The organism is Streptomyces sp. NPDC045287, from assembly GCF_056432325.1.
This window is the reverse complement of sequence record NZ_JBWKJG010000018.1, coordinates 75,059-181,903: the sequence shown is the minus strand read 5'-3', so window position 1 is coordinate 181,903 and position 106,845 is coordinate 75,059. Positions and strand designations below refer to the sequence as shown.

At 72.0% G+C, this 106,845-nt stretch carries 79 protein-coding genes and 10 pseudogenes (1 of these 89 running past the window's edge); 32 read left to right on the top strand and 57 right to left on the bottom strand.

All coding sequences use genetic code 11. From position 1 onward, the window contains the following. A pseudogene (locus AC07D6_RS27005) lies at positions 1-96 on the bottom strand (IS5/IS1182 family transposase); the annotation flags it as partial. Positions 97-141: 45 nt separating this feature from the next. Here AC07D6_RS27005 and AC07D6_RS27000 point away from each other — a divergent pair. Continuing rightward, complete coding sequence (locus tag AC07D6_RS27000; RefSeq protein ID WP_479048545.1) at positions 142-279, top strand: hypothetical protein; 138 nt, start codon at positions 142-144, stop codon at positions 277-279. Positions 280-348: 69 nt separating this feature from the next. Here AC07D6_RS27000 and AC07D6_RS26995 read toward each other — a convergent pair whose 3' ends face one another. Continuing rightward, on the bottom strand, positions 349-1,557 hold the full coding sequence (locus AC07D6_RS26995) for a hypothetical protein (RefSeq protein ID WP_479048543.1): 1,209 nt from the start codon (positions 1,555-1,557) through the stop codon (positions 349-351). 463 nt (positions 1,558-2,020) lie between these two features. Then, positions 2,021-2,422 carry a hypothetical protein gene (locus tag AC07D6_RS26990; RefSeq protein WP_479048541.1) on the bottom strand — a complete coding sequence of 134 codons (402 nt, stop codon included), beginning with the start codon at positions 2,420-2,422 and terminating at the stop codon, positions 2,021-2,023. A gap of 328 nt (positions 2,423-2,750) precedes the next feature. Here AC07D6_RS26990 and AC07D6_RS26985 point away from each other — a divergent pair, with 328 nt between their 5' ends. Both AC07D6_RS26985 and AC07D6_RS26980 read left to right on the top strand, forming a co-directional pair. After that, on the top strand, positions 2,751-3,215 hold the full coding sequence (locus AC07D6_RS26985) for a hypothetical protein (protein ID WP_479048539.1): 465 nt from the start codon (positions 2,751-2,753) through the stop codon (positions 3,213-3,215). 553 nt (positions 3,216-3,768) lie between these two features. Continuing rightward, positions 3,769-4,677 carry a helix-turn-helix domain-containing protein gene (locus AC07D6_RS26980; protein ID WP_315877427.1) on the top strand — a complete coding sequence of 303 codons (909 nt, stop codon included), beginning with the start codon at positions 3,769-3,771 and terminating at the stop codon, positions 4,675-4,677. Positions 4,678-5,135: 458 nt separating this feature from the next. On the opposite strand, the pseudogene AC07D6_RS26975 reads toward AC07D6_RS26980, so the two are convergent. The 6 genes and pseudogenes from AC07D6_RS26975 to AC07D6_RS26950 form a co-directional block, all read right to left on the bottom strand. Further along, positions 5,136-5,873 (bottom strand): annotated as a pseudogene (locus tag AC07D6_RS26975) (MobF family relaxase); the annotation flags it as partial. Continuing rightward, a complete protein-coding gene (locus AC07D6_RS26970; RefSeq protein ID WP_479048555.1) occupies positions 5,840-6,085 on the bottom strand; it encodes a hypothetical protein in 246 nt (81 codons plus the stop codon). The pseudogene AC07D6_RS26975 and the gene AC07D6_RS26970, both read right to left, overlap by 34 nt. Positions 6,086-6,732: 647 nt before the next feature. Continuing rightward, positions 6,733-8,481: a fatty acyl-AMP ligase gene (locus tag AC07D6_RS26965; RefSeq protein WP_479048536.1), complete on the bottom strand. Its 1,749-nt coding sequence runs from the start codon at positions 8,479-8,481 to the stop codon at positions 6,733-6,735. Further along, a complete protein-coding gene (locus AC07D6_RS26960; protein WP_479048534.1) occupies positions 8,474-8,752 on the bottom strand; it encodes an acyl carrier protein in 279 nt (92 codons plus the stop codon). Before AC07D6_RS26960 ends, AC07D6_RS26965 begins: the two co-directional genes overlap by 8 nt. Continuing rightward, positions 8,749-11,679, bottom strand: a complete 2,931-nt coding sequence (locus AC07D6_RS26955; protein ID WP_479048532.1) for an aldehyde dehydrogenase family protein — start codon at positions 11,677-11,679, stop codon at positions 8,749-8,751. The genes AC07D6_RS26960 and AC07D6_RS26955 overlap by 4 nt, the downstream gene beginning before the upstream one ends. Before the next feature lie 15 nt (positions 11,680-11,694). After that, entirely contained in the window at positions 11,695-19,167 is a 7,473-nt protein-coding gene (locus AC07D6_RS26950) for an SDR family NAD(P)-dependent oxidoreductase (protein ID WP_479048530.1), read from the bottom strand. A gap of 1,194 nt (positions 19,168-20,361) precedes the next feature. Here AC07D6_RS26950 and AC07D6_RS26945 point away from each other — a divergent pair. Beyond that, positions 20,362-20,630, top strand: a pseudogene (locus tag AC07D6_RS26945) (transposase family protein); the annotation flags it as partial. 99 nt (positions 20,631-20,729) lie between these two features. On the opposite strand, the gene AC07D6_RS26940 reads toward AC07D6_RS26945, so the two are convergent. Together AC07D6_RS26940 and AC07D6_RS26935 are read right to left on the bottom strand one after the other, a co-directional pair. Next, positions 20,730-21,536, bottom strand: coding sequence for a bestrophin-like domain (locus AC07D6_RS26940; RefSeq protein WP_479048527.1), 807 nt, complete (start codon positions 21,534-21,536; stop codon positions 20,730-20,732). A gap of 559 nt (positions 21,537-22,095) precedes the next feature. Next, positions 22,096-22,218 (bottom strand): hypothetical protein, encoded by a 123-nt coding sequence (locus AC07D6_RS26935; protein ID WP_315877432.1) that lies wholly within the window; start codon positions 22,216-22,218, stop codon positions 22,096-22,098. A gap of 606 nt (positions 22,219-22,824) precedes the next feature. On the opposite strand from AC07D6_RS26935, the pseudogene AC07D6_RS26930 reads away from it, so the two are divergent. The 3 genes and pseudogenes from AC07D6_RS26930 to AC07D6_RS26920 all read left to right on the top strand — a co-directional run bounded on the left by AC07D6_RS26930 (position 22,825) and on the right by AC07D6_RS26920 (position 25,239). Beyond that, positions 22,825-23,612 (top strand): annotated as a pseudogene (locus AC07D6_RS26930) (alpha/beta fold hydrolase). Further along, positions 23,612-24,883, top strand: a complete 1,272-nt coding sequence (locus AC07D6_RS26925; RefSeq protein ID WP_479048525.1) for a PP2C family protein-serine/threonine phosphatase — start codon at positions 23,612-23,614, stop codon at positions 24,881-24,883. The pseudogene AC07D6_RS26930 and the gene AC07D6_RS26925 overlap by 1 nt, the downstream one beginning before the upstream one ends. Further along, positions 24,880-25,239 carry an STAS domain-containing protein gene (locus AC07D6_RS26920; protein WP_479048523.1) on the top strand — a complete coding sequence of 120 codons (360 nt, stop codon included), beginning with the start codon at positions 24,880-24,882 and terminating at the stop codon, positions 25,237-25,239. Before AC07D6_RS26925 ends, AC07D6_RS26920 begins: the two co-directional genes overlap by 4 nt. Positions 25,240-26,031: 792 nt before the next feature. On the opposite strand, the gene AC07D6_RS26915 is transcribed toward AC07D6_RS26920, so the two are convergent. Beyond that, on the bottom strand, positions 26,032-27,225 hold the full coding sequence (locus tag AC07D6_RS26915; protein WP_479048521.1) for a cytochrome P450: 1,194 nt from the start codon (positions 27,223-27,225) through the stop codon (positions 26,032-26,034). 516 nt (positions 27,226-27,741) lie between these two features. Further along, positions 27,742-28,371 carry a hypothetical protein gene (locus AC07D6_RS26910; RefSeq protein WP_479048519.1) on the bottom strand — a complete coding sequence of 210 codons (630 nt, stop codon included), beginning with the start codon at positions 28,369-28,371 and terminating at the stop codon, positions 27,742-27,744. Positions 28,372-29,111: 740 nt separating this feature from the next. Between AC07D6_RS26910 and fabG the strand changes: the two genes are divergently transcribed. Next, positions 29,112-29,906 (top strand): 3-oxoacyl-ACP reductase FabG, encoded by a 795-nt coding sequence (fabG, locus tag AC07D6_RS26905; RefSeq protein WP_479048517.1) that lies wholly within the window; start codon positions 29,112-29,114, stop codon positions 29,904-29,906. Between the two features lie 755 nt (positions 29,907-30,661). Here the strand turns inward: fabG and AC07D6_RS26900 are convergent. Continuing rightward, positions 30,662-30,850, bottom strand: a complete 189-nt coding sequence (locus AC07D6_RS26900; protein ID WP_479048515.1) for a hypothetical protein — start codon at positions 30,848-30,850, stop codon at positions 30,662-30,664. 564 nt (positions 30,851-31,414) lie between these two features. Then, positions 31,415-31,957, bottom strand: coding sequence for a class I SAM-dependent DNA methyltransferase (locus tag AC07D6_RS26895; RefSeq protein ID WP_479048513.1), 543 nt, complete (start codon positions 31,955-31,957; stop codon positions 31,415-31,417). Positions 31,958-32,691: 734 nt separating this feature from the next. On the opposite strand from AC07D6_RS26895, the gene AC07D6_RS26890 reads away from it, so the two are divergent. Further along, entirely contained in the window at positions 32,692-32,841 is a 150-nt protein-coding gene (locus AC07D6_RS26890) for a hypothetical protein (RefSeq protein ID WP_315877441.1), read from the top strand. 30 nt (positions 32,842-32,871) lie between these two features. Here AC07D6_RS26890 and AC07D6_RS26885 read toward each other — a convergent pair. Then, positions 32,872-33,795: pseudogene (locus AC07D6_RS26885) on the bottom strand (helix-turn-helix domain-containing protein). 128 nt (positions 33,796-33,923) lie between these two features. Here AC07D6_RS26885 and AC07D6_RS26880 point away from each other — a divergent pair. Next, positions 33,924-34,319 carry an MmcQ/YjbR family DNA-binding protein gene (locus AC07D6_RS26880; protein ID WP_479048510.1) on the top strand — a complete coding sequence of 132 codons (396 nt, stop codon included), beginning with the start codon at positions 33,924-33,926 and terminating at the stop codon, positions 34,317-34,319. Then, positions 34,316-34,684, top strand: a complete 369-nt coding sequence (locus AC07D6_RS26875) for an MmcQ/YjbR family DNA-binding protein (protein ID WP_479048509.1) — start codon at positions 34,316-34,318, stop codon at positions 34,682-34,684. The genes AC07D6_RS26880 and AC07D6_RS26875 overlap by 4 nt, the downstream gene beginning before the upstream one ends. Before the next feature lie 758 nt (positions 34,685-35,442). Here AC07D6_RS26875 and AC07D6_RS26870 read toward each other — a convergent pair. Then, positions 35,443-36,540 (bottom strand): alpha/beta hydrolase family protein, encoded by a 1,098-nt coding sequence (locus AC07D6_RS26870; RefSeq protein WP_479048507.1) that lies wholly within the window; start codon positions 36,538-36,540, stop codon positions 35,443-35,445. Between the two features lie 84 nt (positions 36,541-36,624). On the opposite strand from AC07D6_RS26870, the gene AC07D6_RS26865 reads away from it, so the two are divergent. Then, on the top strand, positions 36,625-36,966 hold the full coding sequence (locus AC07D6_RS26865; protein WP_479048505.1) for a regulator: 342 nt from the start codon (positions 36,625-36,627) through the stop codon (positions 36,964-36,966). Then, the gene (locus AC07D6_RS26860; RefSeq protein WP_479048503.1) at positions 36,951-37,193 is read left to right on the top strand and encodes a hypothetical protein; all 243 of its coding nucleotides are present in this window, start codon (positions 36,951-36,953) and stop codon (positions 37,191-37,193) included. Before AC07D6_RS26865 ends, AC07D6_RS26860 begins: the two co-directional genes overlap by 16 nt. A gap of 9 nt (positions 37,194-37,202) precedes the next feature. Here the strand turns inward: AC07D6_RS26860 and AC07D6_RS26855 are convergent, their stop codons facing one another. From AC07D6_RS26855 to pepN, 5 genes and pseudogenes are all read right to left on the bottom strand, one after another. Further along, the gene (locus AC07D6_RS26855) at positions 37,203-37,529 is read right to left on the bottom strand and encodes a hypothetical protein (RefSeq protein WP_479048501.1); all 327 of its coding nucleotides are present in this window, start codon (positions 37,527-37,529) and stop codon (positions 37,203-37,205) included. Between the two features lie 274 nt (positions 37,530-37,803). Beyond that, positions 37,804-38,694 (bottom strand): hypothetical protein, encoded by an 891-nt coding sequence (locus AC07D6_RS26850; protein WP_479048498.1) that lies wholly within the window; start codon positions 38,692-38,694, stop codon positions 37,804-37,806. 98 nt (positions 38,695-38,792) lie between these two features. After that, positions 38,793-39,172: pseudogene (locus AC07D6_RS26845) on the bottom strand (DUF6415 family natural product biosynthesis protein); the annotation flags it as partial. 44 nt (positions 39,173-39,216) lie between these two features. Then, positions 39,217-39,495: pseudogene (locus tag AC07D6_RS26840) on the bottom strand (Scr1 family TA system antitoxin-like transcriptional regulator); the annotation flags it as partial. A 15-nt stretch (positions 39,496-39,510) separates the two neighbouring features. Beyond that, a complete protein-coding gene (pepN, locus tag AC07D6_RS26835; protein WP_479048497.1) occupies positions 39,511-41,979 on the bottom strand; it encodes an aminopeptidase N in 2,469 nt (822 codons plus the stop codon). 1,217 nt (positions 41,980-43,196) lie between these two features. Between pepN and AC07D6_RS26830 the strand changes: the two genes are divergently transcribed. The 6 genes from AC07D6_RS26830 (at position 43,197) to AC07D6_RS26805 (ending at position 49,441) form a co-directional block, all read left to right on the top strand. Beyond that, positions 43,197-43,775, top strand: a complete 579-nt coding sequence (locus tag AC07D6_RS26830) for a snapalysin family zinc-dependent metalloprotease (protein ID WP_479048494.1) — start codon at positions 43,197-43,199, stop codon at positions 43,773-43,775. Positions 43,776-45,162: 1,387 nt separating this feature from the next. Beyond that, complete coding sequence (locus tag AC07D6_RS26825; protein ID WP_315877448.1) at positions 45,163-45,348, top strand: hypothetical protein; 186 nt, start codon at positions 45,163-45,165, stop codon at positions 45,346-45,348. 143 nt (positions 45,349-45,491) lie between these two features. Next, positions 45,492-46,073, top strand: coding sequence for a MauE/DoxX family redox-associated membrane protein (locus AC07D6_RS26820; protein WP_479048493.1), 582 nt, complete (start codon positions 45,492-45,494; stop codon positions 46,071-46,073). A gap of 98 nt (positions 46,074-46,171) precedes the next feature. Beyond that, a complete protein-coding gene (locus AC07D6_RS26815; protein ID WP_479048490.1) occupies positions 46,172-46,726 on the top strand; it encodes a thioredoxin domain-containing protein in 555 nt (184 codons plus the stop codon). A gap of 58 nt (positions 46,727-46,784) precedes the next feature. Beyond that, entirely contained in the window at positions 46,785-48,743 is a 1,959-nt protein-coding gene (locus tag AC07D6_RS26810) for an ABC transporter ATP-binding protein (RefSeq protein WP_479048488.1), read from the top strand. Then, a complete protein-coding gene (locus AC07D6_RS26805; protein ID WP_479048486.1) occupies positions 48,740-49,441 on the top strand; it encodes a S26 family signal peptidase in 702 nt (233 codons plus the stop codon). Before AC07D6_RS26810 ends, AC07D6_RS26805 begins: the two co-directional genes overlap by 4 nt. On the opposite strand, the gene AC07D6_RS26800 is transcribed toward AC07D6_RS26805, so the two are convergent. From AC07D6_RS26800 to AC07D6_RS26730, 15 genes and pseudogenes are all read right to left on the bottom strand, one after another. Then, a complete protein-coding gene (locus AC07D6_RS26800; RefSeq protein WP_479048483.1) occupies positions 49,327-50,292 on the bottom strand; it encodes an RICIN domain-containing protein in 966 nt (321 codons plus the stop codon). The genes AC07D6_RS26805 and AC07D6_RS26800 overlap by 115 nt on opposite strands. After that, positions 50,217-50,759, bottom strand: coding sequence for a transposase (locus tag AC07D6_RS26795; protein ID WP_479048481.1), 543 nt, complete (start codon positions 50,757-50,759; stop codon positions 50,217-50,219). Before AC07D6_RS26795 ends, AC07D6_RS26800 begins: the two co-directional genes overlap by 76 nt. A gap of 503 nt (positions 50,760-51,262) precedes the next feature. Then, positions 51,263-51,459 (bottom strand): annotated as a pseudogene (locus tag AC07D6_RS26790) (4a-hydroxytetrahydrobiopterin dehydratase); the annotation flags it as partial. A 309-nt stretch (positions 51,460-51,768) separates the two neighbouring features. Further along, positions 51,769-52,206 (bottom strand): hypothetical protein, encoded by a 438-nt coding sequence (locus AC07D6_RS26785; protein WP_479048478.1) that lies wholly within the window; start codon positions 52,204-52,206, stop codon positions 51,769-51,771. A 53-nt stretch (positions 52,207-52,259) separates the two neighbouring features. Further along, positions 52,260-52,847 (bottom strand): zinc-binding dehydrogenase, encoded by a 588-nt coding sequence (locus AC07D6_RS26780; RefSeq protein WP_479048553.1) that lies wholly within the window; start codon positions 52,845-52,847, stop codon positions 52,260-52,262. A 279-nt stretch (positions 52,848-53,126) separates the two neighbouring features. Beyond that, positions 53,127-53,483: a hypothetical protein gene (locus AC07D6_RS26775; protein ID WP_479048476.1), complete on the bottom strand. Its 357-nt coding sequence runs from the start codon at positions 53,481-53,483 to the stop codon at positions 53,127-53,129. A 162-nt stretch (positions 53,484-53,645) separates the two neighbouring features. Continuing rightward, entirely contained in the window at positions 53,646-54,098 is a 453-nt protein-coding gene (locus AC07D6_RS26770) for a DUF4383 domain-containing protein (RefSeq protein WP_479048474.1), read from the bottom strand. 406 nt (positions 54,099-54,504) lie between these two features. Next, entirely contained in the window at positions 54,505-54,879 is a 375-nt protein-coding gene (locus AC07D6_RS26765) for a hypothetical protein (protein ID WP_479048472.1), read from the bottom strand. A gap of 690 nt (positions 54,880-55,569) precedes the next feature. Next, on the bottom strand, positions 55,570-57,213 hold the full coding sequence (locus tag AC07D6_RS26760) for a PfaD family polyunsaturated fatty acid/polyketide biosynthesis protein (protein ID WP_479048469.1): 1,644 nt from the start codon (positions 57,211-57,213) through the stop codon (positions 55,570-55,572). Further along, positions 57,210-59,312, bottom strand: coding sequence for a 3-hydroxyacyl-ACP dehydratase (locus AC07D6_RS26755; RefSeq protein WP_479048467.1), 2,103 nt, complete (start codon positions 59,310-59,312; stop codon positions 57,210-57,212). Before AC07D6_RS26755 ends, AC07D6_RS26760 begins: the two co-directional genes overlap by 4 nt. A 138-nt stretch (positions 59,313-59,450) precedes the next feature. Further along, positions 59,451-65,624, bottom strand: a complete 6,174-nt coding sequence (locus AC07D6_RS26750) for a beta-ketoacyl synthase N-terminal-like domain-containing protein (protein ID WP_479048464.1) — start codon at positions 65,622-65,624, stop codon at positions 59,451-59,453. A gap of 397 nt (positions 65,625-66,021) precedes the next feature. Next, a complete protein-coding gene (locus AC07D6_RS26745) occupies positions 66,022-66,789 on the bottom strand; it encodes an AMP-binding protein (protein WP_479048461.1) in 768 nt (255 codons plus the stop codon). Beyond that, entirely contained in the window at positions 66,786-67,721 is a 936-nt protein-coding gene (locus tag AC07D6_RS26740) for an alpha/beta fold hydrolase (RefSeq protein ID WP_479048458.1), read from the bottom strand. The genes AC07D6_RS26745 and AC07D6_RS26740 overlap by 4 nt, the downstream gene beginning before the upstream one ends. Further along, a complete protein-coding gene (locus AC07D6_RS26735) occupies positions 67,718-68,173 on the bottom strand; it encodes a hypothetical protein (RefSeq protein WP_479048455.1) in 456 nt (151 codons plus the stop codon). The genes AC07D6_RS26740 and AC07D6_RS26735 overlap by 4 nt, the downstream gene beginning before the upstream one ends. Beyond that, a complete protein-coding gene (locus tag AC07D6_RS26730; RefSeq protein ID WP_479048453.1) occupies positions 68,167-68,385 on the bottom strand; it encodes a hypothetical protein in 219 nt (72 codons plus the stop codon). The genes AC07D6_RS26735 and AC07D6_RS26730 overlap by 7 nt, the downstream gene beginning before the upstream one ends. Between AC07D6_RS26730 and AC07D6_RS26725 the strand changes: the two genes are divergently transcribed. Continuing rightward, positions 68,372-68,803: a hypothetical protein gene (locus AC07D6_RS26725; RefSeq protein ID WP_479048451.1), complete on the top strand. Its 432-nt coding sequence runs from the start codon at positions 68,372-68,374 to the stop codon at positions 68,801-68,803. The two genes, AC07D6_RS26730 and AC07D6_RS26725, sit on opposite strands and share 14 nt — an antisense overlap. Before the next feature lie 868 nt (positions 68,804-69,671). Here the strand turns inward: AC07D6_RS26725 and AC07D6_RS26720 are convergent. Then, positions 69,672-70,175 carry a hypothetical protein gene (locus AC07D6_RS26720; RefSeq protein ID WP_479048449.1) on the bottom strand — a complete coding sequence of 168 codons (504 nt, stop codon included), beginning with the start codon at positions 70,173-70,175 and terminating at the stop codon, positions 69,672-69,674. Positions 70,176-70,555: 380 nt separating this feature from the next. On the opposite strand from AC07D6_RS26720, the gene AC07D6_RS26715 reads away from it, so the two are divergent. Next, complete coding sequence (locus AC07D6_RS26715; protein ID WP_479048447.1) at positions 70,556-72,388, top strand: cholesterol oxidase substrate-binding domain-containing protein; 1,833 nt, start codon at positions 70,556-70,558, stop codon at positions 72,386-72,388. Between the two features lie 371 nt (positions 72,389-72,759). Here the strand turns inward: AC07D6_RS26715 and AC07D6_RS26710 are convergent, their stop codons facing one another. Next, positions 72,760-73,197, bottom strand: coding sequence for a cytidine/deoxycytidylate deaminase family protein (locus AC07D6_RS26710; protein WP_479048445.1), 438 nt, complete (start codon positions 73,195-73,197; stop codon positions 72,760-72,762). A 523-nt stretch (positions 73,198-73,720) separates the two neighbouring features. Here AC07D6_RS26710 and AC07D6_RS26705 point away from each other — a divergent pair. The 4 genes from AC07D6_RS26705 (at position 73,721) to AC07D6_RS26690 (ending at position 78,702) form a co-directional block, all read left to right on the top strand. After that, positions 73,721-75,997, top strand: coding sequence for a glycoside hydrolase family 44 protein (locus AC07D6_RS26705; RefSeq protein WP_479048443.1), 2,277 nt, complete (start codon positions 73,721-73,723; stop codon positions 75,995-75,997). A 641-nt stretch (positions 75,998-76,638) separates the two neighbouring features. Beyond that, positions 76,639-76,917 carry a GlsB/YeaQ/YmgE family stress response membrane protein gene (locus tag AC07D6_RS26700; protein ID WP_479048441.1) on the top strand — a complete coding sequence of 93 codons (279 nt, stop codon included), beginning with the start codon at positions 76,639-76,641 and terminating at the stop codon, positions 76,915-76,917. 272 nt (positions 76,918-77,189) lie between these two features. Further along, the gene (locus AC07D6_RS26695) at positions 77,190-77,417 is read left to right on the top strand and encodes a hypothetical protein (protein WP_479048438.1); all 228 of its coding nucleotides are present in this window, start codon (positions 77,190-77,192) and stop codon (positions 77,415-77,417) included. A 220-nt stretch (positions 77,418-77,637) separates the two neighbouring features. Further along, the gene (locus AC07D6_RS26690; protein WP_479048436.1) at positions 77,638-78,702 is read left to right on the top strand and encodes a hypothetical protein; all 1,065 of its coding nucleotides are present in this window, start codon (positions 77,638-77,640) and stop codon (positions 78,700-78,702) included. A 5-nt stretch (positions 78,703-78,707) separates the two neighbouring features. Here AC07D6_RS26690 and AC07D6_RS26685 read toward each other — a convergent pair whose 3' ends face one another. Then, positions 78,708-79,256: an acyl carrier protein gene (locus tag AC07D6_RS26685; protein ID WP_479048434.1), complete on the bottom strand. Its 549-nt coding sequence runs from the start codon at positions 79,254-79,256 to the stop codon at positions 78,708-78,710. 569 nt (positions 79,257-79,825) lie between these two features. Between AC07D6_RS26685 and AC07D6_RS26680 the strand changes: the two are divergent. Then, a pseudogene (locus tag AC07D6_RS26680) lies at positions 79,826-80,002 on the top strand (2-phosphosulfolactate phosphatase); the annotation flags it as partial. A gap of 56 nt (positions 80,003-80,058) precedes the next feature. Here the strand turns inward: AC07D6_RS26680 and AC07D6_RS26675 are convergent. Next, entirely contained in the window at positions 80,059-80,961 is a 903-nt protein-coding gene (locus AC07D6_RS26675) for a DMT family transporter (RefSeq protein ID WP_479048432.1), read from the bottom strand. Continuing rightward, entirely contained in the window at positions 80,958-81,776 is an 819-nt protein-coding gene (locus AC07D6_RS26670; RefSeq protein ID WP_479048430.1) for an SDR family NAD(P)-dependent oxidoreductase, read from the bottom strand. Before AC07D6_RS26670 ends, AC07D6_RS26675 begins: the two co-directional genes overlap by 4 nt. Positions 81,777-81,917: 141 nt before the next feature. Between AC07D6_RS26670 and AC07D6_RS26665 the strand changes: the two genes are divergently transcribed. Further along, the gene (locus AC07D6_RS26665) at positions 81,918-82,493 is read left to right on the top strand and encodes a TetR/AcrR family transcriptional regulator (RefSeq protein WP_391653186.1); all 576 of its coding nucleotides are present in this window, start codon (positions 81,918-81,920) and stop codon (positions 82,491-82,493) included. A gap of 532 nt (positions 82,494-83,025) precedes the next feature. Further along, positions 83,026-83,247, top strand: coding sequence for a hypothetical protein (locus tag AC07D6_RS26660; RefSeq protein ID WP_479048428.1), 222 nt, complete (start codon positions 83,026-83,028; stop codon positions 83,245-83,247). A gap of 329 nt (positions 83,248-83,576) precedes the next feature. Here the strand turns inward: AC07D6_RS26660 and AC07D6_RS26655 are convergent, their stop codons facing one another. From AC07D6_RS26655 to AC07D6_RS26645, 3 genes are all read right to left on the bottom strand, one after another. Then, positions 83,577-85,292 (bottom strand): BCCT family transporter, encoded by a 1,716-nt coding sequence (locus AC07D6_RS26655; protein WP_479048426.1) that lies wholly within the window; start codon positions 85,290-85,292, stop codon positions 83,577-83,579. A 1,030-nt stretch (positions 85,293-86,322) separates the two neighbouring features. Next, on the bottom strand, positions 86,323-89,559 hold the full coding sequence (locus AC07D6_RS26650; protein WP_479048424.1) for an RHS repeat-associated core domain-containing protein: 3,237 nt from the start codon (positions 89,557-89,559) through the stop codon (positions 86,323-86,325). Between the two features lie 128 nt (positions 89,560-89,687). Beyond that, the gene (locus AC07D6_RS26645) at positions 89,688-90,227 is read right to left on the bottom strand and encodes a hypothetical protein (RefSeq protein ID WP_479048421.1); all 540 of its coding nucleotides are present in this window, start codon (positions 90,225-90,227) and stop codon (positions 89,688-89,690) included. A gap of 1,015 nt (positions 90,228-91,242) precedes the next feature. On the opposite strand from AC07D6_RS26645, the gene AC07D6_RS26640 reads away from it, so the two are divergent. Both AC07D6_RS26640 and AC07D6_RS26635 read left to right on the top strand, forming a co-directional pair. Beyond that, entirely contained in the window at positions 91,243-91,560 is a 318-nt protein-coding gene (locus AC07D6_RS26640; protein WP_479048419.1) for a hypothetical protein, read from the top strand. Between the two features lie 124 nt (positions 91,561-91,684). Further along, on the top strand, positions 91,685-92,476 hold the full coding sequence (locus AC07D6_RS26635; protein WP_315877484.1) for an SDR family NAD(P)-dependent oxidoreductase: 792 nt from the start codon (positions 91,685-91,687) through the stop codon (positions 92,474-92,476). Positions 92,477-92,638: 162 nt separating this feature from the next. Here AC07D6_RS26635 and AC07D6_RS26630 read toward each other — a convergent pair whose 3' ends face one another. The 4 genes from AC07D6_RS26630 to map all read right to left on the bottom strand — a co-directional run bounded on the left by AC07D6_RS26630 (position 92,639) and on the right by map (position 96,195). Next, a complete protein-coding gene (locus AC07D6_RS26630) occupies positions 92,639-93,055 on the bottom strand; it encodes a CBM20 domain-containing protein (RefSeq protein WP_479048416.1) in 417 nt (138 codons plus the stop codon). A 953-nt stretch (positions 93,056-94,008) separates the two neighbouring features. Then, positions 94,009-94,641: a DUF305 domain-containing protein gene (locus tag AC07D6_RS26625; protein WP_479048415.1), complete on the bottom strand. Its 633-nt coding sequence runs from the start codon at positions 94,639-94,641 to the stop codon at positions 94,009-94,011. Between the two features lie 120 nt (positions 94,642-94,761). Beyond that, complete coding sequence (locus AC07D6_RS26620; RefSeq protein ID WP_479048413.1) at positions 94,762-95,154, bottom strand: DUF6153 family protein; 393 nt, start codon at positions 95,152-95,154, stop codon at positions 94,762-94,764. 258 nt (positions 95,155-95,412) lie between these two features. Continuing rightward, positions 95,413-96,195, bottom strand: a complete 783-nt coding sequence (gene map / locus AC07D6_RS26615) for a type I methionyl aminopeptidase (RefSeq protein WP_479048410.1) — start codon at positions 96,193-96,195, stop codon at positions 95,413-95,415. 65 nt (positions 96,196-96,260) lie between these two features. Here map and AC07D6_RS26610 point away from each other — a divergent pair, with 65 nt between their 5' ends. Both AC07D6_RS26610 and AC07D6_RS26605 read left to right on the top strand, forming a co-directional pair. Beyond that, complete coding sequence (locus AC07D6_RS26610; protein ID WP_315877489.1) at positions 96,261-96,563, top strand: helix-turn-helix domain-containing protein; 303 nt, start codon at positions 96,261-96,263, stop codon at positions 96,561-96,563. Positions 96,564-96,574: 11 nt separating this feature from the next. Further along, positions 96,575-96,817: pseudogene (locus AC07D6_RS26605) on the top strand (helix-turn-helix domain-containing protein); the annotation flags it as partial. A 36-nt stretch (positions 96,818-96,853) separates the two neighbouring features. On the opposite strand, the gene AC07D6_RS26600 reads toward AC07D6_RS26605, so the two are convergent. The 8 genes from AC07D6_RS26600 to AC07D6_RS26565 form a co-directional block, all read right to left on the bottom strand. Next, complete coding sequence (locus AC07D6_RS26600; RefSeq protein ID WP_315877490.1) at positions 96,854-97,681, bottom strand: Sden_1164 family protein; 828 nt, start codon at positions 97,679-97,681, stop codon at positions 96,854-96,856. Next, positions 97,678-99,927 carry an FAD/NAD(P)-binding protein gene (locus AC07D6_RS26595; RefSeq protein ID WP_479048408.1) on the bottom strand — a complete coding sequence of 750 codons (2,250 nt, stop codon included), beginning with the start codon at positions 99,925-99,927 and terminating at the stop codon, positions 97,678-97,680. Before AC07D6_RS26595 ends, AC07D6_RS26600 begins: the two co-directional genes overlap by 4 nt. Continuing rightward, a complete protein-coding gene (locus AC07D6_RS26590) occupies positions 99,914-101,605 on the bottom strand; it encodes an Sden_1168 family B12-binding radical SAM P-methyltransferase (protein WP_479048406.1) in 1,692 nt (563 codons plus the stop codon). Before AC07D6_RS26590 ends, AC07D6_RS26595 begins: the two co-directional genes overlap by 14 nt. Beyond that, the gene (locus tag AC07D6_RS26585) at positions 101,602-102,804 is read right to left on the bottom strand and encodes a pyridoxal-phosphate-dependent aminotransferase family protein (RefSeq protein ID WP_479048403.1); all 1,203 of its coding nucleotides are present in this window, start codon (positions 102,802-102,804) and stop codon (positions 101,602-101,604) included. Before AC07D6_RS26585 ends, AC07D6_RS26590 begins: the two co-directional genes overlap by 4 nt. After that, on the bottom strand, positions 102,801-103,946 hold the full coding sequence (gene aepY / locus AC07D6_RS26580) for a phosphonopyruvate decarboxylase (RefSeq protein WP_479048401.1): 1,146 nt from the start codon (positions 103,944-103,946) through the stop codon (positions 102,801-102,803). Before aepY ends, AC07D6_RS26585 begins: the two co-directional genes overlap by 4 nt. Continuing rightward, a complete protein-coding gene (locus tag AC07D6_RS26575; RefSeq protein WP_479048400.1) occupies positions 103,943-105,331 on the bottom strand; it encodes an isocitrate lyase/phosphoenolpyruvate mutase family protein in 1,389 nt (462 codons plus the stop codon). The genes aepY and AC07D6_RS26575 overlap by 4 nt, the downstream gene beginning before the upstream one ends. 391 nt (positions 105,332-105,722) lie before the next feature. Continuing rightward, a complete protein-coding gene (locus AC07D6_RS26570) occupies positions 105,723-106,535 on the bottom strand; it encodes an amino acid kinase family protein (RefSeq protein WP_479048398.1) in 813 nt (270 codons plus the stop codon). Continuing rightward, positions 106,522-106,845, bottom strand: the 3' portion of a protein-coding gene (locus AC07D6_RS26565; protein WP_479048396.1) for a sulfatase-like hydrolase/transferase. The gene runs 1,194 nt beyond the window's last position; only the last 324 of its 1,518 coding nucleotides appear in the window; its start codon lies beyond the right edge, outside the window; it ends in the stop codon at positions 106,522-106,524. The genes AC07D6_RS26570 and AC07D6_RS26565 overlap by 14 nt, the downstream gene beginning before the upstream one ends.

Here is a 106,845-nt window from a genome sequence, read left to right as displayed (position 1 = left end):
GGGGCGCCCCGCGCCGGTCCGGGGCACTCTCAGATCGTCCATAACCGTGTCGAAGACGGTGGAGTCGTTGACGTTGCCGGGCGTGACGACGACAGAGTGGGTCGAGGCCCAATTCGGCACGTCGCGGGCCGGACGGTCGACGTGCCGCTCTACACCACGGCCTCCGTCGACACGCTCGTCGACGCACACCCGGAGGTCGACTGGGAGCATCTGCGCGCGGTGGAGAAGGGCCGGCACTCCCCACTCGCCGCGCTGACGAGGCAGGCCGCCTCGGCCTGACCTGAGCCGCTGCTCGTCGACGCCGCCTCTCCCCCGTGTCCGGCGGGAGGGCGGCGTCGCCGTGTGGGGTCAGCCATGGCGACGGAACAGCCCGCGGAGCTTACCCGGCTCTTGGTCGTGGTCATGCTCCGGTGGCGTGGCGGCCTGGACGCGGGCGGCTTCGGCGGCGGCTTCCTCGCGGGCGACGTCGTCGGCGTGGCAGGTGCCGCACACCGACAGGTCCCTGGCTTTCCAGGCCGTCCTCGCGGTGGTCTCTTCCCAGCGCTGGTCGGTGAAGTTCCTTCCGCACCGCTTGCGCACCGGCCGCCGCGCCTCCCGCTCAGCGGCGCGGCGCCGCCCCTCCTCCGCTTCGGCGTGGGCGGCCTGTTCGCGGTAGAGGGCGTCGCCGTCGGGGTTGTCGAGCGCGTCGGTCAGGGTCTGTTCGCCGTCCCGTCCCAGGCGCCGCCACACCGCCGCGCCGGCGCCGTGTTCCTGGAGTTGCTCCAGGGGGGTGTAGACGACCGGCACGGCCCGGCTGTAGTCCTTCGCCGTGATCGCCTCGCGGTAGTAGGTGTCGTACCGGTGCGGCGCCCAGAAGCGGCGGCCTGCCTCCTCCAGCACGGCGACCGTGTTGGCGACCTTCGCCTCGGTGGTGTCGGCGAACACGAACGCGAGCGGGACCAGGCCCTCACGGCCGGTGGGCGGGTAGAACCTGCGCCACAGCCACTCCTCGTGGTCGACGTGCTCGATCGCGTCCGGCCGGGACCGAGCCAGGTCCACGGTGTACGTGTCCGCGTCCTTCGGGAGCAGTCGGCCCCACTCCCAGTACTGGCGCAGCTTGTGCACCAGGTCGTCGGCGTTCTCGGTGCGGCGGTCGATCTCCAGCAGCATCACCGGTACCCTGGCCGCCGGCGCCCGCACCACCAAGTCCGCCCGCTGAACGTACCCGTGGCCAAGCCGGTGCGGAACCTCGGTGGCGAAGCCGAGCCGATGACTGATCCCGGCACGGTGCAGTTCGGCGGCCGTCGAAGTGACCGCCGCAGCATGGTCGTCATAGCCGGCGCCGAGCAGCGCCCCGGTGACCGGGTCGTACCTCTCCTCGCGCAGTACCGAGACCCGTATGCCCTTCGGCTCCAGCAGCTGCTTCGCCTCGCCGTGCCCTCGCCGGGTCAGCACCCACACCTGCCGCTGGTCCTCCCGTACCAACTCGATCCTCACCAGGCGGTGGTCCTGAAGATCCAGAAGGGTGACCCGTACGAGCTTGTCGTGCTGGTTGGCCGGACGAGTCAGCTTCCACAACTGATCGGGCGTCGCCCTCTGGAAGATCCCCAGCGCTTGCAGCAGCTCCCTCCGCCGGGACCCTGTCGAGTTCTTCCTGTGCAAAGGACGCCTTGAGGCAAGAAGGTTGTCGGACCTGTGGCGCCCCCCTGTCCTCCGGGGCTGACCTGTAACAACGCTCGAATCTTGGCGACGGGGCGCGGAGGGGGTGATGGAGGGGTCCGCAGAGGGGGCTGCTCGCCCCGGTCAAGGGGCTGCTCGGGCTCGTCTGCGGTGCTCGCCACAAGGTGCTCCTGAAAGGTGGGGCGGGCCCATCCCGCCATTCACCTTCTACAAGTTCGGTTTTCCGCTCTCGTGTGACGCCGGTCGTGAAGAACCCCTCCGCCGTGACCGCATCGTGATCAGCCGGTGTCCTCTGAAAGTGATGTTGGATCGTTTGCCATCGAAGTTGGACCGCTGATGCCAGGCGACGAGAGGTCGGGGGCTATGCGCGGTGCCCGGTGGCGAAGCGGACGAAGCCGGCGATGCGTGGGCTGAACGTCAGCGCGCACTGCTCGCCGAGAGCCGAGCGTACGCCCGCTACCACGTCGGCGTCCGGCGCGCCGAACACCTCGAAGCGCTCCACCTGACAGTGCTTCATCACCTCTTGGATGTACGGATCCGCCAGCTTCCAGTGGAGGCGGACCGCGTCGGAGTCCCGGTAGAGCTGGAAGCTGTGGGCGAGCATCCGCTCCTCGTCCACGAAGGTCTCCACCATCAGCTGAGGACCGTGCTGCTGTGCGAACGCGACTGCCCTGGTGATGGCGTCACGGAAGCCCTCCAGGTGACCTTCGGTGATGCGCATGGTGTTCCGGAAGAGGAGACTCGTCGAATCGTGAGCGGCCATGACTCGACACTCGCTCCTCAACCATGGTTGAGGTCAAGCACGGATTTTCCCAGCACGCTCCTCGACCTCATGGGCATCGCTCAGGTCAGGCGAGGTGCCAGCGGTAACACCACGGCTGTGGCCTCTCGGCTCCCGGTCCAGCTTTGCTGTCACGCACCGAGTGGCGGTCCAACTTCGATGGCAATCGGTCCAAGTTCCTTGTCACGGGACACGGGAGGAGGGAGGGTTCTCCCCCTTCCGGCCGGACTCTGTCCACAGGGCCGCACCCCGAGCATCGGGGTCGAGGCCGCCACGATCAGCGGGGCGGCCCGTACGTTCAGGAGCCGACATGCCCACCACCAGCATGCCGCTCGCCCCGATGACGCCTCACGTGGCCATCAGCGCCTTCAACCACCTCCGGGCCGTCCAGGCCGACGACATCGAAGCCGCCCGCGAGTTCGCCGGCGCCGAACCGCAGATGCCCGAGCTGCTCGTCGACGCCGCGACGCGGATCGTCGTCCCGGTCACCGCGCTGCCCGACGCCGGCGCGGGCGAGCCGTCCAAAGACACCTTCGCCCTGGAGGCCCTCGGGCGCGTCTTCATAACCTCGCTGCGGATCTGGGCGCAGACCGGGCCGAACACGGCACAGGGCATCACCCGCGCGGTCATCGACTTCGCCGCCCAGTTCCTCACCGAGGATTACGAGAACGTCACCGACACCCTGCGCCAACTGGAAGCCGTCGGCGTGGGCCAGGCCCTCGACGCGCACCCCGCATCGGCCGGCTCGCCTCCGGTGCGCCTGACCATCGCGTAGGGCGCCGCTGGAAACGCGGTGGTGCGGTGCGGCGCGCCTCGGGCCCGCGCCACCGCCGCGCGCCGCACCGCACCGCCGTCGGGCGCTCGGCGGTGCGGTCCGCCGACATCGCCGCACCGCCCCGGGGCGCGCCACGGCCGGGCGGGCTCCTCTATCACACACCCCCTTGACCGCGACCTGATCGCCAGCCGAAACAGCCGATGTCAAGGGAAAACATCGCGGTAGCAGAGCTGGACCCTCCCCGTGCCGACCGGGGACGGGCACCACCGCTCGTGTGGGACGTCCCGTCGGTTCCCGTGGTTCTTGCCGGAATCCTGGCCCCTGGCCTGGGGCTTCTCTCTCGTTCTCGTGATCGGCCGGTCAGTGACGTGACTTCGGGATTCCTGAAGCTTTCTCGTCCGATCTGATCGGTCTGCAGTCTGGTCGAAGGCGGGGAGGCGCATGCTGTCGGCGTTGGCGGTGGTGAGAAAACTCGGCAGAGTTCTGGAGAATTCACGGGATGTCGCACTGAGCGCTTGTGTCTCCAGCCGCCGGAGGGTTCAGGATCTTACTCATGGACGACGAACGCCCCGAAGTGCTCACCATTGGTCGGCTCGCGCACCGCACTGGACTTCCGGTACGTACCCTGCGCTTCTGGTCGGACGAGGGGGCGGTGCCGCCTGTGGGTCGTTCCGCGGGCGGCTACCGGTTGTACGACGCTGAGTCCGTGGCCCGCGTCGAGTTGGTCCGCACCCTGCGGGAGCTGGGCCTTGGGCTCGACGACGTGTGTCGTGTCCTGAGTGGCCGCACCACGGTCGCCGGGGTCGCCGCCGTGCATGTGGCCGCGCTCGACGCGCAGATCCGCTCCCTCAAGGTGAGTCGGGCCGTCCTGTCCACCGTGGCGAAACGGGGTTCGACCGTTGAGGAGACAGCAATGATGAACCGGTTGGCGCGGCTTTCCGCCGCCGAGCGCAAGCAGGTCATCGACGAGTTCAAGGAGGAGGTGTTCGGCGGCCTCGACGACCCGCGCCTGCGCGACCGCATGCGCGCCTTCAGCATCGAATTGCCCGACGATCCCACACCTGAGCAGGTCGACGCCTGGATCGACTTGGCCGAATTGGTTGCGGACCCCGGGTTCCGCGCCCGGTTGCGCACATGGATGGAGCTCAACACGCCCGTACCAGGGCAGGGCCGTCCCCCCGGAGCGTCCATCTGGTGGGCCAGGCAGATCGTGCAGACCGTCGCGGAGATCAGAAGAGGCGGGGTCGCTCCCGAGGGACCGGCAGCGGCCGAGGTGCTGTCCGAGCTGTTCGGTGACGCCGATCGGGCCGCCGTGCTGCGCAGCCTGGAGGCCGGAATCGAGGCAGGAGCAGAGCACTACCGCAGGCTCGTCGCCCGTGTGCGCGGGCAGAATTCGTCGCCCGACGCGACCGAGGAGCTGGAATGGCTGGCGCGGGCCCTGCGCGCCGCGGATCAGACCTGAACTGGTGCTCGACCTCGGCGGCCTCGACCCGGCCGCGCGGGTCATGGTGCTCGACCTGCAGCGTCCGGACGCGCGGTGACGGCGCGGAGCTGCTCGGCGGTGACGTCCGCGCCGCTGTTCAACCTCTTCGCGATCAAGGGGGTGTAGCGGAGCCGGACAAGGGGTCGCGCGCCTCCAGCCGCACCTGATCCAGGAGTCGGTCGGCGGTGAGCGCACCGGTGCGGTGCGGAACATCGAGTGCGGCGCACCAGAGTGGAGTCCACTCGATGGAGTCCATCGGGTGGAGTCCACTGAGTGGAGCCCACCCGATGTCGTGCATCGCCACTGGATGCAGAACATCGTGGGCTCCACTCAGTGGACGATGCCCGGCATCGTCACCACAGCCAGGCGGTGGAGTGCCGCACCGTGACAGGGCGCGGGCATCGCGGCGCGCGGCCGCGGGCGTTCTTCCAGGGTTTTCAGGCGACTCCTCCTGTGGTCCGGCCCGGCGTGTGCTGAGTGCCGGGCTGCGGGGTGTGCGGCGGCCGGTCCGTCGCCGGGGCGGGTTGCGTTCGGGGGCCGTAGGCAGCGGCGCGTTCTCGCGCGCCGTCCCGGAGCTTGGCGGCCACCTTCGCGGCGGCTTCGAAGGTCCGGCGGGGCTGCTCCACCGTGTCGACGTCGGCCTCCGGCTCCAGGAGGCGGCCGTCCTTCCGGCCGGAGCCGACCCGGGTGGCCAGAGTGTCAGCGGCGAGGCGGGCCCGCTCGTACGAAGTCGCGGGCCGCTTGCGGGTCAGCGGGCGCAGCACAGCCTGGTCCTCGGTGTCGCGCGGGTACAGGGCGCGCAGGTCGGCGGCCATCATCCGGCCGCACCCGACGGGGCGGGTGTAGTCGTCGACGACGCTCTGCACGATCTGTTCGTCCAGGCCCGGCTGGTGGGGTCGGCCGCGCAGGACGTAGGAGAGGTCGCGGCGGGCTTCGGCGAGCAGGCGGTGGCGCGCGAAGGCGCCGCGCATCACGTACACCACGGCGACGACGTCGACGGCCGCCAGCGCGATGTCGACCACCGGCCGCACCCGCGCCCACACCGCCGCGGCCGCCGCCCGCGCCCGCTGCGCGAGCCGGTAGACGGTGCAAGCGCCGAACGCCCGGATCGCGGAGGCGCGCCACCACTTGCGCAGCTCGGTCAGCGACAGCAGCTCGGTGCGCTTGGGCGGGCGTGGCGGGCGAGGGCCTGGTCGGCAATGCAGGCGTCCAGGCCGGGAACGAAGGCGTGGCCGTCGTGCACCGACATGCTGACGCCGAGGCCGACCACCATCATGCTCTGGACGAGGAACTTGGGGCGGCCCAGCCGGACGAAGGCGCGCAGACGCTCGGCGCGCGGCAGGACGGGCGCGGCGGTGGCCGGGGCGGCGATTCCTGTGCTGTCCACGGAACAGCTCCCTGTGCTGCGGGGCAGCGGGACGGCGGCGTGGTGTGGCTCGTCGAGCGGGACGGGCGGGTTCGGCGGCGCCGGTGGACACGGCACGTCGCCTTCCCAGTGCCGCACAAGCAGCTCGGTGGGATCGGCCGGCCCGTACAGGGCCCGCCCGCCCGTCCCCGCTGTCGTCGGTCAGCCGAAGTCGAGCGTGTCCTGTGCGAAGCCGGGCGAGGCGACGCTGGTGGTGCGCCGTCCTGGCGGGCGTCCTTCCAGCACTCGATCAGCTCGTCCTTCCCTCCTTACCCGCCCCTTCACCGACATCGAAAACAACCTCGACCTCCAACGCACAAACCCGGCATCCTCCCCCGGCACGCCCCCTACCTCCACCAGCGCACCGCCGGCACGCGGTACCAGGATCCGCGCGCCCAGCCGTAACGGGACGGCCGCACGCGCCGCATGGCCGCCTCAGTGCGGTACCTCGGACAGAACGCGTGGATCGCCGCCCGCGCGCCACCGCCTGGCGCGCGCCGGTGCAGCCCCTGGCGGTCGGCCAAGGGCGGTGTCTGACGGGCGGGCGCCGAAAAACACGCCGGGATACCTCTCAGCCGTCCGCAGCTTCGCAGGTCAAGGCGATCCCCTACGGCAACACGGATGAGAACTCACACGAGGGTGGAAAGGTCCGAGTGCAAAGGAGTGAAGCGGGAAGAGCGGAGTTCCTCCCGGGCACGTGCACGCTGGACCTTGCCGCTGGTGGTCCGGGGCACGCTCATCGGGCCGACGATGACGACGTGAACAGCCAGCCGCAGCTCGTGGGCCAGACGCTTCTTGATCAGGTCGGCGAGAGTCGCAGGGGTGCGGCCGTTGAGGTGCAGGGGACGGATCTCCTGCACCAGGACGATGCGTTCGGCACCGGAGGGATCGGGCAGGGCGAAGGCGACGCACGGACCGGCGGCGGGGTCGGCGGTTTCGCTGAGGCGTTCGATGTCCTGGGGGTGGATGTTGCGGCCGTTGACGATGATCAGGTCTTTGGCACGGCCGGTGACGTACAGCTCACCGTGCTGGAAGAAGCCCAGGTCACCAGTGCGTAGGAAGGGTCCGTCACCGTCGGCTGTGGTGGCGGCGAAGGTGTCGGCGGTCGCCTGCGGGTCACCGAGGTAGCCGTCGGCGACGCTGTCGCCGCCCACCCAGATCTCACCGATGTGACCGTCGTCCAGAGGGCGTGAGGTGGCGGGGTCGACGATGCGGACCTCAGCGTCGACAGGACGGCCGCAGCCGACGAGGTCGGTGCCGCCCGGGGCGGGCACGGCGCGGCCGGCCTCCAACGCCTCGCGGTCGAAGCTCCGCACAGTGGGGCCGTTGCCGCAGGGCGTGCCGGTGACCAGGAGGGTGGCCTCGGCCAGGCCGTAGCTGGGTGCCCAGATGTCCGGGCGGAAGCCGATGGGGGCGAGGCGGCGGGCGACTGTGGTCAGGACGTCGGGGCGTACGGGCTCGGCGCCGCTCAGCGCGAATCGCAGGGGGTGCAGATCCAGGTCGGGGTCGAGGTCGCCGAGTTGGCTGGTCTTGAGGCTTTTGAGTAGCCAGTCGTAGCCGAAGTTCGGGGCGAAGGTGCAGAAGGCCCGGTATCGGCTGATCATCTGGAGCCACAGCAGAGGGTGGGAGATGAAGGACACCGGGGAGCAGAAGACGAGGTTGCTGTAGTTCGCGAGTGGACTGAGCAGCATGCCGACCAGGCCCATGTCGTGGTAGTGCGGAAGCCAGCCGGCGCTGGTTGGTGACGGGGTGTGGCGCATCTCGTCCAGGAACTCTTCGGGAAGGAGCATTTTCCTGATGGACAGCGAATTGTGCAGTAGGTTCCGGTGGCTGATGACGACACCGCGTGGTTCGCTGGTCGATCCGGAGGTGTACTGGATGTAGGCGGTCGCCGAGAGGTCTTGTGCGAGGGGGGACCAGGTGTCGGGGTCGGGCAGGGCGACGGCGTCGGTGGCGAAGCACTCGGCCCGTCGTGCGTCACCCAGGCCGGTGAGCCAGGAGGCGAGAGCGGGCTGGTGCGCGGTGTCGGTGAGGACCAGGCCGGCGTCGGCGTCGCGCATGATGCCCTCGGCGCGTTGGAGGGCTCGGCGGTCGGTGTCCGGCAGCGGAGCGGGGATGGCGATCCGCCCGGCGTACAGACAGCCGAGGAAGGTCGTCAGGAATTCCAGGCCCGCCGGGTACATCAGCATGACCCGTGCACCGGGTGGTGTCCGGGCGGTCAGCCAGGCTCCCACCGAGCGGGCGCGTGCATCGAGCTGGGCGTAACCGAGGCGTTCGACCTCGACGAGTTCACCGCGGACGCTGTCCACCCGCGCGTACCAGCGGGTGTCGCCGAGGAGCCACAGCTTTTCGCGCAGGAACCGGACGAACTCACTCACCGTGTGCTCCGTTCCGCCCGGCTTGCGCCTCTTCGAGGTGGTGCTCGATGTAGTTGACCACGGCACCGACCGTGTGCAGTTCCCAGGCGGCCTCGTCGGGGATACGCACCTCGAAGCGTTCCTCCGCGAGGACGGTCATGCGGATCAGGACGAGTGAGTCGAGTGCGAGGTCGGCGATGAACGCCGTCTGTTCATCGACCTGCGCGGGATCGACGTCACCGCACTCGGCGAGCAGCGCCTTCACTTCGGCGAGGATCTCGGAGCGGTTCATCGGGTGGCTCCCCCGTGGGGCGCGTGCGTGGTGCGGGGTTCGTCCCAGGCGACGGGCAGGATGCTCAGACCACGCTCGAACATGCTGGGCCGCCACTGTGGTGTGCCGTCCAGCCGCAGGCCGGGCAGGCGACGCAGAACGGTGACCACAGCCGTCTCGGCGGTGATCCGGCCGATGTGGGCGCCCAGGCAGTAGTGGCTGCCGTGGCCGAAGGCGAGATGGCTCCGGGTCGGACGGCGCAGGTCGAGGCGGTCGGGGTCGGGGTAGCGTGCGGGGTCGCGGTTGGCCGCCCCCAGGCACAGGAACAGGGACTCGTCCGCGGGGACGGTCACCTCGCCGAACTCGACGGGTTCGAGGGTGCCGCGCCAGCTGGTGAACGGCAGGGGGCTTTCGTAGCGCAGGAGCTCGTTGATGCCCGCCTCGATCAAGGAAGGGTCGTCGAGCAGTGCGGCGAGCTGGTCGGGGTGGGAGAGCAGGGCGTGCAGGCTGTTGCCGACGCTGTTGATGCTGGGGTCCTGGCCGGCCGCGAGCATCATCATGACCTGACCGTGCAGTTCGTCCTCGCTGAGCAGACCGTCCCGGTCGCGGGCCGTCACCAGCAGGGAGATCAGGTCGTCGCCGGGCGAGCGGCGCTTCTCGGCGACGGCTTTGCGGACGAACGCGTCGATCTCATAGGCGAGCGCCGCGACATAGGGGACCTCGTTGTTCCAGTCCGCGGTACGCCAGATCATCGCCCGCAGGTGGTCCATCTGGGGCGGGGCGGCGCCCAGGACGGAGAACAGGACGTTGCCGCCGAGCGGGTAGGCGACGGCCGCCATGAGGTCGGCGTGGCCCCGGTCGGCGATCCGGTCGATGCGGGTGTCGACGATGTGCTGCACCCGGGCACGCCACTGTTCCTGCCGGGCGGGCGTGAAGAAGGGGCGCATGATCGCGCGCAGGTCGGCGTGGCGGGGGTCGTCGCTGTCCAGCAGGTGGGTGAACAGCCGCTCCCGCAGGTCGTCGGGCCAATGGCGAAGCCACGTCCGGCCGGCGGTGGTGCGGGTGCTGTCGCAGGTCACCCGCGGGTCGGTGTGGGCCTGGCGGACATCGCCGTAGCGGGTCAGCAGCCAGCCCGGGCCGTCCGGGCTGACGATCCGGCTCACCGGCCGGTGCTCGCGCAGCCAGTGCAGTGTGGGGTACGGATCGTGCTGGAACGCCTCCGTGAACGGGGCCGGCAGGCCACCGGGCAGGTCCTCGGGCGGCCAGCCGGGCGGGTACGACCGCTTCGCCTCGACTCGGGGCCTCGACGCCGGGACGTTGGGGATGGTCTCCCGGGGAAGCGGTGGGGCCTGCGCGACGGACACGCCCTGGAGGCGGCTGGTGCGCAGCATCGGGTAGTTGAGCTCGCCGTGGCGGTCACCGCTCAGCCCCGGGCCGCCGTGGTTGGACAGGTACGCCACGCCCGCGAGGTGGGAGTCGTTGACGCGGAGCTGGCCGCAGGAGCGGACCTCGCGGACGAAGTGGTCGATGACCTTCGGGTCCTGTGCCAGCAGGGAGTTGCGCAGGCCGTACCGGCCGGAGGCGACGAACGACGTCATCTCGGTGAGGAGGTCGTCGTCGCGGGCGGGGTCGGGGACGACCAGGGTCAGCAGGGGGAAGAACGTCTCGTGCCGTACGGCGCGCAGTCGACGGGCGTGGGCGAGTCCGTCGGCCCGGACGAGCGCCGGTTCGACGAAGACGGCGATGTCGCTTTCCCGGCCGTTCACGTCCAGGTGGCGTCCGCCGGTCAGCACGCGGGCACCCGCTTTGCGGGCGTCGGCGAGCGTGGCGTCGTAGCCGGCCATGTGGGGTGAGGCGGCCAGCACCACCTCGGGGTCGTCGGGGAAGCCGGGCCGCAGCGTCCGGACCCGCTCGGTCAGCAGGTCGGCGAGTGCGTCGGCGATCTCCGGATGGACGAGTGCGATGTTGGGCGCGCAGCAGATCTGTCCGCCGCCGTGGAAGGACTCCATCAGCAGCTCGACGGCGTGTTCCAGGGGTGCGTCCCGCCATACCAGGACCATGTCGTTGCCGCCGAGTTCCAGGACGGGTTTCTTGCCCGCCGCCAGGCATGCCTTCTCCAGTTGCTCGCCGCGGACGGAGTCGCCGAAGTACAGCACGTCGTCCACCAGGGGGCTGGCCAGCCAGGTGTCCAGTGCCTGGGCGGGGTCGGTGCACAGTGCCGACAGCACGCCGGGCGGGGCGCCGGCGTCGGCGAGCGCCGGCACGGCGATCCGCTGCAGCAGGTACATCGCGGCGATCGGTGCCTGCCGGGGCAGGCGCACCACCAGCGCGTTGCCCGCCAGGACGCACTGGAAGGCGGCGCCGACGCTGAGCGCCGGGGTGTTCAGCGGTGGCTGCACGCACACCACGCCGTCCGGTACCCGCCGCAACTCCACCGTCCGACCGTCGAGGCTGTGGCGGGTCTCCATCTGTCGCAGACACCAGTCGGTGGTTTCCGGGCCGAAGAAGGTGAGGAGGTTTCCGACCTCCATCCGGGCCAGCCGCACCGGGTGGCCCTCCTCGACGAGGAGGCCGGTCAGTGTGGCGGCGTGTTCGTGCAGCCGGGCGCGGAACGCCTCGGCCACCCGCGCGCGTCGGGCCGGCGCGCTGCCGCCCCACTCGGCCGCCGCGCGACGGGCCACGTGGAGTGCCGTGTCCATCTGTTGGGGGCCGGCGAGGGCGCAGCGGCCCAGGATCGTGTCGGGGTGGGCGTCGGGGGTCATGCGCCCGGCGTTGAGTGCGTTGCGGTAGCAGGTGGCGCCGAGGGGGTCGTCGATCAGTGCGCTCGCGCGGAGCGTGTAGACCCACTCGGGGGAGTCGCAGGCGCTGGTGCCGTCGAGGAGTGAGGCGAAGCTGAGGAAGTGGTCGGCGCGGTGCGCTGCGAGGTCGTGGGTGTGCGGGCGGGTCATCGGTGGTTCTCGCTCTCAGCCGTTGGTGGTGTCGGTGGTGCGGGCGCCGAGGCGTAGCAGCACGTGGCGGGAGATGTCGGTGAGGGTGACGCCGCCCTGGAGCAGTTCCAGGGGCGGGATGTCGACGTCGAGGTGCTGTTTCAGTGCGGCCAGGAGTTCGGCGCCCATCAGGGAGTCGACTCCGTAGTCCTGCAGCGGTTGCCGCGCGTCGAGGCGGGCGGCGTCGGTCTGCAGGATGTGGGCCATCAGCTCGGCGAGCGTGCCGTTGACGGTTTCCAGCGCCTCTTGCGGGGAGAGACCGGCCAGGGTGGCCAGGAGGTCTTGGCGGGTGTGTCCGTGCGGCCCGCCGTCAGCGGAAAGCAGCGCTGCGAGGCGGGGTGCGGCGACTACGGGCAGTAGGGCGCGCAGCCGGGCCCAGTCGAAGCGGCCGATTCCGGCGACGGCGGTGCCGGACGCCGTCAGGGTGGGCAGCGCGTCCAGTGCCTCGCGGGAGCCGAGCGGGGCGATGCCGAGAGCCTGCATGGCCGTCCCCAGGTCCTCGCGTGCGACGTGGCCGCAGTCCTCGATCGCGCCCCAGGCGACGGCGAGCGCCGATCCCCTGTTGTGCCGCTGGCGGGCCAGCGCTTCGCTGAACAGGTTTCCGCCGGCATAGGCGGACTGTTTGATGTTGCCCACGGTCGTGGTGGCGGAGGAGTACAGCCAGAACAGGTCGAGTGCGCGTTCCCGGGTCAGGGCGTCGAGGACCGTGGGGCCGGCCACCTTGGGGGCCAGCACTGCCCGGACGCGCTCGTCGGACAGTTCGGTGAGGGGGCCGTCGTCGAGCGTCATGGCGGCGTGGACGATTCCTGCGAGCCGGTGTCCGCCGGTGTCGATGCGGCCGATCACTTCGGCCATGGCGGCCATGTCGGTAACGTCGGCGGCGTAGGGCGTGGCCGTCACTCCGCACGCCGCCAGGTCGGAGAGCACTTCGGCCGCCTCGGGGCCGTCGGCACCCCGCCGGGAGACCAGAGCCAGGTGACGGGCCCCGTGTTCGCCGAGCCAGCGGGCGGTGGCGGCGCCGAAGCCGCCCAGTCCGCCGGTGACCAGGTAACTGCCGTCGGGGTCCAGGCGGAGCGTCTCGGGCCGCAGGCGTACGGGGACCGGGCCGTCCTGCGGATCGAGGCTCACGATGACCTTGCCGACGTGCCGGGAGTGCTGCAGCAGCTCGAACGCCTCTTTGACCCGAGCGGCCGGGTAGACGACGTGCGGCAGCGGCCGGTAGCGTCCGTCCGCCATGCGTTCGGCGATCGCCGCCATCAGGCGGAGGCTTTTCTCCAGGCCGTCCTCGTCGATCAGCAGAGTGCTGATGTCGACGCCGAAGAAGGCGATGTTACGGGTGAAGGGCCGCATGAGAAGCGGCTTGTTTTCGTAGATGTCGCGTTTGCCGAGTTCGATGAACCGGCCGCCCGACCGCAGTGCTTCCAGACCTCGGTCGATGGCCTGCCCCGCCAGCGAGTTGACCACCACGTCGACGCCGCGTCCGCCGGTGAGCGCCAGGGCCTGCTCGGCGAAGTCCAGGGTGCGGGAGTCCAGGACGTGTTCGACGCCCAGCGCACGCAGAAGATCGCGTTTGCCCGGGCTGCCCGCGGTGGCGATCACCTTGGCGCCCACGAGGCGTGCGTACTGGAGGGCCGCCAGCCCCACTCCGCCCGCGGCCCCGTGCACCAGGACGGTCTCCCCGGTTGCCAGGCGCGCCAGGTCGTGCAGCGCGTGGTGGACCGTCAGATAGGCCACCGGCACGGTCGCGGCTTCCGCGAACCCGATACCGTCGGCGAGCTTCATCACGGCTGACGCGGGGGCCACGATGTGCGAGGCGAGACAGGCCGAGGCGGCCGCGAACACGCGGTCCCCCACGGCCAGGTCCTGTACCCCGTCTCCGACGGCCGTGACGATCCCGGCACATTCGTAACCGGGTACGTCCTCGCCGAAGACTCCGACCTTCGCCTCGGGGGGCAACAGTCCGGTCGCCAGCATGATGTCCCGGTAGTTGAGCGCCGCCGCGCGCACCGCGACGACCACCTCCCCGGCGCCCGGCGTCCGGGAAGGTGCCTGCGTCCAGACGGGCTCGTAGGACAGGCCGGGCGCACGGATCTCCAGGACGAAGGGTTCCTCGCTGCCGCACTCGATGCGCTCGCCCACGGGCAGGGCGTGTTCCCGGGGCACGAAGCGCCCGCCGGAAGTGAGCACGATCTCGTCCTCGCGCCCTCGCACGTCTTCGCCGTCCTCGGCCGTCGGGGAGGGTTCCAGCAGTTCACGGGCGAGCCGGTGCGCATCGGCCACGGGGTCACCGAGGCGTTCCAGCGACAGTCGGGTCACCCGCAGATCGGGGTGTTCGTTGGCCAGGGTGCGGGCCGCGCCCCAGGCGACGGCGTCCTGCGGGTGGTCGGCCCGCTCGGGTGCGGGCAGCGCCCCGCTGGGCCGCGTCACCAGCCACAGAGCGGGCTGGACTCCGTCGGGCAGACGCCGGCAGGCAGTGGCCAGTGCGCGCAGCACGGCTGTGCGGCACACGGCCCGGTCGAGCGCTGCCTGCGGGTCGGCGGGGCTTTCCCCCAGGACTAGCACGACGGCCGGATCGCCGTCACCGGTGAGTGCTGTCGTCCAGTTCGCGGCGTCGGCGGTGGCCGGCACCACCGGTACGTCCGGTGCTCCCTGCCCGGCCAGCAGCGCCGCCACCTGCCGGGCCAGCGGTGTCTCGGTGTCGCTCTCCGTGGCCACGATCCACCGGGTGCCGTCCTGGCACCGGGGCAGTGCGGGCCGCGGAGTCTCGTGCGCGGGCGCTGCGGCCAGCAGCACCGAGAAGGCTTCCTTGATCACCTCGCCGCTGTCGTTGAGGCAGACGACGTCGGTGAGACCGCAGGTGCGCAACGCGTCGAACCACTGCTTCCGACTCAGCAGGGGCGAGTCCGGTCGCGCCTCGTCGTCGTGGTTCCAGAAACTGTCCAGCATGCCGAAGAACGGCAGTAGATAACCGGTGTCGTGTGTCTCGGCGACCAGCAGCCGGCCGCCGGGCGCCAGCAGCGCGCGCACCCGGCGCAGGGCCGCCCGCAGATCGGCGGCGGCGTGCAAGGCGTTCACCGCCACCACCAGGTCGTAGGAGCTGCCGGTGAAACCCTGCCGGCCCGGGTCGGCGTTCAAGTCGAGGGTCCGGTAGGCGACGAAGGGATGGTCGGCGAACCGGTGGCGGGCGCGGGCGAAGAAACCCGCGGACACGTCGGTGAAGTGGTACACGGTGCGGTCCGCCGGCAGCAGCGGCAGCAGCGCGGCACTGGCGCCGCCTGTGCCCGCGCCGACCTCCAGGATCCGCAGGGGGCGGTCCTCGGGCCACTCCCGCGCGATCTCCGCCGCCAGCGCGGCCAGCATCCTGTTGTGGAAACGGCAGGACGGCGCCACGTCGTAGAACTGTTCCAGAGCCTCTACCGCGCCCTGGCCGGTGAGCAGATGCAGTGCGTCCCGTTCGCCGCGCAGAACCTGGGCCAGGTGGGACAACTGCCGTACGGCCATCTGCACCTCGGCGCTGAAGGCCGGGAAGTCCAGCGGCAGCAGCGTCAGCAGGGGGGCGGGGGTCGGCTTCCCCGTCAGCTTCCACCGGCCGTCCTCGCCGGCGACGGCCAGGCCGTACCGGGACATCACCACGAGCAGCGCCCGCGCCAGCCGGTCGTGTTGCGGGAGCATTCCCTGCCGGACCAGATCATCGCAGGTGAACCCGGTCGCGCCGCCACCCAGCAGCTCCGCGAACACAACGGCGGCCACATGAGCGCTCACCTGCTTGAGCCGGTCGATGAACTCCACGGCGCGCGTACCGCGCGCGTCGGCGTAGGACGCCTCGACGCCGGCTGTGACGGCCCCGGCGAGGACGGAGTTGCCGGGCAGCGGAGAAGGCCCGGCAGGCAGGTGCGAATGCGGCGCGGCGCGCAGCACGGTCTCGTACCGCTGCGGCGCCCGCTCGACAGGGCTGGGCACGCGCCGCAGGCGCACACCGGACAGTTCGACGCTGACGCCGCCGTCCGGATCGGTGACCACGACGTCGAAACAGAGGGCGGCGACGTTGTGTGTGCGGTCGCGCACGTGCAGCATCCCCGCCGCGGACGGAGCGCGCCACACCCGTACGGATTCGATCGAGACCGGAAGCCACGCCTGCCCGGCACCGGTCCGGGCCGCCACGAGGGGCACACACGCCTGCAGCGCGCCGTCCAGCAACGCCGGATGCACCACGTACCGCGCGGTGTCCGCGGCGGTCGTGGTGTGCCGGTAGGCGGCCAGCGCCTCCCCGTCCCCGATGTGCAGCCGCACCAGTTGCCGAAACGCAGGACCGTAGTCCAGACCGCTCGCGGCCAGCTCGGGATACAGGGCGCCGGCATCACCCCGGCGGGTGCACCGGGCTTGCACCTCGGACAGGTCGATCCGCGCAGGTGGGCGGCCGATCAGGACCCGGGCCCGGCACCGGGCGTGAGCACGGGGCTGGACGTGGTCGTCCTCGATGCCGTCGACGGCCTCGGTGCTGGTGATGGAGACCATGCCGTCCTCGGGTGAGAACGCCAACTGCACACGGACGTCACCGGCCCGGTCCCACGGGATGACCAGCGGACGACTCACCTCCATCCAGGACACTTCCACCGGACCGTCCAGCAGCCGGTGGCCGGCGGCCAGGGCCATCTCGAGGTAGCCGGCCGCGGGGAACACCACCGAACCGGCCACCTTGTGGTCACTCAGCCAGGGCACCAGCGCCGGTTCGATCGCCCCCTGCCAGGCGGGCTCCGCCGTCGGCAGACGCTCACCCAGCAACGGATGGTCCAGCCGCCCCGATCCGACGCGCGGAAGCCAGTCCCGGGGGCTGCCGCACCAGTGCCGTTCCCGCTGCCAGGGGTAGGCGGGAAGCTCCACGACCCGGGGCGGCCGGGGAAAGAAGCGCGCCCAGTCCCAGGTGGCCCCGGCGGCGAGCAGTGCTTCGATCGACCGGCGCACCGCCACCGGTCCGGCGGTGTCACGGTGGAGGGTGGCGACGACGGCCGTCCGGTCGCGCCCGGTAGTGATCCGCCGCAGGTAGGTGCGCAAGACCGGATGCGGGCCGATCTCCAGCAGCACGTCGACGCCCGTGTCCAGGGCCCGGCCGACGGCATCGGCGAACCGGACCGGTTCGCGCACGTTGCGCCACCAGTAGTCGGCGTCCAGGCCGGAGGCGGGCACCGGCCCGCCGGTGACGGTGGAGATCAGAGCGTCGCCGCCGGTCTGCGGGGCCAGCCCGTCAAGCGCGGTCACCAGCGGGAGCCGGACCGACTCCATGGCCGGACTGTGGAAGGCGTAGTCGAGGTCCATGAGCCGGAAGAACACCCCCCGGACCGACAGTTCGGCGCCCAGACGCTCGAGCACGGACTTCGGACCTGCGATCGTCACGTCCCTGGGACTGTTCACCGCGGCCACCACCAGTTCGGGGTACGCCTCCAAGACCTCCTGGGCCTCGGCCGCCGGCAACCCCACCGCGGCCATCCGGCCACGGCCGGCCGTCACCGCCTGGGCCCGGCCGCGCTCGGCAACCACCCACGCCGCCTCCTGGAGCGTCAGCGCGCCCACGGCGTACGCGGCCGCCACCTCCCCGACGCTGTGCCCGAGCGCGACCTTCCACTGAGCACCCCGCTCACGCAGCACCGCGACGATCCCGGCCTGTACGGCGAACAGCAGCGGCTGCGCCACCTCGGTGGCCGCCAGCCCCCACTCGACCGCCGACCGGTGCAGCCGCTCGGCCACCGACCAGCCCAACCGCGGCGCCAGCGCGGTATCGACCGCCTCCACCTCGGCGCGGAACGCCGGGTCCCCGTCCAGCAGGTCGGCCCCCATGCCCGCCCACTGCGAGCCGTTCCCCGCGAAGACCAGAGCGACCTGGCCCCGCTGGACCGCCTCACCGGCAACGCCTTGCTCCGACAGCAGCTGCGCCGCCTCGGACGGGGAGGAGGCCAGCGCCACCCGCCGGTGGCGGTGCAGGGCCCGCCGCACACCCGCGGTGGCCGCGATGTCGTAGAACTCTTCTGGCGCGGCGGACGCCAGCCGCGCGGCCAGTCGCCGCGCCGCGTCCTCGGCTGCCTGTGCGGTGCGCCCCGAAGCGATCACCGGCAACCGGCCCGTGTGTTCGGAGTCCGGGCGCGGCACGGCGCTCGGCGACGGGCCGAGGACCACGTGCGCGTTCGCGCCGCCGAACCCGAAGGAGTTGACGCCCACGAAACACCGCCCGTCGCGGTGGACCAGTGGACGCGCCCGCCCGACCGGCTCCAGCCCCAGAGCCGCGAAGTCGATGCCCGGGTTGAGCGGTTCCAGGTGCAACGAGGCCGGGATCACGCCGTAGCGCAGCACCGCAAGGGCCTTGAACAGCCCCGCCATACCCGAGGCGGGCTCCAGGTGCCCCATGTTGGACTTCACCGATCCCACGGGCAGCGGCCCCCTCGTCCGCGCCGTGCCCAGCACCCGGCCCAGCGCGGTGCACTCGGCCGGGTCCCCCGCCGGCGTACCCGTGCCGTGCGCCTCCACGTACGCGACCTCATCAGGAGCGATACCGGCTCGGCCGTACACCTGCCGCAGCAGGCTCTCCTGGGCCTGTGCGCTGGGCATGGCCAGACCAGGGGTACGCCCGTCGCAGTTGCTGCCGGACCCTGCGATCACGGCATGGATGCGGTCACCGTCGGCCACGGCGTCAGCCAGCGGCTTCAGCACCACCATGCCTGCGCCTTCGGCCCTGACGAAGCCGTCGGCGTCCGCCGAGAACGCCGCACAGCGCCCGCGCCTGGAGAGCATCGAAGCCTGACTGAACTCGATGAACACGCCCGGGTTCAGCAGGACGTTGACCCCGCCCGCCAGCGCCACCCGGCTGCCGCCCGATGCCAGCTCCCGGCAGGCCCGGTCCACCGCGACCAACGACGAGGAACAGGCTGTGTCGACCGCCATGCTCGGCCCGCGCAGGTCGAAGAAGTGCGAGAGCCTGTTCGCCGCGATCGAGTGGGCAGCGCCTGGCGCGGAATACGCGTTCGTCTGCCGGGGCCTGGCCATCTGCAGCCCGCCGTAGGAGAAATCCGAGATGCCGACGAACACGGAGGTGTCGGAGCCCGCCAACGTCCCGGGGTCGATTCCCGCATCGTCCAACGCCTCGGCGGTCGTCTCCAGCAGCAGGCGGTGCTGCGGGTCCATCTGGGCCGCCTCGCGCGGCGACACGCCGAAGTAATCCGCGTCGAACTCCGCGATCCCGGGGAGGAAACCGCCGCAGGCGGTGTAGGACTTTCCCGGCCGCGCCATCGCCGTGTCGACGAACCTCGCGGCCTCGAACCGATCTTCCGGCACTTCCGTGACCAAGTCCCGCTCGGCCACCAACGCCTCCCACAACCCGACCAGATCCGTGATCCCGCCAGGCAACCGGCACCCCAGCCCCACGATGGCGAACCCGTCCGTCCCGAGCGGAGCCTCCGTCATACCGACACCCCAGTTCGTCACTATCCGCACTGGCACAAACACATCAAGCAACAGTGGAGGTGGTGACCGGGCGGGTCAAGAGGGCAGTGCATCAATCGGATAGCGCCGGATTCCTGACCGCGCACCCCATGAAAAAACGTAACGCGACACCACGCGGCCATTGGTCATCGAAATTACTCAAGAGGCGTCCCACTACACGCCTTTCACCAGCTCCATGCACCCGCAGCCGCAGCCTCGACGACCACGGGAGATGCCGTTCGACCCATCCGTGCCGCGATTACCCGCAACAGAAGTGCGCTTATCTGATAGGAATTTCACTGGGCCGTGTCAATGTTTCGCGGAAACGCCAGGGTGAAAGCCGCGGCGCGCCTTTGACGTCACCCTGTGGAGAACAGTCCCGCCCGCCACCCCTCGCCTTGTCCTCACGACCGGTTGCAGCCGGTGATCCCCCACCCGCTTGCAGGCGGTAGACGCACACAGCTGCGGGTTCGCGGCTCGCCCTCTGGAAGATGCGACGAACCCGCCGATTTCGACTGCCGTCGGCGCCGATCATGGTGTGCGCCGGTCCAGGCGAGGGTGCGCGGCCCGATCAGCTGGGCGAGGCTCTCGGGATCACGTTGAAACGTTTCCCCGCACCGCTGACGTCGGTGAGCGCGGCGTCGGGCCCTCACCAGGGCCGCCCACTACGTGGAGCCGGTCTGGCGGGAACAGGGCAGCAAGGACGACGAGGCCAAGCTCGCCCAGTTCCACGCGGACGGGCCGGAGCCGGCGCGGCCGGTCGGTGAGTTCGGCGCGCTGCTGCTGGCCGACCACCTCACCGCCGCGCCCGACGAGCACTCCGACTGCGAGTCCGCGCACGCCCTCCGGCAATCGGCGACGGTGACCAGCCGCTACCTCAAGCGCTGGTGCCTCGCGGGCGGCGGCGAGGCGGACCTCGCCAGCATCCGCTCACACGTGGCCTCCCTGGTCGCCAAGGCAAAGGAGCAGGCCACCAGGGCGGCCACCGCGGCGCGGACCGCCGCGACGGCGCAGCAGGAGGCGTGGGCCGTCGCCGACACCACCCACGTGCCTCGTAGCCGTGGCCTGATGTACGCCCAGCACGTGGTGCCGACCGCCGCGAGGGCGTCGATGATGCCGTGCTCCCGGGCGGCCCCGACGTCGTGGACGGCACGGGCAGAGCCGGCGACGCCCCGCACCAAGGCCGACATCACGTGCTGGGCCGGCAAGGGCTACCGGGGCAGCGACGGCACGGTCCTCACCCCGTGCCGAGACGTTGGGGGACCCTGTCCACCGGTCAGCAGACCGTGAACCGGTCCCACGCGAAGATCCGCGCCCTCGTCGAGCAGGCCCTGGCCACCCTCACGTCCTGGCGGCCCCTTCGCAAACACCGGTGCTCGCCCACCCGAATCACCTGCCCCGTCCAGGCCGTCCTCGCCCTGCATTTGGCCTACTCGAACCGATGACGGAAAAGCCTCACCACCTCGACTCAAGAGGTCTGCCCTAGGAGTGCTGGTGGCAGCAAGGCAAATGCACCCGAGTCTCAAGGTCGCCGACAGAGTCGCTCACCGGGCGGCGCGGTGAGGATTGCCCTGGCTGTCGCAGGGCAGGCGGTTCTCGCCGTAGGCAGCGGTGAAGTTCTCGGTCAAGTCGTCTTCGACCGCTGTCATGACACCGGAGCTGATCCGGATCACGCCGCTGAAGGGACGTTCTACGTCACGGATGACGAGCAGGACGCTGGTAAGCAGGGCGGTCGTCACGATCAGGGTGGCAGTGACAGTCCCGCTCTTCGTCTGGGGCAGGCACAGCCCGAAGACGAAGATGAGGACGGCCAACGCAGCGAGCATGACCCAGTAGACGGCGCTGGGGATAGCAGGCGTGGATTCCGCCACCCGAGTTTGCCGGTACTGGTCACGCTCCTTATCGGCAGCCAGCAGCATGGCGAAGGGAGCTGCGTCGGTGCCCATGTCCTTCAACGCCGTGTGGAAGTCAGAGGCCCAGTGGGCCGGGCCGGCGGAGCCGTGGCCGCGGGCCATCGCAGGCCATTCCGATGACCGCACGGAGCGCACGTAACAGAGGATGTCCGCTTGCAGCCTCTGACGCTGTGGTGCCGGAGCGAAGTCGGCCACGTCGTACATGTGGCCCAGAGCTTTGGCTTCCTTGCGTACTGCTTCCTCGGCCCGACCGTTGGAATTCGATGCCATCACCAAGACGAAGGCGAGTACGAAGACGGTCAGGGCCTGCAAGGGCAGGACGAAGTCCCGTACGGTCAGGGTCGGCGTTTTCAGGGATTCCAGTTGGCGTCGCAAGAGGCGGCGACCGAATACTCCGGCCAGTACAGCGCCGACGGCCACAACAATCGTGACGATCACGGTCTCTCCCTCCAAGGGCGGCCTTCGAAAGCCCGCCGGAAAGGACTCAACGAGGCGAACTTGCGGCGCTGCAGACAATGGTTTCGAGGGCCCGCCACCTCGGCACGGCAAAGGCGGCCATTCGGGTGGTCACGCGGGCAGCCCGTTGGCAGTCCGCGCGGTCATGTCCCTGCGAAGCGCCCGGCGCACGAAAGCCGCTATACGGCAGTCTGAGCGGTTTACAAGGGGCGCCCCACCCAAGGAGACCCGAGCGGGGCTGCTTGGGTGGTCACTCCACGAAGCCGGTACGGAAGGCGGCCGGGGTGGCAGGGTCGACGCGGCAGGCGGCTCAGCGTGGCCCGGTCGGCCTGCAGCCGAGGGATGGGCGGCGCCGAGCGGGCAGGGGCGGCCGAGACGGCGCAGCGTTGAGCCGCGACGGTTGGCTCAGCCGGGAAAGTTGGCCGAGTCCGCCGGGGCAGGCGTTCGCCGAGCCGATTTCCGTCTGAAAGGCCAGCGGGTGTCCGATCCCGGTGCGGTGGAGTTCGGCGGCCGTCGAGGTGACCGCCGCGGCGTGGTCGTCTCAGCCGGTGCCAAGCAGCTCACCGGCGACCGGGTCGTACTCCTCCTTGCGCAGCGCCGAGACCCGTATGCCCTTTGGCTGCAGCAGCTTCTTCGTCTCACGCTGCCCTCGGGTGGTGAGCACCCGCACCTGCCGCTGGTCGTCCGGACGGTCCCGATCCTGGCGAGGTGGTGGTCCTGGAGATCCAGAGGTTGTCCCGCGTGAGCTCGTCGTGCCGGTCGTCCGGGCGGGTCAGCTTCCACAACTGATCGGGCGTCGCCCTCTGAAAAGTCCCCAGCGCTCGCAGCGATCCCCTCCACCGAGGCTCCGACGATTTCTTCCTGCGAACAGGACACTTTCGGACATGTGCTGATGGACCTGCGCCGGCCCCCAAACATCTGGCCTGACCTGTGAAAACGTCTGATTCCTGGCGATGGGGCGCGGAAAGGGTGATGGAGGGGGCTGCGGAGGGGGTTTGTTCCGGCTCGTCGGCGGTGCTCACCACGAGGTGCCCCTGGAGGTGGGGTGGGCTGATCCCACCGCGCACCTTCTGCGGGTTGGGCTTTCGGCCCGCGTGTGACGGCGACCCTGGAAAAGCTGCCGGCCGTGACCTCATCGTGTTCAACAAAGGTGACCTCTCGCAGCGGAGACCGAGCGATCCCACCGAAGGTTGGTCGGGATGTTGCCCCTCAAAAGTTGAGCAAGACGGCCAGAGCCGGGTCGTGGGATCTGTCTGCGAAGATGGGCCACATGGATGCGCGAAGCATGAACCATGTGACGGTGGCCGGACGGCCCGGCGGACCGATGGTGATGCTGGCACACGGGTCCGGGTGGGATCAGAACATGTGGCGGCTGGTGGCGCCGGCACTGGAACGCGACCTCACCGTGGTCCTCTCCGATCACGTGGGCTCGGGAAACCCCGATCTGTCGGCGTGGAGCCGGGACCGCTATTCGATGCTGGGCGGGTAAGCTGTCGATATGCTTGAGCTGTGCCGGGAGCCGGCGCTGGGCCCGTCACGTTCGTGGGACATTTGGTGGGCGCCACAATGAGTGAACCGGCCGCCGCGCGAGAGCCCGAGGCATTCGCCGGGCTGATACTGATCACCCCTCCGTCGTATTTCACCCACGATCTGGAGGTCGGTTACCGGAGCAGGTCCAGTGCCACGGACATCGAGGAGCTGCTGGGGTCGCTGGAGGCGAATTATCCGGGCTGGTCGGGCGCGATGGCCCCAGTCAACACGGGAAACCCACAGCGGCCAGAGCTGGGTGAGGAGCTGACCAACAGCTTCTGCTGCACCGATCCGGAGATTGCCCGGGTGACGTTCCTGTCCGACAACCACACCGACCTCGCCAACGTGGCGATGCCCACGCTGGTCGCCCAGTGCCCCAGCGACGCGATCACCCCGCCGGAGGTGGGTGCGTTCATCCATGCGCAGATCCCGGGGAGCCGGCTGGTCACGCTGGATGCCACGGGACACCGTCCTCAGCTCGCCGCCCCCGAGGAGACCGCCGCCACCTTCGCAGGAATCCTCCAGTGATGTGCAAGACCAACGGCGAAGAGGACGGCGGCCCGAAGGGAGACGAGGGGCCGGCGGAGGAACAGGGGCAGTTCTCCGCGCTGCTGGAGGACAGCGCCGAGGACCTGTACGAGCACGCGCCCTGCGGCTACCTGTCCACCCAGCTGGACGGCCGGATCGTGAAGATCAACGCCACCCTGCTGAACTGGCTCGGCTACCGGCGCGACGACCTGGTCGGCCGCAAGCACTTCTCCGACCTGCTCACGGTCGGCGGCCAGCTCTACCACGAGACCCACTTCGCCCCGCTGCTGCGGATGCAGGGCGAGATCAGCGGCATCGCCCTGGAACTGAAGGCCGCCGACGGCACCCGGCTGCCCGTCCTGGTCACCTCGACGGTGAAATCCGGCAGTGACGGGCAGCCACTGCTCATCCGCACCACCGTCTTCGACGCCCGCGACCGCCGCGCCTACGAAACCGAGCTGCTGCGCGCCCGCCAGGAAGCCGACCGGGAACGCGACCGCCTCCAGATCCTGGCCACCACCCTGCAGAAGACCCTCCTGCCGCCCGCGCTGCCGGACGTCCCCGGCCTAGAGGTAGCCGCGTACTACCACATCGCTTCCGTAGACGAGGTCGGCGGCGACTTCTACGACCTCTTCCCCCTGACAGCCGGCAGCTGGGGCCTCTTCCTGGGTGACGTGTGCGGCAAGGGCGCCCCCGCCGCAGCCATCACCTCACTGGCCCGCTACACCCTGCGCGCCGCCGCCGTCTACGACCCCGACCCCGCCGCCGTCCTCGGCAACCTCAACACGGTCCTGAACCACGAGTACAGCGGCACCGACCCCCGCTTCTGCACCGTCATCTTCGGCCTGCTCACCCCCGACCCCGACCGGGGCGGCTTCCACATCACCCTGGCCAGCGGCGGACACCCGCCAGCCCTGCTGATGCGCGCCGACGACACCGCCGACTTTCTGCCCACCCCCGGCGGACAGCTCATCGGCGTCCTGCCCGACGCCCACATCGCCACCACCACCGTCCACCTCGCCCCAGGTGACACCCTGCTCCTGCACACCGACGGCCTCACCGAAGCTCACACCAACGCCACCGCAGGCGGCGGAGAACGCTACGGCGACGACGCCCTCCTCGACTTCGGCCGCGCCCTCGCCCCCACCACCGCATCAGACACCATCAGCGCGGTTCGCGACCTGCTCGACACCTTCGGCACCGGCGTGGACGACGACACCGCTGTCCTCGCCATCCACGTGCCCCGACCCTCCAGCGAAGAGCATCAGTGACCAAGCACCTGACCCTCCAGACCCGCACCACCCCCAGAGGAGCGGTCATCGAACTAATGGGGGAATTGGACCACCACACCGCGCCGGAGGTCCGCGCCGCGCTACCCGACGTCGACCTGCGCCCAGGCCAGCAACTCGTTCTCGACCTTGGCGGCCTCACCTTCTGCGACTCCAGCGGCATCACCGTACTGATCGCCGCCCGCAACCACGCCCTGGCAACCGGCGCGCTCATCGCCCTGACCGCGGTACCCGACCGCGTCGGCCGGATCTTCCGCATCGTCGGCCTGGACCAGGTCTTCCCCACCCATCCCACCGCCCAGGACGCCGAAGCCGCCGGACACCCCATGGCCGGCTAACCCGGTGAAGGCCAGCACGCGGTAGCACCCGAAGGGCTGCGGCACCGCCCGTCGACACTCGCCCCGGCGCTGGCCACCGCCCCGGCAACGACTTCCCATGCCACACCCCGCTCGCGGTCGCCGACCCGGATGAGAGGTACTCAGGCTTCGCTGCCGTCACACCTGAACAGGACGAACCACGTCGGCGGGACCGGGGGGAAGGGCTGCCCCTCCCCCGCCGTTATGGCTGAGTGCGCCGGTCGTCGTGGGGCCGGGCGGCGCGGCGGCGGTGGTGGTACGCCTTCTGTCGGCACGGCGCCCCTCAGCACACCGCGTCCGCGAGCCCCGTCGTGACCGGTCGACCGCAAGGCCCCGCAGCGTCATCCCGACCCCCGCATCGCCGTTACCGGTACGCGTGAGGAACATCCGGCAGACCCGCGAGCACGTCACCCCTTGCAGCAGCTTCTCCGCGCCCCGGACCACCAGCAGTCCGCAGGCGACGCACGGCTCCGGCGGCAGGGAGCGTCGCGACCGGCCAACTCGGACCACCACACCGTACGGGTCCGCCGGGCCGACGTCGGGACGCCGAGCGGGAGACGGCCCGAGGGCGGACGGCGAGGGCGCCGGCCACCGGACGCTCAGAACGTGCTGACCTGCGGAGAGGGACTGCCCGCCAGTAGTGCCGTCAGCTGTGCGCCCGAACAATTCGCGCTCACAGACGGGACAGGTCTTCGTCACCTTCCTGATGCGCTGCACATCCGTCTTGGCGTGTCGGACGGTTCATCCTCCATGAGCCCCCAGTCGTCGGCGCCTCTAATCTCGGCGGAAGCGCGCCTCTGTGTCGAACACGAGCCGAGAGGGGCGATCGGGTGCCGGGGCGGGGGTGAGGCGGGTCCAGCCGGCAGGTGGGGCCAGGAGCGTGCGGACGTGGGGCTTGCGGGTACGCAACCGCACGTGTCCCCGGTAACCGTGAAGGATGAGGTGGCCGAGGTGTTCGAGGGCCTTGACGGCGAAGCCGTTCGCCGGGCACATGCCCTCGCCTTTGCCGAAGGGGAGGTAGGAGCGCCGCTGGTCGTCGGTCAGTCGCTCCCATCGCGAGGGACGGAAGTCCAGGGGCCTGTCCCACACGGCCTCCGACCGGTGGATCGCGTGCGTGCCGATCAGGACGTGCTCGCCCTCACGGACCCGGGAGCCGGCTACATCGTGGTCGGTGGCGGCCACCCTGATCAGGCGCCAGGCGGTCGGATACAGGCGCAGCGCCTCCCTGACCAGCCGATGGACCTGCTCCTGCCGCACCACCGGGGTGTCGTAGCCGTGTTGGATGCCGAGCATCACCACCCATTCGAGGGTCACGCCGGTGAAGCCCACCGTGGACAAGACGAGGCGTTGCAGCAACTGCGCGCGATCGGCCGGGGACAGCTCTCCGGGCAGGCCCAGCACCAGGTCGACCAGGTCCTGCGCGCCGCTTTCCCGCGCCGGCAGCCGGTCGAGCTGTTCGGCGAGCCCGGCCCGGATGGCGGGTACCGTACGGTGCGAGCGCCTCAACACATGGCCGACGATGTCGTCGGCGACGACGCTCGACGTCACGTAGGCGTCGACGAGGGCGTTGATTTCGGTGTGACGCCGGTGCGCGATGACCGGGGCGAAGTACCGCCGAACCAGTTCGACGCCCCAACGGTGGTGCCGCAGGCGACCGCGGCCGTCGCTCACCTCACCGAGGGCGGAGTCGAGGTCGAACGACGACGCGAGGTCGTGCCGGGCCAGGACCCCGAGCAGTTCGCGGGAGGCTTCCCTCCGTACCGCCTCGGGTAGGGACTGCGGCCCGAGGCGGAAGAACCCTGACTGGGACAGGTAGTCGTCGGCCGAGTCGACCAGGACGCCTCGGGCCGCGTCGGCGTCGGCCACGAAGAGGGTGCCGAAGCGGAGCCTGAACGGACCGTCGCGGTCCGCGGCCTGCTCCTCCCACCGCCGCAGATGCGGCCACAGACTCTTCCTGTCAAGGAACATGGGGCGTCCGCCCATCTGACGGAGGACGGGACACCCGGCGGTCCAGCCGCTCGTCCCATTCCTTTGCGGAGGGGATGTCAGGCGTTGTGCCCGTACCTGTCGCCGTACTGGTTGCGGCGCGCACGCGCCTCACCGCTGAGCGCCCGAAGGCTCCTTATGATCCATGACATCGCGGCTGACCTCCTTGTCGGTCGGGGTTGCGCCCGGTCCGGCTGCCCAGGGTTAGTCCCGCTGTCCGTAACCGACGAAATACCCGTGCCACCGTGCACGCATCTCACCGCTGAGCGCCCGAAGGCTGCTGGTCACCCACGACATCATGGTCCTCCTTGTCGGTCGGTGCTCTTGGGCCGTGCCGCGTGATACACCACCCCGGCGGCTCGCCGCAGGGGCGCCCTAACGGTACTTCCACGGCAGAACCGGGTGAGCTACCGGAACCAGCCAAAAGCGGAGGGACCTCAGGCCGTGGAATGCCGGACCCGCTCGCGCACCGACGTCGGCACCGGTGCGCGGGCAGGTCTACGGTCGATCACCGGTGCCGGTGCCGGACAGGGTCAGTGCCTTGTATTCGACGCTGCTGAAGCCGCGCAGCCCGGGCCATGTGCGGCGCAGGGTGTTCCTGCGGTGTTTCCAGGCCAGTCTCTCCAGAGAGTCTCGTCGACCGAACCAGCACGTGGCCAGCAGGAGTAGGTGGAGGCTCGCGGTACCACCGAAGACGACCGCCGCGAACGTGGCTCCGCGGGCGGTCGCCGGGTACTTGTCGAGCACGGAATGCTGGCCTGGTTCGTCCAGGTCACCGACGATGAAACCCATCATCACCGGGCCCACGAGGTGGGCAATCACCAAGAGCACCGAGGAGACCAGCGTCCAGGCCAACTCCCATCCCTCCCGCCAGTTGACGCAGATCAGCTTGAGCGCGCGCCATGTCTCCCTGCTCGCGTAGGAGGAGAGCGCCAACAGGACCAGGACGAGGATCAGCAGTACGGGCTGTGGCAGCTGGACGTCGCGGAAGGGCAGCCCCGCGAACAGCACCGCCTCGATGGCCAGGCACGCCAGCAGGGGCAGGGGGCCCCGGACAGAGACGTGGCGGCAGGCGCATCGGTCACACAGGAACGCGGACTCCGTGCCGAGGACTTCATACCTGATCATCGTGTTCTGATAGGGGTTACCCACCATGTTCGTCATCGCCTTCGGCACGCCGATGCGGAACTCGTAACGGCGGCCGTATCGGTGTTCCCCGCATCGCGCGCATACAGGATGGTGCACGTGAGTCATGGAGGGACCCCTTCACTGCGGCGGCTTCACGGTGCGGCGGGACGAGCGACGACCCGCGCCTGCGTCACCGCGGCGATCCGGCCCGCGCACCGCACGCCACTTTGAGACTGCCGGGGCCGTACCTGCCCTCGCCTCGCCCGATGGAGCGCTTCGATGCTCGCACAGCGAGGCTTGAAGTGCTGCCGAAACCCACAGACGTCACCCGACGACAAACCAGGTGTTCTCGGCGCGGAGCAGGGGAGCATCCGGCAGACGATGGAGCAAAGGACCACCGGCTTGTCGCCGCCGGTACCGGCAGTGACCAGGACGTGCGGGGAATCGACGGAGACCTCTTTCTTTCCCGCGCCGAAGCCGATCAGTGGCGCGGACTCGGGCATCTTCGCCAGGTTCTCGCGCGCCGGGACGGCGCGGCTCTGAGCCGCCGGGGGCTCGGGCGGCGACGTGACGGTCACCTGTGCAGCGCTGGAACATCTCCTCCTCGTTGTCGGACCTGCGCTGCGTGTTCACGTGCTGGCCGGTCTTCGCCGCCCCATCCGGGTCTGTCGTTAGCGTGATCAGGACAGCGACCGGGTTTTCCCGGCAATGGAGGAACGGCAGGGAAGGGAGCAGACGGCATGACGTTCACGCGCTGGAAGGACCGGTCCGTCATCGTGACCGGAGGTACACGGGGGATCGGACTCGGTATCGCCGAACTCTTCGCCCGGCAGGGCGCCGCCGTGTTGCTCACGGGCCGGAGCGAGGAGAGGGCCCGCGAGGTGGCGGACGGTCTCGCCCAGGTCACCGGCGGGCGGGTCGCGGGCATGGGCGTGGATGTGCGACGGCCCGGAGACATCGAGGAGATGGCGGCCGAAGCCGAACGGCAGCACGGCGGGATCGATGTGCTGTGCGTCAACGCCGGGATCTTCCCGGAACGTCCGCTGCGCGAGCTGACCGCCGAGGACGTGGACGAGGTCTTGGACGTCAACCTCCGGGGCTCCATCCTGTCAGTGCGGGCCTGTCTGCCCGCGATGGAACGGGCCGGACGCGGCCGGATCGTTCTGACCTCCTCGATCACCGGCCCGACAACCGGCTACGCAGGGTGGTCTCACTACGGAGCCAGCAAGGCAGGACAGTTGGGTTTCCTCCGCAGCGCGGCTCTGGAGCTGGCGCCATACGGCATCACGGTCAATGCCGTCCTGCCCGGAAACGTGTACACCGAAGGGCTGACCGGTCTCGGGCCGGACTACCTGCGCCGGATGACCGATTCCATCCCACTGGGGCGGCTCGGTGGGACCGCCGACGTCGCACACGCCGTGCTCTTCCTCGCCTCCGACGAAGCCTCCTTCGTCACCGGCCAGTCCCTCACCGTCGACGGCGGCCAAACCCTCCCCGAGTCCCTGGACGCCTTCGCTGTCCCCACCGGCCCCTGACCTCGGACAGAGAACCGCCCGGCCCTCGGACCCGCCTCATTTCGGCCAGGTACGCGCGACCCGACTCCTGCATACGTCCAAAACCGCACCCTCACTGCGGACACAGAGCCTCGTGAAGGGCAATCCCCCAATCGGTCGAAGCCGGATCCACGCCCATGACACAACCGCACGGTGCCGCGCGGGGCAGCCCAGGAGGGGACCGGTCAACGACGGCAGACGGTGACTCCGGGCGGACTCGCACCGTTACGGCGGAACGTGACGATCGTGGCTGGTGCGGGTGACGGCGCGGCCGGGGTGGGCATGACCGGACACCGGGCGCGGCGGCGGGGTGGCCGGCGGCCGGCTCAGTCGTCACGGCTACGGCCGGGCCAGCCGGTGACGGCACGGACGAGACCTGCGCAAAGATCCCGGAGTGGCGGGGCAGCGGAGTCGGGACCGGGTCGAAAGCAGGCCGGCCGCCGAGCCGCCGGTCGGCACCGGGGTCGGCGGCGGTGGACTCCTGTCAGCACGGTGGCCCGCAGGAGACGGCGTTCGCGCGACCGGACGTGACGACCCGCCCGCGCGCCCCGCAATGCCGCCCCGACTCCTTCCCGCTGGTACGGGTGCGGGTGAGAAAAGCGCGGCACGCCCGTGAACACGTCGCTCCCTTCAGTAGCTCCTCCTCCCCCAGGCCACCATCAGCCCACAGGCCCCGCACGGCCCCGGCGACATAGGCCCACGCGACCGGCACGGAGCAGATCCATGACCGAAGTCAGCTACCAGCGGGCTCGCCGGGCAGCGGACGGCACCGAAGCAGCCAGCCCGGCTACGAGGACGGCGCCAACTCGGGGCAGGGCGACGGCCGGACGCGGGCCCGACGGCGCGAGCAGCGACACGATGGCGGCCAGGCGGAACGCGGCGGCAAATCCGGGTGTGGCGGGGCCGCCGAACAGGTCGACGAGCACGGCCAAGCCGACGGTGTCGGGCGTCAAGCGCGACGGTGAGGCGGCCGGCGGGGCAGGTCGGCGACGCGGCCTGCGCTGCCATGGCCCGGGGGTACGGACCGTCTCCCGGCCAGGACGGCCCGATGACGGCCGGCGGTGCCCGGCCGGAACGAGGTGCAGAGCAGGCCCGCGCCAAAACGATCAGCGGCGCCGACCGTGACCAGAGCGGGTGCTGCTGGACCTGATGACGAGCGGAGACGACCCCCCGCGTCGTCACGGTCACGTCGACCGACCACCGTCAGGCGCACCTCTTCTTCGACGACCTGACCGCAGCGCGCGTGTGCGCCGATGCGTCGCCGGCAGCCGGCCGGGCCGTTGTCGGAGGAACTGGCCGGCGCGCCTTTCCCGCTCCCGTCTCTGACCTGAGCCCGGGACGGCGGGCATCCGCGCCCGGGCACCGTCCGCAGGATCGGCGTGTCGCAGGGGCCGTGCGCGGCCGCAATGGCGAAGCGGGACGGACGCCTCGGTGCCCATGCCGGTGCTTCCGCCCGGTGCCCCGACTGTCGAACGCGGGCGCGGGGACGGTCAGGGCCTGCGGTGCACGGAAACGGCGTACGCGCCGCCGGTGTAGGGGTCGCGGGACCAGGTCGCGTACCTGGCTTCGAGGGCGAGGCCCGACGCACGGCAGTGAGAGTCGTAGTCGTCCAGCGTGTATCCGCGGTCCAGGGAGAACCCGGCGACGAGGCGCCCGGCCGGCCGGACGTGGCCCGCCACCCCGGCCACCAGGGCCGGTTGCGTTCCCGGCGCGGTGAACAACGGGACGTTGCCCGCCATCACCACGACGTCGAACCACTGCCCGAGATCGAGCCCCACCAGGTCGCGCCGGTACCAGGGGATCTCCGGCGCCCGGCGCCGGGCGGTGGCGAGCATCGACTCGTCGATGTCGACGCCCACCACGGCAAGCCCGTGGCGGGCCAGTTCGATGGCCACCCGCCCGGTGCCGCAGCCCGCGTCCAGGACCGTGGTCGGCCCGAAGGAGCGGACCAGCGCGGCCTCGCCGTGAACGTCCTTCCCCTCGGCAGCGATGCGGTCGAACCGCTCCTGGTACTCCTCACCGTTCCACGTCATGCCCTCACCATGGCACACCCGGCGCCAGCCCCCGGCCCCCGGGCCGTCGGACGTCTCCATCGCACGTCCAGCGAACGGACCACCCAGGAAACAGACGACCACAGCGATACCTCCCCCGGCGGTGCTCTCCCCCTTCACCCGTTGGCGGGGGCCCGCCCGCCGAAGGACAGCATCGGAATGCCGGCGTTCCCCGTCCCGGCCCCGCCGCCAGGCTGACAGCGACACGGACGCGGCGGCCCCGGGCCGAAGCGGCCACGGGAACACCCGGCGACAAACGGACCAACCGGGGCGGCAAGCAGTGCAGTCGGGGCAACGAGACGGCGCGGACGGCGGGTAGGCCGTTGCGGCTGAACGTGCCGATCCTCGTCCGACCGGAGCGGCGGCGCGGCACCGACCGGTCCGGAGCCCGATATCCGCCGCCTCGCGCACAGCGGCGGTGCCGGGCACGGTAGGGCCGGCTCGGCCTCGGCGGTCTGCTCGGCGGCGCTGCGGACCCACGAGCCGCGAACGGGCGTCTCGAGAAGGAGTGTCGGACCCGGAGGCCACCTAACCCCACGTCCTCGGCATCGAAGGCGTCGGCGTGGTCGACCGGGCCGACGAGGGCAGCGGGCCGCGCCCGGGCCGGCAAGTGGTGACCATGACGGGCGCGGCGTGGGCCGCTCGTTGGACGGCGCCTACGCCCCGTACGTGACCGTCCCCGCGGGGCGGGCCACCCCGTTCGGGACCAGCCTGCCGTGGGACGTCGTCGGCGCGCTGCCGAAGACGTCCAGATCGCGTACGGCTCCCTCGCCACCGGCCTCGGCCTGGAACAGGTCCGTGACGCCCAAGCCGACGTCGAGTCCGGCGCCACACCGGGCAAGCACGTCGTCGTCCTGAACGACTGAGAGCCGGGGACTCAGGGCACCGCACTCCGCTCACGGACCGGTCGTGTCCTCCCCGGCGGCGAAGGCGGCCGGTGGTGCCGGTGCGGTCGCGGAAGAAGCGACCGAAGTTCGCGGGATCGGTGAAGCCGAGGTGGGCGGCCACGGCCCGGGTGTCCCACCGGGCGTGTCCCAGCAGGCGCCGGGCTTCGAGGCGGCGCCGCTCGTCGATGAGCTCACGCGCCCCTTTACCCGTGGCGTCCCGGGCGGCGCGGTTCAGGATGCGCACCGAGCAGCTCGGCGTAGTCCGCAGCCCGGTGCAGTTCGCGGAAAAGTGCAGCTCCAGGGCGTCCACGAACCGCTTGTGGGTGTCACCACGGCCCATGTCGGCCGTCGTGCCGGTGAGGGCGGTTCCGGGGGCGTCGGCGAGGCGCAGCAGCAGCGATTCGAGCAGGCTGTGACGCAGTGCGTGGTGGATGTCGAGGGGGCGGCGTCCGAGGGCCCGGTGCTCCTCCAGGAGCTGCGGTGCCGTCTGGTGGAGCCAGGTGGCGTCGTCGGGGGCGGGCTCAGCACGGCAGGGGCCCCGTGCACGGTGAGCGGGGCCAGCAGGCGGGCGGTGCCGGGTGTCAGCACGTCCGGCTCGAACAGGACGAACGGCCTGCGGGCGGTGCCGGGCGGATGCCAGCACTGTGCGTGTCCGGGGCGCACCCACAGCCACTGGCCGGGGACGACGGTCTGCGTGACGTGGTCGACGTCGTGCCGCAGTACGCCCTCGGTGACCGCGATGAGGTAGTGGAAGGTGGCCCGGCCCGGACGGGGCGGGTTCCACGGCCAGTCGTCGTGCTCGGTGAAGAAGCCCTCGACGATGCTCACCTCCAGCCCGCAGGGAGTGCCGACCGGGGGCTGGAAACCGTACGAGGGGACCGCGGCCGGTCCGGCCCGGCCATTCGGGGCTGGATGTCGCTCGTCGACCATCAGGTGTCCGCAGCCTACCGCTCCTTTTCGGTTGTTTCCGGGCAAGGATGGACTGTGCTGCCGCGGTTGGCGGCGCGCCCCCCGTGCCTTTCGACGCCGCGGACCGTCACTTCCCGAGGAGGCCCACGCCCATGAACGGATCGACCCTGCAGAAGACCGCCGCCGACTGCGCGCAAGAGCTTCCCGGAGCCCGTCTGGAGCATCCCTTCGGCGACGACTGGGAGGTCTTCAAGGTGCGCGGCAAGGTGTTCATGCTGATGACCGAGGTACCCGGGCGCCCCGTCGTGATCCTCAAGGCGGACCCCGGCGAGGCCCTCGCCCTGCGGGAACATCACAGCCACATCATCCCCGGCTACCACATGAACAAGAAGCACTGGATCACGCTGGAGGACGGAGAGGGCATCGACGAGAAGCTGGTCAGGGAGCTCGTCACCGAGTCCTACCGGCTCGTCGTCGCCCACCTGCCCAAGGCCGAACGGCCCGTCGACCCGCACACCTACGCCGGCGGCACGCGGGCGCCCCGGTGAGCGCGGCCGGCGACCGGCTCCAGGACACCGCCCGCCGGGCGGCCCTCGCCCTGCCCGACGTCAGCCACTCACGCCCCTTCACCTCCCGGCTCGACGTGTACAAGGTCGCGGGCAAGGTGTTCCTGATCGTCACCGACGATCAGGACGAGCAGATCATCACGGTCAAGTGCGAACCCAAACACGCCCGCGCGCGGGTGCACGACTACGCCTCGATCGCCCCGGGGCGCTACCTCGACAAGCGGCACTGGATCTCACTCGGGCCGGGACCCGGCATCACCAAGCGCCTCGTCACCGACGCGGTCGAGGACTCCTACGACCTGGTCGTCGCGCGGCTGCCGCGACGCGACCGCCCCCGTGCCCGATGAGTACCGCGAACTCCCCCACCAGCGGCCGAGCTCGCACGTCAGCCTCCGTACCAGGTTCGCCACGCCCGCACCCGTCCGCCTCCCACCAGCCCAGAGACCGATGGAACCGGTCCTGCCGCTCTTCGACGGGGAACCCGCCCGGCCACTCGCCAACCGCCTGCGCCCCACCCGGCTGGAAGGCGCCGTCGGACAGGACCACCCCCTGGTCCCGGGCGCCCCGCCGGGCTGCACGGCCGCCCAGCAGCACCTCGGCTCCGCCACCCTGTGGGGGGCCATCCCGGCGTCGACCGGCACGGCCGGGCCAGCGGCGCCAGGGTCGACCGGACGGCGGCCGGGGCCACGGGCCAGGCCGCGGCCGATCTACAAGGCGGCGAGCAGCGGCGGCTCCCCGGTGGTGCGCGGCGCGACGACGGGTGAGCGGGTGGGACGACGCAGTAGAGCCGGGCGTCCGCCGGCGCAGATGTGGGGCCGGGACGATGGACGCCGGGGCCCAGTGGACTGGGCGGACGGCAGTCGGACGAGACCGGTGACCGCGGCGAAGCAGCCGGGCGGGAGCGCACCCAGGCGGCCCGCGACCGGCCCCTGCGGGCGCGCGCGGACGGTCCAGGACAGCCCCGGTGGCCATCCGGCACCGGCTCGCGCGGCGTACCGCGCCGCCCCACCCGGGCGGGCGTACGGACGAACCCCGGCCCGGCGCCATGGCGAGCCGGACGTCTGCGAAGGGCACGCCGAGGCGCGGCCGGGACCCGACGGCGGGATCAGGCCGTCGCCTCACAGTCCCGTTGCAACAGATGGCGGGCGAAGAAGGTCCCCACCCGGCGCCGTGTCTCAGCGAGTGTCAGCGCGGGGTCGCCGGTGCCGACGAGCGCGGCCCGTGCTGTCGCTGTCACGAGTCCGGCGGTCTGGAGCCGAGGGACGAGCGAGCCGTAGTCGGTGAACGCCCAGTGGTTCGCGTCGGAAAGCAGCACGCGGCGGCCGGGAAGGGCCGCCCAGGACGACTCGATACGGGCGGCGCCGTCGAATCCGTCGGTGCGGAACAGCAGCAGCGGCCGGGCGAAGCCGACTGGCGTCGGGTACAGGTCGAGGTAGCCCTCCAGGTTCGCCACCGCGCCGACCCGGCGGTCGTCATGGGCCGCGTACACCGCCGCGGTGCCGCCTGCGGAGTGCCCGTACAACCCGATCCGGCAGGAGTCCATGACCCGGGCGAGCGGCAGGTCACCGAGCCGGTCCAGGACCAGGCGGAGGTCCGCGATCCGGGTGTCCACCATCGTGCGGAAGGTCGCCGGGTCCGGCGGCCCGAGCAGGACGGTCGTCCGCAGCCCGGTCGGCAGTTCCACCGGGGAAGCGTCACCGGGGTGGTCGACGAGGACGACCACACGACCGTGGCTCGCCAGGTCCTCGGCGAGAGTCGTGCCGAGCGTGCGGGAGTCACCGCCGCCGGGTGAGTACACCAGCACCGGCCGCCGCCCGGGCAGCGGTGGCGCGCCCACATACCCGTGGGTGAGGACCGCACCCCAGTCCACGGTCCCCGGCCCCGGCAGTCCGGGATGCACGTGGGGCGCGAGGCCGGCGAACTCCCGGGCCTCGGCCGGGGTGAGCTGTGGGGCCCGGGAGGAGCCGCGTACCGATCGGGCCGGGTACAGGACGGTCAGCATCAACTCCCGCACGCCGCCCACCCACGGGTCGGTACGGGCCGGGTCCGTCAGGTGGACCGTCCGTACGCCTACGGGGTACGGGCCGGTGGGCGCGGGCAGCCGGAGGACCGGGCCGCCACCGGAGGCGGACGCGGCCGTGGGCAGCAGGGCGGCGGCACTCCCGAACAGGGTGCCTTTCAGAAGAGTGCGTCGAGAAGTCATGCGAACATCCTTGGGGCGGGGCCGTCACGACGCGAAGGTTCAGGCTCCGACCGAAAGGCCGGCCCACGACGGGGAGCTGTGAGGGTGCTACGAGTCCACTTCACCGCAAAGGACTTCGCCCGTACCCGGTTCGCGCCCCGCCCGGCGCCGCTCCAGGAACTGCACGCCGCCCTGACCACGGCCGTGACCCAAAGTGGCGGGCCGCTGTTCGCGCCGTGGCGCGGCCGCGTCCTGCGTTCCCTCCCGGTCGGAACCGGCCCGCTCGCCGACCTGGTTCCGGCGGGTCGCCCGCCTTCCTTCCTCGACGTCCTCGGCGACACCGTCGCCGACGGCTTCGAACAGATCCGCGCCACCAGCCCCGGTCTGGTCCGATCCGAGCTGGAGCGGGTCCCCGTGAACCCTTCCATGTCGTGCCGCCGATCGTGAGGCGCACGGTGATGTCGGTCGGCGGGTCGTCGACCGGTTCGGCGGCCGTCACCAGCAGCTCCGACTGGCGCGGGTCGGTGGCCGCCTCCCGCCCGACGGCGAAGGCGAGCAAGGGGGATGGCGCGCTGGAGCGCGGCGCGCAGGTCGGCGATGTGCTGGTCACGGATGTCGCCTGCGGGAGCGGGCGGGGTGTCCGTAGGGTGCTCCTTGGCGGCCCGGTCAGGTGATGCGGGCGATCAGAGCGGTGGCGTCCGCGTACGGTCCGGTAGCGCGTGGGCGCGCCGGACGGCGTCGTCGACCAGGCGCTCGGCGGCGGTGCGCAGGTCACCGCTCAGGTAGGGGGCCAGGTCGTGGCCGGTGTCCCCGTGGGACTCGTGAGCGACGTCGGAGCCCAGCAGCAACCACCCCGGCCGGACCGGGACGCGCAGGTGCTCGGTGGCCGGGTGGCCCCACCACCGTTCGGTTTCCCCGTCGTTGCGGGATTCCCCGAGGCAGGCGGTGATCAGGTCCCGGTCCCCGTAGCCGTCGCAGGCGCGGCGGGCGTCGTGGTCCTCAGTGAGCATCCGTGGGGCCGTCGAGCCCGTCGTGGAGGAGGCAGGCGCGGGCGTCACCGGACCAGGCGAGTGAGAACTGGCCGCCGGGGGCGTGGACGGCGACGACGGCTGCGGCCGCGGGCAGGTCGTGGCCGAGGCACCGGGCGGGGTTGGTGGCGTAGCGGTCGTGCTCAGTCCGCAGACCGGCCTCCGCCTCACCGCACGCGGCGGACGGAGCGGCTGTGGTCGACGTTGGTCTCGCGCTTGCGGGACGGGCCGGTGCGGGGATGGGCGGAGGCGGGGGTCACCTGGGCTTGAGCTGCTCCTTGAACGGGGCGAGGTCGGCGGGCAGGGGGGCGGGTAGCCGGGAGAGGACGTACTCGAAGTCGACCCAGGACTGTTCCCACTGCGGGTCGCCCAGTGCCGCCTGGGCGTCGGAGAGCAGGAGGATGGCGCGGGCGTAATGGGCGTGGGCGCCGACCCCCTGGTTGAGCAGTTCCTCAAGGCGGTCCATCGCCTCTTGGGCGGCGTCCCGCTGGTCGGTGTGCGCGCCGTTGGCCGCGTAGCCGTAAGCCAGGCGCAGGGCGCCGTCCGCGCACAGCCGCAGGCTGTTCCCGGTGAGCGGGCCGAGGGACTGGTACTCGCGCACGCAGGCCGCGTAGGCGGCCACGGACGCGGGCGATCCCTCGCCCTCCAGGACGCGCAGCACCTCGGCGTGCAGGTAGTGCACGCGGGCCAGGTCCGGGCGCAGGGCCGGGGTGTCCGCCACGAGTCGTTCGTAGGTCGCCACGGCCTGCGCCGCGTGGTCGCGGGCAGATCCCATGTTCGTGTTGGCCAGGTCGGCGTTGGCGAGCATCCAGGCCAGGCGGGCCCTGGCGTCCGTGCAGGTGGGCAGGTGTTGCGGTGACTTTTCGGCCAGGGGCTCGTAAAGGGTCAAGGACCGCCACGCGTCGGCGGCACCCGCCGCGTAGTCGTTGAGCTCGCTGTGCAGGGAGGCGCGGTTGTACAACTGTCCGGCCAGCACCCAGCGGGCCTGTGCGTCGGCCGGGTCCTGCGCGACGATGGCCTCCGCAGCGGCGATGGCGCGGTCCGCGAACTCCTGGGCCTCCCGCACACGCCCCTGCGCGCGCAGCTCCTCCGCCCTGGCGACGTTCTCGTTCACTTGGCGTTCGCGGTCCCACCGACTCGTCCACACGCGCGACAGGCTACTGACGCACGCGGGGAAGCTGAAGGTGTCGAAGCGGTCAGATCCGCGGCCGTACGTGGCCGGGGGCAAACGGGCGGGATGGCGGCCGCCCTCGGGCGATCCAGACGCTCGTAGAGGGCGCGGACGAGGCGGACGTGGTTTCGGACGCGGCGCACGGTGCCTTCGATCGTCACGGACAGCCGGCCTCCCGCCTCGCGCAGGACGACGTCGGAGAGCGCCCGGGGGCCGCTGTCCTTGGACAACTGGTCGGCGCGGCGGCGGACGTCGGCGGCGGCGCGGGCGTGGCCCGTGAGCTGAAGGGCGATCTGCTCCAAGTCGCTGGTGGTGGGTGTGTCCACGCTGGTCCACGCGAGGACGGCCGTGACGAGGCCTCGTACGGTTCGCAATCGAGCGGGAACCCGGCTTCGATCAGGCCGTCGGGGCCGTACAGGACCGTGTGCGCGTCGGTGCCGTCGACGCTACGCATCCACGGGGCGCGCCCTCGACGAAGTTGCGGAGAATCGCGGAACTTCACTCCAGGGCGTCGATCGCGGCCTGGATGAGGGCACGGGCGGCGTCGCCGTGCACGGCCATCTCTACGAGGCCGGCGAACGCCTTGGCGTAGTCGGCGACCTCGCGCGGCTGCGTCACCTTGATCTCCGCCGTCAGCGTCTCCACCACGGCCGTGGTCTCGTCGTGGACGTAGAACGCCTCCAGCGGCCACACGGTGCGCTGCGCGGTGAACGGGATGATCCCCAGCGACACCGAGGCGAGCGGCATCACGGCCAGGAGGTGGCGCAGCTGCCCGCGGGCCGGCTGCCCACCTCACGTGGCGTCGGGCTTCGTGATGCCGCGTGAGCGGAGCATGCGGCGTGTGACGTCGGTGTGTTCGGTCAGTGTCTTGCGCACGACCGGGGGCGCCGCCTCGGCCGCTTCCAGTACCTGGTCGAGGAAGCCGCCGTCGATCGCGAACCGCGGCAGGAGCCGGCCCGTGTAGACCATGGCGGGGATCATGCCGCCGCGGTCGAGGCCGGGTACGAGATCGAGGTAGCGGCGGGTGAACGGTCTGAGCACCGCGTCCTGTCCGGGGCGCCAGAACGCGGTGGCCACCCGGCCCACCCACGAGACGGGCACGGCCCGTTCGTCCGCCAGCACGTGCCAGACCGCCTCCTTCGTCCCGGCGTCCGGCGCGCCGGCGCGCACGCAGAGCTCCTGGACCCAGGCGTCCGGGTCGGGATCGGCCGCCAGCAGGCGGGCCGCGTCCGCCACGGCGGCCTCGCCCAGCTCGACGGCGCGGGCCAGGGCGCGCCACCGCAGGTCGTGGTCGTCACCTGCTTCGGCCTCGGCCCGCAGGCGCTCCAGCTCGCCGCCGGCCGCGGCCCGGGCCAGGAAGCGCAGCGCGACGCGGCGCCGCGCGGGGTGCCGGGCCCGGTCGGCGAGCCGGCGGCAGGTGGCGGCGAACGCCGCGGTCAGTTCGGCCCGCTCGTCCTGCGGCGCCCACAGCTCGGCGATGTCCCCGGCGAGCGTGAGGTACGGCTCGACGGCCGCGTCGCAGGTCTCGGTCTCCAGGACGGCGCCGATGGCGCGGGCGGCTTCCGCCGCGGTGGCCTCCCCGGTGGCCAGCATGTCCCACACGGTGGCCACGGCGACGCCCCGCGACAGCGCGCCGGGCAGGTCGGCGGCGTGTCGTAGCAGGGCGTCGCGGGAGGCCGGGTCCGGCCGGACGGTGGCGAAGGTCAGGTCGTCGTCGTTCACCAGGTACAGGTCCGCGCCGGCGGGCAGGTCGACCGGCGTGCGGGGGCCGCGGACCTCGACGGTGGCGCGGGCGGCGCGTTCCAGGCCGGTGGCCGTACGGCGGTAGGCACCCACGGCCAGGACGTGCGGACGGGGCGCGGAACCGGACGGCCCAACCGCGTGCAGCACCACGCCACCGGACTCGTGGCGGAGGGTCAGCCGGTCGGGACCCGCGGCGTCCAGCCATCCGGCCCGCCAGGCGTCGAGATCCCGCCCCGAGGCCCGGCCGAGCGCGTCGACGAGGTCCTGCAGGGTGGTGTTCCCCCAGGCGTGCCGGGCGAAGTAGTCGCTCATGCCCGCGCTGAAGGTCTCCTCTCCCACGTAGGTCATGAGCTGCTGGAGGACGGAGGCGCCCTTGGGGTAGGTGATGTCGTCGAAGACGGCGGCGGCCTCCGCGACGTCGTGCACGGGCTGGCGGATCGGGTGCGAGGCCGGCCCCTGGTCGGCCAAGTACGCTTTGAGCTTGCCGCCGGCGAGGTGTCCGGCCCAGGCGTCCGTGTAGGCGGTGGCGCGGGTGGCCGCCCAGTGGCAGGCGAACTCCGCGAACGCCTCGTTGAGCCACAGGTCGTCCCACCAGCGCATGGTGACGATGTTGCCGAACCACATGTGCGCCATTTCGTGCAGCAGCACCTTGGCGAGCAGTTCCCGCTCGGCCGGTGTCGGGTCGGAGCGGCGCAGGAAGGTGTCGGACCAGGTGACGCAGCCGTAGTTCTCCATGGCCCCGCCGAATTCCGGCACGAAGACCTGGTCGTAACGGCGCTGCGGGAACGGCATGGCGAAGGCGCGTGCGTAGAAGGCCAGGCCCTGGGCGGTGAGGGTGAGGATCTCCTGCGCGTCGCGCTCCAGCACGCCGGCGAGGGACCGGCGGACGTACAGGCCGAGGTCGTGCCCGTCGACCTCCTGGCGGACCTCGTGGAAGGGGCCCGCGTTGACGACCGTGTTGTACGGGGACAGCGGCGGGGTGTCGGGGAAGACCCACCGGCGTGCGCCGTCGCACGCCTCGACGCGGGCGGTCCCCGCGTTGCTGGTGACGGTCCACCCGGCCGGGGCCGTGACGGTGAAGGCGTGCGGGGCCTTGAGGTCGGGCTGGTCGAAGCAGGCCCATACGAAACGCGCCTCGTCCGGCTCGAACGACGTCCAGACGTACACCTCGCCGTCAAAGGGGTCGACGGCCTTGTGCACGCCCGGCCCGTGGGTCGTGTCCGACTGGACGGTCTGCACGCGCAGCGTGTTGTGCGCGGCCAGGTCGTGCAGCGCGATGCGCCCCTCGACGGCAGGGGGCAGGGCGGTGCCGTTGAGCGTGGCGCAGACCACCGTCGCCGCGCAGTCGACGAACGTCGCGGCGCCCGGCTCGGCGCAGGAGAACGTGATGGTGGACACGCACCGCACGTCGGGGCCGTCCGGCAATCCCGTGAAGTCGACGGCCACGTCGTAGCGTTCGACCCTCAACAGCGCGGCTCGCTCCTGCGCCTCGGCACGGGTCAAACTGCGGACACCCATCACTCCTCCTGCATTCTTGGTACGCCCGGCATGCCGAGGGACGAAAGACCACAGCGTAGGGGGGCGCGAGCGGGACGGCCTCCGATTTTCCGGGCGGTCGCGGCGCGGGAACCCGGCCGAGACCGGGGCACAGGGCGGCGGACAGGCGGCGCCCGGCCCAAAAGCGGCCGCGACACGGCGGCCGAGGCACAGGGGAACGGCGCAGACCGGACGACGAAACAACAGCACGAGGGGACGACGGGACGACAGAAGCCGGACAGCGGAACCCGGGGCGACGCGGCGCGCCGTACGGCGAGTGCCCGCGCCGACGGCGGTACGGCGCGGGGGCCGGGCCCGCGCGGCGGCAGGACACGGCGGCGCCGTACGGGGGCCGACGGCAGGGTCGAGCGCTGGCGGCCGGGACGGGACCGGACAACAGGGTGGCGGGGCCGGTGGCCCGGCGGGCGGCAAGTGGCGAGGCACCCACTGCGGGAAGCCGCTGGGAGCCGGACCGCGACCGGACCGTGACCGTGACGCCGGCTCGGGACGCCGGCTCGGGACGCGGCGATGCCGTACGGCGGTCGACCGGGACCCGGCCAGCGCGGCGGAGCTGGACGGCACGGCTCCGGGGGCCGGGACGGCGCCGTACGGAGCGGTCGACGGGACGACGACAGTGATCGCGGGGCGGCGCCGTACGGCGGTCGGCCGGGCCCCGGCCAGCGCGGCGGAGCAGGACGGCGCGGCGAGACGGCAGCGGCAGTCGACGGCGGGCCGCCTCCTCAGAAACCGGGCGCCCTACTTCCTGATCCACACCCCGAGCACACCAACCACCCACGGGCCGGCGGATCAGAACTCACGAAACTGAGACAGCGTCACCCTGCACGCAATAACGCCCCACGACAGCGATACCCCACGGACCGTTCATGCCCGAGACAGCGGCACCACACCCCGAAACCATCACCCACCAGCATCAACACACCCAGACCCCCGCCGACTCTCACCCCCACTGTCCCGAAACCGAGAGATCGCACCTGAGGCCCCGCAGAAGAGGATTCTGACGAGAATTCAACATGGCAGGTACATGACGGACACGGATGGAAGGGCATACCATCGCTACACCCCGGAGGGGCGGTCGAGGGTGCGTCCGGCCCTCACCGGACCACCCGTGCCACTCCTTCGCGTACTCCCCCGGCCCCGCCGAGGCCGGATCCCCCCACACACAGATGAAGGATCAGCAAATGCCCCTCGGTATTTGGCTCAAGGCAGGCACTTCCGCCACAGCGCTCGTCCTCGCCATGGCGGGCGCCGCGACCGCCGCCCCCGCTCCTGCGAGCGAATCATCCACCGCGCAGGCGGCAGCGGTGACCCTTCGCTACGACGACAGCCGCGCCGCAGGTTGGGAGGCCGCGATCGCGGCCGGAGTCGCCTCGTGGAACGCGAACGTGAGCAACGTCCGTCTGGTGGAAGCAGCACCCGGCACCACGGCCGAGATCGTGATCGTCGCCACCACGGGCTGGCCGCAGGCCACGCTCGGCCCTGTCCGTCCGGGCCGTCAGGTCCGCGTCGAGCTCGGCAGCCAGGCCGTGACCCAGGGCTACAACAAGACGCGGATCGCCGCTCACGAGCTGGGGCACAGCCTCGGCCTGCCGGACACCAAGCCCGGCCCCTGCTCACAGCTGATGTCGGGGTCGAGCGCCGGCACGGCCTGCACCAACGCCACGCCGAACACCACGGAACGCTCCCGCGTACAGTCCACCTACGCGAGCGGAACCGCCGCGCTCGCGCCCACCAACCGGACCCTCGTCGACGCGCCCTGACCACACGGCCGTCGAGCGGACGGACTTCCGGGGGGCTCGGCGAGACCCCCGGGACGCAGTGAGCCGCCCGTGGACGACTGCGGTGCCGGAGGGAAAGATCCCCCACTCCCCTCGTTGTAGTGCTCAGGACCGCCGCTTCGCATCCTCGTTTCGCTGCCCGGAGTCGATGCACGACGACGCCACGGAGATCGGGCATGCCCAGGTGGACGGTGGTGTGCCGGGACGCGAGGTCGCGCATGGCGGCGAGCTTCTGCCCGGCGGCGGCGAGGCCGGCCTCGATCGCGGCGACCTCGCCGAGGCAGCCCTGTTTTCCTTGACCTCCTTCGAGCAGGTTCGCGTGGATCTCCTCCAGGCGGGCATCTGCCCGGGACCGGGCCGCAGGACGGGGCAGCGGATGCAGGCGTGTTCATGGACGCAGGGGTGCCGAAGTCGCGTGCACAGACGCCCAAGGCGACCTTCCGCAACAGCGACCTCGACACCAGGACGACGGGGCGGCCGGGGCGGTGGGGCGAGGCGGCGCGGCGGGGCGGCGGGGCGGCGGGGCGGCGGGGCGGCGGGGCCGAACGGCAGGGCGCCGCCCTCTGCGGTCGAAGCAACGGCACCGACGACCGGGGCCCGGCGACGCCCTGCCGCACCGACGGCCGACCAGGACGGCCGGACACCGAGCACGACGGTCGACGCCGGCCGGTCGACGGTGATGGCGGGCCGGGGCGAGGCGGCGGGCCCGGCCGCACGACGCGACCGGGCTCACGTCCTACCCGTCTGGGACGGGTAGGTCCTCACGCCTGTCGGTGAGGCGCCGTTGTCGTCGGATCAGCCGAAGCCGAGGTTCTCCTGCGCGAAGTCGGCTGACGCCGGGGCCGGACGGGACGGGGACGGCGGTGTGCCGTCCTGGTGGGCGGCCTTCCAGCGCTTGGCCAGCTCGTCCTTCCAGCCCCTGGGCGGGGGCCAGGGACGTCCCGGGCGGCGAGCCGGGCGCGCTTCCAGCCGCCGGCGGGCGTGCGGGCGGCTTCGATCTCCTGCGGTGAAGGTGGTTCATCAGGCATGTGCGGGGGACGAACGGCAGCCGGTGATCGTCCCCGGCCCCGGAACAGGTCCGGTAGCGGTGTCCGCCTCCTGCCGCCTGACTGCTGCAGCGTCCAAGACACCGGTCGCACGACGTCTTGGGACACCGCCCGGACGCCGTCCCGGACAGGCGCGTCATCCGGGACGGCGTCCTGGACGGCCGGACGCTGGAAGCGCCACACGCGGCGTCCCTAGGCTCCGGGGTGGGCGTCGTGAAGCGACTGCGCGGCAGTACGAAGTCGTTCACGCGTCGGGCACCAGGCACGCGCCCGTCTCGCGGCTTCACGGCGTCCTCCCGACCGCCTTCCGGAAGGAGGACTTCATGTCCAAGGCACTGGAATCCCTCAGCAGCAGGCTTCTCGGCCTGTTCGTCCCCGAGGTGGAGGCCGCGGCCTCCGCCCAGGCCTGTCAGTGCTTCAACGAGTGCTGGCAGTGCGCGCGCAGCGCGTGCTGCGTCAACACCTACTGCGGCTCCATCAACTGCTGGCGCAGCTGCCCGGGCTGCTGACGCGGTGACGTGACCTGAAGTGCGACCGGGGACACCGGTGTCGCGGGTGGCGCAACGGCCGCACGCCTCGACCGTTCGGTGACCGTCCGGTGTCCCCGGTCCCTTTCTCCGCCCTTCGGCCCGTCCCGCAGGAGGTGTCGCCCGTGCCCTACGCGGAGTCCGCCGTGCGCGTGCTCATCGCCACCGTCTTTCTGGTCGCTGCCGCCGGCAAGGTGAGCAGCAGACGATCGTTCACCGCCTTCACCGCGTCGTTGGGCCAGTTGAACGTCCTGCCCGGCACCGTGATCCGGGCGGTGGCCGTCGCCGTGGTGGCGACGGAGTGGCTGGTGTGTTCGCTGGTCCTGATGCCGTGGGCCTCCCTCGCCGGCGTCGGACTGGCCCTCGCCGCCGTGCTGCTCGTCGTTTTCGCCGCCGTCATCGCCCGTGTCGTCGCCCGGGGCACTCGCGCGGTCTGCCGGTGCTTCGGCAGCGGATCGAGGGAGCCGCTCGGTGTCCGGCACGTCGTGCGCAACCTGCTGCTCGCCGGGTTCGCCGCGTGCGCAGCGGGGACGACGCTGCTGCGGGAGGCCGCCCCCGCCGAGCCGTGGGCGCTCGCGCTGTCCGCGCTGGCGGGGCTGCTCGTCGGTGGCTGTGTGGCCGCGTTCGACGTGGTCGCGGAGTTGTTCCGTCCCGTCGGGCCGGCGCACTCGCCCCCTTCCGGCAGTCCCCTGCAACCGGGCCGCTGAGGCCGCTCGTAGCGCGCACCACCCGTCAGCCCGCCCTCCCGTCCCGCCCTGCTCCGTCCTTCCCCGCCCTGTCCCGCCCCGTCTGAAGGGAGACGTCCGTGCCCGTCCTCGTTGCCGCCGTCGTTCTCGTCGGCCTGCTGTGCACCCTCGACCTGATTCTCACCGTCGGCGTCGTCAAACGCCTGCGGGAGCACACCGAGTTGCTCTCCGAGCGGGGCGGCGGCCGGATGTCGCTCGGCCCCGGCGACGAGGTCGGGGACTTCTCCGCCGTCTCCGTGGACGGTGAGCCCGTGCACGACGCGATGATCTCGAGCGAGACGGTGGTCGCGTTCTTCTCCCCGACCTGCGGGCCGTGCAAGGAGAAGCTGCCGAAGTTCGTGGAGTACGCGCGCGGTGTCCCGCGGGGCCGCGAGCAGGTGCTCGCCGTGGTGACGGCCGACGACCCGCGCGACGCGGAGGCCGCCACCCCCATGGTGACGGCGCTGACGCCCGTGGCCCGGGTGCTGACCGGGCACGACGCCGAGGCCGTCGCGGAAGCGTGCAAGGTCCGGGCGTTCCCCGTGGTGCTCAAGGTCAACCGCAGCACGGACGGTCGTCTCCTCGTCATGACCGACGACGTCGACGTGGAGCGTCCGGCCGTCGCCTCGTACTGACGCCGAACCGCTCCTCGCCCCCGCCTCCTGCCGGTCCTGCGTACGGGGAAGGAAACGCATGCCGTCCGAGTCGAGCTCGAGCCGGTGTCCGGGCGGTGGCTCGCATCGGGCGTCCTCCGCACCGGCGCAGGAGCCGCCCGGCGACCGCTCCCACCGCTGCGGAGTGCCGGACGCCCTGCGGCTGGTCGCCCGTGCGGCCACCGGAACCCTCCTGCTCTACACCGCGCCCGCCCTGGTAACCGGGTTCTTCCCGGTCGTCACCGCCTGGTCCGTGAAGCTCATCGTCGACCGGCTCGCCGCCGGGGCGACCGTGCGGGAACTCCTCGTCCCGGCACTGGTGCTGGTGGCCACCGGCATCGCCACCGGGGCCGTGCCGCACCTGGCGCGGTACCTGCGAACCGAGCTCGACCGCCGTGTGGGGCTGTTCGCGCAGGACCGGCTGTTCGCCTCCGTGGAGGGCTTCCCCGGACTGGAGCGGTTCGAGAATCCGGACTTCCTGGACCGGTTGCGCCTCGCCCAGCAGACCGTCGTCGGCCCGCCTGTCGCCGTGCAGGCCCTCGACGGCGTCCTCGGAGCCGTACGGGCCGCGGTCACGGTCGTCGGATTCCTCGGCTCCCTCCTGGTCATCAGCCCACCGACCATGGCACTGGTGCTGCTCGCCGCCGTGCCGACCCTGGTCGCCGAAATGCTGCTGTCCCGTCGGCGTGCCGCAACAGCGTGGTCCATCGGGCCCGACGAACGGCGCCAGTTCTTCTACATGGGACTGCTCGCCAACGTCGAGGCCGCGAAGGAGATACGCCTCTTCGGCACCGGCGCCTTCCTGCGCAGCCGCATGATCGACAGCAGGCGCAGCGCGGACGCGGCCCGCCGGGCCGTCGACCGCCGGGAGGCCGGCCTGCGCTGCGGGCTCGGCCTGCTCGCGGCCGGAGTGGCGGGCGCCGGCCTGCTGTGGACGGTCGGCACGGCCCGGGGCGGCAGTCTGACCCCGGGTGACGTGGCGGTGTTCCTGGCGGCCGTGGCCGGGGTCCAGGCGGCCCTGACCGCGCTCACCGGAGACCTCGCCGGAACCCACCACGCCCTGCTGCTCCTCGATCACTACCAGGCGGTCGTCCGGGCCGGGCCGGACCTGCCCCGGGCCGTCGAGCCGCGCGAGCTCCCACCGCTGCGCGGCGGCGTGGAGCTGCGTGACGTGTGGTTCCGCTACTCCCCCGATCACCCCTGGGCACTGCGGGGGGTCAACCTCCGTCTGCCGGCAGGGGCGACGATCGCTCTCGTGGGCCTCAACGGCTCCGGAAAGTCCACGCTGGTCAAGCTGCTGTGCCGGTTCTACGACCCGACGCACGGCCGTATCCTGTGGGACGGCGTCGACCTGCGGGACGTCTGCCCCTCCGAGCTCCGCAACCGTATCAGCGCCGTGTTCCAGGACTACATGGAGTACGACATGACGGCCGCGGAGAGCATCGCGCAGGGCGACCTCGGCGCGCTCGGCGCACCCGACCGCATCAAGGACGCGGCGACGCGCGCCGGAGTGCACGCCACACTGAGCGCGCTGCCGCACGGTTACGACACGCTGCTGTCCCGCATGTTCTTCACCGAGTCGGACAAGAAGGACCCGGCGACCGGTGTCATGCTGTCCGGGGGCCAAAGCCAACGACTGGCCCTGGCACGGGCGTTCGTCCGGGACCGGCGGGACCTGATGATCCTCGACGAACCGTCGGCGGGACTCGACGCGGCAGCCGAGCACGAGATCCACACCTCGCTGCGCGCCCATCGCAAGGGCGGCACCAGCCTGCTCATCTCCCACCGCCTGGGGGCCGTGCGCGACGCCGACATGATCGTCGTACTGGAGCGGGGACGGGTGGTCGAACAGGGCACGCACGACGAACTCCTGGCGCAACACGCCCAGTACGCCCGTCTGTACGCCCTTCAAGCCGCGGGCTACCGCTCGTCTACGGCCCCGCCCGCCACCGTCCCGTCCCAGGCCCCCAGCCCCACCAGTGGAGGAAAAGGCACATGAGCGAAGTCGACCGCCCCGTCGTCCCGTCCTCCACCGGGCAACGCGCCCGGGCCGAGACGGCAGTCGCCCGGGCACGCTCCCGCGCACTTCGGGCGCAGGCCCTCCGCATCGCCCTGTACGCGGCCGCCGCCCTGCTCTGGGTGAACGCCGTCGCGTTGGCCGCGGCGGCCGGCAGCCCGGTCTGGGCGGCGGTGAGCGGCCTGACCGCCCTCCTGGTCTCCACCGGACTGGCGCTCTCCCGGGCCGCCGAACTGCGGTGGGTGGCGGTGAGCGTGTCCGGGAGGAGCATGGAACCGACCTACCGGGAGGGAGACCGCGTCGTGGCGTGGCGCCGGTCGGCTCCCGTGCGGGGCGCGGTGGTCATCGTGGAACGGCCGCCCTACCGGGCGCCTTGGCCAGATGCCCCCGTGGCCCGCAACGCGCCCGCTCACGTGATCTACGCACGGCACTGGTTCATCAAACGGGTGGCGGCGATCGCCGGCGACCCGGTGCCGCGTGCCCGGGTCCCCGCCCTGGCCGAGGTCACGGAGGAGACCGTACCGGAGGGCATGCTCGTACTGCTCGGTGACAACCAGGACGACAGCTATGATTCGCGCTTCGTCGGATACTTCCCGGCCGCGCGGGTGCTGGGCTCGGTCCAGACGGCCGGCCGGCCCGCACCCACGCCCCCGTCCACGGCGCGGATGAGGAACACCTGACGGCTCTCGCCGTCGCAGCGCTGCATGACGGCCTCCGTCCCCGCGGCGCCCCCCGGACGCGCGATGCCCACACAGCCCTCCCCCTGGACGCGCAGCACGAACGTGCCCCGACCGAGCCGCCGTGAGGGCTCGATGGAAAACGCACTGCCCTGCGCGCAGTCGTCCATGGGCTCCAGCAGGCCCTTGCCGCTGCCACCGGCCAGCGCCCTGAGGCAGCCCTTCCCGTAATCGGGATGGTGCCACTGGATACGGTAGAGCCCTTGGCCGAGAGGCTCCAGCAAAGTGCCCTGCGGCGAGACTTCCTCACAAGGCCGCTGCACAGCGACCAGAGGCGTGTAGCGCCAGCCCGGTACGCGCCCGTCGGTCAGGCAGAGGTCGGGGCTGTCGGCGACACGGATGGTCACCCACCCGTGGGGCGGGGCGGTGCCCGCGGCGGGCGAGCCGCTCACAGCGGCAAAACCCGCCCGCCCCTCCCCTCCGCCGAACGAGGTCCGCACCGCTGCCGCGACGACGAGCACCGCCACAGCCGCCACCGCCGCCACCACGGCGGCCGGCCGCACACGCCGCCACCGGGAGGCGTGCGCTGTGCTCGACGCGGCCCGCTCCAGCGAGGGTCCCTTCCCGTACGCGCCGGCGACCCGCTCCCAGGCCCCGGCCCACTCCGCGGCCCGATCCCCTTCGCCACACGCCTTCACGAACGCCATCAAAAGATCGAGCCGAGGCGGCATGTCCCTGCTCAGCATGCTGGAAACGGAACTGCGCGGCAGGACGTCCCCTACGGCCGCCGCTCGCTCCTCGAGTTGCCGGTACGACAGTCCCGAGCACCTCTTGAGGTCACGCAGCCCCTCCATGAAGGTGGACAGGTCCCGGATCTTCCCAGGCGGACAGCTTCCCGGATAGCCCATACGCCACATCCTGAAGGTCCCTCCGGCCTGGCGGCAACAGCGCCTATTTGCCATTCACAGCAAACCCGGCAACACCGCGGCAGACCACGGGCGCGAGTCCGCCCGGCGGCCCGCGTGAAGGGGCCGTTCGCGCACGCGTCCGTACCGGTGGGCTCCCCGGAGCACACCCCTGTCCACACCCCGTCGATCTTCTCGCGCAGGGCGGCGTTCTCCGCCCCCAGCGGCGTAGGTGGCTCGGCGGACGTCTCCGCGCGGCGTCCCCGGGGTCGGCCTGCCCCGGCTGCCCGGACCCAGTTCCGCAGGGTTTCCGGGTTGATGCCCAGATCCGCGATGACCTGCCGGATCGTCGCCTCGGGCCGCGACTGGTACGGCGCGACCGCGTCCGCCTCGAACTGTGGCGGGTAGTGCTTCATGACCACGAGACGTCCGTTCTCAGGTCCTCAGGATCCAGCGTCCCGCGTGTCCAAGACCAGGGGTCAAGGCCCGCCGGGCGACTCCGTATGGCTACACGACCGAGTCGACGCCGGCCTCTTCGCGCATACAGCGAGCCTTCCAGAACACGGTCCTGGGCAGGGCGCTTCGTGTGGAACGCCCGGGCGGAGCGGGTACGCCAAAGCTTGCCGCGAGAGTGCCACCCGGTCGTCTGGACGTGCCGGTCATCTTCCTGCAGGGGCGGGCCGCCCCGGCACCGCGACCCCCGACGGGGCGGCTCCGTTACGGCTGGGCGTGCCGCCCGTCGTGCGGCCGGACGGCGGCCCGGGACGGGGCGGTGGGACGCCGGGGCCGCACCGTTGCGACGTGGTGTGGCAGTGCTGGTCGGCTCGGGGTGGCTCCGCTGGTGCTGGGTGGGTGGTGGGGTGGTCGTGCGGCGGCGGGACGCTGTTCGACCGGGAGCGGGAGGAGACCTGAGGCCGGTGAGGGCGTCGACGCGGGCGGCCAGTTCGAAGTCACGCCCGGTGAGGCGCCGCCGGCGTCGTGGGTGCTCGCCGCCTGGGCGGCCGTGCCGTACCCGAGGGTCAGGTCGGGGTGGTGGTTCGGCTCGTCCTGCACGCGGGTGACGTGGACGACCGTCGCGACCGCCGCGAAGTGCGTGGCGGGGCGGTACGTACGGGATCACGGGGCGGTGCGGGGACCGGACGCCGGGTGGAGTGCGCCACCCGGTGCCCGGCACGGACCACTCTGCCGGTCGGTCGCCGCCCGGTCGATTACCCCGGAGGTAATGACCGCGGGGCGGCGGCCGCCCGTGCCCGGGTCGACCCCGTGCGGGGCGCTCCGGGACCGTGACCGTGCGGGGGGGTGCTGCGGCCTCTCCCGTGCGGGGGCGCCTCGGCCCCGGCCGTACGAGGGCCTCCAGACCGTCCCCGTACGGAGGCTCCCCGGGCCAGCCCGCACGAGGGTGCCCGGGGCCGGCCCGTCCCGCCGTCACGCCGTACGGCATCCGGTCCGCCGGGAAGCCCGGCGGCCGCTGTCGGCCGGTGGCCGGTCCGCCATCGACCAGGCGGCCAGCCAGGCGATCTCCATGGCCGCGTCCAGGAGGTACGTGGCGCGGATGCGTCCTCTGGGGACGTACGCCAGGTCGATGGCGAGGAAGGCGAGCGCCGTGCCGACGCCGGTGCGGCGCGCGTGCCGGACGCTCTCCCCGTCGGAGGCGGAGGCGGCGCGCAGCATGTTCCAGCCGGCGGACAGCAGGAGGGCCCCGCTGGTCTTCTGCAGCCATCCGTCGGCGATCGGGCCGTAGACCCGGCCGAAGGTCCGGAGCGACACCAGCGGCCAGACTCCGCCGACCACGTTGAACAGGCCCTGGGCGCGGGCCACCGTCCGCGGATCGACGCGCGGGGAGCCGGGTCCGACGCGCCTCACCGGAGCCGCCTCCCCCCACGCCGCGCGCGTGCCCCGCCGTGCGGACCGCCCGGTCACCCGGTCCGCCCCGGGCCGGTGAAGACGGCGCGGACGCATCCGTCGGTCTTTTCCTTGAACATGTCGTAGCCTTCCACGGCCTGGTCGAGGGGCATGGTGTGGGTGGCCAGGTGTGCGGTGGTGAGGTCTCCTTTGGCCATGCGGTCCAGGAGCATGGGGATGTACCGCTGGCCGTGCTGCTGCGAGGCGTGCAGGGTGAGGCCCTTGTTGAGGACCGCGCCGAGGGGGAACTTGTCCACCATCCCGGCGAACACCCCCAGGACGAACACGGTGCCGCCCTTGCGGCAGGCGTGGATGGCCTGGCGCACGGCGGTGGGCCGGTCGGTCTGGAGGCGCAGTTGCTGTTTGACCTGGTCGTACAGGTACATCGGCCCGTGGCTGTGGGCTTCCATCCCGACCGCTTCGATGCACACGTCGGGCCCGCGGCCACCGGTGCGTTCGCGTAGTTCCGCGGCGACGTCGGTGGTGGTGTAGTTCAGCGTTTCGGCACCGACGTACCGCTCGGTCATCGCCAGCCGCTCCGGGATACGGTCGATGGAGATCACCCGTTCGGCACCCAGCAGGATCGCGGCCCGTGACGCCATCTGGCCCACGGCGCCGCACCCCCAGACCGCGACGACGTCGCCACGAGGGCGGATGTGACGCGCTTCACCGGGCACCTCCTTCGTAGGGCTCTGACTCTGGGAACGCCCCTCCCCGGTGCCCTTCGCGAGCGTGGGAAAACGGCGTCCACGCGCCGAGTACCCCGTGGAGCCCCTACGACACGGGGACCGCACCCGGGGCCGTCCCCGGGTGCGGTCCCGACGGTCGGTGACGGAGCGTGACGGACGGGGCGGGGTGCCCCGGACCCGCCGCCCCTCAGGTCACCTGGCGATGGTCCAGGCGCTCGCGCACAGTGCCGCCGCGGTGAGGAGCGAGGCGACGCTCGCGCGCAGGAGGCGCTGTCGCAGCCGCGTGTAGCGCGCGGTGTACTCGCCGCGCAGTTCGACGCAGCGGTCGGCGATCGTCCGCAGGACCTTCTTCGACAGCTCGATGCGGTCCTCGGCGTAGAGGCGGGCGACCTCCTCGTGCTGGGCGGTGGTCAGCCACGGCATGCGGCGTGCGAAGGCTTCGCCCTGCTCGCGGGCGTTGAGCAGCTCCGCCTGGGCCAGGAGGTAGCCCTCGACGCGGTTGACGCCCTCGGCCGTCTCGCGGCGCGTCACCGAGGCGGTCGTGCGCATCACCGCTCCCCCCCCTGCCGCCCGGCACGGCGGACGTCCCCTTCTCGGGCTCGATCATGTCCCGGCGGCCCCCCGTCGGGTCATACCGCTGCCGGACCGGACTCCCCTGCCCGCCGGGTCCCTCCGCGGTCCGCCGTACCGGGGAGAGGGCGCAGCGCCCCTCTACCGGCCCGTAGGACGGCCGCTGCCGCGGGTCAGCAGGACTCCTAGGGCGATCATGCCCACCCCGAGGACGAAGTGCAGCCAGTTGTCGGCGGTGTTCACGGGCACGAAGTTGGCGGCGCTGTCGTGATCGATGATCAGGCCGTAGATCCACAGGATCAGGTAGACCACACCGCCCCCGATGAGGAAGGTGCGGGCGGTGGAGGCCGCGCGGGCCATGGTGACGCCCGCGAGCCCGAACAACAGGTGCACGATGTTGTGCAGGACCGACACCTGGAACAGGCCCAGCAGCTTGGCCTCGGAGTGGTGCTCGGCGAACTTCAGCGTGTCGTAGTCCGTCGTGATCCCGGGGATGAAGCCGAGGATTCCCACCAGCAGGAACACCGCGCCCACCAGGAGCGCGGCCTGCTGTACGGGAGTCCGTGCGGCCGCCGTACGGGGGTGAGTGGTCATGAGCCGACCTCTTTCTCGCGGGGCGGCAGGCGCCGCCGTCCGGCTCTCACGACGCCGACTACCCCTCACCCGGCCTTTCAGCCCCGTCGGGGTCGGACCGGGAGGTCACCCGCTCGGCGGGGCGCGTGACGCCGGGCTGCGGGACCGCTTGAGAAGGTCTCGATGGACGCTGTCCCCGCGGATCGGCAGATCGGTCGCGTTCACTGCTCCTCCCCGCCTGGAGCCGCCCCGATGGAGGCCCTCGTCAAGCAGAAGGCCGAGGACGGCACGGATCCGGGCACGGAGCTGACCGTCCTGTTCGCCCGTACCGATACCGCTGGCGAGGCCGACCCTTGCGCTTGGTCGTGGTACGGGCCGGGCTTCCGGTTCGGGGCGCGGCGGCCGGCCGGCCTGGGCCTGGCCCTGGTCACATGTCGTCGGTCAGGGCGTTGGTGAGGAGGTTCTCGGAGCCCAGCGAGCGGAGCAGGGGGCCGAGCGGTCTGCGCGTGATGGCGCCCGGGGCCTCCTCCGGTCCGGCCCACGTGGTGCCGGTGGCTTCCTCGTAGGTGTCGTCGCTGTGGCGGTGATCGGTTGGGAAGGCCGACTCGGGTGTGTGGCGGCGGCCGCGGAGCCGGGTGGCGCCCCCGAGGACGGTCCGGCCTCCGTGGTAGCCGACTTCGTCGGCGACCAGGCGCACAAGCTCAAGGACGTGCCGGGTGAGGATGACGGCCGCGGCGTCGAAGACGACCCGTTCCGTCACCCCCGGCGCCGCCCTGACCATCACCCTTGGAGAGGCAGGCACAGCGGGCCCACTCCACAACGGCGGCGGGACCGGAGGCACCTCCGTCGTCACCATCGGCGGCACGCAGCAGGCCACCGCTAACGGCGGCGCCGGTGGAGCGGGACCCTCGCTCCTGCTCGGGGGTCTCGGGGCGCCGGCGGAGCCGCCGTCCGCTGCAGCGGCACGGCAGCCACCCTCCGCGCCGGCAACCCCGGCGCCGACGGCGGGAACGGCGGCTTCCAGAGCAACAGCGGAGGCATCGGCGGAACAGCGGGAGGCCCGGTGCCGGCTTCCTGCGCCGCCAGCACCGGCCGAGGCGGAGACGGGGCCGCCGGCGGCGTCTTCACCCGATACGACGGCAACCCCGGCTGCGTGCTCCTGACCCACTGACAACACCGGCTCACCGCGGAAGGCCGACGCCCCGGCTCCACAGCCGCCGGGCGTCGGCCCACGCCGATCTCGAAGAGGCGGCGATCGCGGTCGCGTGAACCGTCACCCCCGATGCCGGAGCGTCGGCGGCCAGGACGCCGGTACCCGGTACCGTAACGCTGACGGCCTGGAGCACGCTGCCCGGCCAAAGGTGCCTCGTAGCAACGCCCGCACCGAGGCGGAGACGGAGCCGCCGGCGGCCGTCCGGCGGTGGCGTTCGCGCGCCTCCTCGGAGGTCGTACCGCGCGTCGGGCCCGGCGCCGGGACGTCCCGCGCGGCGGATCAGTCCGGGGCGAAAGCCGGTGCCCGGGCCGGCGGCGGACCGGCCGTACGCGCGCCCCGGGACGCACCGGGTTCTTCCGGAGTGGTGGCCGGCAGCCGGTAGGTGGCGCAGACGGCGGGAAGCCGTACTCCGGCGAGGCGGAGCTGTGTGACCCGGCTGTGGAAGGCCGCCGCGCGCAGCAGGTGCCCGGCGACCTCGGCGGCGTGCCGGTGCTCCGGCGCGGCCAGCACGCTGCCCGCAGTCCAGGCGTTGAAGGCGCCCATGGCGGGACCGCACCAGACCTGCCAGTCACCTCGGCGTGCGGTGTCGCCGTCGGTGGCCCAGCGGGAGGCCATGCCCAGGTACCAGCGGAAGACCGTCGCCATGCGGTGCTTGGGGTCACTGGCGGCACGGTTCAACCACTCCGGATGGTGTTCCCGCAGGTAGGCGGCGGTGTCCTGCCACACGTCCGCCACGGGACGGCGCAGGATCCGCGTCTCCAGGTACGCGCGTTCCGCGGTCGGCAGGCTCTCCAGCCCGTCGTGGTCGCGGTAGAGGCGGTACAGCCGTCCAGCCTGCCCGGCGAACATCGTGCCGCGGCCGAGGACCTGGACGGTGACGCCCTGTTCGAACATGTCGGCGGCCGGGGCCATGGTGCAGTCCGCCGGGCCGGCCTGGGCCAGGAGCTGTTTGACGGCCGCCGACGTGCCGGACTCGGTGAGGGCCTGGTTGATCGATCCGGTGACGACGTAGGAGGCGCCGAGGGCCAGTGCCGCCACGACGGCCTCCGGGGTACCGATCCCGCCGGCGGCGCCGACGCGGACCTGCGCGGCGGGTGGTACGCCGCAGGCGAGGCGGTCGCGGAGGCGGAGCACCGCGGGCAGCATCACCACCAGCGGCCGGCGGTCGGTGTGGCCGCCGGAGTCGGCTTCGACGGTGATGTCGTCGGCCATCGCGACGGTACGGGCGAGTGCCGCTTGCTCGGCTGTGACCTGTCCTCGGGCGAGCAGGTCCGCCACCATCGCCTCGGGGGCGGGCCGCAGGAACAGCTCCGCGGTCTCCGGGCGGGAGACCTTGGCGACGACCCGGTTGCCGGCCAGCGTCCCGCCGGACGCGGGGTCGCGTGCGAGACCGGAAACGCGGTAGCGCACCAGGTCGGGGGTGAGCTGTACGAAGGCCGACGCCTCCACGCACCGCACCCCGTGCCGCAGGCACGCGTCGACGCAGGCACGCTCCCGGGCGGGGTCCATGGGGTGGTGCAGGAGGTTGCAGGCGTACGGCGCGCCGGACGGGCCCAGCACCCGCCGCAACCGCTCCAGCACCCGGTCGACCCGGGCGTCGGGCAGCCCCGCGGCGCCGAAGGAGGACAGGTGTCCGGCACGGGCGAAGGCGGTGACCAGTTCCTCGCCGGCGATGCCGCCGGCCATGGCCCCCGCCATGTGGGCGTACCGCGCCCCGTGGTGCCGCCGGAAGTCCCCGGAGCCGAGTTCTCCCGGGGACAGCGGTCCGGCGACGGCCAGTTGACGCAGGCCGCTGCCGGGTGCGGGCGGCTCCGGGGCGGCGCCGACCCGGCCGCCGCCGGAGACGATGTAGCAGGGACTCGCGAGGTCGGCCAGCACCTCGTACACGCCCGGTGGGTCGTAGCGCACCGCTGCGGGTGTCATGCGGGCACCTCCTGTCCTTCGTGTCCTTCGGGCTTCCGGTCGGTGAGGTCGACGGCGATGTTGGACACCCGGTAGACCCGCAGGTCGTCGCGCCACACGCTGCCGTCGGCGTGCAGCCGCACACCGGTGGCGTACCGGTGGACGCGGCGGACGTGGATCTCCCCGCGCACCCGCTCGTGCTCCCGCAGGATCTGCCCGCGGTAGGACCAGCCCAGTTCCTCCCCCACGGCCACGGAGCACCGGGGGTGGAGGAGGTGGTCCGTCAGCCCGGTGTGCAGGGCGTAGGCGTGCACGGCCTGGAAGAGCATCTGCACCCCGGCCGAGCCGGGCATGACCGGGTCCTGGAAGAAGTGGTGGTCGAAGAACCAGTCGTCGGGCCGCACCGGCTTGTCGCACAGCACGTACCCCGCGCCGTGCTCCCCGCCGTCGGGGACCAGCACCACCTCCTCCAGCAGGGCCAGCCGGCCTCGGCCGAGCCGTTCGTCGTCCCGCAGGTCCATCCGGCGTACCGTGCGTCCCGCCGTGCCATGGGCCTCCAGCCAGGGCGGTACGTACCGTCCACCGTCCAGGCCCTGCTGGTGTTCCATCAGTGCGGGCGTGAAGAGTCCGTGGGCGGCCTCAGCGGTGCAGAAGGGGGTGCCGCCGGAACGCACTTCCAGGTCGTAGCGGTGCAGGAGCCCGCCGGGCAGCCGGGAGTGGGACCGGAGCGTCGCGTGCTGTTCGACCGTGGTGCCGCCCAGTTCCACCTCGCGGAGCAGCCGCATCCGGCCGTCCAGGTTGCGGAGGTGCAGGTCCTGATCGAGGTGCTCACGCGTCGCACCGAGCGAGGCGCTGAGCATCCCGGCCGGTTGCAGGGCGATCTCCATGAGGGCCAGCGCGGGCACGGACCCGCCGCCCTCCCGGAGGTACCACGGATCCCCGGGAACGTCGTACTCGGTCACCCCCCGGCTGCCGGGCCGGTACTCCTGCCACTCGTCCGTGCCCTCCACCCTTCGGTCGAGCATCCTCATGTCCCCGCGCGGCAGCCGGGGACGGACCCGGGCGGTGACGTCACCGCTGTCGGGCGCGGCCAAGGACAGTTCCATCCTGCCCTCCGCGAGGTGTGCGGCGTGCAGCTCGTGCATGAGGACCGGAGCACCGCCGGGGCTCCTGCGGCAAGTGGGACGGTCGTACCGGACGGTCAGGTCCACGTCCCGGCCCTCATGCAGCGTGATGCCGATGTCACGAAGCCGGGCCACCGTGCGCCCCCGCTCGTGGAAAGCGCAGTCCGCGACGAGGAAGGGACGATCGACCATGCCGGTCGCGGTGACCTCGGTGTCCACGCCGAGTTCGCCGCCCGGCGCGGGGGCCTCGACCACCTCGACCAACAGCGGGGACCCGGTCAGGGGGAGGACCCGCGCCCCCGGCAGGCACAGGTGGAGGCCGCTGCGCAGCGCGTGCACCCGAAGCGCCTCCATGGCCGCGGCGACGAGGTGGCTCCAGACGTGTCCGGGGCCGCCCTCCGGCAGGCGGAGCGCGGCACGCGAGCTGCCCTGGCCGTATGCGCCGCCGCGGGGGTCGATGCCGGTGACGGCGGTCAGGAGCCGGAAGGGCTCCTGAGCCGGCAAGGCGTCGGGCGGCAGGTGGCTCTGGTCGAAGCCGGGGCCGAACACCGTTGCGGTGTCACCCGCCGCGAGGGCGGTCAGGTCCGCCGGGGTCAGCCGGTGCACGGACGTGCGGGCCAGCGGGCGGGGGTCCGGGGGGAAACGGGGGACGGGACGCCGCGGCCACCCGGCGTCCGCGTGCGGCGCGACGGTGGCGACGGGGCGGGACCCGTCCCGCACCTGCCACCCGTCGTCCTGTCGCACCACCCGGAGCGCCACCGCGTCCCCGGACGCTTCACCGTGCCAGGTCACGGTGAAGCGTCCGGGGGCCGGTACGGCGCCTGTGTTCCGGACGGCACGGTCCACCGCCGCCAGGACCCCGCCCGTGCTGTGCCCGGGTTCGAACACGGGGTCGGGCGCAGCGGCGGGGAGGCGGCCGGCCCGCACGGCGCGGGTGATCTGCCAGTCCTCGATGGCCTGGTGGGCGCTGAGGACGGCGGCATGGGCCCGCTGCATCTGGGCGACGAGCCTGAGGGCCGGCGCCAGGGGCGGAGAACCTGCGGGTCGTCCGCCCGAGGGGCCCGGGGCCGCGGGTGACGGCCCCGGGGAGAGCGGCGTGCCTTCGAAGGCGAGTTCGTCCACGGCTGTCTCCCGTCAGCTCCGGTCGGATGACGCGATGCGGTCGGCCTGCGAGGCGATGCCGTTGACGACCGCGTCGGGAGAGACCCACAGCGTTCGCACCCTGTGCCACCGCTGGAGGACCCGGCCGTCCGCGGCGCACCCGGTCACCGTGCATTCGGAGAAGAACGGCGAGGGGTCGTCGTGGTGGATCTCGACGTCCACGGCGAAGGGCTCGTCGTCGGGCAGAGGGGCGAACAACTCCAGTCGGCCGACGGACACCGGCATGGGGATGGTCTCGGTGTTCGCGCGGCGGAGCAGGGCCAGCAACGCGCCCTGCAGGAGCAGGTCGGACAGCGCCGGACTGTACAGCAGACCCGCGTACGCGCCCTTGGCGAGCGGCGGGTCGGGCATGCGGGCCGTGATCACGAGCCGGTCGTGTTCCTCCACGAGCACGTCGCGCAGACCTCGGAGGGCGGGCCCGTGGAACAGCCTGCCGTCGGCGTAGCCGGGGTGCAGGTCCCCGTCGGCGGTGAACGGGGGGACGTCCAGCCGTGGTGGCTCGCCGGGCCGCTCGGCGAGCCGGAAGGAGCCTTCGTAGCGGAGCCTTCCCTGTTCCGTGGCGTCGTGGACGGTCACTCGGACGCCGGTGGGCTTCTCCTCGGGGGTCAGGTGGAGTCGGAAACGTTCCTCGTGGCCGTCGGGGAAGGCCAGGCCCTGGGTGATCCGCACGTCGTGGCACTCGACGACGGGGCGGTAACCGCCGTGGGCCCGTTCGACGGTGTGCAGGGCCCAGCCCACGGCGCCGGTCATGGGCAGCACCGGGACGCCGCTGAAGGAGTGGTCGCGCAGGACGGGTTCCGCGGTGATGCCGCGCAGTGACCGGTGCGCGGTGCGGCCGGCTGCGGGCAGGTGTTCCTGGCGGTGGTGGAGGGGGCCGGTGGGTCCGATGACGGTGACGGTGCCCGCGGGGGCGTCGGCGGCTGTCGCGGCGAGGAAATGGGCGCAGCCCTCCTCCCGGCTGAGGACGGCGATGCCGAGTTCGGTGAACATCGTGTGGATCTGGTCGGCCATGCCACCGGTCCAGGGGCCCCAGGCCAGCGGCAGGACCCGGCAGCGGGGGTGGGCCGCCTGGAAGGCGCAGCCGAAGCGGTTGAGGCTCTCGTTGGCCAGTGCGTAGTTGGCCTGCCGGACGTTGCCCCAGACACCGGCGACGGAGGAGAACAGGATCAGATGGCGCAGTCGGCCGGTGTCCAGGGCGCTCAGGACCGTGTGGAGACCGGCGAGTTTGGTGTCGACCACCGTGGCGACGGATTCGGCGGTGGCCTCCGGCAGCGACCGGTCCCGTAGGACACCCGCACCGTGCACCACACCGGTGATCCGCGGGGCGTAGGGGGCGAGGGCGGCGGACACGGCGTCGGCGTCCCGTACGTCCGCGGACACGTAGGTGGCCTCCGCGCCCCGGGCGTGCAGCGCGTCGAGGCAGGAGCGGATGCCGCGCTGTGCCAGGATCCGTCCGGCCTCGTCCTCCAGGCGGTCGCGGACCGTGTCCTCTTCCGGGTCCTCGCCCGCCTGTCGGGCCCGCTCGGCGAGGGCGGCGCACAGCCCCTCCTTGTCGGTGAGTCCGTGCGCCCATTCCGGTTCGGGCTCCAGCGGGGTGCGGCCCAGCAGCAGGTAACCGCAGCGGTGTTCGGCCGCCAGGGCCTGGACGCACCAGGCGGTGACGCCGCCGGCGCCGCCGGTGACGAGCAGCAGGTCGTCGTCGGTGAACCCCCCGGGCCGATCCGGTGCCGAGGGCCGCGGCGGCGGGTCGGCGGAGACGACCGGGGTGCGGCGTCCCTCCGCGTCGACACCGGTCTCCCGGACGTCGGTGGCGATGTCGTGGAGTTCGGCGGCGAAGGCGTCGCCGGCGTCCTCGTCGGACAGGCCGGGAGCGAGGTCGACCGCACGGCAGAACAACGTCGTCGCCTCGGTGGCGAGGGTTTTCACCAGACCCCCCAGGCCACCGGCGAGCGCGGCGCACGTGTCGCCGCCCGTCCCGAAGTAGCCGAGCGCGCCGTCCAGCCGGGTCACCGCGACCAGCCCGGCGCGGGTGCCGTCCGCCGCGGCGGCCTCCAGCAGGGGGCAGGTGTGCTTGGCCACCAGGACCGCGTGCCGCAGCCGGGCGAGCATCGCGTCGGTGTCCGCGTCCGCGGTGCGGCTGACGGGCAGCACGCACAGGTCCAGCCGCGTGGCACCGCCCAGTGCCTTCCCCAGGGCTCGAGCCAGTGTCTCCTCCTCCCAGTCGACGAGCCGGACGGCGGTGCCGGTCCTTTCGTCGTCCCGGCCGGTACGGGGCAACAGCAGGCGGTGGACCCCCCAGCCCCGTGTGGCGAGCGCGTCCCGAAGGACGTCCGACAGTTCACCGCCGTCGTCGAGCAGCAGCGCCTGCGGCCGGGAGCCGAAGGCGTCGACGCACACGTCGACGGGCGGCAGGTCCCGGAGGGTGACGAAGACCCTTCCGCTCCGCGACGCCTCCGCGCCGGGGAGCAACTGGGGCCGGGGGGCGGTGACGATCTCGTACAGCATGTCCGTCAGCTCCCGGACGGTCCTGGCCTCGCTGAGGCGGTACACGTCGGAACGGCCGATGACGGGGTAGCGGCGCCACATCTCCGCACCGGTCTCGACCAGCTTGAGCGAGTCGATGCCCAGGTCCTCCTGGAGGTACATGTCCGGTTCGATCATGTCGATGTCGTAGCCGGTCTTCTCGGCGATCACCCTGCGGAAGGCCTCCTCCAGTTCCTCCGGGTCCACTTCGCCGATGTCCGTGGTGGCCTCCCCGGCCGGCCCGTGCCCGTCCTGCTCGGCGGCCCACAGTTGGGCGAGCGCGGAACGGACGGGACCTTCCCGGGGCTCGGAGGCGTCACCGGTCTCCGGAGAGGACGCCCGCGCCGCGGGATCGTCCTGCCGGGGCACGACCGGGGCCGGGGGACGGTGGGGGACCGGGCCCACCTCGGACACGGATGCGGCGTCCGCGTCCGCTCCGGTGGACGGCCGCCCGTCGTGGGGCAGCCGCAGCATGGCGGCGACGGCCTCGCCGGCCCTGGCGTGACTCTCACCCAGCGCGACGCTGTGGTCGGTGACGGTGCTGATGACCGTCGCCAGGGTCTCGTCGAGCGGGTGCTCCGCCAGGAGCCCGGTCAGCCGCTCCGCGGTGCGCAGCTGGCTGTCGAGGTAGCGGGTGTGGACGGCGAGGTGGTCGGCGGCGGCCCGGGTGAGCGGGTCGACCTCCTGCACGACAGCCGGCGTCACCGGCGCCGCCTCCCGACGAGCGGAGCGCTCCCGCTCCGGGCCCTGCCGGTCCTGTTCCTCCTCCGCCACCGCCCGGGCGAGCTGCTGCTCGTACGCCTGGCGCAGCCGCACCACCGCGAAGTTCGGGCCGTCCAAGGTCCTGGCCATCTTCGGGGGGGCGGGACGCGCGGCCGCGGTGGGCCGTGCGTACCGGTCGAAGCCGGTGAGGGGCAGTCCCAGTACGGCCAGTCGCAGGGCGGCCTGCTGGAGCGCCGCGCAGCCGTCGGCACGAGGGCCGGCGTCACAGGCGATCGTCTCCACGCCCCGGTCGCCCAGGGTCCGCCGCACCAACCCCGTCAGGGTCTGCCCGGGGCCGCATTCGACGAAGACGCGGATGCCGTCCGCGTACATCTCCTCCAATCGGGCGGCGAAGTCCACCGGTTCGCGCAGCTGCTCGGCCAGCGTGCGCCGGTCGGCTGCCGCGCCCCGGCCGTAGCGGGCGCCCGCCGTGCAGGCGTACACCGGGATGCGGGGTTCGGTGAAGTCCGTCCCGGAGCAGGCTTCGGCGAAGGCGTCGACGGCGTGCTGCACGTGCGCGGTGTGGAAGGCGGCGGCGACCGGCAGCAACCGTGCCCAGATCCCCTCGGCGGCGCAACGGTCGGTGAAGGCCCGGACGGTGGCGCTCGGACCGCCGACCGCGTACTCGTCGGGCGCGTTGCGGTTGCACACCACCAGCCCGGGGTGGCTGGCCAGGACCTCCGCCAGGCCCTCGGCGGGCATCCGTACCGCGGCCATCGCCCCGGCGTCGGCGTCCTGCCCGGCGGGCGGTTCCATGGCCAGCCCCCGCGCCCGTGCCAGCGCGGTGAACGCCCCGTCGGTCAGGGCACCGGCCGCCCACAGCGCGGTCAGTTCGCCGAAGCTGTGTCCGAGGACACCGTCCGGGGCGAGTCCCAGCTTCCGCAGCCACCGGTACTGCCCCATCGACAGCGCGCCGATCGCCGACTGTGCGTAGGCGGTCCGGCGCAGCCGCGCCTCCAGCACGCCGGGCTCCGCGGTGCCCGGCGCCGGGAAGACGGTGTGCGCGAGGCTGTCCGCCGCGGGGAACAGCGCGTTGGCCTCGTCGAAGGCCTCACGCACCGGCGGCAGGGCGAGGGCGGCGTGCCGGCCCATGTCCACGTACTGGCTGCCCTGACCGGGGAAGAGCACGGCGGTCCCGGTTCCGGCGGGCAGGGCGGTGGAGCGGAAGTGGACGCCTCGGGGGTGGCTCCAGCTGTCCTGGCCGTGCTTGTCGCGGAGCCGGTCCGCTGCGAGGGCCAGCAGATCGGCGTACTCCGCCGCGTCCGTGGCGACGAAGCCGACGCGGGCGTGGCCGGCCGGTGGTGGTTCCTGCTGCGGGGTGTCGCCCCGCTCCAGGGCGTGGAGCAGCTCGGATGTGTCCGGGGCGTGCCACAGGTGGATCCGGGGGATGCGGTGCAGAGGGGGTTCGGGTTCGCCGCACGTCCCGTCACCGGTGTACTCCTCCAGAACGGCGTGGTAGTTCACGCCGCCGAAGCCGAAGGCCGAGACCCCGGCCCGCCGTACGGTCCGGGCGGGGTCCTGGACCCAGGGGCGGGCGACGGTGTTGATGTACAGGGCCCCGTCCTCGCGGGCCGCCTGGGGATTGGGGGTGCGCACGTTGATGGTGGGCGGCAGCACCTTGTGGTGGAGGGCGAGTACCGCTTTGATCAGCCCGGCGGTCCCGGCTGCCGCCTTGGTGTGGCCGATCTGGGACTTCACGCTGCCGACGGCGGTGCGGTGGTGGTCCTCGGGGTGGGCCAGCAGTTCGTTGAGGGCGGTCAGTTCGACCTCGTCCCCCGTACGGGTTCCGGTGCCGTGCGCCTCGATCAGCTCGACCGACTGCGGCGGGCAGTCCGCGTCCTCGTAGGCCCGCCGGAGCGCGGTGAGCTGGCCCGTGCCGCAGGGTGCGTAGATGCTCTGGCTCCGGCCGTCGCTGGAGCTGCCGAGGCCGCGCAGGATGGCGTAGATCCGGTCGCCGTCGCGTTCGGCGTCCGCGAGCCGTTTGAGGGCGACCATGCCGACGCCTTCGCCGATCAGCGTGCCGTCCGCCTCGGCGTCGAAGGGCCGCACCTGACCGCTGGGGGAGAGGGCCGGGGTCTTGCTGAAGCAGAGGAACGACACGATCGTGTTGTCCGTGTCGCAACCGCCGGTGAGCATGAGGTCCGCCCGGCGGCTGACCAGCTCGTCCACCGCGGAACGCAGGGCTGCCAGGGAACTGGCGCAGGCCGCGTCCACGGTGTGGTTGGCGGCCCGCAGGTCCAGCCTGTTGGCGACCCGGCCTGAGACGATGTTGCCGAGGATGCCGGGGAAGGAGTCCTCCGTCCACGCCGGCAGGGCGGCCAGTCGCGTCCGCATGATACGGCGGGCCTTCTCCTCGGGAATGCCCAAGGCGACCATCGTCTCCGTGATCCGCGGTGCGAGCAGCCGCTCGGTGAGCGGGATCAGGCTGGAGTTGGTGCCGCACACCCCGAGCACGACGCCCGCGCGCGCCGGGTCGTACCACTCCGCACGGCCGCGGCCCGCGTCCTGCAGGGTCTCCTTCGCGACGACCAGGCTCAGCAACTGCACCAGGCCCATGGAGTCGAGCGTGTTGGGCGGGATGCCGAACTCACGGGGGTCGAAGACCTCCGGGGTGAGGAACCCGCCGCGCTTGCAGTAGGTCTTGTCCTCGGCGAACGGATCCGGGTCGTAGTGGAGATCGGTCCTCCACCAGCTCTCCGGTACGGTGTCCGAACAGTCCCGCCCTTTGACGATGTTGTCCCAGAACTCCTGGACGTCACCGGCCTTGGGGAATCTGCCGGCCATGCCGATGACGGCGATCGGGTCGCGGGCCAGACGGCGGTCGGTCTCCGCGGGGTCGGACGCGTGCGTGGGTGAAGGCATGGGCACCTCACTGGGTCGTCGGGGCGGAGGGCGGGTGGGGCGTAGGGAGCACGCGGGGCGGTACGTGTGCTCTCGTCGTGCCGGCCACCCCTGTCAACCGGGGGCTCCGGCCGGGGCGCGGGGCCGATGCGGCGGCGGGAGCGTCTCTTCGTCGACCCCGCTCGGAGGGGAAAGGGGAAGGACGGACGTGGAGACCGCGCCGACCGGGGGCGGGTCCGTCCCGCCCCGCCGGGCGGCCCCGGCAGTTGGTGCCTCCAGGGGGGCGGTGAGGGTGCCGGCGCTCCGCCGGGCCCGGAAGCGCTCGTGGGCGGCCGGGGCTCGGACCCGTCCGGTGCTCCGTGCCGTCGCGCGCCGGGGGGGCACGGGCTGGGTCCGCCCGCCGGCGGGAACGGTCCGGTCAGGATCCACTGCATACCGATGTGTTGGCCGAGCGGCACGGCTCCTCCTCACCGGTTCCGCCGCCGCGTCCCCCTCGTCTTAGGGCGGTACGTCCGGAGTGGTTCGGCCATCCCCGCGTCGAAGGTGACCGGCGGTTCGTCGTCGGGCCCGGGCCGGAGGACGGTGGCGAGGGCCGTGAGCTGGCCGGCGAGGTGGCGTGGTGGTACTCCGCGCCCCTGGGCCGCCCGGTGGAGCCGGAGGTGAAGAAGTTCATCGCCGGGCCTTCGGCGTGCGGCTGCGGAGCGTGCGGTCCGGGCCCGCTTCCGTCCGGCACCACGGGCAGGCGCTGCCCCAGGAGCCTGTCCCGACCGGGGAAGGACCGGCCGGTGACCAGGGCCGTACGGACGTGGCCGCGGCCCCGGCCGGGGAGGCGGCGTGCCGCGTGGGCCAGGGGCTTCCCCACGAAGGCATCGGGGGCGATCCTCTCCGGGCGGCGCCGCACCTCGGCGTGGGGCTCGATCAGGACGGGGACGGCGCCGGGCGAGACCGTCCCGTGGACGGCGGTGAAGAGTTCGTAGGCGTCCTGGGTCATCACCACGGCCTTGTCGCCGCGGCGCACTCCGGCGGCCCGGAGGGCGTGCGCGGTGCGGCGGCAGCCGTCCAGCGGCTGTGCCGCCGAGACGGCCTGTGACGCGCGGGCGCCGGTGCGACCGATGGGTACGTCCGCCTCGGGGTGCTCGACCAGGGCGGCCGGGCGCGCGAGGACGTCGTCCTTTGCGGCGGTCATCGCTGTCCTCGCAGGAAGTCGCGGATGTGGGGGCCGAGTTCGTCGGCGGCGTCCTCCATCACCAGGTGGCCGGCGCCGGGGTAGCGGTGGACCACGGCGTGCGGGTGGCGGCGGGTCCACTCGGCGAGGACCAGCGGGGTGAAGACCGGGTCGCGCATGCCCCAGCCGACGAACATCGGCATCCTCCGCAAGTCGTCGGACGTGCCGGGCGGTTCGAGCAGTCGCCATGCCTCGTCCGTGTCGCCCCGGGGGATGGCGCGGATGAACTCCGTGATCGCCCGGCGGTTGCCCCGGCGGACGTGGGGCAGCAGGTAGGCGCGTCGCTCGGCGGGGCTGAGCGGGCGGGTGACGCCGACGCGGAACGTGAGGCGGGCGAAGGCGTTGGTGGCGTGCACGGCGGCGGCCACGGGGCGATGGTCCCTGATCCAGCGCAGGTGGAACGGCAGACGGTAGCCGTCGGGCCAGGGGAAGGCGATGGTGTTGAGGACGACCAGGGCGGACACGATTCCCGGGTTGCGCCGGAGCCAGGCGACGCCGAGCGGCCCGCCCCAGTCGTGCACGACGAGCGTCCAGCCCCGCGGCGCCACCCCCTCCCGGTGGACCAGGTGGTGGTACAGGGCGTCCAAGTGGTCCAACTGGGCCTGGTTCCGGGCCGCCGGGTCCGGCGGGAGGGCGAGGTGGTGGGACAGGCCGAGGCCGGGCAGGTCCGGGACGAGGCAGCGCGCGTGGGGGGCCAGCTCGGGCAGGAGCTTGCGCCAGGCGTAGCTCCACGTGGGGTTGCCGTGCAGGAAGAGCAGGGGGTCGCCCGCTCCGAGGTCGAGGTAGTGCTGGTCGGTCGCGGGGACGAGCCGCCAGTGCTCCCGCCCGGGGTAGCCGGGGAGCAACTGCTGGAAGATCGAGGAGTGCGCGGGGACGGCCGTGGGATCGATCATGTTTGCCTCACCAGCGGATCGGGGTCGGGCCGAAGCTGAGGCCGCCGCCCGAACCGAGCATCGCCACGGTGTCCTCCGCTTCGAGGAGTTCGGCTTCCCCGCGCCTCGGCCAGTTGCAGGGGCGGTGGTGCGGCGGCGTGGTCGCCGTGCCCGGCGCCTGCCGGCACGCACCGGTCTGCGGGCGGAGAAAGGGCGTCGAGCGTCTCGTGGTACTGCGGCATCGCGATCTGGCGCTGGGCGGTGAACGCGCTCGAACGCACTGCGCGCAGCTCGTCCCGTGCGGCCTCCGGGATCAGCGGTAGACCGTTGACCACGGTCGTGTGCAGCAGGTCGCCGTCGAGGCGCAGTGTGACGTGCTCGTCGGACAGGGAGCGCGGACACATGGTCCCTCCGCAGGCGGCGGTGCAGGCGTTCCACGCGGTGGAGTCGGCGGCGAGCTTCGACGTCAGCACGCCGGGGCGTCCTGGTCCGCGGGTCCGGCGGTCAGGACCAGCGCGGCACCGGTGCCGGGGACGGTGCGACCGGGCACCGCCCGGATCAGTGCCTCGTGGTCGGGCCCGTGCCAGCGGGTGGCCGGTGAGCCCACTTCTTCGCAGGCGGTGAGCGCGGTGCGGCAGCGGCCGGTGGCGATGAGGGCGGCGGCCTTCTCCATGGCGTTGAGCACGCTGCCGCAGGCGTTCTTCACATCGGACACCGGGCAGCCGGCGCCCAGTTCGGCGGCCGTGATGTGGGAGGTGGCGGGCCCGAGCCGGATCCTGCGCGGTGACGGCGAACAGCAGGAGGTCCGCGTCGCCGACGCCTACGCCCGCCTCGTCCAGGGCTTTGCCGGTCGCCACCGCCGGGTCGAAGGCGTCCTCACCCTGCTCACGGACGTGGACGCCGCGTACTCCGGTGTGGTCTTCCAGGAGGCCGGGCAGCGGGGCGTAGCCGCCCGGGGCGGCGATTCTCGCGCGGGTCTCCTCCACGGTGCGGTACGGAGACGGCAAGTGGGCGGCGGTCACTACCAAGCGGGTGCGCAGGACATCGAACACCGAATCACCGTAACGACTATCCAACCGAGCCATACGGGTGAATCGAATTAATCACTCCAAGGAGTGGCAAGTCATGGTTTCCTCCCCGCAAGCTGTTTCAGTCACCACCAAAGGTGGAAACCAGCGCGAAGAGGCAGTCAAGCGTCGATGGTGTGATGCGATCGGGCAGTGGCGGTCGTGTGCGTGGGCCGTCGGCTTCCCGGAGGATCACGGATCGGGCCTTGACGCCTCGATCCGTCACCCCGCGGCTGGTCCCCGATCGGTCGTGACGGATCCTCGCACTCGGCGGTGGCTCGGCCGGTCCCTGGAACGTCATGGACGACCGGGTGGAGTGGATCGCCGGGCTCGCACGGACCAGCGGGGGCCCGGTCGTCGGCCCGCGCGGCACCGCCGAGGGGAACACCGCCCCGGCTGGTCCGTACGCCCCCTCGTACAGGGTGTGTTCACCTACTGCCCACCGGCGAGGAGGCCACACCCACCGCCGTCGGAGAGTTCCACCGCGTCCGGCCGCTGCTCCTCGGTGGGGACCGGCTCACCGCGGGCCCGGCGCCCGCGGCGGTTCCGTGGCGTCGGGCGCACCGCAACGGCGGTCGGGGAGCCGGTGTCCCACGGAGGAGAGTTCGGTGCCCGGGCGGGAGCCGGGGCCGCTGCGAGCCGGGGTACGGGCGCGCCGTCCGCCGCACGGACACGGAGGGGACGGCCGCGTACGCGGCGGGCGTGCCGCCGGCCTTCAGGGTGGGTGCCGGCGCAGGGGCACGAGGGGCGGGGCCCGGCCTGAGGCGTGCGGCACGCGTTGTGTTACTGGAGCTCGGCCGCGCAGGTCAGGGGCGTTCCGGCGCGCCTGGTCCGGAGTCGCTCTCGCAACTCGCGTCCCCTGTCCCGGCCGGGGAACGCTTCGACTGGTGACAAGGGCGCTCGGTCACCACACGTCGATGGACCATACGTCGCCGGTCCGATGACCGGCCGGGCCGGGAGCATCCGAGCCGTGGGGGCCGGGATCGACGATGACGTGAATGCGGGCACCCGACCCGGAGACGCGATAGCGGTGCATGTCACGCGACACGTCGTCGAGCTCGGCCGTGCGGCCCAGGGCCGAAACGGCGGCCTGTAGTTCTCCGAACGGAACCCTGGGCGCGAACTCCCCGTAGTGCCGCGAGAGCGGTACCGGTACGGCGCTCGGAGACCGGTCGTGAAGGAGACGGTGGATCTCGATGCCGAAACCGAAGCAGGACATCCGTCCCTGCGGGTCCGGCGCGAAGTTGATCTCCACGAGTCCGTAGTCCCGTCGCAGCAGGCCGTCACCGGGCACATCGAGGAAGCCCCTGCCCAGGGCGGCTTCCCACCTGTCGGGGTGCGCACCCATCCCCACCCCGAGCACGTCGCGGCGCGTGGCGACATGAGCGTAGAAGTCCAGAGCGGACACGTATTGACCCTTCCTCCGCTGTGCATGCGAAGCGGCCTGAACGACAACAACATCACCCGGCCGCCTACGACACCCCTCTGACCTGCGCAAACAAACTCCAGTGAGACAAGCCGCCCGGTCGCCGGGGTTCGATGGGACTGCTCGGCCTTCGACGCGACAGGACACGTGACGGCCCCGCCGGGGAGGCCCCTCCACCGTTCCGGCCGACCGAGCGCCTCGTCCCCGTGAGGGGATCACCTGAGCCGTTCCACGAGACGCGATCTCCACTCGTCCAGGTGAATTGATCGAACTTTTGACCGTAGTTTCTTTGTTCCGGGTACCGTGCGTTCCGGACGGCCCGGCAGAGCCGGTTCGCGACGGTCAGGGGCAGGGGTGCGGGGATGACGGACGATTCTTCGATCCGGGAGGGCGGGCTGTCGCGGCGCGGGCTGCTCGCGTCGTCGGCCGCCGCGGGCGGTGCGGTCTGGTTGCTGCGCGGGCTCATCCGGCCGGGCAGCGCCCATGCGGCCCCGGCACCGCCGCCGGGCTTCCCGGCCGGGGTCGACCTCCACCGGCGCGTCTACGAGAACTGGGCCGGTGAAATCCGTACCGACCAGTTGTGGACGTGCGTGCCGCGCGGTCCTCAGGAGGTGCTCGATGTCGTCAACTGGGCCCATGGCGCGGGCTGGAAAGTGCGCGCGCAAGGCAAACGGCACGGCTGGGCTCCCCTGACGGTGGCCGACGGCACACCGGCGACGGCCCGGGTCGTCCTGCTGGACACCACCGCACACCTGACCGCGATGTCACTGGAGCGGCGGGCCGACGACGGGTCGGCCGAGGTCCGGGTCCAGACCGGAGCCACCCTGGAGGACCTGCTCGCGTTCGCCGGCGCGAGAGGACACGGGGTCGTCTCCGCACCGGCGCCCGGCGAGCTCTCGGTCGGCGGCGCGCTCGCCATCGGGGCGCACGGCACGGCCGTCCCCGCCGTCGGCGAGAGCCCGTCCCCCGGCCACGGCTACGGTTCGCTGAGCAACCTGGTCACCGAGCTGACCGCGGTCGTCTGGGACGCCGCCTCCGGCCGCTACGTCCTGCGGACCGTCGGCCGGGCGGAGCCCGACTGCGGCGCGCTCCTGGCCCACCTCGGTCGTTCGCTGGTCACCGAGGCCGTCCTGCGGGTGGGTGCGGACCACAACCTGCGCTGCCAGTCCTTCGTGGACATTCCCGCCACCGAACTGTTCGCCGCCCCCGGTGCCCCGGCCGGCACGCGGACGCTGGCCGGCTTCGTGGACCGTACCGGCCGGGCGGAGGCGATCTGGTTCGCCTTCACCGACAAGCCCTGGCTGAAGGTCTGGAGCGTCAGCCCGCACCGACCCCTTGCGGCCCGCGCGGTCGACGAGCCGTACAACTACCCGTTCTCCGACTCCCTTCCCGAGCCGGTGGCCCGGCTGGCCGGCTCCCTGGTCTCCGGGGCCTGGGCGAGCGCCCCGCTCTTCGGACGGGTCCAGTACCTGCTGACCAAGGTCGCGCTGACCGGTGACATCACCGACGTCCTCCTCTCCGACGACCTCGTACGGGAGGTGCTGACCGGCGACGTCCTCACCCACCTCCTGGCGGGCGGCCTGCGCTCGGACCTGTGGGGCGCCTCCCGCAACCTGTTGCAGTACGTGCGGCCCACCACGCTGCGCGAGACGGCCAACGGATACGCCGTCCTCGTCCGCCGCGCCGATCTGCAGTGGGTGGTCAGCCAGTTCGCCGACTTCTACCGCACGCTGCTCGCCCAGTACGCGGCACGCGGCGAGTACCCGGTCAACGGCCAGGTGGAGATCCGTGTGACCGGCCTGGAGGATCCGTCCGCGTGCGGCGTCCCCGGCGCACAGCCCCCGCTGCTGTCCGCCCTGCGACCGCGTCCCGACCGGCCGGACGCCGACACCGCCGTGTGGATCGACGTCCTCTCCCTGCCGGGCACACCCGCCCTGCACCGTTTCTACCGTGAGATCGAGCAGTTCCTCCTGGCCCTGGACGGCGACCGGGCGTCGGTCCGGGTGGAGTGGTCCAAGGGCTGGGCCTACACCGACACCGCCGCATGGTCCGACCCGGACGTCCTCGCCCGCCACATCCCCGCCGGCCACCGCGCCGGGGGCGGCCCGGGCTGGGACGAGGCGGTGACAGCACTCGACCGGCTCGACCCCCACCACGTACTGTCCAGCCCCTTCCTCGACGCCCTGCTGCGCTGAACCGCGAGCGTGCCGGTGCACAACTGCGCCCCGACCGGAAGTGAACCCGCCGAGATCCAGACCCGGGTCGACGACGCCCCGTCCGTTCGCCCCTGCCGGCACGGACTATCCGCGATCCTCACGGGGCAACGCCCTCAACGCACCGGAGTCGGCCGGCCCGCACCGGGTCGGCGCCGACGCCCGGCGGCCATCGACCCGCGCGCAGCGGCGGCGCCGGGCGGGGCGGGGCGGCGGTGGGCCGTCCTCGTCTGCGACCTTCCAGCACTCGATCAGCTCCTCCTTCCACACGCGGGTGGGGTGTCCATGAGCGGTTTCCCCCAGCAGTTGCCCAGTGCCGCATCGAGCAACGTTCGCCCTGTTGCCGCCTGGCGTCAGCTCGTACTGAATGGTGCGGTTCGTTCGGCGTCGAGTTGGTGGTCGGCCCAGACGTAGCTTTCGGGAAGCAGGTCGGTGATGCGGACGGTTCGGAGACGGTCGCCTGCACCGACGATGACCTTCAGGGCCGGGAAGTAGTCGAGAAGGACTTGGCGGCAACGTCCGCACGGGGGAACGACTCCGCGGTCGCGGTCGCCAACGGCGACGATCGTGTCCAGCTCGTAAGCGCCCTGGGTTGCCGCCGTGCCGATGAGGACCAACTCGGCGCACGGGCCTCCCGTGAAGTGGTAGGCGTTCACCGCGGTGACGATCCGTCCGTCCCGGGCACGGCCCGCGGCTGCCATGGTGTGGTTGTCGCCGCGGCATCGAGTGCGAGCGACGTGGGCCGCGGCCGCGATGAGTTCGTGGTCGACGGGGTGGGGATGCGTGGTCATCTTCTCTGCCTTCGTGCGGTGTCAGGCGACGTTGGCGCGAGTGACGACGGTGCGCAAGCGAATATCGGCGGTGTACTCGTTCCGCCAGGCGATGTAACGGCGGATCGTGCTGCCCCGGGCCGTTCTTCCGCTCGACGACGAAGGTTTCAGGCGGTGGTACGCCGCCAACCTCCTCGACATCGGGTTGCCCCGTGGGTGGGCGCAGGAACCGAACGGCCAGGACCCGGCCCTGCGGTTCGCCTCCCAGAACGGGACGAAGGGACTCCTGCCTTCGCTGCCGCACCACGTCGGCGGTCAAGGACAGAGGGGGGCGGGAGCGGGCACCGGCGCAGTCGGCGCGGGCGGCGAAGTCCCCGCGCCGGCACGGGGGCTTCTCGAAGGATCCTCCGCAGGGGGCACCGCCCGCCTTCCGAGGAAGCGGTTGTGAGATGCCTTGACAGCATGTGACAGAGCCATGACAGTTCGTTGGAGGTTCGATCGTGGGAGCGCTCCCACCCCTGCGGAGAAAAACGAGAGGAACCTCATGCGCCTCAGAACCGCCTTGGCACCGGTCGCGATCGCCGGGGTCGTCGCGACCGGTGTCTCCGTGCCCGCGACGGCGGCCGCCGCGGTCGGGCCGGCCCTGACCGTCGACGCGACCGCGGCCGGGCGTTCCATCAGCCCGTACGTCTACGGAATGAACTTCGCCGACGAGGCCTTGGCGGCCGACCTGCGTCTGCCGGTCCACCGCTGGGGCGGCAACCACACCACCCGCTACAACTTCCGCAACGACACCACCAACCGCGCCTCGGACTGGTACTTCGAGAACATCCCCAACGACAACCCCGACCCCGGCAGCCTGCCGAACGGGTCGGAGACGGACCGCTTCGTCGAGCAGAACCGGGCGACGGGCACCCAGACGATCCTGACCGTCCCCCTGCTCGGCCAGGTGGCCAAGGACCGGTCCAAGGCGTGCGCCTTCAGCGTGCAGAAGTACGGACCGCAGCAGTCCACCGACCCCTGGGCGCCGGACTGCGGCAACGGCAAAAAACCGGACGGCACCCCCATCACCGGCAACGACCCTGCCGACACCAGCGTCGAGATCGGTCCGCAGTACGTGACCGACTGGATCAACCACCTCAAGAGCCGCTACGGCGGCGCGGCCGGTGACGGAGTGCGGTTCTACAACCTGGACAACGAGCCCGACCTGTGGCACTCCACGCACCGCGACGTCCGCCGCGAAGGGCTGGGGTACGACGAGCTGCGCGATCTCACCTACCGGTACGCGGGCGCCGTCAAGGCGGCCGATCCCGACGCCAAGACGCTGGGACCGGTCGGCTGGGGACTGAACTCGATCTTCTACTCGGGACTCGACCAGGACGTCTGCGGCCGTACGGGCTGCTGGAGCAACCCGCCCGACCGGGCAGCGCACGGCGGCCAGGACCTGGGCCCGTGGTACCTGGACCAGATGCGCGCCTACGAGAGGGAGCACGGCACCCGCATCCTGGACTACTTCGACATCCACCTGTACCCGCAGCAGGCGGGAGTGCACGGCGAGGAGGCCGGTGACGCCGCCACCCAGGAACGCCGGCTGCGCTCCACGCGGCAGTTGTGGGACCCCACCTACGTCGACGAGAGCTGGATCAACCGCCCGGTCCAGATGATCCCCCGGATGCGCAAGCTGGTCGACGACCACTACCCCGGCACCAAGCTCGCCATGACCGAGTACAGCTGGGGCGCCCACGGGCACATCAACGGCGCCCTGGCCCAGGCCGACGTCCTGGGCATCTTCGGCCGTGAGGGCATGGACCTGGCCTCGCTGTGGACCGCCCCCGAGAGCGACGAACCGGTCGCGCACGCCTTTCGCGTCTACCGCAACTACGACGGCAAGGGCGGTGCGTTCGGAGAGACCTCCCTTCCCGCAGCCAGTGAGGACCAGGACAAGCTCGCCGTCTACGCGGCCCGGCGCGCCTCCGACGACGCCCTGACCGTGGTGGTGGTCAACAAGAGCGGAGCCGACCTCACCAGCCCCGTCAGGATCAACGGCGCCGGCACCGGCACGGCCGAGGTCCACCGCTACAGCGCCCGGCACCTGGACGGCATCGTCCGTGAGGACGACCAGGCCGTCACGGCCGGCGCGTTCACGGCCGACTTCCCCGCCGACTCCATCACCCACCTCGTCCTGCCCGCCGGCGGAGGCGGCGAGCAGGACACCGAAGCGCCCACCGCACCGGGCAAACCCAGCGCCTCGAACATCACGGCCGACGGCCTCACCCTCACCTGGCCGGCGGCCACCGACGACACCGGCGTCACCGGTTACGACGTGTACCGGCTCGACGGCGACACACCCGTCAAGATCGCCAGCACCACCGGCACCTCACACACCATCACCTCTTTGCGACCCGACACCGCATACACCTTCACCGTCAAGGCCCGGGACGCGGCAGGCAACGTCTCGCCGCCCTCGCCCGACGTCACCGTGCGCACAGCGGCAGTTCCCGCACAACAGTGCAAGGTCGACTACACCGTGGCCAACCAATGGCCCGGCGGCTTCACGGCCCATGTGAAGATCACCAACACCAGCGACAAACCGATCGACGGCTGGCAACTGCGCTGGGACTTCACAGCCGGACAACGCGTCGGCCAGGGCTGGGCAGCACAGTGGGAGCAACAGGGCACAACGGTCACCGCGCAGAACCTGACCTGGAACGCGAAACTCGCGGCGGGCGCCTCCACCACCATCGGCTTCAACGGCAGCCGCACCCAGGACGGTCCCGCACCGACCGCCTTCACCCTCAACGGACACACCTGCGGCACCTGACCCGGCACACACCACGCGCCGCACCACCCCGACCGGCCCCGCAGCGGCGACAGCCCGCTCCATGGACGCTCCTCGCCGTGCCCGAGCCCCGGCCGCACGGCAAGGAGCACCCCATACTCACCCAGCTCACCCAGTGGCAGTGCCACGGCCAGGTCCAGCAGCGCTGGACCGCCACCGCCGTCTGACCCGACCTCCTCCCCCACCACGCCTCCGTACCCGGCCCACTGCCCGGCCCCCATGCCTGGGCAGCGGGCCGCGTACGACCCCGGGCTTTGTCACAGGAGGGAACCGCCCGCCCGGGGCAGCGCCCCCAGCACGGCATGCGCGGCAGGTGAGCGGAGGGGAGACCCGCCGGCACGACGCCGGCACGGTCGAGGCGAAGACATCGACGCTGAAGGCTCCCGCCCACCGGCGGGGGCCTTCACATCCGTACAGGGCCAGAAGCGACCAGCGCCCCGCCATGAACAAGCCGCCTTCGCGGCGCCCGGGCCGGAGTGGCCGTACGGGAAGAGCAGGGCGGCGCCGAGCGGGGGTCAAGACCGGCCCCGGCCGGGCCGGCGGCCGGGAGGATGTTTGTTTGGGCGCAGACGGTGCACACGAGGAGCTAACACTGCCTTTATACGGAGAGACGGAGACGCACCATGGGCATCATCGCGTGGATCATCATCGGCCTGCTCGCCGGCGCCATCGCCAAGGCCCTGACGCCGGGCAAGGACCCCGGCGGCATCATCATCACCATGCTCATCGGCATCGCCGGCGGTCTGCTCGGCGGCTGGCTCGGCAAGGTCATCTTCGGCGTCGACTCCATCGACGGGTTCTTCGACCTCTCCACCTGGATCGCCGCGATCATCGGCTCCGTCATCCTGCTCCTCCTCTACCGTCTCGTCACCGGCAACCGGCACTCGCACCGCCACGCGTGACCCGTTTAAGGCGTACCTCGCCGACAAACCGGACGGCTCCCTCCCCCACGCGCGGGACGGGAGCCGTCAGCGTGCACAGCCCACCCGCACCGATCACACACGTCCCACGCATCGGACGGATGGCGGACCAGCGCCCCGGCAGGCACGACAGCAGCGCCCTCAGCCCGGCAGGCCCCGCAGGCGACGAAAGCACGGCACAGCGGGAGGCCGGGCATCGGGCGACGACCGACGGGACGGTGGTCCGGCAGTCCGCCGGGCAAACCACGAAACGCGTGACCGTAGACAGCAGCACGAAGTCCGAGGGCACCGAACCGCTCATGACCACCGAGACGGTCGAGGTGGAGTTCGGCAGGAACCGGGCCGGTGCGGCCGACGTCCCGCTCCCCCACACGGCGGCCGTCGACGCGCTCGTCGCCGCGCGCCCCGAGGTCGACTGGGAGGGGCTGCGGCACAGCACCGGTTGGGCTACGGGCCCGGGTGGTCGACGGTCGACGCCGTAGACCCAATGACACAGCAAGTGCTCGTCATCACGGTCCGTCCGATCGGCTTCGCAGCCACCGCTGACAGCCGGGCTCGATCACGGCATGCGGTCGACTCCAAGGCCGGAGCCGGCCGCATCCCCAGTACCGGTTGGCCCGACCCACGCAGTGGTTGCTCGACCGGGGCGACACGATCAACGGTGCCGTCGGGTGCCGTTCCCGCCTTGCTATCGTTCGCCGGGTGCAGCAGCATCGGGCAGATCCTTCCGCCTTCGCTCCCGCCCCCACGGCTGCCACCGGACGATCCGGCGGACACCACGACGAAGCGCTACCGCCGATCGGCGTGGTCGTCCTGGCCGCGGAGAAGGACATGCCCGGGCTGGACGTCTGCGTGCGGGGCCTACGGGATCACTGTCTGAATCCCATCACCACGGTGCAGGTGATCGCCCAGCGCGTGCCGGAGCGGCCCCGCGGCGACATCGATCCGCGCATCGTGTGGTACGACGAACGCCGGTGCACCGTCGCCGGCAGCACGGTGCGCGCGTACCTGCGGGACCTGGGCAGAGATCCCTCCACCGCCTCGTGGTACTTCCAGCAGTTGGTGAAGCTGGAGTGCTTCACCCTCCTTCCCGCGGACGCGCCGGAGCACGTGCTGGTGGTCGACGCGGACTTCGTGTTCCTGCGGGACACGGTGTTCGTCGACGGACGGGGAAGGTCCCTGCTGTCCTACGGCTATCCGCTCTCCTGGCACCCCGGCTCCCGGACGCACCGGCTGCCCGCCCGCCACTCGGCGCTGGAGGCCGCCGGGAGACTGGTACCGGGCTGGTTGCCCGTGGACGCCTACAGCGGCATGCAGCACCACATGGTCTTCGACCGCACCGTCCTGGGCGACCTCGTCCAGCGCGCCCAGGACGCCCACGGCGAGCCCTTCTGGCAGGCGTTCTTGCGCACCGCCGACCCCGGCAAGTGGACCGGAGCCTCCGAGTACGTCCTCTACCGGCACTTCGCGGCGCGCTTCTTCCCCGAACGCGTGCGCCACCGGCACGTCGACGCCGTCGACGTGATCCAGGGCGAGGGCCCCGGCGGCTTCACCCTGCCCGAGGTGGCCGCCGCGGCACGGGGCTCCTCCCTGCGTGCCGTCGGCTGCCACCGCTTCCTCCACTACACCGAGCGGCTCGCGACCATGGACTACGTTCCCACCGCCCTGCGCCGCACCCTGGGCGCCGATCCCGGCCCCCTGTGGTTGCGGCTGGACGGCGGGGTGCTGGCCATCGGCCGGGCGGTCCCGCCTCTCGCCCTCGCCTGAGGGCTTCAGCCCTCGTCGAGCCGACGGAGGATACCGGCGGTCACCGCCGTGATGTCGCCCTGGAGGAAGTCGGACAAGGGCAGGCGGACGTCGAAGTCACGGCTCAGGGACCCGTGGAGCTCGATGGCGCGCAGCGACCCCAGCCCCTGGGCCGCCATCGACACGTCGTCTTCGACCGATGCGGGTCGGACCGCCAGGAGGTCGGCCACGCGGCGGCGCACTTCCGCCGCGACCGCCGCGGCGCGCCGCCCGGCCGGCAGGGCTGCGACCGTCGCGCGCATCTCGCTCCGCGGCGGCGTCCCGGGCGGGGCGGCCGGGGAGACGCCGCGTACGGGGGTGGTGTAGATCGGATCCAGCAGTCCGGCGACGTACGCCTGCCGGCAGGCGGTGCGGCGCACCTTGCCGCTCCGGGTCGTCGGCAACCCGTCGGAACGCACGAGGACGACCTGGTGGACTTCCACGCCCAGGTCGTCCGCCACTGCGGCGCGCACGGCGGTGCCCAGGGCGGTGAGATCGTGTCTCTCGGGATCGGCGACGGCCTGGACGACGATCACGTGCTCCCCTTCCGGGGTGTCGACGGAGAACGCGGCCGCCGGCGCCGGTGCCGGCCCGGCAAGGGCGCGTGCTGCGGCGGCCTCGACGTCCGGTGGGTGGATGTTGCGTCCGCGGATGATGATCAGTTCCTTGCGGCGGCCGCACGGGTAGAGCGCGCCGTCGTGGCGGAAGGCCAGGTCACCGGTGCGCAGGAACGGTCCCTCGCCGCCCGAGGCGGGCCTTTGCCGTCGTGATCGCCGGACGACCCCGAGGACGTCAAGGACGACAATGGCCCGGCCGTGCGGCCCTCCCCCAGGAGGCGGATCGTCGAGCAGACCGCGAGGTCCGCACCAACCGAGCAGACGGCGTGCTCCCGGGCCCGCCCCCGCGTGAGACCGCCACGATGCGAGTACCGGTGCCGGGGCTCTGCCCGGTGCGGTCCGCCCGATGGGCATCGCCCTCCCCTACGGCTTCGGAGGGAACAAGGGACGGCAGCGCACCCGGCGGGCAGACGTGGGTGTCGACGATGTCGCCGAGGCCAAGCGCAGCGAGAGGCCGGCAGGTGGCCGGACGGGCCGCCCGGGGCGGCCTCGAAGCTCGTCACCCGGACTGGGCGGCACTCAAGGACGGGCCGCCCGCGCCCGGGTCCGACAAGGTCGACTCGCCGGGCCTACTGAGGTCTGTCGACCTTCGGGGACGGACCGTTGCGCAGAAGACCACGGCAGGGACGGCCGCCGCCCTCGCGGTCGAGGAGGCGTCGCCGGTGCCGCCCCCTGCCGTCCGCCTGTCCGCGCGACCTCTTGTCGTCCGGGTGAACACCGATCAGACCAACTCGCCAACAGCCGCTTGGGAAGGGTGTGGTCCTGGGCTCGGCCGTCGCAGACCGACGGCGACGCCGACTGTGACGAGCAGGGCACCGGTGACGTCGGCGGGGCCTGCCCGGCCGAGGCCGAGTGCCACGGCAGTGAGCAGTGCGCCCACCGGCACCAGGCCGGCGAAGAGGCCCGCACGGTCGGCGCCGAGGCGGCGCAGTGCGTCGTACCACAGGAAGAAGGCGGCAGCGGTGACGACCGCGCCGAGGTAGCCGAAGGCGGCTGCTTGGCCGGGGGTGGGCAGCCGCAGGGAGGTCGTACCGTCCAGGGCGAGACCCGCGGCCAGGAGCATGGGGACGGACAGGGCGGCGGGATAGGCGGCGACCCTCAGGGGGCCGAGTTTGGGCAGGAGCGGGACGGCCAGCAGGGAGAAGGCCACCTCGCCGGCGAGTGCGCCGAGGGACAGGAGGAGGCCCCTCACGCTGCCCGAGCCGAGGCCGGCGGCGACGGCTGTGCCGAGTGCCACCACGACCGCGGCGCCGACGGTACGGGGCGCGGGGCGCCGGCGTTCCGTCAACGGTCCCACGAGGGCGAGCACGAGAGGGACCGCTCCGACCACAGCGGCGATCATGGCGGGCCCGGCGTGCCGGGTGGCTTCGACGAGGAAGACGTTGAACCCCGCCAGGCCGGTGGCGGCCAGCGCGAACAACAGCAGAACGTCACGTGCGGTCAGGCGCACGCGGGGCAGCCGCCGGTGGCCCACGACGGCCAGCAGGATCGCCGCGGCGAGCGCATAACGCAGGGCCTGCCCCGTGAAGACCGGGTAGTCGGCGATGGTGGCGGAGACCGCGGTCGAGGTGCCGACGAGCAGCATCGCCGAGGCGGCGCCGACAGGGGCGGTCGAGGCTCTCATGCGGCGCGCTCCGGCGACATCGAGGGGGCGGCCGAGGTGGCCAGGACCTTGCGGGTGACGCGTTCGGCGATGGCCGCGACCAGGGTCCGGGGGCGGCGGGGTGACAGGTGTGCGGCCAGGGCGTTGCCAAGTCCGGGGGCGACGTAGCCGCGGTCGCGCTCCAGCGCGCGCAGCGCGGCGCGTACGACGGGCTCCGGGGTGGTCATGGAGCCGGTGACAGCCGCCCGGCGGGTGCCGATGGTGTCGAAGAAGGCGGTCTCGACCGGGCCGGGGCACAAGGTGAGCACGCGGATGCCACGCCGGCGGTACTCCTGGCGCAGGGCGAGGCCGAAGTTCAGCACGAAGGCCTTGGCCGCACCGTAGACGGCGAAGTACGGGGCGGGCTGGAAGGCGGCGTTGGACGCGACGTTGACGACCGCCCCGCGGCCGCGCTCCAGCATGCCGGGCAGCAGTTCATGGGTGAGGTCGACGAGGGCGACGACATTGACCATCAACTGGTCGTGGTCGCGGGCCCCGGAGATCTCCTCGAAGCGGCCGCAGGTACCGAACCCGGCGTTGTTGACCAGCAGGTCGACGCTCAGACCGCAGGCGGTCAACCGGTCGGCGACGCGGCGGGCCGCGTCCGGCTCGGCGAGGTCCTGGACCAGCACGTGCGCGCGGACGCCGTGCTCGGCGATCAGACGCTCGGCGAGGGCGACAAGCCGGTCGCCGGAGCGCGCCACCAGGACCACGTCGTGTCCCTGGGCGGCGAGCTGCGCGGCGAACTCCGCGCCGAGGCCGGACGACGCTCCGGTGATGAGGGCGGTGCTGTTCACAAGCTTCTCCTTCAACCGAGGCCAACTGAGATGAGTATGTATCAACAATTTGATGAGTCGCAACAGAAGTGTTGCAGTTATATGCGGCATCGCGTCACAGATGTATGATGTTTCCGGTCAAGGGGTCCAGCAGGAGGCGTGATGGGTGAGACGGCGGGACGGTCGCTGCGGGCTGACGCGGAACGCAGCGTGCGCGCGATCCTGGAAGCGGCCGAGCGGGTGCTCGCCGAAGAACCCGGCGCTTCCATGGAGCAGATCGCCGCAGCCGCGGGTGTGGCCCGCACGACGATCCACCGGCGGTTCGCCAACCGGCAGGCACTGATCGAGGCGTTGGCGTCATCGGCCGCCCGTCAGCTCGCCCGGGCAGTGGACGACGGCAGGCCGGACACCGCGCCGCCGCTGGTGGCGATGCACCGGATCACGGCCAACGTGCTGCAGGTCAAAAGCGCCTGGGCGTTCGCCCTGGAGCTGCCGGCCGACCCGGACAGCGAGGCCGCCGTCCTCCACCAGGACATCGCCCGCCGCTGCATCGCCGTGCTGAAGCGGGCCCAGGACGACAAGCTCATCGACGAAGCGGCCGACCTCGACTGGGTGCGCCGGGTCTACTACGCGCTCATCGGGGAATCCCTGCACGGCAACGCGGAGGGTGCCGACCCGGACACCCTCGCCGCCCGCATCATCGACACCCTGCTGCACGGCGCCGGTCCACGCGCCTGAGCCGTGAGCTGCCGCCGGGAGTCGCGGTCGACCCAGGCGCAGCACCAGGGTGGGGGCGCGTCGGCCGCATGTCCCCCGCCTGGTTCAGCGGCCTGCGCCGGCTCGTCCTCGGCTGCGCGGTGGCTCATCGTCCTCGGCGGCGCGGCGGTCGGCGTCCCCCGTCCGCTGGGCAGCCTGAGCGGCACGGCGATCGGTTGGTCCGCGGCACCGCCGTCCGCTCCGGCCGCGGGCATGCCGAAGCTGACGGCGCCCGCGCTCGGGCGGGGACGGCTTTGGCCAGGCTCACCAGGCCGTTGTCCGGCGGCCCGTGGAGCGAGGAGGACCGCCAGGGTGTCGTCGGCGAGCGCCTCCTCCATCCGGCAGTGGCCCCGCGCCACCGTCACCTCGGGGGCCTCGTCCGGGCCGAGCCCCCGCGCGTACGAGCCGGGGAGCGGGCCGGCCGCCGGGACCGCCGGTCGGGGCGCGGTCCAGCGGGCGGGTGAGGACGTCATCGGATGGCCGGTTCCTTCGCGAGGTCTCTAGGATCGGTGGAATGGCACACGACACCGTGGATCCGGCGACGATCACGCCGGAGATGGCCGCCCGGATCCGTACGTGGCGAGTCGACGAGGACCTCTCCTGGCGCGCCGTGGCCCAGGCCGCGTCCGACCTGTGGGGTTCCGGTTTCGGCAGCAACCAGCTCTACGGCGAGGACCTCTGCGTGGCCGCCGCGAAGGTGCTGGGCGAAGACCCCCACCAGGAACCGTGGAACTGACCCCCCGCCAAGCGGCCCCCTCGCATCAGCGAGCGGACCGGACGAAGACATCGGCGATGCGGAATCCGGCTCGAAAGAGGACGGGTGGGGGCGCGCCCGGTGACGGAGTCGGCCCCGGGCGACAGCGGGATGGTGGTCCACGACTACGACCGCCGGGGCACTGGGGCACTGGGGCACTGGGGTGACGGTCGGGTGGGGTGCGCCCGGTGGCGGAGCTGACGGCCGGGGCGGCGGGTTGACGCCCGGCCCTGTGGTGCCGGAGATACGGGAGGGCCCGCCCGGGCCCTCCCTGGCGGGTCCCTTCCCGTGGCCCCGTCGGGGCGGACCCGTCAGCCGGGCTCGTCCTTCTTGGGGGCGCGGTCCCCGGTGGGCCGGGGTGCCTCGTCCTGCGCGGGGCCGATGCGGATCTCGAAGTCACCCGCGTACTTCTCGTGTCCCGCGATCACCGCTTCCTCGACGGCCTCCTCGGCCAGTTCGCCCCGGACGATCAGCGGGTCCTTGCGGAGGTCCTTCATCAAGGCCCAGCACATGCCGATCATCACCAGGACGAACGGGGCGGCGACCAGGATCGTCAGGTGTTGCAGGCCCGCGAGGGCGTTGCCCTTGCCCTCGCCGACGAGCAGCATCACGGCCGCGACGCCGCCGGTCACCACGCCCCAGAAGACGACGACGAGCCGGGCCGGTTCGAAGGTGCCCTTCTGGGAGAGGGTGCCCATGACGATGGACGCCGCGTCGGCGCCCGAGATGAAGAAGATGCCGACCAGGACCATCACGAGCAGGCTCATCACGCCGGCGATCGGGAACTCCTGGAGGACGCCGAAGAGCTGGGCCTCGGGCGTGGACGCACCCCCGAGGTCTCCCTCCCCCTTCAGACGCATGGCCGTCCCGCCGAAGACGGCGAACCAGATCAGGCTGACGGTGCTGGGCACCAGGATGACGCCGCCGATGAACTGGCGGATGGTCCGCCCCCGGCTGATGCGGGCGATGAACATGCCGACGAACGGCGTCCAGGAGATCCACCAGGCCCAGTAGAAGACGGTCCAACTGCTCAGCCAGTCGGCGACGTCACCGCCGCCGGTGGACGCCTCCGTGCGACCGACCAGCGTGGGCAGCTCGTCGAAGTACGCGGCGAGCGAGGTGGGGATCAGGTCGAGGACCAGGATGGTGGGACCGAAGACGAAGACGAAGGCGGCGAGGACCACGGCGAGCACCATGTTGGTGTTGGAGAGCCACTGGATGCCCTTCTCCACGCCGGAGACCGCGGAGAAGACGAAGCAGACGGTCAGGACACCGATGATGGTCACGAGCAGTCCGGTCCCGGCCCTGTCGAGCCAGCCCACCTCGTGCATGCCGCTGCCGATTTGGAGCGCGCCCAGCCCCAGGGAGGTGGCGGACCCGAAGAGCGTGGCGAAGATGGCGAGGATGTCGATCACCCGGCCGGGGACGCCGTCGGCGTGCTTCTGGCCGATGAGGGGTACGAAGACGGCGCTGATGGTCTGCCGCCGCCGGCGCCGGAAGGTGCTGTACGCGATGGCGAGGCCGACCACGGCGTAGATGGCCCACGGATGCAGGGTCCAGTGGAAGAGCGTGGTGGCGAGGGCCGTCTGCATGGCGTCCGCCGGGTCGGCGGGGTCGGTGCCCGGCGGCGGGGTCGTGTAGTGGGCGAGCGGCTCGCTGACGCCGTAGAACATCAGGCCGATGCCCATGCCGGCGCTGAACATCATGGCGACCCAGGAGACGGTGCTGAACTCGGGCTTCTCGTGCTCCTGCCCCAGCTGGATCCGTCCGTACCGGCTGATCGCGAGCCACAGAGCGAAGACGACGAAGCCCGAGGCGGCCAGGACGAACGCCCAGCCGCCATTGTGCATGAGACCGTCGAGCATCGTGTCGGAGACGCTCTCCAGCGTGTCGGTCGCCGTGGCGCCCCAGATCACGAAGCCCAGGGTGAGCACCGCCGTCACACCGAAGACGACCGGGTCGGTGACGGGTGCCCTGTCCTCGTGCGGGTGACGGCCGGGAAGGGCCGCCTTCACGGGTAGGCGCATCCTTTGCCCCGGTTTATGTCGCTCCTGAGACACAGGCAGCACCTTTCACGATCATGGCTGGATTTGGCTCTTGCTACCCCCTATCACGTGGTTAACGCCTGAACCGGGATCAACAGGCGTCGACGGGTCCGCGTGCGTGAGGCGATACGCAGTGCGGGTGTCGAGCGGCAGGGGCGCGAGCGCTCGAACGGACCGCCGCAGCGGTACGAAGGCACCGCCGTTGATCGCGACCCCGGCACTCGCGCGGCGGCCCCTGGCCCGGGCGGCCGTGCTCCCGCATCCCGGACAGCAGGTGGGACCGGTGGCCGGCCGGGGCGCGAGCGGCGGCGCGGTGCGGCGCGGGCAAACGGCCCCGGGCCGACACTGGCCGAGCACAGCGGACGGGTGAGCGGCCGGGGCCGCTGGGAGCCGGTGGGCGCGGAGCAGCCGCGCGGTGGGGAAAGGCCGGCGCCCTCCTCTCACCGCGCCGACGAAGCAGACCGCCGCAGCGCCGCGGCCTGACCCGGGCCGCCCGCCGGCGACGTCGCCCCTCCCCCGTGTCCGATGGGCGGGGCGGTTGCGGAATGGCGGTCCGCCCCGGCCCCGACCCGGTGGGCGGATCAGACCGGGGCGGAGGGGGGCGGGGCGGGGGCCGCCCTCATCCCTACCCGAAGACGGGACCGGGGCGCCCTTGTCCCTACCTGCGGTACAGGAACCATGCGATGAGGGGCACCACGATGATGACGAAAAGGATCACGAAGAGGACGCCGGCCTCCGAGGACTCCAGAGGCATCGGGGCGCCGGTGCTCATCGTCGGGCCTTCCTCATGCTCACGTACGCAAGGACCAGTGAAACGCATCCCGACGCCAGGAGCAGCAGACCACAGCCGAGTGCGACAGAAGCTTGGTTGAACAGTGTGACGAGCAGCAGTCCGCAGACGACCTGCAGGAGGCCGAGCGGTGCGATGGTCTTCTCGCGTCCTGGCTGGATCATTTTCCTGTCTCCTGTCCCCTGTCATGAGGGCCGGGGCCGAACCCCGGCCCTCATCGCGTCAGCTCAGATCGTTCTGGTAGGTGGCACCCACGTACGTGGCTGCGGCTGCACCGATGGCCATGCAGTAGGGTGTTGCGGCTGCGGCTCCCACCGTGGTGAAGGCCGCTGCTCCCGCCACGCACAGGCCGGTGATGCCGACCTCCGCGATCATCGCGGCCGTGGCCGCCTCGGCCGCGTCCGCGCCTTCGGTCAGGCCGGAGTAGAGGATGCCGCCGATGCCGAGGGCATTGCCGATGCCATCGATGCTGAGGAGCCCCGTGGGGTCGGTGTTGTTGACGGGGTCGCCGGTGGCGTAGAGGTAGGGGTTGTTCTCCTGGCCGCTGGGGTCGGGCTGGGTGAAGCGTCCGAGGTGGGGGTCGTAGTAGCGGGCGCCCATCTTGTACAGCCCCGAGGGGTCGAGGTAGGCACCGGTGTAGCGGAAGGGCTGCTGGGTGCCGGTGTGGGTGCGCGGCTCGCCGTAGGGGCCGTAGGCGTAGGCGGCGGTGCGCTTGCCGGCGGTGTCGACCAGGCCGATGACGGAGTTCTGGGCGTCGGTGAGGTAGTACTGGCTGCTTCCCCCGCTTCGCATGGCTATCAAGGTGCCCGAGGGCTCGCGGACGAAACCGGTGGCCGCGCCGGAGACGCTCTGGCCGGTGATGCCGACGGCGGCGTTGGTGAAGGTGGTGTTGTCGCGGGTGAGGCGCTGGGTGTTGTCGGTGCCGGCGTAGACCTGCTCGGTGGTGATGCCGGAGTGGGTGTAGGCGGCGAGCTGGGTGAAGGGGGTCCAGGTCGCGTTGGTGCGGGTGCCGGTGGGGCCGGCGGCGCTGGTCTCGTTGCCGGCGCCGTCGTAGGCGAAGCCGGAGTTACCGTCGTAGGCGGTCAGTTGACCGGCGTCGTCGTAGGTGTAGGTGTGCTGGGCGTCGTCGCAGGTCGGGAGGGACGTGCCGGTGGAGCCGGCGGTGCGGTTTCCGGCCTTGTCGTAGCAGTAGGCCCAGCCGGCCGTGGTGGAGCCATTCTTGGTCTCCACGGCTTTGGTGAGGCGACCGAGGGTGTCGTAGGTGTAGGTGGTGGTGGCGCCGTCGACGTTGCGCTTGCGGATCTTGTCGGTGTCCTTGCCGCTGTTGCTGTAGTCGTAGGAGATCGACGACAGGGTCGCGGTGCCGGACTTCACTTCGATCTTGGTGGGGCGGCTGGAGTCGTCGGGGGTGACGGTCTGGGTGATGCCGCCGGGGAAGGTCGTCTTGGTGCGCTTGCCGTTGTTGTCGTACTCGAACGACGTTTTGGCGCCGCCGGGTTCGGTGACCGAGGTGAGCTGGTTGGCGTCGTCGTAGCCGTAGGTGACGGTGCCGCCGGCGTCGGTGGCGCTCGCCACGTTCCCCGTCGCGTCGTAGGTGATGGATGTGGCCGGGGTGCCGGGCAGGGTGCGGGTGCGTTCGCGGTTCTGCTCGTCGTAGGTGAACGTCGACGTGCCGGCCGGGGTGGTGCGGGTGGTGAGGTTGCCGTCGCCGTCGTAGGTGAAGGCTGCGGTCGCCGAGCCGGCGGTCCGGGTCTTGATGCGGTCGCGGTCGTCGTAGGTGTAGGTCGTGGTGGTGCCGCGGCCGTCGGTCATCGTCTTCTGCCGGCCGAGGGCATCGTAGGTGTAGGTGATCGGGTTGAGGGGGCTGGGCGGGGTGACCTTGGTCAGGTTGCCCTCGGCGTCGTAGGTGTAGCCGGTCTTCTTGCCCCGCGGGTCGGTGGCGGTGCAGCGCTGGCCGGGCAGGCCGCCGCAGTCCATCTCACCGGTCTTGGGGTTGTAGGTGTAGGTCCACTTCGCGGCGGTGCCACCGGAGGTGGAGTCCTGCGAGGTGAGCAGGTTGCCCGAGTCGTCGTAGCTGTTGGCGGTCTTCTCCGCCGAAGCGGAGGTCAGCGTCTCGGGGAAGTAGCCGCTGCCCTTCTTCACCCACGTCGCCGTCGCCGTCGCCCCGGTCGGGAGGGTGGCGGTGGTGGGGTTGAAGACCGAGTCGTACTCGAACTTGGTGACGTTGCCGTCCTCCGGGGTGGCACCCATGGCGTCGGTGGCGGTGACGACGTTGTTGTCCGGGCCCCAGGACGTCGAGCGGGTGTGGCCGAGGGGGTCCTCGGTCTTCTTGGTGCGCCAGTAGCCGTCGACGGTCTTGAGGGTGTGCTTGCCGCGGGGGTCGGTGATCCGCACGACCCCTTCGGCGTTGGTGTTGTTGGCGGGCAGGATCCAGCGGAAGGCGGTGGTGTTGCCCGCTCCGGTGGCGTTGTTCACGACGCGGGTGAGGGAGGCGACCTTGGTGCTGTCCCAGGTGAACCTGGTCTGCCGCCCTTCTGCTGTGGTCACCCTGGTCAGGCGGTGGGAGGCGTCGTAGTCGAAGACGGTGGTCTTGCCGGCGGTGTCGGTGAACGTCTTGATCAGGTCACCGGTGTAGGTGTAGCTGATCGACCGTCCGGTTTCGTCGATGACCTTCGTGATGTGCTCGCCGTCGTTGGCGAAGGTCAGCGTGCGCCCGGAAGCCGAGGTGATCCTGGAGGTGAAGGCGCCGGAGTAGGCGATGGTGGTGGCGTTGCCGTTCTTGTCCTCCACCTTCGTCACGCGCGCGTCCCCGGTGGTGCCGGAGCGGGTGAAGGTGGTCTTCTCTCCTGTACGGCGGCTGGTGAGGGTGAAGGACTTCTTGTCGTCCGCCTCGGTCAGGTCCTGCTTGTAGCCCTTGGCCGGGGTGAAACCCGCACCGTCGCGGGCGAAGACCGCCATGGTGCCGGACGGTCCCTCGACGACGACGGCGTTGGGGGTGGCCTCGTTGACGCGGTAGTCGACGCCGGTGGTGGCGTTCCAACCCGCCTGGTTGAGGCTGTTGAAGGCGTTGCCGTAGGCCAGCCCGGGCCCGGCGTCGGCGATGTCGAAGCCGTCGACGGTCAACAGCAGGTTGCCGCTGCCGTAGTTGACCTGGGCGCTGACGCCGTCGGACAGTTGGGCGGTGAAGAACTCCGACCACGGCACCTGGCCGACGCCCAGGGCGTAGACGCCCGGTTCGACGGCTGCCGACTTCACCAGTGGTCCGTCGGTCTCGGCCGCCTTGACCGGGGAGCTGGCCGGCGCCTTGGTGGTGCCCAGCGGTGTGGGCGTTGCCTTGGTGGTGGCCGGCGCCGCAGCTGGACGCGGTGTGGCATTGGCCGGGATGGCCGTGGTCATCATGGCGGTCGTGGCGAGGATCGTGAGCGACAGCCAGTGTCTGCGGCGCCGGGTTTCGGGCATGCGAGAATTCACGAAGGTCTCTCCGATGCGTGGATGTCAGAGGAGCAGGGCCTGGAGGGACGGCACCCGTGCCGGGGTGCCGCCCCGCCCTTTCCCCGAGGTGATGACGATGGGGTGGTCGACGTCTGTCAGCAGCGGCGTTCGGTACGCGCGTGGTAGGTGGCCTCGCCCGTGATGCTGAGGGTGCCGTCGGCCGAGGTGCACTCGTCGACGGTGTCGGCGCCGTTGCTCCAGAACTCCTGGGCGTGGGTGTCGAAGGCGTCCTTCCGGCCCACCAGGGCGTTGCGGTCGAATGACCACACCCCCACCGTCAGGTCGAACGTGATGTTCTTGTCCAGGAAGGACTTCCAGGCCCACACGTAGCCGTAGTTCTTGTCACAACCGGGCGAGTAGAACTGCTTGACCGAGGCGATCTTCTCGCTGCCCCGGTAGATGTACTCGGTCGCGCCGATCTGGTAGGCGTCCGAACACACCCCCGTCGCGACGGCGACGGCGCTGGCCGGGTTGCCGGCTTCCGTGCCCGCCGTACCCGCCGCCTCGGTGGCCTCCCGCTGCTGCGGCGTGGGTGCCGGCCCCGTACCCGCCGAGGCCGTCCCCGTTCCCAGCAAGGACAAGGCGGCCCCCGCCACCGTCGCCGCCACCGTCAAACGCACACGTCGCACGTGCATCCCCCTCTGTGAAGAAGCGCAGCCCCCGAGCCCAACACAAGCAGTCCAGGCAGCTCGCGCAGAACGAAGGCGCACCAGCCGATGCGCCTTCGCATTCTTTCTGAAGCCCCTACGGAACCGTGGATTCCATGAACAACAACACGCAGCGTTACTTACCTAACGCGCCGTCAATTCATGGTTTTCGCAAGGAACTTCCTGCGAAGGGACGGCAAACCGCCCGTCTTGGGCGAACGTTTCCAGGTAGCTCTCACATTTAGTTGCGACTTGCACGGATGCACTGTCACCTGTGACTTGAGTGACACGCATGACGCATGAAGGGACGGGCAACCGGAGAAGTTTGCCGATCTCGCAGCGACCGCGCCCCTGCCCCGAAAGCACCGCGTTCCCGTACGCCCTCAACATCGGTTCGAGGAGGGGCGGCCTGCCCGTCACCCCTCCGGAGGACACGCGAGCAGCCGCCCCGCACCTCACCACTGCCACGATCGTCCCGCACGGCACGACCGGCTTGCGTGAGGATCACCGGCAGCGCCGTCACAAAACAGCACAGATGCCACCGTTCCCGACTTCTTCCCGACCCCGCCGGATCCAGTTCACCGCCAGGCATCCGTCCCACCGTCACGGAGACCATCACGGCCGTGGGGTGCGGCGCCCCCGTCCCGTGCTCCCGTTCCAGGAACGCCAGGGCCTCCCGGTCCGGCGTTCCAGCCACAGCGGCAGCCCGCCGCACCGGCGCGCGAGAACCGCGAGATCGCCTCGCGCGGAACGTCCCGGCCGCACGCCGCCCGAACCTTCGTCACCGAGGTGGCCACCGGGCACACCCGCCGTGTCCGACCGCAACGACATCTGGAGGCTGGAAACCGACGGTCGCACACAGGAAGCGGGACGAAAGTTTCCCACTCCCCTGAAACCGGGATAATGACCCCCGGAAGGGCCATGGACACCCGGCCTGCGCAGTGGTCCGCGTCCGCAGACCGCAGGCGATGGAGGAAGGATCGCGGCTGTCGCCAGTACCCCCATGAACCTCACCCGGGCCGCCCCCCTCGGGATCCCGGCCTCGGATCCGGACGCCCCGGTCGCGTTCCACCACGCTCTGACCGGACGTGAACCCGTCGCCGCGGGGGACCATGAGCAGCGTCTCCCGTCCGGTGACTCCCAAGGGCTGTCGAACGCGAAGCCGCGGTACGCCACGATCAAGGTGGACGGTCTCGGCATCGGCCCCCTCCGGTTCCATGAACCGGTGGGCGAGCGCACGAACGGCGGGGCGAACCGCCCCGGCTCGATGCGACGGGACCGCGGGCTGCGCACCGGCCCGAACCCCGACACCCTGAACTGACCACCGCCCCGAGCGCCCGTCCCTCGTGTCACGGGAACAAGCACTCGGGACACCCTGCCGTGCACCGGCGTCGACGTACATCGGCACCGGTGTACAGCCGCCCGCCCCCGACGAGGAGGACATCGTGCAGATCGACCTTTCCGGCCGCACCGCCCTGGTCACCGGCTCCACCCAGGGCATCGGACACGCCATCGCCGTCGGCCTCTCCCGCGCCGGAGCCCGGGTCGCCGTCAACGGCCGGGGCGCGGAGCGCGTCGCGGACGCGGTGGACCGGGTGCGTGCCGACTCCGGCGGCGACGTCATCGCCGCCGCGGGCGACCTGGCGACCGAGGAGGGCGCCGCGGCCGTACTGGAGGCCGTTCCCACGGTCGACATCCTGGTCAACAACCTCGGCATCTTCGGCTCCGCCGCCCCGCTGGAGATCGACGACGCCGAGTGGCGCCGCTACTTCGAGGTGAACGTCCTCTCCGCCGTCCGGCTCATCCGTGCCTACCTGCCCGACATGACGGAGCGGGGCTGGGGCCGCGTCCTCAACCTCGCCAGCGACTCGGCCGTGGTCACCCCCGCCGAGATGATCCACTACGGCATGACCAAGACCTCGCTGCTCGCCGTCAGCCGCGGCTTCGCCAAGGAGGCGGCCGGCACGGGCGTGACCGTCAACTCCGTCATCGCCGGCCCGACGCACACCGGCGGCGTCGAGGACTTCGTGCGGGAGCTGGTCGGCAACGAGCTGCCCTGGGACGAGGCGCAGCGCGAGTTCATGATCAAGCACCGCCCGCAGTCCCTGATCCAGCGCCTCATCGAGCCCGAGGAGATCGCCCACATGGTCGTCTACCTCGCCTCGCCCCACGCGTCCGCGACGACCGGCGGCGCCCTGCGCGTCGATGGCGGCTACGTCGACTCGATCCTGCCCTGAGCAGCCCGGCAACCGCTGGTTCCCGGCCCTCCGCCCGTGACCGGGGGGCGAGGCACAGGACCACCGCGTCGCCTTCGACACGGTGGTGAACGCGGCACCCGTTGCCGTAGCGCCCCGTGGAGGGCCGGACGGTGCGCCCGTCCGGCCCTCGCCCGCGGGCGGTCAGTTACGGAATGTCTCGTTCGTGATGTAGGTGCCCGTCGGCGGGGTGACGGTGGTGCGGTTGGGGCCGCTCTCCCATATGACGGGGGCGTTGACGGCCTTGATGACGTACTTGTACTCCACCTTGGTGTCGGCCGGCAGGAGCACGGTCGCCGACCAGGTGGGGTAGGAGGCCGAGGAGAGCGGTACCGCCTTGTCCGGGTTCCACGACCCGAGCTCCGGGCGGTTGCCGGTCACGTAGACCTGCTGGCCCCACTGCGTGTGCGCGGTGACGTTGAACGTCGCCACCACTGAGTTCTGGTTCGCTCCTGCGGCCGGTGCGGCCAGCGCCGGCGGAGCCACGAGCGCCCCGAGGAGCAGGGCGAACACCGCTGCGAAACCCAGGCGCTGGCGGATTCGAGGACGGGTGCGGTCCATGGGAAACGTCCTTTCGGATGGTGACGGCAAGGTCTGTCAGGTCCTGACGGGCGCCCATCCTTGTGACCCTCACGCTTCTTGCGCAATCTCATGAAGGTTTTTTCAGACGTAGTCAAGCGATCAAGTAGATCGCCCAGTTCACAGGCGATTATTCGAGATGAAACGCTTGCAACAGCTCCACGGGTGACGGCTGCTGAGGGCCGACACCGAGCCGACCTGGGGAGTCGTTGCCGCGCATCGCCGACGCGTGGGCGTGGAGAACCGGGTCGGCCGACGTGACCGGCCGGAGTCGCCTCCGGCCGCCGGCCAGTCGGTCAATGTCCTGAAGTGCACGCGCTTTCGACGCCGTGGACAGCCCGGCCCTGCCCGCCGGGTGGGCGGCGGAGCTGGAGCGGGACGGCCACCGCCCCGGGAGCAGCGGGCCCGGCTCGCCGACGGCCCCTCCCCCGGGGTACGGGCCGCTCTCGCTCACGGATCCGAATGGCGCACCCCCCGTACGACGGTCGCACCGCTGCCGGACGACGTGTGTGCCCGCCTGCTCGACGACCCCGACCCCTCCGTACGGGCCGCCCTGCCGGCCCCGCCCCACCTGGTGCCGTCGTTCGTGGCCTCGCCGGCCGCGCGCCGCGCTCCGGCAGTGTGCCGGAGCGCGGCGCGCGCAGGGAAGACGCTGCCGGCGGGCGGGCGGTCGGCGCTGCCGGCCGGCCCGGACCCCGTGGTGCGGCAGGCCGCCGCGCTGTGGGAGTGCCGACGGGACGCACGCGTCACCGCCGGACCCCTCCGCGATCCGAAGTCCGCCGCCGAGGCGCTGCGACGGGGCTCCCGCACCGCGCCGACGCCGGGCGGTGCGTCGCACCGGGCGGTCGCGCCTGGCCGCCCGCACGCCGGTGCGACACGCCACGGGCAGGAGCGGCCACCTGCGGGTGCCGCCCCTGCCCGTGAGGGTGGTGTGGTCAGCCCCTGCCGAGCAGCTCGTTCATCTTCTCGATCTCGGCCGTCTGAGAACTGATGATCTGCCCGGCCATCTCCTTGGCCGGCGCGTAGGACCCGTCAGCCTGTTCGGTCTTCGCCATGGCCACGGCGCCCTCGTGGTGCTCGATCATCATCTCCATGAAGGCGGTGTCGAACGCGGCACCCGACGCCTTCTCCAGCTTCTCCATGTCCTCGGCGGTCATCATGCCGCCGGCGCCGTGCACGGAGTGGTCCACGGCGCCTTCGGCAGGCACCTCCTCGCCCCAGGAGGCCAGCCAGCCGGACAGCGTCCTGATCTCCGGGTCCTGGGCCTTCTTGATGTCCGCGGCGAGCCTCTTCACCTCGGTCGACCGCGCCCGGTCGGGGGCCAGCTCGGCCATCTCGACGGCCTGGCGGTGGTGGGGGATCATCCCCTGGGCGAAGGCGACATCGGCGGCGTTGTGCCGGCCCTGCGACGCGGACGCCGAAGCGGTGGCGGAAGCCGACGTGCTGGTGTGCCCGTCGTGTCCGGCCGGGTCGTCGCCGCTGCCGCCGCAGGCCGCCAGAACGAGAGCGGCCATGCCGGCGGCGGCCACGGCGGCGCCGCGACGGACGAGGGAACGCTTACTGGTCATGGGGGTGCAACTCCTCTTCGCGCGCACGTTTGGGCGCGCGGAACACAGGTGGGTGTGAGAACAGGCGGAAGCGCGGCACCCGCCTCGGCCGGGGCGTGCGGGGGTGCCGTGCGGGCCGCTCTACACCCGCAGGAGTTGCAGCTCGGAAAGGTCGGGCGGCGCCCGTACCCGCACGGCTGACGCCGGGAGGGTCGACAGCCGGGCCGCCGTCGCAGCCGGGGCGTCGGGCAGGGCACCGGCCAGCGCGGGCGGCACGTACGCGGAGCCGACACCGGCCGCCGCACAGGTACCGTCCGCGTGCGCGAGGTGCCCGGTGCCTCCGTCGCCGTGCGAGCACGCTCCGGTCGCGTGCTCGGCGGCCGGAACGTGAGCCGTGGCCACGGCGTGCTCCGGCACGGGAGCCCCGCCCGGGGGCAGGGCGTGCATGCCCAGCACACCGGCCAGCACCGCCAGCACGAGCAGCGCGAACAGCCGCCCGACGGGGCGGCGGCTCGGTCGCATGCTGCCGGTCACAGCCGCCATCGTACGGGCACGCTGTTCACGGACGCTCCTGGCTCACCGCGCCGTTCGGGTCCGTGGTGCCGGCCCGGGGGTTCCGCCGGGCCGAAGACGGCGAGGGCTTCGCGGGCCGGCACCACTGTGCGACGGCTGGGGACGACATCGGCTACGAGACGCGGCTGGAGCGGGACCGTCTGGTCTTGATGGACCGCGATCTGGAAGTGGTGGGGACCACCTCGTAGGCGTTCCGCGCCGGCAGGACGGCGTTCGGTCTCACGCCCGTGCTTGCTTCGGCAGGGTGAGGACCTCCGCTCCGTCCTCGGTGATGGCGATCGTGTGCTCGCTGTGCGCCGTCCTGCAGCCGGTGGCGCTGCGGAGGGTCCAGCCGTCGGCGTCGGTGACGAGTCGGGCGGTGTCCGCCATCACCCATGGCTCCAGAGCCAGCAGCAGTCCGGGGCGCAGTGTGTAGCCGCGGCCGGGCCGTCCCGTGTTCGGGACGTGCGGATCCTGGTGCATCGTCGAGCCGATGCCGTGACCGCCGAACTCGGTGTTGATCGAGTACCCCGCTCGGGAGAGGACCGTGCCGATGGCGTGGGCGATGTCACCGATTCGCGCCCCGGGCCCGGCGACGGCGATCCCCGCGGCCAGCGCGCGTTCGGTCGCGCTGATCAGGGCGACGCTCTCCGCAGGTCTCGTGTCGCCCACGATGAAGCTGATGGCGGCGTCGGCGGCGACTCCGCCGAGGGAGACGGCAAGGTCGAGGGTCAGCAGGTCACCGTCGGCGAGCGAATAGTCGTACGGACGCCCGTGCAGGACCGCGTCGTTGACGGCGGTGCAGATGTAGTGGCCGAACGGGCCGCGCCCGAAGGACGGGGCGTAGTCGACGTAACAGGAGGTGGCTCCCGCCTCGACGATCATCTCCTTGGCCCACCGGTCGATGTCCAACAGGTTCGTGCCGACCGTGCTGCGGCTCTTCACCGTCTGCAGGATGTCGGCGACCAGGGCGCCGGTGTCCCTCGCCCGGGACAGCAGGGTGGGGTTCAGGATCTCGATCATGTGGCGTCCTTCTCGCGGGCCCAATAACTATACCGGCCTTACTGTACCGGTATAGAATTCGCGCCATGGTCAGGTTGCCGCTCACTCCCGAAGAGGTCGAACGCGGACAGCGGCTCGGCGCCCTCCTGCGCCGGGCCAGGGGAGAGCGTTCGATGCTCGACACCGCGCTCGCCGCAGGCATCTCGCCGGAGACTCTCCGGAAGATCGAGACAGGCCGTGTGGCCACCCCCGCCTTCCCGACCATCGCGGCGATCGCCGACGTCCTCGGCCTCTCCCTCGACGCGGTGTGGGCCGAGATCAGCGGAGCCGAACGCGCCGTCGGGCCCGCCGGCCCCACCCACCGCTCCCCGGAACGGCTGGCGTCCTGAGCGACGCCGCGGCGGCCCTGGGCAGGCGGGTCGGTGCCGGCGACCGCACGCCGTCACGGTTGTTCAAGGCCGACCTCGGCATGACGTTCCCGCAGTGGCGCACCCCACTGCGGCTCTTCCACGCCCTGGTGCTGCCCGCCGGGGACGCACCGGTGACGGTGGTGGCGCACCGGTGCGGTCGGTCCTCGGCGAGCGCGTTCATCGATGTCTTCCGCCGCGCCTTCGGCCACACCGGGCCGCGCCGGGGACCCGGCGCGGCCGGCGGGACGGCAACGGGCGGCGGCCCGCCGTCAGCCGGCGGGAGAGAGCGCCGCGTCGCGCTCCCGGATGGCCGGGTAGAGCACCTCGGTGATCCGCCGGTAGTCCTCCGGGAAATCGCACTCGGAGAACAGCAAGGAGCCCGGCAGCCGCGCGACACCGAGCCGGGACAGCCCGAAGAGGTACTGCCAGACCTCCTCGTGCTCGGACAGGCGACGGCTGTAGCCGTAGGCGGGCCGGGAAGGCGGGTCGCCGACCATCCACCGCGTCAGCTCCGCGCAGGGACGCACGTCCCCGGCGGCGAGGTGGATCATCCCGAGACTCTCCCCCAGCAGTTCCAGGCCGCGTGACACCTCGGGTCCGATCCCCTTGCCGATGAGCCTCGGCACGTGCTCGGACGCGCCGTAGACGCACACCTCCTCGGTGTCGCCGGTCACCCGGTCGACCGTGAAGAGGCGGGAGGCGTCGCAGCGGGCCAGCAACTGGGCGAGCAGGGCGCGTTCGTAGACCACGTCCGCGTCCGTGACCAGCGTGTCCACCCCCCTCGGACGGTGCCGCAGGACGGCGTCCAGGCCGGCCAACATGCTGACGCTGGACCCGGTGGGCGCGGACTCCCGCGGGAGGGCGACGAGCTCCACCCCCTCCCCCAGGCAGGGGGCGAACCGCTCCGCCGCGGGCTCGCCGACGACGACGAACACGCGCTGCGCCCCCGTCGCGAGGAACAGGTCGATCCCTCGGCTGAGGAACGTCGGCGAGTCCGGGTCCCCCGGGTCCAGCGGCAGCAGCGCCTTCGGCACCGGGGCGGCGTCCCCCATCCGGCGGTTCGCCCCGGCGGCCAGGACCACGACGGCCCGCGTCACGTGACCACCTCGCTCGGCCGCGCGGCCCGTGCCGTCGAGCACGCTTCCCAGAAGTCCTCGAGCCAGGTGAGGACGTCCTGCATGACGTGGTGGTTCTGGTTCGGGCGCAACGCGCCCAACTGGAAGAACATGACCCCCTCGGACGGCGGGCCGAGCACGGTGAGGCGCTCCTCGGTCCGGCCGTCGGCCCGGACCGGGTGGAAGCGCGGCGTGATGTCGAGCCCCCCGGGGGCGAAGGAGGAGCCGTCCGCCGCCGAGTTGCGCCACGGGCGCACGAGTCCACCGGCCATCAGGTTCCGGTACAGGGGCAGCACGTCCTTGTCCGGTGAGAAGGGGTGCACCCGTGCGTCGACCAGGGTGTCGACGTGGACGACCGACCCGGTGTGCGGGCCCTCGACGCGGAACCGGCCCGTCGACTCGTCCGGCTCGACGCGGGCCCCGGGGCCGGTGGCCACGTCCAGCAGCCCGTGCCGGATCAGCGCGCGCATCTTCTCCATCACTTCCAGCGCCGCCCCGTTGGCGAGCTTGTTGTGGTGCCGCATGTACCGGTCGAGGAAGACGCGGTGCGAATCCGGGGTGAGCCCGGCTCCGTCCACGGCATGGGCGAGAACGCCCCGCAGGTCGCGCCAGACTCCGTCGGCGGCGGCCTTGTGCGGGTTGTCGAGGTTGCCCTGCGCCGCCCACGCGTGGTCGCGCGCCATGAAGTCCAGCAGCGCCTCCCGGTACGCCTCCCGATCCGGGTGGCCGTCGGCCGGCAGCGGGTGAACGGTCCGCTCCCAGTCGAAGACGTTGCCGTGCGGGCTCGTCTCCAGGTGCCAGGGCGAGGTCCGGCCCCGAAGGAGCCCGGCGAGCGCCCCCGGGTCCGCGTAGCGGTCCGCCGCGAGCGCGGCCACGTCGGCGCCGTGGACGACGTGGATCCAGCGCAGCACCGTCTCCCGCAGTGGCCACCCGCGGGCCCGTACGGCCGCCGGCCCGGCCGCCAGCACCGCGTCCAGGCCGTCGGCGATCTCCGCCACGGCGGCGCGCACCGGCGCGAGCAGGGCGTCGGCGCCGCCCTCCACCGCCCCGTCGAGGAAACGCCGCCACCGCGGCTCGGCACGGGACGCGACGAACGCGGCGGCCCCCGGGCCGAACAGCGTGGCGTAGTGCACGTGGGCCATCTCCAGGATCACCACCGGCAGCACGTGGTCCTCGAAGTCGAGCTGCCGCCGCCCCGTGCCGCCGGGCCCCGCGGGGCTGCCGACCGCGGCGCGGAGCCGGTCGACGGCCTCCTCCGTGAGGAAGACCCCGCGGTGTTCGAGGCGCTCGGGGTCCCGCTCCTTGTGGTTGTGCGGCCGGGCGTAGGTGAACAGGCCGGTGTCGCTGAAGGCGACGATGCGCCGGGGTTCCTGCCCGCTGGGCCGGTACCGCAGCTCCCCGTCACCGTCCGGCGCGAAGATGCCGCCGCGGCCCTCGGTGAGGTACAGGATCTCGTCGATCGCGGTCAGCCCGAGCCCCGCGCAGCCCACCACGGTGTCCGGCCCCGAGACGGACTGCGGCAGCATGACGTCGAGCGGGTAGGCGTACGGCACGTACACGGCGTCGCCGCGCTCGGCGAAGCGCGCCAGCCGCTCGGTACGCGCGCTGCTGTCCGCCCGGTTGTGGGAGTGGCCGGTCAGCAGCAGGACGTGGTCGGCGGGGCGGCTGCTGCCGTCGGCGGCCAGTACCACCAGGCCGCCGTGCTCCTCCCGCACGTCGACGACCTCGACGGCGTGCAGTTCGACCGTCACGCCCGGGTGGGCGCGCAGCTCGGCGACGTACGCCTCGAACATCTCCTTGAGCGCGAGGCCGTGCACGTAGCGCTTCGGCCAGTCCTCCGGGCGCAGGTCGAAGTCGGGGTCGCCGGTGGCCTCGAACCGGCGCCGGCACCATTCGTACAGGGTGGGACGGGCCTCCCGGGCGCGCAGCGGATGCGCGCCCCGCACGCTTTCGTCGGCGGCGAAGCCTACCTGGCCCGTGATGCGGTTGAGGAAACTGGTGACGGGCTGGGACCAACTGTGGACGCGTCCCGCCCCGAACTCGCCGCTGCGTTCGTAGAGGTGGACCTCCAGGCGTTCGCCGGGGCCCAGTCGGCCGACGGTCATGGAGAGCCGTTCCATGCAGTAGGTGGCGCTGGGTCCGCCGCCGACGACGGCGAGGCGGAACGGTCCGCCGGCTCCGGGGCCGGTGGCCGGGGCGCGGGCTTCGGTCGCTTCAGGAGGGAACAACGTCGCCTGCCTCGATGATCTTCGAGGTGATGGCCGAGGCACGTCCGACGCAGATGCGCGCCATCCGCTCCCGGTGCTGGGCGTACTTCCGCTCCCACGCCTCGGGGTCCCGCAGGTAGATGCTCTTGTTGTAGCGCTCCAGGAAATCCTCGACGAGCCCCTCCAGCCGGTCCGGCGCGATGGTGGCCAGCCGCAGCGTGGAGCGGGCGGTGTCGATGTGGAGGGCGCCCTCGTAGCTGATCGTCCCGTTGCTCACCGCGCGTTCGAACAGTTCCGAGCCGGGGATGGCCTGCGCGATGAAGACGTTGATGGAGTTGAAGGGCAGCGACTCGACGTACCGGAACCCCTCCTCGATCTGCTCCTCGGTCTCCCCGGGCATGCCCACCACGAGGGTGCCGTGCATGAGGACGCCGAGCTTTTGCAGGTGGTGCATGAGGTCGGGGACCCGCGTGAGGTCCACGGGTTTGCGGTGCTGCTGCTTCAGGGTCTCCGCGCTGCCGCTGTCGAGGGACAGGGTGATCTGGTACAGGCCGGACGCGACCATGGCGTCCACCAGGGGCGGGCTGAGCGTGTTGACCATGATCCCGTTGGGCGTGCACCAGGGCAGCTTCAGCGGGGTCATCCGCTGGAACAGCTCCATGGCGCGCTTCTTGTCGAACGTGAGGTTGTCGTCCGCGAATTGGATCTCGTCGATGCCGTACTCGTCCTTGTAGTACTGCATCTCGGCGATCACGTTGTCGACGGAGCGGGCGACGTACGCCTTGGAGAAGTTGGTGCTGGAGCAGAACGTGCACCCCACGGGGCAGCCGCGGGACGTGTAGATCTGCATCACCCGATGGCCCCGCGGGTAGGGCGAGAACGGCACGTTGTGTTCGAAGTACCGCTCCAACGGGACCTTGTGGTACGCCGGGAAGGGCAGGGCGTCGAGGTCGGTGATCCGGGCGAGCTGCGGGTTGGCGAACACCTCGCCGTCGTGCCAGCCGGCCAGGCCGTCGGCGTTGCGGTCGTAGCGCCCCTCCTGGAGGTGGCGCAGGAACGGGCCGAGCCGGATCTCGCCCTCGCCGCGCAGGACGAAGTCGATGGTCGGCACCCCGTCGACGACGGCGTCCCGCAGGAAGCGCTTGGTGTAGATGCTGGCGTGCAGGCCGCCGGCGATGACGACGGTCCCGGGGCGCACCTCCTTGACGATCTGCGCGTACCGGTAGAGGTTCTGCAGGTCGGAGGAGTAGATCATGGTGAAGCCGACGACGTCGTAGTCGTGCTCGGCGATGTACGCGCGGAAGCGTTCCTCGGACATGCCGAGCCGCCAGACGCCCTCGGTGACCGGCACCTCCTCGTCGACGCCCTCGACGATGCAGTCGAGGATGTCGACGTCGATGCCGTCCCGTTCCAGGGCCGCCGCGACGTAGCACAGGCCCAGCGGCGGGATGACGCGTTTGACCGCGCCTTCGTACAGGCACATCGGCGGTTGGACCAGGAGCGTGCGGGGGAAGGTGCCGGTGGGCGGACGGAAGTCGACCAGTGAGGGGGCCTTGTGGGGCCGCTTCACACGGGCCGTCTCGTCCTTCTCCGCCAGGTAGAGGCGCAATTCGCTGTCGTGCGGCAGGTTCTCGTCGAGTTTGTTCTGTTTGACGCGCAGGTCGCGCTCGGGTCGGCGGTCGTCTCCGCTGCCGCTCATCGGCTGGTTCCTCCCTGTTCGAAAGTGCTGGCGACGGCCGGTGTGCGGGCCAGCGCGTCCAGGAATCCCGTGATGTCCTCCGTGGTGAGTGCGCCCAGCGTCGAGAGCCGGAAGTGCCCTTCGGCGAGGGGGCCCTGGGCCGCGTAGATGACGTAGCCGGCCGCCTTCAGCGGGGCGTGCAACGCGTCGTAGGACACTCCTGGGGGCAGTCGGACGACGGTGAGGCCGACCGCCCTGTGCTCGGGTGGCAGCAGGAGGGTGAACCCGAGGCGTTCGAGCCCGTCCCGCAGGAGGCGGACGAGCGCGCGGTACCGGTCGCGCCGGGCCGGGACCCCTTCGCGCAGGGCCAGTCGGAGGGCCGTGTCGAAGGCGTAGAAGGTGGGCACCGCCGGGGTGAAGGCGGGTGCTCCGGACGTCTCCTGCGCGGTGAAGTGACGCGCCAGGTCCAGGTAGTACGAGCGCCGGGGGTGCCCGGCGAGGGCGGCGAAGGCGGCGCGCCGGCCGGTGACGAAGGCGAGGCCGGGCATGCCCTCCAGGCACTTGTTGGCGGAGCCGGCGAGCCAGTCGATCCCGTCCCTGACCAGGTCGATGTCCTCGGCGCCGACGCTGCTGACGGCGTCGACGACCACTTCGCGGCCGTGCCGGTGGGCGACGCGGGTGACGGCGGCGAGGTCGTTGAGCATGCCGGTGCTGGTCTCGTGGTGCACCACGGCGACGTGGCTCAGTCCGGGGTCCGCGGCCAGCGCCCGGTCGACGGCGTCCAGGTCGAGGGGGACGGTCCAGCCGAAGTCCAGGCGGTGGCTGCGCAGGCCGTGGGCGACGGCGATGTCGTGCATGCGGCGGCCGTAATGCCCGTTGTCGAGGGTGAGGAGGGCGCCGTCGGCCGGCACCACCGAGGTGAGGGCCGCCTCGACGGCGGAGGTTCCCGAACCGGTGAGGATCAGCGCGGTGTGCTCGTCGCCTCCGCCGCAGATCCGCGTGACGCGGTCCCGTACCCGGCTCATCAACTCCGTGAACTCCGGTTCGCGGTGGCACAGGTCGGGGCCGCCGAGCGCCGCCCGGACCCGCTCGTCGGCGACGACCGGTCCGGGGTTCATGAGCACCGTGCGCCGCGGCGCGGCGGTGGTCTCGCCGGGGCCGTCCAGCGGCTCGGGGGCGGGTGCCGCCTGCCGCCGGCCGGTCCGCTGGGGCGCCGTCATGAACGGACCTCCTTCTGGAAGCGTGCGGCCGAGTCGGGCGGGGCCAGCGCGGGGCGGCCCAGCGCGGGGTCGGAGCCGGGCGCGATACGGACCCTGACCATCGCGGGTCCGGCCGCCGCGGCCGTGCCGACGGCCCGGTCCAGGCCGTCCGCGGTGGAGACGTCCCGGGCGTACCGGTAGCCGCACGCGAGGGCGACGGCCGTCAGGTCCACACCGGGCGAGGCCGTGGGCTGCGCGCCCGTCGACTCGTAGGCGGCGTTGTCGAGGACGACGTGCAGCAGGTTGGCGGGCGCGTGGTGGCCAATGCCGACGACGGCCTCCAGGCGCATCAGCGCGGCGCCGTCGCCGTCCAGGACCGCGACCGGGCGGCCGGGGGCGTGCAGCGCGACACCGAGCGCCACGCTGGAGGCGCAGCCCATGGAGCCGACGACGTACAGGTTGCCGGGGCGGTCCCGGTCGCGTTCGAGTTCCCGCGCGGTCTTGCCGGTGGTGGCGACCACCAGGGTCCGCGGGTCGAGCGCCCGCATGATCCGGTCGATGGCTTCGGCCCGCAGCATGAGTCCGGGGTCGGTCGCGGGGGCGGGGGCGCCGCCGTAACGGCCGATGGCGCCCTTCGGCACGACGAAGGCGAACGGCAGTCCGGTGTCCCGCATGTGCGCCGCGGCCACGGCGAGCCGCTCGTCGAGGTCGGCCACGCGCGCGGGGAACGGCTCGTTGCGGACCTCCATCGCATCGAGGAGGGCCGGGGTGATGCGGCCCATCAGCTCGTGCTGCGGCTCGTCGGGGCGGCCGGGCTCGCCGCGCCAGGTCACGAGCAGCAGGACGGGGATGCGCAGGGTGTGCAGCAGGGAGGTGACGGGGTTGACCGTGTTGCCGAGTCCCGAGTTCTGCAGGATCACCACGGGGGTGCGGCCGGCGAGACGGGCCCCGGCCGCGACGGCCACGGCCTCGCCCTCGTTGCTGGCGATGAGGTAGGAGTCGGGCGCCTCCTGCTGGAGGCAGCTGATGACGGGGCCGAGGAACGAGCAGGGGACACCGGTGAACGGGCCGAATCCCGCCTGACGGAAGGCCCGTACGACGGCGGCGGGGTCCAGCCCGGTCGCGGGGGGCGCGGGCGGGGCGGGGGTGGGCTGAGGGCTCACGCGTCCGCTCCGGCGGTGGTGGAGCCGGCGCGGGCGGCGGTGACGTCGACCGCGGTCCAGCCGGTGTCGGCCAGGTCGCCGATGAGCGCGTGCAGGGCCGTGTCCGGTTGCCCGTCGGCGATGCGCTTGCCCGCGACCTCGCGCAGGGCGCTGTAGGCCGGGCCGGACAGGGCGGCGAGCGAGTCGCCTGCCGTGGCGATGTCCGCGGACTCCGTCAGGAGCCGGTGCAGCGTGCCGTCCTCGGGGGGCTCCGTCCCGCCCACCACCACGACCCGGCAGTGGTCGCCCGGATCGGTGGCGGCGACGGCCTCGGCGTCGTGGCCCGCCGTGCCGACCGGGATGAGGACCGTCTGCACCCCCCGCGCGCGCAGGGCGCCCACCCGGCCGTCGACGGCGGGACGCACGTCGGGCGGCCCCGGGGGCGCGGGCAGGACGACCGCCGCGTGCGGGGCGGCCGGCGCGGGGACGAAGCGGGCCTCGCTCTCCTTGATCCGGTCCATGCCCTGGAGGTCGAAGACCGTGGCGAGGGGAGCGATGCGGGCCTCGATGCCGGTGGTGCGGCCCTCGTCCAGGATGGCCTCGAAGACCTCGCTGACCGCGGTGATGCCCGCGCGCAGCCCGTGGTTGGCGTAGATGACGAGCTTCGCACCGGCCTCGGCCAGCTCGTCGAAGGTGATGGTGTGATAGGTGGTCGGGACCACCACGACGGGAAGCTGCCCGCTCCACCGGTCGAGGAACTCCAGGACCGGCTCCGGGGAGGACCCTTTGGCGTGGATCAGGATCGCGTCCGCGCCGGCCGCCGCGTACGCGTCCGCCCTCGTCAGCGCCTCGTCCATGCCCCAGCCCGCGATCAGCGCCTCGGTCCGGGCGATCACCATCAGGTTCGGATCGCGCTGCGCGGCCTTGGCCGCGGCCACCTTCGCGGCGAACACCTCGACGGACTCCAGTACCTGGCGGCCCGGGATGAAGCTGTTGACCTTGGGGAACCGCTTGTCCTCGATGCAGACCGCGGCGACTCCGGCCGCCTCGTACCGTCTGATCATGTGCATGACATTAAGGGCGTTGCCGTAGCCGGCGTCGCAGTCGGCGACGACCGGGATGTCCACCGCGGCGGCCATCGAGCCGGCCACGGCCAGCAGGTCCGTCATGGTCATCAGGTCGGTGTCCGGGAGCCCCTGGGAGGCGGACACCTCCAGCCCGCTGGACCACACGCCGTCGAATCCCGCGCGCTCGGCCAGTCGCGCGCCGAGCGGGTTGTGGGCGCCCACGATGCGCAGCGCCCCGGGTCGCGCAAAGAGTTCCCTGAGTCGCGCGGATTGCTTCCGTGCGACTCCCCCGGTCAGATTCGGCGAGGCGGTGGAGGTTTCCTCGAATATCTCATCCATCGCGATCTCTAAGTCGTTCCCGGCCATGCTCACGCGAACCCCCGAAGGTCAAGTTCAGCAATAATCGACACACGCCTCGATAAAGGATTCAGGGCACTACTGCGGAGTGGAAGGGACTATATCATCGAGCCTTTCTTTGCGGCCAGTGTTTTCTCACCGTGCACCATCGATTCACCTTCTCGACGTCACCGCGGGATACAGGCATGTTCGACGAATTCAGACACATCACCGCAGGTCAAATGGGGTTCATCTGGTCGAGCCGGCGCCTGGTTCGACAGTTGGTACGCGCGAACCGCATCGAGCAGGGCGACGGAGAGGAATCACAGAAACTTTCGGGTCATAAAAACGGCCCCGGGGGCTTGCCACTCCGCCGGAAGAGTGCCTAAGCGGCTCATCCCGCGGTTTTCGAAACGGGTGGTTGCGCGGCGACCACCGTGCGTGGGATGCCCCTCGGCCACTCTTCGAAGGGAGCCAGCAGAAAAGTAGGGTCCGCGCCGATCCGGGCGCCGTGCAGGATCACACATTCCGCTCCTTTCCGGGAGTGTTCGAGTGCGGCCGTCAGCTTCCCCGCCATCCCACCGGTGGTGTCCCATCGCGGGGCCTCCCACAGGGCCCGCAGCCCGGCGTCGGCCCCGTCCGGGGTGAGGCGCGGGATCACGGTCTCCCCGTCCATCACCCCGTCCACGTCGGTCAGCATCACGATGCGGGTGGCGCCGGGTGCGAGGGCGGCCAGAGCGCCCGGCACCAGGTCGCTGCCCACCACGTGGAGGCGGCCCGAGCGGTCCGGCAGGCAGTCTCCGCTGAGCACGGGCAGCACCCCGGCGGCGAGCAGCCGCGCGACCGCCTCCCCGGAGAGCCGGGCGTCACCCTCCGGCCCCAGTACCGCGGCAGCCGCGAACTGGACCGGGAAAGCGGCCACGCCCGCCTCCCGCAGCGCCACCGTCCACGCCCAGCGCAGTTCGGCGTTGGCGCCGGTCAGCGCCAGCGCCGCGAACGGCTCCGAGGGGTCCAGACCGCGGACGGCACCGTGTCCGTACGCTCCGCCGCCGGACACCAGCACCACGCGTCCCGGCGCGGCCCGGTGCAGGGCCGCGGCGATCCGCGCGTAGCGGCGCACCGCCGCCGGGTCCAGGTGCCGGTCGAGCCGCTTGTCGGAGAAGAGGCTGCCGCCGATCTTCAGTACCAGCAGGTCAGCCGTGTGCATGAGTCACCCCCTGTCTCTCGGCGGCCCGGCGCCGGTGGCGCCGCTCGTGTTCCCGGACCTGCTCGGCGAAGGTGTCGAGCAGCGGCCGGCTGCCGGGCTCGCCGGCCAGGTTCCGCAACTCGCCCTGGTCGACGGTCCGGTCGAACAACAGCGGTGGCAGCGCGGGGAAGTGGACGTAGGTGTGGGACGCGCTGCGCAGGACGGTCAGCCGGCAGGCGTCGGGCTCCGCGCGGGCGGCCCACGGCCAGCTGTCCCGCAGGGCCGCGCGGAAGTGGAACTCGCCCACGGCGTGCTGCCGGAACCAGCCGTC

Excerpts from the sequence above, each read along its gene's own strand:
- AC07D6_RS26990 (WP_479048541.1), bottom strand. The coding sequence starts at position 2,422 with ATGGCCGCTCACGATTCGACGAGTCTCCTCTTCCGGAACACCATGCGC.
- AC07D6_RS26985 (WP_479048539.1), top strand. The coding sequence starts at position 2,751 with ATGCCCACCACCAGCATGCCGCTCGCCCCGATGACGCCTCACGTGGCC.
- AC07D6_RS26980 (WP_315877427.1), top strand. The coding sequence starts at position 3,769 with ATGGACGACGAACGCCCCGAAGTGCTCACCATTGGTCGGCTCGCGCAC.
- AC07D6_RS26960 (WP_479048534.1), bottom strand. The coding sequence starts at position 8,752 with ATGAACCGCTCCGAGATCCTCGCCGAAGTGAAGGCGCTGCTCGCCGAG.
- AC07D6_RS26955 (WP_479048532.1), bottom strand. The coding sequence starts at position 11,679 with ATGACCCGCCCGCACACCCACGACCTCGCAGCGCACCGCGCCGACCAC.
- AC07D6_RS26950 (WP_479048530.1), bottom strand. The coding sequence starts at position 19,167 with ATGACGGAGGCTCCGCTCGGGACGGACGGGTTCGCCATCGTGGGGCTG.
- AC07D6_RS26925 (WP_479048525.1), top strand. The coding sequence starts at position 23,612 with ATGTGCAAGACCAACGGCGAAGAGGACGGCGGCCCGAAGGGAGACGAG.
- AC07D6_RS26915 (WP_479048521.1), bottom strand. The coding sequence starts at position 27,225 with ATGTTCCTTGACAGGAAGAGTCTGTGGCCGCATCTGCGGCGGTGGGAG.
- AC07D6_RS26910 (WP_479048519.1), bottom strand. The coding sequence starts at position 28,371 with ATGATCAGGTATGAAGTCCTCGGCACGGAGTCCGCGTTCCTGTGTGAC.
- fabG (WP_479048517.1), top strand. The coding sequence starts at position 29,112 with ATGACGTTCACGCGCTGGAAGGACCGGTCCGTCATCGTGACCGGAGGT.
- AC07D6_RS26895 (WP_479048513.1), bottom strand. The coding sequence starts at position 31,957 with ATGACGTGGAACGGTGAGGAGTACCAGGAGCGGTTCGACCGCATCGCT.
- AC07D6_RS26880 (WP_479048510.1), top strand. The coding sequence starts at position 33,924 with ATGAACGGATCGACCCTGCAGAAGACCGCCGCCGACTGCGCGCAAGAG.
- AC07D6_RS26870 (WP_479048507.1), bottom strand. The coding sequence starts at position 36,540 with ATGACTTCTCGACGCACTCTTCTGAAAGGCACCCTGTTCGGGAGTGCC.
- AC07D6_RS26855 (WP_479048501.1), bottom strand. The coding sequence starts at position 37,529 with ATGCTCACTGAGGACCACGACGCCCGCCGCGCCTGCGACGGCTACGGG.
- pepN (WP_479048497.1), bottom strand. The coding sequence starts at position 41,979 with ATGGGTGTCCGCAGTTTGACCCGTGCCGAGGCGCAGGAGCGAGCCGCG.
- AC07D6_RS26830 (WP_479048494.1), top strand. The coding sequence starts at position 43,197 with ATGCCCCTCGGTATTTGGCTCAAGGCAGGCACTTCCGCCACAGCGCTC.
- AC07D6_RS26825 (WP_315877448.1), top strand. The coding sequence starts at position 45,163 with ATGTCCAAGGCACTGGAATCCCTCAGCAGCAGGCTTCTCGGCCTGTTC.
- AC07D6_RS26810 (WP_479048488.1), top strand. The coding sequence starts at position 46,785 with ATGCCGTCCGAGTCGAGCTCGAGCCGGTGTCCGGGCGGTGGCTCGCAT.
- AC07D6_RS26805 (WP_479048486.1), top strand. The coding sequence starts at position 48,740 with ATGAGCGAAGTCGACCGCCCCGTCGTCCCGTCCTCCACCGGGCAACGC.
- AC07D6_RS26800 (WP_479048483.1), bottom strand. The coding sequence starts at position 50,292 with ATGGAGGGGCTGCGTGACCTCAAGAGGTGCTCGGGACTGTCGTACCGG.
- AC07D6_RS26795 (WP_479048481.1), bottom strand. The coding sequence starts at position 50,759 with ATGAAGCACTACCCGCCACAGTTCGAGGCGGACGCGGTCGCGCCGTAC.
- AC07D6_RS26780 (WP_479048553.1), bottom strand. The coding sequence starts at position 52,847 with ATGGCGTCACGGGCCGCGATCCTGCTGGGTGCCGAACGGGTGATCTCC.
- AC07D6_RS26775 (WP_479048476.1), bottom strand. The coding sequence starts at position 53,483 with ATGCGCACGACCGCCTCGGTGACGCGCCGCGAGACGGCCGAGGGCGTC.
- AC07D6_RS26770 (WP_479048474.1), bottom strand. The coding sequence starts at position 54,098 with ATGACCACTCACCCCCGTACGGCGGCCGCACGGACTCCCGTACAGCAG.
- AC07D6_RS26760 (WP_479048469.1), bottom strand. The coding sequence starts at position 57,213 with ATGACACCCGCAGCGGTGCGCTACGACCCACCGGGCGTGTACGAGGTG.
- AC07D6_RS26755 (WP_479048467.1), bottom strand. The coding sequence starts at position 59,312 with ATGCAGCGGGCCCATGCCGCCGTCCTCAGCGCCCACCAGGCCATCGAG.
- AC07D6_RS26750 (WP_479048464.1), bottom strand. The coding sequence starts at position 65,624 with ATGCCTTCACCCACGCACGCGTCCGACCCCGCGGAGACCGACCGCCGT.
- AC07D6_RS26745 (WP_479048461.1), bottom strand. The coding sequence starts at position 66,789 with ATGACCGCCGCAAAGGACGACGTCCTCGCGCGCCCGGCCGCCCTGGTC.
- AC07D6_RS26740 (WP_479048458.1), bottom strand. The coding sequence starts at position 67,721 with ATGATCGATCCCACGGCCGTCCCCGCGCACTCCTCGATCTTCCAGCAG.
- AC07D6_RS26725 (WP_479048451.1), top strand. The coding sequence starts at position 68,372 with ATGGCGTTGAGCACGCTGCCGCAGGCGTTCTTCACATCGGACACCGGG.
- AC07D6_RS26715 (WP_479048447.1), top strand. The coding sequence starts at position 70,556 with ATGACGGACGATTCTTCGATCCGGGAGGGCGGGCTGTCGCGGCGCGGG.
- AC07D6_RS26710 (WP_479048445.1), bottom strand. The coding sequence starts at position 73,197 with ATGACCACGCATCCCCACCCCGTCGACCACGAACTCATCGCGGCCGCG.
- AC07D6_RS26705 (WP_479048443.1), top strand. The coding sequence starts at position 73,721 with ATGCGCCTCAGAACCGCCTTGGCACCGGTCGCGATCGCCGGGGTCGTC.
- AC07D6_RS26700 (WP_479048441.1), top strand. The coding sequence starts at position 76,639 with ATGGGCATCATCGCGTGGATCATCATCGGCCTGCTCGCCGGCGCCATC.
- AC07D6_RS26675 (WP_479048432.1), bottom strand. The coding sequence starts at position 80,961 with ATGAGAGCCTCGACCGCCCCTGTCGGCGCCGCCTCGGCGATGCTGCTC.
- AC07D6_RS26665 (WP_391653186.1), top strand. The coding sequence starts at position 81,918 with ATGGGTGAGACGGCGGGACGGTCGCTGCGGGCTGACGCGGAACGCAGC.
- AC07D6_RS26660 (WP_479048428.1), top strand. The coding sequence starts at position 83,026 with ATGGCACACGACACCGTGGATCCGGCGACGATCACGCCGGAGATGGCC.
- AC07D6_RS26655 (WP_479048426.1), bottom strand. The coding sequence starts at position 85,292 with ATGCGCCTACCCGTGAAGGCGGCCCTTCCCGGCCGTCACCCGCACGAG.
- AC07D6_RS26650 (WP_479048424.1), bottom strand. The coding sequence starts at position 89,559 with ATGCCCGAAACCCGGCGCCGCAGACACTGGCTGTCGCTCACGATCCTC.
- AC07D6_RS26645 (WP_479048421.1), bottom strand. The coding sequence starts at position 90,227 with ATGCACGTGCGACGTGTGCGTTTGACGGTGGCGGCGACGGTGGCGGGG.
- AC07D6_RS26640 (WP_479048419.1), top strand. The coding sequence starts at position 91,243 with ATGAACCTCACCCGGGCCGCCCCCCTCGGGATCCCGGCCTCGGATCCG.
- AC07D6_RS26630 (WP_479048416.1), bottom strand. The coding sequence starts at position 93,055 with ATGGACCGCACCCGTCCTCGAATCCGCCAGCGCCTGGGTTTCGCAGCG.
- AC07D6_RS26625 (WP_479048415.1), bottom strand. The coding sequence starts at position 94,641 with ATGACCAGTAAGCGTTCCCTCGTCCGTCGCGGCGCCGCCGTGGCCGCC.
- map (WP_479048410.1), bottom strand. The coding sequence starts at position 96,195 with ATGATCGAGATCCTGAACCCCACCCTGCTGTCCCGGGCGAGGGACACC.
- AC07D6_RS26610 (WP_315877489.1), top strand. The coding sequence starts at position 96,261 with ATGGTCAGGTTGCCGCTCACTCCCGAAGAGGTCGAACGCGGACAGCGG.
- AC07D6_RS26590 (WP_479048406.1), bottom strand. The coding sequence starts at position 101,605 with ATGAGCGGCAGCGGAGACGACCGCCGACCCGAGCGCGACCTGCGCGTC.
- AC07D6_RS26585 (WP_479048403.1), bottom strand. The coding sequence starts at position 102,804 with ATGACGGCGCCCCAGCGGACCGGCCGGCGGCAGGCGGCACCCGCCCCC.
- AC07D6_RS26575 (WP_479048400.1), bottom strand. The coding sequence starts at position 105,331 with ATGGATGAGATATTCGAGGAAACCTCCACCGCCTCGCCGAATCTGACC.
- AC07D6_RS26570 (WP_479048398.1), bottom strand. The coding sequence starts at position 106,535 with ATGCACACGGCTGACCTGCTGGTACTGAAGATCGGCGGCAGCCTCTTC.